Genomic DNA, 115,343 nt, shown 5'->3' with positions numbered 1-115,343 from the left:
TACTAGTCCAATAAAATCTGCCGCTGTGTTTTATTGAAGGAGCTGTACAGTTGTACTTGACCCTACCGGTTTGTAACGATTCTGGAGCAGAAATTTTAAAACTGGTTTTTGTTAGCCACTCCGGTTTATAAGGTCCGTTTTGACCTGTAATAAAACATGCCAATTGGCTCTGATAAAAATCTTTTGAGTCTAGCTCAACGGTCCAAGTTGGCGCATCAGCACCTAGCTCACTCATAGTGTCAGTCGGACTTTGGTTATTAAAGTCAAAAGGAATACTATTGAGTTTGGCCTTCAGTGTTTTGGGGTTGGCATAAATACCATTGGCAGGAAATCGCGTTAAAGCCTGCAAATCACTACTGTTACCGATAGCTCCTGAGTGTTGAGCAAACCCAACAAAGCCGTGTTTTTTTAATATACCTTTGATCACATCATTGTATTCGCCAAATGGGTAGGCCAGGGTTTTGTGATTTTGGCCCAGCTTTTCTTTGATCATGGCTTCGGCCAATAAAATATTGTCTTCGACGTCTTTTGCGGTCAAACCATCTTGTACTAGGTTTTCATGAGCCAAAGTGTGGTTCATGATGTCACCACCATGTTCGGTCAACGTTTTGAGTTGTGACCAGTCCATATAGAGCTTACTAGGTTTGACCATTTGCGGGTTAACAAAAACCGTAAATGGTAAATTACGCTCTTTTAAGATAGGAAATGCGTTGTCATAAACATTGCGAAAACCATCATCAAAGGTGAGCGCTACCCAGTTATGATCGACAGGTGTTCCATCTTTGATTGCATTAACGATAACCGGTAAGGGCACCACTTTAAGGCCGAGTGACTCAATTAACTCTAAGTGTTCAATAAATTGCTCGGTTGTTACGCTGGTGGACTTCGGCGTATTTTCATCCACATGATGATATATTAAGACCGTGGCGGCTGTACTCGTTTGAGCGGTAAACACCGCAGTAATAAAAATTACAACTAAGGTAAACAAAACTTTTTGCATATGAATCCTCTGATCCCGTGTCGCATTCGAATAGGCTCTAAAATAGATAATACTATCTGGCACCTAGCTTGGCCTATGATATTAGCAAATATTAGCGTTCCTTTGCTCGGATTTGTCGATACCGCGGTAATTGGCCATTTATCTGACAGTCATTTTTTGGCGGGAACGGCCCTAGCTAGTTTGTTTTTGTCTGTGGTGTTTTGGCTGATGGGTTTTCTTCGAATGTCGACAACAGGTCTAGTCGCTAAGGCTAGAGGACAAAATGATCGGCAACGAGTTATGTTGCACCTATGGCAGGCGTTGTTATTAAGTGGTGTTCTGGGTGCGCTGATCTTAATACTTCAAGTGCCATTGTTTTCTTTGTTAACGGCTTTGTCTGCGGACGACCTTGCCATGGCATCAACGTATGAAGCGGCTAAAAGCTATTTTGATGTTCGAGTTTGGGTTGCGCCAATTGCACTAGCAAATATGGTGTTGTCGGGTTTTTTAATTGGTTCTGGACAAACACGTTGGGTACTGAGAGCGGTTATTACCTGTAATTTGGTTAACTTACTGTTAGATCTGTTATTTGTCCCTGTTCTCGGCATGGGTGTCCAGGGCGTCGCGCTAGCGTCAATAATCGCGGAAGTCGTTCAGTGTACGATGATTATTTGGCTCATACGCCCAGAGATTAAGGCGGTCACAGTTAAACTAAGAGATGTGTTTTCTGGCTGGGCTACGTTACTTAAAATGAATGGTAATTTGTTCATTCGCAGTGCTTTATTGCAGCTATGCTTGTCGTTTATGACGATATACGCTACTCAATTTGGCAGTAGCGCTGTCGCTCTTAATGCCATCATTATGCAGTTCTTTTTATTTTTGTCGTTTGCGTTAGATGGTATCGCCTTTGCGCTTGAGTCACTTGTTGGTAACACATTGGGCAAGCAAAAAGCTCGACGCCTTGGTATGTTTATCAAGCGTGGGGTGACAATAGGTGGCGTGTTTGCCGTAGGGTATTTTTTACTTTATTTATTGTGCTCCCAGTGGGTGGTTATGTTGCTAACGGACATTCCAGAGCTGCGAACGCAAATGGATCCTTACTATAAATGGATTTATCTATTACCACTTTGTAGTTTTTTGAGCTTTTTACTGGATGGTGTTTTTGTTGGCCTGGGCTGGGATAAAGCAATGTGTAACTCCATGGCGATTGCTGCTGGCGTGTTCTTTCTCGTTATTTCCATCAGCTCTGCTTTGGGCAATCATGGCCTTTGGTTAGGTTTTTGTCTGTTTATGTTGATGCGTGGGTTGGGACAACTAATGATCTTGTATAGACAGCGCAATCAATTACTCTAAGTGTTTGTATTTCTCTTTATTTAGCTGGCTTTGATGACGGAAAAAGGCCAGACGGTTAGCAAATATACCCAAGTAACCCTTTAGAGCAATAACAAATCCGGTTATTAGTAGGGCTATGCCTGGAATTTGCAACCAATGAAATTTAATAGCGCCAGCGTAAATTATTAAAATACCGGCAAAAAACAACACCAAACCAACAATAAAAAAACGGACACTGCGCTTGGGATCAGACCCAAGCTTGACCAGTATCCGTTGTAATTTGTCTGGTTTGACACTTGTCACGCTACGATTTCTTAGCTGACAGACTTAGTAGTACGAGTGCTCACCAGCTTGGTGCTCCGTAATATCTTTAACGCCGGTTACTTCACCGTCAAACTGCTGAAGCATTTGCTTTTCAATGCCTTCTTTCAATGTCACATCAACCATTGAACAGCCGTTACAGCCCCCACCAAATTGCAATACAACAGTGCCGTCTTCGGTTAACTCAACTAAATTTACGTGGCCACCGTGACTTGCTAAGCCTGGATTAACTTCAGATTCGATAAAGTACTGAACTCGGGCTTTAAGTGGTGCGTCGTCAGCTACTTTACGGGCCTTAGCATTAGGAGCTTTAAGGGTAAGTTGCGAGCCCATTTGATCAGTTACGAAGTCAATTTCTGCCTCTTCCAAAAATGGCTGGCTCTCTTCATCAACAACCGCTTCAAAGCCATTGTATTGTAAAATTTTGTCTTCTGGCTCTACCGAATCTTCAGGGCAGTACGATACGCCGCATTCTGCGCTGCTTGTACCAGGGTTGACCACAAAAACTCGAATGCGAGTATTAGGGGCTTGTTTGTCGAGCAATTTGACAAAGTGTTGCTCAGCGCTTTCTGAAATCTTGATCATAATAATATCTGACTAATTTACTCGGTTATTGCAATGGCGCAATGATACGTAGATACGTTAATCACTGCAAGTAAAGACGGCAGTTGACTCGGACTGCGTACATTAAATGATAAGGTGTATATAAGGCCTATTTGATGAAAATAAACCCAGCTTTACACCGATTTATCTCGTTCTAGAGGGACAAACTTGTTGTCTTATAGCAATAATTGATATGTTGTTCCTCATAACCATAAAAATGAACACATTCCGTCTAAACAGGAAGGGAACATGATCAAATCTTTAATCGTTGCAGGCGCATTAGCATTGGCGCCTGTTGCTGCATCGGTATCTGCTATCACTGGCTCTGCTGAGTTGTTACCAGAAGGCAAGGTAGAGCTTGGGTTTTATCTACCGAAAGAGCAATACAACCCGGCAGTACCAACTCCAGAGTCAATTTTAGGTGCACAAGTGGGTGAGTGGCACGTTCGTCACGACCAGTTAGTCCACTACTTTAAAGCGCTTGCGGCCGCAAGTGACCGAGTTTCGATTAAAACAATAGGCCGAAGTCATCAAAACCGTGAGCTATTGCATGTGTATTTCAGTAAGCCTAGTCACCTAGCTCGTTTAGATGAGATCAAACAAGCTCGCGCCGGTTATTTTAAAGATGAGAAGGCCGCAGACAATCAGCCTTTAATCGTTAATCTAAATTACAGCGTACACGGCGATGAGTCTTCAGGTAGTAACGCTTCTTTGTTAGTCGGTTATTATTTGGCGGCGTCAAACAGTCCAGAGGTTTTAAAATATCTCGATGAAATGGTTGTTATCATTGATCCAAGCCTAAATCCAGATGGATTGAGTCGCTTTGCACATTGGGCAAACCAGCACAAAGGCAAAAATCTAAATAGCGATTCGAATAACCGTGAGCATAATCAACCTTGGATCCGTGGTCGTGTTAATCAGTATTGGTTTGATTTAAATCGCGATTGGTTGTTGTTACAACACCCTGAGTCTCGTGCACGTATTACAGAATACCAACAATGGCGACCTCATGTACTCACAGACCACCATGAGATGGGTACCAATAGCACGTTTTTCTTTCAGCCAGGCATCCCTTCTCGAAAGAACCCTCTGACGCCTGACAAAAACGTCGAATTGACGAAAGAACTTGCGGTATTCCACGCTAATGCTTTTGATGCAGAGAATAAGCTTTATTTCACTGAGGAAGCGTTTGATGATTTTTATGCCGGCAAGGGGTCGACGTATCCTGACTTACACGCCTCAATAGGGATTTTATTTGAACAGGCTTCAAGTCGAGGTCATCTCCAAGAGTCTATTAATGGCGACTTGGACTTCCCAACGACAATCAAGCATCAGGTGATGTCGACGTTTTCAACTTTGGAGGGTAGTTTAGCGAATAAAGATAAACTAAAAGCTTTCCAAAAGGAGTTTAAGCAAAGTGCATCAAAAATTGCAAAAGATGCAGGCTTTGATGGTTATTTAATTTCTGAAACCCAAGATAAAACCCGTCTACACAAGTTAATTGAGCTATTACAGCGCCATCAAATCGAGGTTTATGGTGTAGGCAAAGATACTAAGCTCGACGGTAAAACATATCTTGCGGCGGATTCTGTTTATATTCCGCTTGATCAACCACAAACACGCTTGATTCAGTCGATTTTCTCTACGCAAACATCGTTTAATGACAATACGTTTTATGACGTCTCGTCATGGAACTTAGCGTATGCCTTTGATGTTGATTTTGCCAAAGTCGAATCTGAGCGAAAATTACGCGTCAGCCAACAGCTATGGCAAACGCCGATTAAAGAAGTACCAGTCGTAACAGCAGCGTATAGCCTGGCGATTGATTGGCATGATTTTAATGCCCCAGCGTTAGTATACGAACTACTATCAAAAGGCATTAAAGTACGAGCGTCGTTAAGCCCATTCAGTGCAAAAACAAGCAGTGGAGAACAACAATTTACTGCAGGTACTATGTTGATCAATGCGGGACTGCAACAAGATGGTTGGGTTGATAAGGTAAATAAAGCACTTGCTCAATATCCAGTTCGAGTTTCGTCTATTCAAAGTGGCTTAACATCAACTGGACTGGATTTAGGCAGTCGTAAAATGATGCCTGTAGAAATGCCTAAAGTACTTATGGTTGGGGGCATGGGTGTCAATCTATATGAGTCAGGCGAAGCCTGGTATACCCTTGACCGTCACGTAGGTTTTTCACCAACTATAGTCAACAAGAGTAGGGTTAACTATATCGACTTTGATAAGTACACTCACATCGTTTTACCTGATGGTAATTATGGTTCTGACGAAACGTTTATTAACAAGCTATCCGAGTTTGTTAAAGGCGGAGGTGTTATTTGGGGTCAAAAGCGAGCAGCACTTTGGTTAGCAAAACAAGGCTTGTTGCAGGCAGAGACGATTTCACAGGCAGAAATGTTCGAGCGCTTTGATGATGCAGAATTAAAATTTGGCGACAAAGAAGCATTGGGCGGCCGTCAGCGAGTTGCGGGTGCATTCTTCGATAGTCGACTAGACCTGTCACACCCATTAGCTTTTGGTTTAACGGATGACAAAATTGCGTTGTTCAAAAACCGTACAGATCTGTTATTAGAAAGCAAAACGCCATTCAGTGTCGTTGCACAATACACAGATAGTCCGCTTTTATCAGGTTATGCGGATGCCAAAAATGTTGAAAAAGTGGCAAATGCGGTGGGCTTAATGGCACAAAGAAACGGCCGTGGAGTGGTTATTGGAATGACCGATAATCCTAACTTTAGAGCCTTTATGTATGGTTCTAGTCGCTTGTTCATTAACAGCTTGTTCTTAGCAAACGGTGTAAAATACTAATCTAATATCTTCAATGCGGCGCACCCAACATAAACTTTGGTTGCGCCTGCATTTTTAAGTGCTCGAGCCGCTTGGTTGATGGTATGGGCAGTGGTCACTACATCATCTATCAATAAAATCCTCTTGCCCATTATGGGCGTTTTACATTTAAAAACCTTATCGACGTTATCCATTCTTTGTTGTTGATTTAACTTTGCCTGTGGTTGGGTATGTCGATGCCGAATGAGATCTCGATAAAGACTTGTGTGCCGACCTACATCACATAAGGGGTGTATATACAAGAGCATTTCTTTGAGCAATAGATCGGATTGATTGTAGCCTCGATTAAAATATCGGATCCATGACAAGGGGACAGAGGCAATGTGATCAACGGTCCAACTATGCTGTTCTAGTTGTTTGGCCAAAAAGTAGCCCAATATTTTTGCACACTCTGGCTTAGCGCCAAATTTGAGGCCATATACCCACTTATTAACAGGCCAACGATAAACAGCGGCACTGCACAGTCCATCAATGTACTCTATACAAAGGTTTTGTTGGTGTTGTGATAGACAAACATCCAAACCCGCTGGTAGTAAAGGCAACTGGGCTCGACAATAATCACACACGTTGGAATTAAGCGCGTCTTTAGATATTAACGTTTTGTCTCCAGCAAGAGACAGTCTACAAGTAGCGCAAATTGGTAATTTTTGTAATAAATTAGTGAACAGAGTAAAGTGCCTCGAAAAGGTAAAGAGACCCTAGTTGTATGACGAAAACAGCAGATGCGCCAATTGTGTTATTACACGGTTGGGGGATGAATAAACAGGTATGGAATGGCGTGTTAGAGCTTATGCCCAAAGCATTTCGAGCAAGGGTAAAAGTGTTGGATTTACCTGGTTATGGTGAAAATAAAACTGTTCTAAATCCGTACTCAATAAATGAATTATCGCAATGGCTATCATCAGAAATCAGTGAACCATCGCATTTATTAGGTTGGTCTTTAGGCGGTTTGATAGCGATCCGTTATGCTGCGAGTCATCCTGACAATGTATTGTCGCTCGGTTTAATTGCGAGTAGTCCTAAGTTTCAACAAAGTGGTGATTGGCCGGGGATTAAACCCGATGTCCTAAGCGCGTTTTCTAAGCAGCTACAGAATAACCATCAACAAACCATACAGCGTTTTTTGGCCATTCAGGCCATGGGAAGTAATACCGCTAAACAAGATCTAAAGGCACTAAAAGAATGGATATTAAGTGCAGACCAGCCACATTCTGATGCACTCTCTGGAGGCCTTGAACTCCTCAAATCCGTCGACCTTAGAAAGGAACTCAAGTCCTTATTGATGCCTGTTTTTGGTATTTTTGGTCGTTTGGATAGTTTAGTACCTGTTACTGCGGTGAATGAACTTAAGGTGCTTCAACCTAACGGGGATTGGTTGGTGCGTGAACACGTCTCACACGCCCCTTTTATTTCAGACCCAGAAAACTTTGTACAATGGCTTTTTGAACATTGTTAAAAGTTTACTGAAACTCAGGCGGTTAGGGCTCTATAGCATAAAATCAATTGCAATATTGGGCACTGTGGTTAATAATTAACCGTTAGAAGTAGTAGGTGTATTTAATTGGAGGTGAATATGGAGTTAAGTCCAATTCCATCAGCGATACAATCGGGTTTGAACGGGGTGCAAAAGGCACAACGAGGCTTGGCTGAATCTGCCCAAAACATCGCAAGTTTAAATACAAATACCAATAACACTGGTTTAAGTGCAGCTGAAACTGGTCTTAATGGCAATGCTACTCAACAAAATCCATCCTCTGTACTGACTACTGAAGCGGTGAATCTGGTCGTTAATGAGCATTTGGCTAAAGCGAACATTAACGTGATCAAAACAGCCGATGAAGTACTCGGTACGTTGATAGACACCAAGGCTTAGCGAACCGAACCAATGGCATTAAACGTATCTCCTCACATTCCGCAAGTTGTCGTTAACGCATCTGCGCCGACAACAGAGGCATTGCAAAGAACCAACGATCAGCGTGAAGTGGTTCCTGCGCCTGTGCAGGTGGAAGCCGCGGTTCCTCAGAAAACTCGTGAGCAAGAAGCTCGCGGGGCTGGCTCGGCGAGTTCTAATGCCGATGTGACCTATGAAAATATCGCTCGTGGTCAAGGCCGCATCATACCTGAAGACGTGAATGAACAGGGCGGTGATGGTCAAGGTGATAGTGGCCAAGATAGCAGTAGTCAAGGGCGTAACGGCCAAGGCACAGATGGACAAAATGAAAACGGCCTAAATGGTCAAGCGTCCAACGACGACTCGTCGTCTAATGCCTCCAACTCTGAGTCATCAGATACTGAAGCCTCTGAGCAAAAGCAAGCGCAAGAGCGTCAACAAAAGCAAGAGCAACAACAAGAACAACAGCAAGAAAAACAAGAGTTACGTGAAATTCGTCAACTTGAAACCCGTGATCAAGAAGTTCGCACACACGAATTGGCACACGCTGCCGTCGGTGGTGCGTACGCAGGCTCTCCTACTTATGAGTATGAAACGGGACCTAACGGCAAAAAATACGCTGTCGGCGGTGAAGTTCAAATAGATGTTTCAAAAGAGGCGACGCCTCAAGAAACCATCGAAAAGATGCAAACCGTGAGGGCTGCAGCTTTAGCTCCTGCTGAGCCATCCACACAAGATCGAAAAGTGGCAGCGGAAGCGAGTCAAAACATTGCAGAAGCCAGAATAGAGCTGATGCAAGATACCGCCGAGCGACGCGATGCCACTGCCGCAAGTGTATCTGAGTCTTTTGCTGAACGAGACGAGTCAATTAGTCGGGTTGCTGAAGTGGTCAGTCAAAAATATCAAGCTAGTTTTGGCCGTGACTCCGAATCTAAATCTGACTTCTCAGCAGTCGCCTAAAACGTTCTCTCTTTAAACAGGTGGTAAATAGACCTCTTGATGGTGCGCTTTCAACCACTGTTTGGTTTTGTGACATTGATCGCAAAAGCGCCGGTTTAGCGCCCAAAATGAACGACTGTGATCCATGTGTTTTAAATGACACAGCTCGTGAATAATCACACATTCTATTTTTTCTATTGGTGCCGCCATTAGCAGTGGATTAAACATCACTTTGCCACTTTGATAGCAGCATCCCCAGCGCCATTGATAAAACTTAAAGTCTAGCGATGAGCTATGTAGCCCTACCTTTTGTTCACAGGCGCTTAAAAGGTCAGGAATAATCAGTTGAGCCTGTTCTAGATAAAACGCTCTGAGTAGCTTTCTAGTTTGTCGAGCTGTGTGTTTGACCTTGGCAGAGAGAAACACAGATATGGTTTTGTCTTGTTCATTCACTATTACCGCAGAGCCATGACATTGGGTGTGTATGTCTAAGGTGAACGCTTCACCTTTAAACCAAATGGGTTCACCGGATTGATAATTTCGATGAAACTGGGTCACAGAACTCGATTTTGAAATGGCGCGTTTGATCCAGTGTTGCTGCTTTCTCAAAAAGGATTCAATCAGATCTGTCGGGCAGTTTGAAGGAACTTTGACGAGGATTTGTTGATGTTTGATTTCAAGACTTAGGCGAGTCCTACGCGCGTGAACTTTGACCAGATATTGTGTCGGCTCTGTGTAGACATCGAGTTGGATAAAAAAAGCGCCAGGTGTGGCCACTTGCAATGAGTTGCTTGGTGACGTCCTAGGCGCTTTAAATAACCCTAACATTCAGAAAGGTCTTTATTTTTTAACAAGTTCCAAAGCTGCGCTTTCTAGCTGCTCGAACAACTGTGAATAAGTACGCGCCTCAAAGCCGCTATTGATGATTTTGTATTTACCGTTAACGATAAACGTTGGTACACCAGTCAAAATACGCTTGCTTGCTAAGTCGTTTTGTTCTGATTTCATACGTTTTGCAGCTGCTTTAATGGCAAAGCTATTGAAAACCTTATTGAACTCTTCTGCGGTAACACCATTGGCGATGAAAATTTGGCGAACATCATCTTCACCAGTGAACGCAGAACGCTGACGATGAATGCGGTTAAAGATTGCATCGCTCACTTGTGGTTTGTTTAGTTTTTCTGCTGTGACAAGAGCTTTTGTCAACATGAACTGGATGTCTGGACCGGCAGCACGTAAGAAGTCAACGTGGCTCTTTTTAAACTCGAAGCCTTTTTCTTCTGATAAAGACTTAAACTTGTTTGCTAGTGGTTCAAAGGCTAGACAGTGTGGGCAATAAAAAGAGAAGAACTCTTTAACTTCTGGCTTTTCTGTGCCTTTTTCACTGATCACTTCGTAGTGAACGCCTTCTTTTAATGTTTGAGCAGACACGTTTAAGCTCAGTAAACAGACTGCAAAAAAGCTAAGAATTTTTTTCATGTCGGATTTTCCCTATAAAAATGATGACATCTGAAAGATTCGTTTTTATTTTGACGTACCTTACCAGATTGGCAATTTTATCCAAGTGAGATCAATAGCCGAGTTTAAGTGGCTCTTGTTGTAACGCGGAAAACTGCTCTTTAATAGCCAATACTTGTTGTTCCCAGTATTTGTCTGTATTGAACCACGAAAAGTTCCGTTGAAATGCTGGATCTTGCCATCTTTTTGCAAGCCAAGTCATATACATCAGCATTCTTCTGGCCCGTAATGGCTCAATAAGCTTAAATTCAGACCTGTCAAACGGTCTAAATTGCTCATAGCCTTCAATCAAGGTATCAAGTTGAAGTATTTGTTGGTGGCGGTTGCCATTTAACATCATCCACAAGTCTTGAATGGCAGGTCCTGAAATACAATCGTCAAAGTCGACAAGAATGGCGTCGTCTTGTTCTTGACCAGGTTGCCATAAAATATTACCGCTGTGGCAGTCTCCATGCAGGCGAATAACTTGGTAGTCGTTGGTTACGTGTTTTAGACTCGCCTGGATCATCAGTTCCAAGTCGTTAAAAAACGCCGCTTGTAAGTAATTGGGAATAAGTTGACTTTGTTTTAAGTACTCAAATGCCGTTTCTAAATCTGTTTTGATATCGATAGTGTCGCGATAACTAAAAGCTGACTCGGCACTTAAGGCATGAACGCGACCTAACAGTTGCCCTAAGCGCTCTAGCTGATCTAAGTCATCAAGCTCGAACATTCGTCCGCCCACGCTCGGGAATAAGCAAAAGCGATAACCTTTAAATTCCATTAGAGATTGACCGTCAAACCGGACAGGTGCAACGGCGTCGATGTCATTGTCGGCTAGCAACTGAGCAAAATCGTGCTCTTCTTGAACTTGCTCGTTACTCCAGCGCTTAGGTCGATAAAATTTTACTACGTAGCGATTACCGTCATCGGCTTTAAACTGATAAACACGGTTTTCATAGCTGTTAAGAGCGAGTAATCCAGACTCAGGATAAACCTGTTTTGATTCAATGGCGTCCAGAATTAGGTCAGGGTTGAGTTGGCTGAAGTCAAACTCGGGCGTTGTATCTTCAGCCGAAATCGTTGGCTCATGTACGTTGAAGGTCATTAGCTGCCTTTAAAAAATCGAGAATCTTGAGTCGCGGTATCTTCACCAGACTCATTGCTGACAGAGATGCTAATCGGAGTTACCGGTCGCTTCAAGTCATATGGGTCAACAGCAACACTAATAGGTTGCTTATACACCTCACCAGCCTTGATAAAAATTGTCGAATCACCACTAAATGTGAAGTCATTAAGACCCTTTACTTCAATGGTATAGGTTTGATCTGTTTGACTTTTGTTGACGATTTGTAAGGTGTAAGTGTTTTCGATTAGACCTTCAGATGTCGTGCGGTACAAAACATTGCGATCTCGCTCAATACTAAATTCTAATGGAACTCGAGCGGTTAATTGCCATGCAAAGGCCGCACACATCAATATCGTGACGCCTAAATAGCCGAGCATTTTTGGTCGCCAAGTGTGAGTCGGTTTGCCTTCTAAGCTGTGTTCAGTGGTATAGCTGATTAGACCCTTCGGATAATTCATTTTTTCCATAGTTTCATCACATGCATCAATACAGGCACCGCAATTGATGCACTCGTATTGCAAGCCATTGCGTATATCAATACCCGTCGGGCAAACCTGAACACATAAGTTACAGTCGATACAATCACCTAAGCCCAGTTCCTTTGGATCAGCTTTGCGTGGGCGAGGTCCGCGTTTTTCACCGCGCGCTGTATCGTAAGTGACGGTGTAAGTATCTTTGTCGAACATGGAAGACTGAAAGCGCGCATAAGGGCAAATATGCAAACACATGATTTCACGCATCCACCCTGCGTTTCCATAAGTGGCAGCGGCAAAAAAGAGGGTCCAAATAACAACAGCAGTAGTAGCATTTAAGGTGAAAAAGTCGATAAAGAGCGCATCAATCGGAGTGAAATAGCCGATGAAAGTCAATGAAGTCAGCAGCGAAATGATCCACCAAGTTGTGTGTTTGGCGGTTTTTTTCCATGCTTTGTCAAAGCTCATTGGCATTGAATCGAGTTTTTTACGCTTATTAGCAGAGCCTTCAATTTTTTCTTCTACCCAAATGAACATAAAAGTCCACACGGTTTGGGGGCACATATAACCACACCAGACACGTCCGTAAATTGCGGTCACAAAGAACAGAACAAAGGCGGCAATGATAGAAACTATCGCCAGTAAAGGTAAATCTTGTGGCCAAAAGGTCATGCCAAAAACAAAAAACTCTTGGTTGCCGATATCTAACAAAATAGCTTGTCGATCGCCCCACTTGAGCCAAGGCAACAGAGCGAATAAACCTAAGAAAAAGATCCCCATTCTACGGCGCAATAATTGGTGTAAGCCGCTAACAGCACGAACGTAAATACGGCTACGGATATTGTATTGCGGTGCGCCCTCGGTTGCGGGGCGATGAACCTTCACCTCGGTAGGGATATTCTTAACGTCAATTCGATCTTTCATACTTCGTTCCGTAGTGTGCGTGTTGGTGTAGAAAAAATGAACTACACCTTTGATTATAAGTCATTAAGTAGTAGTTTAATTAAATAAGTTGCGGTAACTTTGATCTGGTTCATAACATTTCAAAGTTAATCAACGTTTTTGACATTGTAGCTCTCGAATTAAAGGGCCTTACGATGGAAGTTCAAAATTGGAGTAATAATGAAATTCCTTATTTTTTTACTCGTGGTCATCTCGCTTTTGACAGTTGACCATCCACAAGTAAATAAAATTCGAACCGACTTAGCGACCTTGATTGGTCAGCTTGTTGAAAGCGAATACTCACGCGGTCAAACCTCTAAGAAGGTATATGACGAGCTTGCAGGTCAGTTCGATACATTTAAACCAAGAGAAGAAGAGTACGTTAAGGCGATCACTGCTTCTCCTGTTGAGTTATACGAGTTTTATCAAGAGTTTTGTAAACACAAAGTCTTTAACGAAAAGATCTCTGCATACAATATGCGAGTAGTCTGTCGAACCATTGAGGCACATTACGTCGACTTAGAAAATGAAGTGATCCGACAAACTCGTAACTAACTTAATTTACGTTATTTAAAAGTCGTCGTAAGGGGCGACTTCTAACCCTTTCATCTTGTAACCTACTTGCGCTAAATCGCCTTTCCAAGTCTCAGTCGAAATGGTACCTGTGATCCAAATTGGGTCATAAAACGCTGAAGCGGGTGCGCCTTTTTCCATAGTTACGTGAATGATTTGATTAGATGGCGGCGGTGGTACATGGACACATGCGCCAAAATATGGAACCAACAAAAACTCAGTGACTACTTCGTCGTCGCCTTCTAGCGGTACAACAAAACCAGGGATCTTAATTGTTTTGCCGTCGAGTTCTTCCACGACCGGTGCATTTATCGATTGTGGGCCGGCCATTGCCTGACCTATGTGTTCAATAGAAGTTGGAATTTCAACTTGATAGTCCTTAGGCACTAAGTCAGACCACTCAAGTTCAGGCACTTTACCCTTTGCATCTTGAGCACTGACAACAGGTGTTGTTAATGCAAATAACAGGGTCAAACAAAAAAAGAATGACGCTAAAAAAGACATGTTGAAATTGCTATGCATGTTCATTACCCAGTTCAGTGACTATCGGTGCGGAGGATACTCTTCTGATGTTGAAAAACCAAGCCATTCTATTATTTTTGCGGTAAACGTGGTTTGATAGTCGATAGATAAAACCAATCAGCTTTTTTCTTTGGAGGTATTTGTAAATGTCATCAGAGTCCATCGCGTGGCAAATTCAGCCTTTTTCATCTTTAACGGCACGCCAACTCCACGATATGTTAAAAGTGCGCAGTGATGTGTTTGTGGTAGAGCAAAACTGCGTTTATTCAGACATTGATGGTCTAGATGTGTTACCAGGCGTATTTCATGTGTTTGGGTATGCAGGTGAGCAGTTAGTAGGAACATGCCGAATATTGGCTCCGGGCCTTGTCTATGAGCAATGTTCTGCAATTGGACGCGTGGTAATTGATGAGGCTTTTCGAGGGCAGAAAAAAGCATATGAAATGATGAAGTTTGCGCTGCAACAAACCAATGATCTTTGGCCAAACTCTATTTGTAAAATATCTGCCCAAGAGCACCTCCAAAACTTTTATCAAAGTTTAGGGTTTAGTACTTGCTCTGATATGTACCTAGAAGACGGTATTCCACATGTTAGTATGACTCGACCGGCGGGCCTGGTCGTACAGAAATAATTACTGTCTACACAGGCGGCTTTTTCCAATATCCATCAATTATTTATTTCGGGTTGTGTTTTGGATAGAATAGCCGCGAAAAATTTGTACAAAGAAAGTAACCCGTTGTAAGAAAGGTTGCTTTTAAAACACCAAGGGGTGTGTCGGCTTTAATTTTTAAAACCAGACACTGAGACGCTATGCGAACCCTTAGAACCTGATCCGGCTTGTACCGGCGTAGGGATGGTTGTAATTTATCCAGACTCCTCGCTTACGACCGGATCTTTTGTGAACTTTAATAACAAGAGATCCTCAAATGAAACTATCTATCGTTGCGTTAGCTACGCTATCCGTTTTAGCGACACCGTTTTCAGTTGTTGCTGCCAAAGAAAAAAACAGCAATTCAGACATCGAAACTATTGAAGTAAAGGGCGAACTAATCAAAACCCCCGCTAACAAAATAGCAAACTCTCTCCAGGTTTTGACGACAGAAGCATTAGAAAAATCAGGTGCTAGCCATTTAGAATCGGTGCTACAACAACTCGGTAACGTAAACTTTGCATCTGGTGCTTCTCGTGCTCGCTTTATTCAGGTTCGTGGTATTGGTGAACGCAGTCAATTTGTCGATCCGATTAATCCATCAGTAGGTATGAGCATTGATGGTATCGATTACTCCGGAATTGGTACTGCTGCAGGTTTGTTTGACGTAGAGCAGGTCGAAGTATTCAAAGGTCCTCAAGGAACAAACGCCGGTGCTAATGCAATGGCTGGCTTTGTTAACATCCTTAGTACTCAGCCGTCATCAAACGCCAACAATAAGCTTCGTGTTGAAGTAGGTAATTACGGTCTGTTCAATGTGGGCTTGGCAGCGGGCACTAACATCTCTAAGAAGGCTGCAGCCCGTGTTGCTATTAGTAAGCTAAGTGCAGATGGTTACATCGAAAATACTCACTTAAATCGTGATGACACCAATAATATTGACGAATTGTCGATGCGTGCACTCGTCGATATTGCTGCTACTAAAGATTTAGATTTACAGTTGGTTTTACACCATTTTGATATAGATAATGGCTACGATGCGTTTTCTCTTGATCAAAACCGTACAACGCTATCCGATGAGCCAGGCCGTGATACACAAAAAACTACGGCATTTGGTTTAAATGCAAAGTTCACCGGCTATGAATCGGTAAATATAGGTGTGGCAACGAGCGTATCAAATTCAGATATGGAGTACGGATACGACGAAGACTGGGCATATGTTGGAATTCATCCAGACGAATATTCCTCTACGGATTACTATTTGAGAGACCGCTCTGCAGACCAGTTTGACATCCGAGTAAGTGACAAACAAAACCAATGGGTAGGCGGCCTGTATATACAACAGCGTGATGTCGATCTAACACGTCAATATACTTGGTTGTCAGAAGACTTTGCCAGCCAATATGAGCAAGACAACATCGCGTTGTACGGTGAGCATCGTTATACCTTGGCAAAAGACATAACGTTGTCGGCTGGTGTTCGTATCGAAAACAATAAAGGTGAATACACGGACAGTAATGCTGTTAGCAATGACACGTCAGAAACAATGATTGGTGGCCATTTAACGGCAACTAAGCAGGCTTCTAAGTCGACTGTGCATTATGTACGTTTGAGCCGAGGCTTTAAATCAGGCGGGGTAAATGGTGAAGCACTTGCTCGGGTCGGTGAGCCGGGGCTTGAGCGTTTTAATCAAGATTTATTAAACAGTGGCAGTTTTGAGCCAGAAATTTTAAATAACATCGAATTGGGCACACGTTATTACAATCGTAAACAAGGCCTTAAAGCGAGCTCAGTTTTATTCTATTCAAGCCGTCATGATATGCAGGTAAAGCAGTGGTTTACTAATGACAAAGAGGTGGTGAATAGCAACGAGCAGCCGATCTTTGTTGGTTATATTTCTAACGCGCCAAGTGGCAGTAACTATGGTTTGGAGTCCAACTTACAATGGCAAGCGACTGGTGATTTTGAAGTGTTGGCTGGCTTTTCTTGGTTGAGTTCTCAAGTCGATAATATGTATCGCTTAGAGACCGACCCTATTACTTGGGAAGACGTGAGAGTAAGTATTGATGGTCGTGAGCAAGCCCATGCCCCAAGTTATCAATATCAGTTAGGCTTTAATTGGCAAATAGCCGATCGTATTAAATGGCATGCCACATTAAATGGTCGTGATGGCTATTTTTATTCATTTAGTCACGACCAAGAGGCTGACAAGGTAAACCTAGTGAATACGTCTATCACCTATCAAGGCGACTTCTTTGATGTGACACTTTGGGCACGTAACTTAACTGATCAGGACTACGGAGTACGAGGCTTCTATTTTGGTAACGACCCAAGAGATGGCTACACCGCAAAAACATGGGAACAATTAGGTGAGCCAAGAGTGATTGGTTTACGTGTTGATGTCCTGTTTTAAACGAGTGGTTGATAAACATTATGAAAGTAAGTGTTGAAATAAGTAAATACCCACTAACCGAGGCTGACTACGTGTCAGCCATTCAGGATTTTATTGACAGAGTTAACACCCATTCTGGTATTCGAGTTGTCACCAACCTAATGAGCACTCAGCTGTTTGGTGATTACGACACTGTGATGAATGTGTTGAACAAAGAGCTAAAAACCAGCTTTGAAAAACACGGTACTAGTGTCTTTGTTTGTAAGTTTATCCCAGGTGACTTAACTGAAAAGTACGGTCAATAAAATCGGCTGAATAGAGTCAAAGGCGCACTATGTTAGAACAGTTGTTAAACGGGTTTGAGGCTATGTCGGGGTGGGAATACGTCGGCGTTGTCTTTGGTCTTTTGTATCTCATTCTTGCAATGAAACAAAACATTTGGTGTTGGGCGGCAGCGTTCGTCAGCACCTTAGTGTATACATTATTGTTCTGGCAAGGTGCGCTGTTGATGGAAAGTGCACTCAACCTTTATTATTTGGCGATGGCTATTTTTGGCTGGTGGCAGTGGCGTGGCCAGTCTGTAAATGTTAACCAGGATTTGAATAAACAGCCAACCAAAACAATTACAAGCTGGTCTTTAAATCGTCACCTTTCAATTATTGTCGTGACATCCGTTATTAGTCTGATCTCAGGTTATGTCTTAGATACTTTCAGCCATGCCGAAATGGCGTATCTGGACTCATTTACGACTTGTTTTGCGGTTGTAACAACGTATCTAGTGACCCAAAAAGTACTCGAAAATTGGCTGTACTGGGTAGTCATTGATCTGGCCTCAATTTATCTCTACATCGAGATGCAATACTTACCTACGGCAGCTTTGTTTGTCTTGTATACCGTTTTAGCCGTGCAAGGTTATAGGATATGGCGTTTAGAACATCGGAATTTATCTAGTTCAAATCCTGATGGTGAGGCAGAGTGTGATAGACAACTGGCTTGATCGCAGTCCCTTAACTTCTCTTGAGGAAACAACCACTCAGGCTCTACATCGATGGTTATCGGAAGAGGGCGTCGTTGCTGTTGAGCCTGTGACAAATGCGAGAAATCCGGTTTATCTCTGTAAAATACGTAAGACAACCGACATACCAAAGGTGACGTCTTGTTTTTCTGGGGTAAATCTATACTTAAAACAAGTTTCTGCTGCTGAGTTGCTAGTGCTTCAGTGCTTGATGTCTACATCTGATACTCAAGAAGCATTTGTGTTTTCACAAATTGTCAGTCACCTGAGTGTGTCTAGTCAAAACTGGGTCTTATTAGAAGAGCTGAGTGCGTCAAATCCACTAAGTTTGGAGAGTCCCCGTGACATAAACATTCTGACACTTGGTTTGGCTCAATTTCACCAGCGTGGATTTGATGCGGTGCCTATACAACATAAATTGCCTCATTTATTAGGGGGATTGCTCAATCCGTTAGAGCTAGAGCAACTCTGCAATAAATATTTTACGCGAGGGGGGCAAGTCATGTTTAACGTCATTGCGGATAGTATTGAATCTGACGTGCAAGCGCCTCACGTTTTATTACATGGTGATCTCACACCGGCAAATATAATGTTGAGTCGTACCGTGCATAATTCAAAAGAACAAGAATACGTCGTTGGGTTTATCGATTTTGAATATGTCAGTATAGGTAACCCGTTATGGGATTTGGGTATGGTAGCCATCGAGCTCACCGAATTTGACTTAGAAACGACAGGATCCACTCTGATAGCCAAGTTTGAGGAATTGTTGGAGTCTTATCGACTAAATGGCGGGATCGTACCTCCCGAACAGCTGGAAACTGCGTGGGCTTGGATGGTTTGTTATTGGTTAGTAGCGAAAGAATGGGCCGAATCAAATCATCAACCCACAGCTACGTATCGAAGGTTAGTACCTGCGATTAAAGAAATCGTACGATTATACTCAGCTTAATCGGTTTGATTAGGTGAGTATCAGCTATACAGATTAGATGCCGCCTAGACGCTCAGCGATTTCTTTATACTTCTCAACGTCGGTTTTATCAAATAGCGGGTTACCTTCCGCGTCTTTATCCGCAGCTCGCAATAAATGCTCACGCTCTAAGCGAATAACTCGAACGTCTTTTACACCCAAAAAGTCTGCTACTTGATTTACTGTCATTAAAGACATGGCCCACTCCTAAATAAAGAATTTGTTTATCAATTAAATATAGTCGTTTTTATAAATTTCATGCTACCTATTACGGTGCTATTTTTAAACAATTTTTTACGAGTAAAAAAACACCACCCATCAAGCCCTTATGTAGACGTCCATCACCTTAGCGGGTATTATGGCGAGCACGCTCCCGTGGTGAAGTGGATATCACGCGTCCCTCCGGAGGATGAGTCGCAGGTTCGATTCCTGCCGGGAGCGCCATTCAAAATACGCCAATTCTGTAAAACTGTCGCCACCTTGTTACCGTTAGATCAAAACAAGTACACAATCTCTGAAATTTTGGTGCACAAATTTTGTTATGCGCGCATATCTAAACAATTGACTACTTTCCTGTTAATGACCCCAAACAAATTGCTATTAGCCCTTTTTTCGCTAAGGTAATTTAATGAAGCTATAAAAAGCTGCATCCACAATCGAGTTATGATCGTTACTTTGACGACGATGATAAAAAATTAGAAAAGGTTTAACTGGATAATTTATGGATAACGAGATTTTATTGCCGTTACTAGTCAGTACCGCACAAGGCAGCAAGCGCTCTTTTGCAACCCTGTACGAAAAAACCAGCGGTAAACTATTTGCAATAAGCTTAAAAATGTTGGGCAATCGTGCTCAAGCTGAGGAGGCGCTGCAAGACGCCTATGTAAAAATTTGGCATAACGCAAGTGAATACCAAGCATCAAAAGGACAGGTGATGTCGTGGATGATCAGTATTGTTCGTTATCGTAGTTTGGATATCTTGCGTCACAACAAGGTTCGCCGAGAACAGTCTTATGAAAGCTCAGGTGAAGGCGGTTTTGAGTCTCACGAAGGGCTGGAAAGTTTAACAGAGTTAAGCGAGGGCCTTGCTGGCATTGATGTTTCATACGTCGAAAATACTAAGATAGTCGACTGTATGGGACAGTTAGACGAACAACAGCGTCAAACGATTCATTTGGCGTATTACAAAGGTTTGTCCCATTTAGAGCTTGTCAAACATGTTTCGTCGCCATTAGGCACAGTTAAAAGCTGGATAAGACGTGGACTTCAACAATTACAGAGGTGTTTGGCGATATGAATTACAACAGTGAAAAACTACTCGATATGTTGGCCGCTGAATATGTTGTTGGTACCTTACAGGGTAAGGCGCGAGACCGTTATACTAGGCTAATGTTAACAATGAGTGCGGCACGAGAAGCAACATGGAAATGGGAGCAACAAATGAATAATTTAGCTAGCTCGATTCAGCCTGTTGTCCCAAGTCCGGATGTTTGGTCGCGAATCAATCAGTCTATTGGTGGTCAAGACGATACCGTATTTAGCTTTGCTGACGCTCAATCTAAACAACAAAAAGCACCAGATTCCTCATCGACGTCGAAGACTATGTGGAAGTTGTTAACGATGTTCGCGACAGCTGCTTGTTTGGTTTTAGCGTTTTTGGTTTTACAACCTGTTACTCCACCAGATATGAGGTCAACAGTGCAACAAGTGGCGGTGTTCCATAATGATAAAGATGCTCCGTTGTGGTTCATTGATGTAACAGAACAAAAATTATCTATCCTCGCAACCAAGGCATTAGTTCCGGAACCAAATAAAGACTATGAGTTATGGATGATCATTGAAGGGCAAGACAATCCGATTTCACTAGGTTTGTTACCTAAGTCTGGTCGTGTTGAATTGGCCAAAAACCAACTATTCGATGTAGACAAAATTGCAGTATTAGCTGTTAGTTTGGAGCCTTTAGGTGGCTCACAAACTGGATTGCCGACCGATGTTTTATACACCACAAAGTTGGCGGTTTTGTAAAACTATAAAATAATCCAATATTATTTCTTTAAATAAAAGCCGCACCAAGACTATGGTTGCGGCTTTTTTGTTAATGAATTAATCGTTGTTTTTAAATTAAATAGAATTTATTTCAAATTTTCTGCATCCACTATAAAGACTCGCGCGTTTTTATTTATGACTTTCTAAAATAAAAAGGCATAGTCATGAAAATATTAACTCCAACTCTAATCGCACTGGTCGTCAGTTCGACTCTAATTAATTCACAAAGCCAAGCATCAAGTCACAGAGAAGCACCCAATATTAGTCGTTTTCCGACCTTAGATTCTACCGACTTTTATGCATTTAACAGTTACGAAGAAGGCCGTGGCGAATATGTCACGATGATCGCTAATTACATTCCATTACAAGACGCGTACGGCGGTCCTAATTACTTTGCGATGGACCCGGACGCCATTTATCAAATTCACGTAGATAGCGACGGAGATGCATTGGCCGATCTGACGTTTTCGTTTGATTTCAAAAGTATGTTACCAAACGACAACGAAGGCGTAGCATTAACGATTGGCCCAGAGGGCAATCAGCGCACCGTTGCGGTTCCACTTAAAAATATTGGTGGTGTCGCTGCAGGCAATAACGCTGCGGTTAACTTTATGGAGTCATATACACTGACAGTTATTGAGGGGGACCCTCGCACAGGCACCAAAACCATGGTCATGAACTCGATGAGCAACTCAACTGAGTTCCAAAAGCCTCTGGATTATGTCGGTAACAAAACCTTTACTGATGCGCAAAGCTATCAACAATATGCCGATCAATTTGTCTATCAGGTAGCTCTGCCGAGCTGTGAAGGTATGGCAAAAGTATTTGTCGGTCAGCGTAAAGATCCGTTTGTGGTGAATCTAGGTAAGACTTTTGATTTAGTTAATTATGTACCGGTTGAGGGTGATAGTGCGCCAGGTGCTGGTGATGGCGAGGGGTTTCCCGGAGGTATTACACAAGCCGCAGATAATGATGACCTTGCAGATAAAAATGTCACGTCTATTGCTATTGAAGTGCCCAAAGATTGTGTCACTGGAAACGGCAACGGCACGATTGGTACATGGACAACAGCGAGTTTGCCACAAGCTCGAATCCTTAACCCTAACGCAAAATTTGCTAAAGCATCGGTTAATGGCGGTGCGATGACCCAAGTGTCTCGTTTGGGCAACCCACTAGTGAACGAACTAGTTATTGGCTTAAAAGACAAAGACACTTTTTCAACATCTATGCCTTCAGGTGATGGTCAATTTGCAGATTACGTAACGCACCCATCGCTTCCAGAACTATTAAACATCTTATTTAAAGATGCCGTAAACGACACGTTAGGCACAGAACTCGAAACGTTAGCACCAACGAACTTTCCAAGAGTGGATTTGGTCACGGCATTTTTAACTGGCTTTGAAGGCGTAAACCAACTGGCAACGGTAACACCGTCCGAAATGCTTCGTTTAAATACTCAAATTGCAGCAACTGCACAGTCAGAACAGTCGTCATTTGGTGTAGCAGGCAATGATTTAGCTGGTTTTCCAAATGGACGCCGTCCGGGTGATGATGTAGTAGATATCGCTCTGCGCGTTGTTATGGGGCGTTTGTGTCATCCAATCCCAGTAAATGGAACTGACACTGACTTAGGTTTATGTGCACCAGAAGATGCCAGCGTAGGTACAGTTCCATTTACTGATGGTGCTCCTATCAATGCATCCATGATGAACGACGCTTTCCCTTACTTAGCAACACCACTTGCGGGTTCAAAATAAGGAGACGGTTATGAATACGAACATGATTAGAAGTTTACGCCCCAGAGCCAAACCGTTCATTTTAGCACTCGTTGCCTCCCTTACTTTAAGTGCGTGTGGTGGCGACAACTACAAAATGCCTAAGGTGAACAAAGCACCAATTGTCAGTGATGCAATGGTCATAACTCAAACAGAAGTGGCAATCGAGAGTTCACTAATGGCGAGTGATCCTGAAGGTGACTCACTGACTTACTCAGTGGTTTCTGAGCCAACCATCGGTCAGTTGACGCTTAATGCAGATGGTACTTATCGTTACGAGCCTAACCTTGAAACTACAGGGACAGATGCATTTGAATTTGCAGTTAGTGATGGTGTTAATCAGAGCGTAGTTGCAAAGGTTGAGATAACCATTGAACAGCTTGAGGTTAGTTTTGCGTCCTATTCTCGCCAAGCGTTTGAACAAAATGCTGATGATGAGCCACTCAGAATCAATGGCCGAGTTTTTACCAACACTGAAGCTCAAATCGACTTTAGTGATTTGGTAGACAACAACTAACAGGGACTGCTTTCACTTGCCAAGGAAGGCTATTATAAGGAGTTTATTATGAAATTTTATCATCTGATCCCTGTATTTGTATTTTTTACAGTGACCTGCGTATCGGCGAAATTTACATTGTCCGACAGTACTTCTGAGAAAACGAGTAGCGTACCTGCACTTGATGATGTTATTGCCAAAACATCCCAAAGTGCCGCGCTTTACAAATCACAACACGAATTAGACTTAGCACAGATTTCAGAATTACTTAATAGCAGCGCGACAGTTGGTAATTCAGAGGCAAACATGGGCCTTCTAAAAAAGACTCTTAGTAAAGCATTTCAAACAAATACATCTACCGAAGTTCGATATCTTTACGCTAAAGTTCTGCAAAAAGAGCATGCATTTGATGGCGCATTAGCGGTCTTAGAGCTAGCTCCGGAGCCTGAACAAATTGACGTTAATTCATATTTACTTGCTGCTAACTTATACATGACAAAAGGTGAGTTTGCCAAAGCTAAACGCCTTTGTTTAATGCTTTTAGGTGTAGCAAGTCTAGAAGTCGCAGCCACCTGCGCTATTGACGCCGAAAGTCATACTGGCAATGCTCAAAAAAGTTTTAATGGTTTGAAGCGCATAACAGCAAATAAGCCTTTATCCTTTAATTCTAGACATGTTTTGGCAGAGCTTGCACTGCGTACTAATCAACCAGAACAAACCTTACACTATTTACGTGATATTGATTTAACCTCTGCGCCTGTCAGCCTTGTGGTATTGTGGTCGGATGCACAGTTAGCTTTAGACAATTTTCATGAGGTATTAACTGTAGTACCTCAATTAGTGAGAGAACACAGTGACTTAGAAGATGCCTTGTTATTGAGACTAGCTATAGCGGAAGCAAAAGTCGATAAGTCGCAAACTTGGCAATCCCGTATGCAAGCCAGAGTCCAGCTTCGTGAACAACGTCAAGACTCGTTTCATGCCAGTGACTTGGCTTTGTATTACTTAGAGCTTACCAACAACAAAGAAAAAGCCCGTTATTGGGCAGAAATCAACTGGCAGCAAGCCAAGCTTGATCAGGACCGTTTGTTACTACAACGAGTAAATGCGTCTTACCCCAATTATTCAACCACATACGAAGATAAATCAGACTCGAATAATGTGATTTTGAAAACAATTAGCAAGGAGTCAGGTGAATGAAAACAATACTAATTTTCAAAAAACTGGTTTCAATCTTGATGTTTTGTGGGTTTATGGGCTTATGCCTTTTAAGTTCGAACGTCGCCGCACATCAACTTAGCACGGCCTACATAGAGCTGAATTCGCTACCAAATAACCCAAATGTATTCACAGGTTCCTGGCAAATTGAGATTGCAGATCTGGAGTACAATATCGATTTTGACCAAAACAATGATGGCGATATTACCTGGCGGGAAGTCCTTGCTCAAAAAGTGAATTTAGATGCTTACGTGGTGACCTCAGTGTTGGCTAAACAAAAGGGTAATCAGTGTACGATATCTCTAACGGGCAATTTAAAAATGACCGAGCGATTCAATCAGCCATATTTGGTGATGCCTATCGAGCTTAATTGTTTTGCAAACGGTGCGATTTTTATCGAATACCAAGCTTTGTTTGCGGTTAATCCAAATCACAAAGCCATTGCATCCATAAATGGTCAGCCTTTTGTATACTCGGTAAAACAGTCGGTGTTTGAGTTTGACCTCAAATCTACAAGTTATCTAGCGACGTTTGTAGAGTTCAGTTATCAAGGTGTATTGCATATTTGGAAGGGCTTAGACCATATCTTATTTTTGGTTGCTTTGTTGTTGACCTGCGTATTGACCCGCAAGTCAGGACAATGGTGTGAAAACAGTTCTAACGAACAAATATTTATTCAAACAGCGTGGATTGTGACGGCTTTCACGATTGCGCACTCTATTACCCTAACGGCGACCGCATTAGACTTTTTGAGTCCAAATATCCAATGGGTTGAAATTGGCATTGCTATATCTGTGTTATTAGCGGCATTAAATAACATATGGCCTCTGGTCCTGAGACTTGGCTGGATTACGTTTGCTTTTGGACTATTGCATGGCATGGGGTTTGCGAGTGTACTTGGTGATCTTGGGCTTTCACAAGACTATACGGTTCTCAGCGTTTTGGCCTTTAATCTCGGTGTCGAATTAGGACAACTTGCGATACTTGCCATCGCGATTCCGGTCTTAATTACTATCAAGCGATTTAACTGGTATCGAAAGTGGGCAATGCCATCAGGCTCTTTGGGTATTGCGCTCATCGCACTACTTTGGTCCATCGAACGAGTATAAATAAAAATGGATAAAGTTATTGGTATAAAACCTCGGGGTTAAAAGGGGCATATTTGGTTACAAATTTTTATGCCTCGAGTACCTCCAACCGTTGGCTAATAAATAGACCGTTGTGCTAAATTACGATTAGAAATATTGAGAGTATTATCTCAAATAACGTTGTAAATATAGGGCAATATTATGTGGAAATGGATAACCGGAGCTTTGGTGATCGCACTAAGTGTGGTTTGGCTTTCTTTAGATAAGCACGTTAGATATTTGATTTTAAACCCGCCGAATAATCTCAATGTGCTGTTTTGGACTCAGGAGCAGCGAGATGCAGGGTTTCAATCAATTGATAAATTACCAGTGGTGCCTAAAAATAATATCAAAAAAGGCGAGGATGTCAGGCCACTACCCAAGGGTAATCCATTACCGCTTGGGCCAGATTTTGATGCGTTATTTACCTCGCAACGCATAGGCGCAATGCTAGTACTTCATCAAGGAAAGTTGCGTTTTGAGCGATATGGATTGGACTCGGATGCACATAGTAAATGGACTAGCTTTTCTGTCGCTAAATCATTCACGTCTACTTTAGTTGGGGCTGCACTAAAGGATGGTTATATCAAAAGCTTGGACGACAAAGTCACTGACTATGTCACTTCAATGAAAGGCAGTGCCTATGACCAAGTTACTATCAAGCAATTGATCACGATGACCTCAGGTGTGGCCTGGAATGAAGATTACCTGGACCCAAATTCGGACGTATCTAAGTTTAACTTTCACCAAGCAGAAGATGGTTTGGATGTTACGGCCAGTTATATGCGCAAGCTCAAGCGAGATAAGCCGCCAGGTACATTTTGGCGATATAGTACAGGTGAGACGAATTTGATTGGTCTTGTGGTGCGAAAAGCCGTAAATAAACCCCTTGCCGAATATCTGTCAGAGACAATATGGTCATCAATAGGCGCAGAGTCTGACGCTTCTTGGGTTTTAGGCGATACAGGCAGTGAAATTGGAGGCTGTTGTATTCAAGCGACAACTAGAGATTTTTTGCGTTTTGGTCAGTTTATTTTAGAAGGGGCAAGGCGAGATGGAAAGCAAGTCGTAAGTGAGGGGTGGGTCGAGTCTGCAACGACTGCTCATGTTGCCACAGATTCGGATTCAGAGTGGTATGGCTATCAATGGTGGGTTAACCGCGATGGTAGCTTTGAAGCAAAGGGGATATTTGGTCAGGGCATTATTATTGACCGCGAAAGAGGTTTAGTTATAGCGATAAACGGCAATTGGCCTAGTGCACTTGGCGACAAAGAGGTCGCCGATAAACATAAATTAATCACGCTTATTCGAGAGGCGATTGATTCGGAACAACATATCACTTCTGCCAATCCATAAATAACCATAAAACAAACTCGGAGTATGATTAAGTGAAAGCATTTGTAACAGGGGCAACGGGTTTTCTGGGCATTAATTTGATTAGAAAATTACACCAATTGGGTTGGCAAATAAGTGCGATTCGAAGACCTGACTCCGATTGTGAAGACCTGAAAGATATTCCGATAGAATGGCACCTGGGGCAAATCACTGATCCGCAAGATGTCGATCTGGCTGTTAGCAAAAGCAATGCGGATGTTGTATTTCATTTAGCAGGAGATACAAACCTATGGTTTGCCAATAATGAGCGTCAACATCTCGTAAATGTGACGGGAACAGAAAACGTCATCGATGCTGTGTTAAATAATAAGGTGAGTCGTCTTATACACACCTCGAGTATTTCTGCTTTTGGTTTTCATGACGAAGTAATAGATGAAGCTTCACCTAGTACAGCGATGAACTCGGGCGTTAATTACCTTCGTACCAAGTTTTTGGGTGAACAAATGGTCAAACATGCGGTCGCACAGCAAGGCTTAGATGCAGTCATACTCAATCCATGTGCCATTATGGGTCCTTACGACAAGCACAATTGGGCGCAATTATTTCATTTGGTTAAACATAACCAGCTACCAGGCATCCCCAAAAGCGAAGGTAGTTATTGCCATGTCGAAGCGGTTGTTGATGCACATATAACGGCAGTTACAAAAGGGCGGACCGGTCACAATTATATTTTGGCGGGAGTCGACCATTCATTTCTAGAGGTAGTAAATAAAATTGCGAAACTATTAGATAGGCCGTTATATCGAAAAGAAATCACAACGTCCTTACTAAAGCTTGTGGCTGCGGTTTCTAATGCTTGGTCGTTTTTGACCCGTAAAGAGCCTAATATGACGCCAGAAAAAGCAAAAATGGTTACTAGTAGAGTAGTGGCTAAGAGTGATAAAGCGGTAAAAGAATTAGGCTATCAAAATACTATTCCTCTAGAAACTATGTTGGCGGATTGCCATCGTTGGTTAGAGTCGCAAAAACGGATTTAACCTACAAACCATAGATCTACCAAATATTTAAAGTGCTAGATAATAAAAAACCCTGATTGAAAACAATCAGGGTTTTTTGGTTAAGATTGGTAATCTACGAATTAACGCTTCATACGTCTTCTTAATAGTGCAAATGGAGTAAGCAATAATGCCAACCAACCAAAGCTACCGCTTTCATCATCTGTTGGAGCAGGTACAACAGGCTTAGGAACATTAGCTACTGTTACTACGCTTGTTGATTTAACCGAATCAACGCCATCAGACACCGTCACTTCAAATGTGAAGTTATTGGTAGCTGAAACTTGAGGTGCTGTAAATGTCATAGTTGCAGAGTCTGCACCGCTCATAGACACTTCTGCACCGCTTGTTTGTACCCACTCGTAAGTGAATGCGTTAACTGCGTTACGGTCTTGAACTTCAACACTTAGAGTTACTGCTTCACCTTCATTTACAGTAACTGCTTCAGTCGCTGCAAGAATTTGAGGTGCAGTATTGTCACAAGAACCTGTTACACCAGAAACAACTTCTGAGTGAACTGGAGATGCAACATTACTTAGTGTTAGGTTATCGATCCACCAACCGTAGTAGTTTACTGCACTATCCGTTGCGATACGGAAGCGAAGTTTCGCCATGTTACCGTTTAGTGCCTCACCAAAGTCGATGACTTCGATACCGCCGTTTGCAGACGCTGGTGCAAAGTCTTGACCAGAGAATACCATACGACCTGCTAAAGGCTGGTCTTGCACGTCTTCGTCAAGGTAGTTGTTATAACCATTTACCATGAAGTAGCCGCCAAACTCAGTAACGTCTTTCCACGCACTGCCGTTAACACTGATTTCGACAACACCGCCGTCCCAGTCAGCTTCCATCCAGTATGCGTGCCAGAAAGAAACTTGGAATGAACCAGCGTAGCCGATTTCAAATTCCGCTGTTTCATAAGCAACATCAGTGATACCAGCGAAGTCAGACATACGTAATACTTGAGAGCCTAAATCTGCTGCAACCAAACTGTTGAAGAATGGAGTGTTAACCGTATCGAAGTACGCTAAGCCTTTGGCATTGTCGCCACCGTCCATGATGTTTACTGTTAAGTCAGCAAAAGTACTTTCGTCTTCCATGTCATCCATAGAAACGAAGTTAACTGGTGCTACTTTTTCGAAATCATAGTTAAGTGTCGCATTAAGCGTAATGTCTTCCGCTTCTACAATTGCGTCGTTTTCAACAGCTTCAGGGAAAGTAACAACAAACTCAATGTCATCTGCTACTGCAGCGTCATTAACAGTTACTTTCAACTCTGCACTTGTTTCACGAGTGAATGGGTTTAGAGTTTCGAATACGATTTCACCGTCGTTCTCGATAGTTACATCTGCATCGCCTACTACTGAGATAACCGCTTTAACATTTTCAAGTACTTCGTTACCAACGTTAGAGACAGTTACAGAGATAGTACCTGTTTCACCGATGTCTAGTACGCCATCGGCTGTACAGAAACCAACTTCTGCACCATCGAAGTCTGGATTGAAGTTTACAGATACTGCATTGTAAGAGGCCAACTCAGTTTCAAAGCTTTCAACTACACCAGTATGGTTGTTGTCGAAACGATTAGGAGAGATAGCACCAAGACCCATACCACGCTTAGCAAACGCTGTGATTGCGATTTCTAAATCATCGTTTGCAGAGGCTGCTGCGAAAATAGCGTCACGAGCTTCTGTGTAAGTTGGAGTTACAGGAGTCATCTTGTAACCTTCAACTACGTAACGAGACATACGGTCTTTCGCTTCAGCGAAACCATGCTCATTGATCAATGCAACATAGAATTCCCATAAAGCAACTGCCCAAATCTCACCAGCACCATGTGGTGATGCGTTGCTTGTTGCAGGGAAGCCTACTGGACCTGCACCTGTTTCAATGTGTGCGAATGTGTATGGGTTAACTTCCATATCAGTTGTATATGGCGCACGACGGATACCGTAGAAGAAGTCTGCGACGAACGTGCCTACACCATAGCCCAGACCAAACTCTTCGTTACCTTCAAGTTGTAAGTCTGCTTCGTCAGTTACGAATAATAATGCGTGAACGTCTGACCAACCTTCACCCATTGAACGGCCTTGGAAGTTAGTCAAACCACTTGCATTACCGATTAGACGGTTTTGCATGTAGTGACCAAATTCGTGCGCAATAATCGCGTTGTCGAACGTAGAGTCTTTAAGTGGGTAAGAGCTAAACATGTTAACTTCAACATCAACGTCTGCGTCGATTTCAGCATATAAGCTTGCACCATCTGCAAAGCTTAGACCTTGCGCAGGAATACGTACAAAGCTGTCCGTGCCACCCATAGGAGCTGGAGTGCCGTCGTCTGTGTTGTTAACAACAAGAACACCAACTGCACCTGCATCTTGTGCGTTTAGGGCTTTAACTGTAAATGCACAACCACCGCGGTCAACAACTGCGATTTTACCTGCTAATTCAGCAGCATTTGTTGCCATTTCACAGCCATCAGTTGTTGTATCAGTACCGTCGTCAATACGAGCTAGTGAAGCTGTAACGTCGTATTGTTGTGCACCAAACGAAGCAACTTGGCTAGTTGGTAATAGGTCAAGACCATCAACGTTAGTAACAACCGTACCCCAGTCTTCACCTACTGTTGCATCTTTGTCAGTCCACAAGTATTGCTGCATACGTGGTGCACCACCGTCAGCCGGTGTTGACATGTTTGCGTTGTTCTTACCTGAGAAGTCTTGTGCTTCTAGTAATAGTGGATCGTTTTCTAAACCACCACGGCCGTAGTTTGAAATCTGCGCGTTACCTGACGCTTCGTCAAAACCGTAATCATAGTAGTAATCGTGTAAGTAGTTGGTCATGTAGAACAAGTTTACAATTGCAGCTTTACGATTCTTGATGTTGTTTGAGCGGACTTCATCTGACAGTGGATAGTCAAACGTTTTCGCAGAAGTTAGCTCTGCAGTGAAGTCACCGTCAGAGTAACCACCTGGAGCAACGATATCTGCGTATGCAAATGCGTTGTTACCAAGAGTAAATTCGGCATCTTCAGGTAACCATGGATCTTGTGTGCTCAAAGAAGGCATTGAAGAAATAGAAACAAGAGGAGCTTCTAAAATTTCAGTAGGATCGTTGCCAGGCTCTAACTGAGGTACTACTTTACCGTGAGGACCTTGCATTGGTACTTTGTCTTCTCTCGCGTATGCGCGGTAGTGGAACACAGAGTCATCTACAGTTAAGCTGTGCTTAGATAATACACTGCCGTCTTGACCACTGATTACGTATGAGAACAATTCTGTGCTCACGCCGTCTTCTTCAGTCATTTCTACTTCTACGTAGTAAGAAGGAATCAGACCTTTTTTACCATCGAAGTAAACTTTTTTAGCACGTGCTTCTTTGCCTAAAGATAAAGCTTCTGTTTCACCTTTAGCCGTAAATACAGAGTACTTACCTTGTTCTTTAGATAATTGAAGTTCAGCGTTTAGTTGGCCTTCTGTCAATTCAGAAATAGCTGCACGTAGCGCAACTTCAGCAGAACCGAAGTCCATAGCAGGAGCAAGTTGACCTGCAGGTAGTTGATTACGTGCTAAGAAACCAGATGCGGCAACTAGGCTAAATTCTTCATCTAACATGATGTTGAATTCGCGGTTGAATACCTCAACACCCATAATTTCTTGCTTGTACTTGGCAATACGAGTGCCTTTACCTTCGTCGTGAAGATTAGCAAGTTTAACTTGGCTCGCGCCCTTAAGTGCAGATGAACCAAGTAGTGCGTTTAGGTAGAAATCGCTTGCATGAGCTGCACGTTGCTCAGGCAAAATACCTGTGAAATCTGGCGCAGCCATTGATTTTGGTGCCCATAAAAACGTAGCTTTACCAAGCTGAGCATCAAAGTGGCTCTTAAGACCAGTTTTAGTTGGTTTTGCAGCTAATGCTTGTTGTACTGCAGCGTCATAGCTACCAGAAGCGGCTGATTGAGACTTTACACTTTTGATAGGTGCAGTTTGAATAGCTTCAGGTGCGGCATGAGAAGCGGCACTGGCTAGTATCATAGATACAGCAGCGGAGACTCCGGCAATCTTAAAATTTACCATCATTTTTCCTTGTTGTTGTCGTTGATAAAACTCTTCTTTCCTATTTAGGTTCACTGTATATGTTTTATCTTTTTAATTTAAATACAGCTGAACACAAACTAATCTGAAACTGGACCTTTTTGCAACTACCAATGTTGGGTAAAATTTGCCCATTATATTTGGGTTTTATAAGTCATTGTTTTTAAATATTAAAAAATGAAAAAAAATTACATTGTCATAAATTGTTACAAATGTATTTTATTTAGAGTTATCTAATACAGGGTAACTTATGGCGTTATAACAAAGTTGATATTTATAGGGACGAAAAGCATAAGATGAACAAGAATACCGCAGTGAACGTATTGATTTTAGGCTTAACTTTTTCACTTACTGGTTGCTCTAAAAAAACTGAGTTGCAAAATGACGACATCAAGGAAAAGGTTTCCCTTGAGCAACAGTCTGAAAATAAAGATGCTAACGATACAAAAATCACCAAAAATGAAACGTCTCTTGAGGTTAAAAAAGACCCTGCACATCAAATTAAACAGTTACCTGGACAATCAATCGTGTTGATGATGAATGGCGGTAAGTTTGAAGCGACAAAAACCACCTTGGTCAAAGGTGATATTGTTACTGATTTAACTATGTTTGAAAAAGCCAGAGTTACTGGTGACTTGGTAGTGGTTACAGACCAAGATACTTTTGATCAAAGTGTTATTAAAGATAGTTATACAGTCAGAAATATCGCGAAGGCGACATACCAATTAACCCCTAAAAGTAGTGAAAATTTACTGTTGAATTACAAACTTCTTAGACAGCTTACGGGTGTTAAAAGAGTTGAGGTTCAATTAGATTATTCGCCAATAGAAGACGAAAAAGCGACGTATTAAAAAGAAAGATGTTTGAGTAATCGATCCATGGCTCTGTAGCTTAGGGCTTCTGACAGGTGAGCTCGCGTAATGGATGTTGCCTGTTCTAAATCGGCGATAGTACGAGCGACTTTTAAAATCTTGTGATAGGCCCTAATCGACATATTTAATTTAAAAATTGTTTCTTCTAAAAAGCGATGATCGGCTTTAGATAGGGAGCAATCTCGGTCGACTTCTTTACTTGTTAATAAAGCATTGGGTTTTCCGGCGCGATTGAGCATTATGGCTCGCGCTTTTGCAACGCGAGATGCTACTTCAATAGTTGTTGTTCGCTGTTCTGCATTTTTATTGTCTGTTAGGGCACCTTTAGGGAGCGCAGGAACTTCGATCTGAATATCGATTCGGTCTAAAAAGGGTCCTGAAATCTTATTCAAATACTTCAATATTTGGTCTGCAGTGGCACGCCCATCACTATGGTGACCTGTCGGGCTTGGGTTCAATGCAGCAATAAGTTGAAACTGAGCTGGAAACTGCACTTGATGCCTAGCCCGACTTATATTGATCAAACCTGATTCCAGTGGTTCACGAAGGGCATCTAACGTATATCGAGAAAACTCAGGTAATTCATCGAGAAACAAAACTCCGTGATGGGCAAGACTGATCTCACCAGGCTTTGGAATACTTCCACCTCCGGTTAAAGCCGTTGCTGAGGTCGTATGGTGTGGTGCGCGAAACGGTCTTATTCTCCAATGTTTATAATCAAACGGCACTCCACTTATCGACCTTACTGCAGCTGATTCAAGGGCTTGTTCGTCTGTGAGAGGTGGCAATAACCCAGCTAAACGCTGTGCCAACATGGATTTACCAGTACCGGGTGGGCCAAGAAATAGCAAGTTATGTTGTCCACTCGCTGCGAGTTCTAGAGCGCGTTTTGCCATAGGCTGTCCAATGACATCAGACAGATCGAAAGAGGGTATCTCGGTGATTGAAAAATCCTTATCAGCTTGGCTTTGGACATTACTTGCATCAACATGAATCAAGTCTTCTGGCGCCGGTAACTCTATGTCGCTTTTGAAATGATCAATAACCTTTATAAGGTGGTTGGCTGACCTCAGTTCGCTGTTTTCTATAATAGATGCATTGTTTGCATTTTCTGGTGGCAGGACACAGATTCGGTTGGCTTTCGCACAGGCAAGGGCACTCGGGATTTCACCGACGATGCTACGGATATCACCGTTAAGCCCTAATTCGCCGTAAAATTCGTATTGGTGAAGTTTTTTATCTGGAATTTGTTTACTTGCAGCCAAGATACCCAATGCGATGGCTAAATCAAATCGGCCTCCCTCTTTGGGTAGATCAGCAGGTGCAAGATTAATGGTGATCTTCCTATTTGGAAATTCTAAACCACTATTAATGATCGCACTTCGTACTCGGTCTTTTGATTCTCTCACTGTCGTTTCGGGCAATCCGACAATGGCAAAGGAGGGCAAGCCATTGGATAAATGGACTTCGATGGTGACTAACGGCGAGGTGATACCCACACGGGCACGACTAAAAATGATCGATAGCGACATAATTACCCCTTTTAGATCTCTTCAATAAAGTTGTAATTAGGTATAACTCACAAAATAAATTTGACGTAAAATCCTGTACTTAGCGAGGTATAGTTATTTTAAACTGATCCGACCTCTTGGTGCCATCGTATGCCAAGTGTAGAAAAAATATGCAATTTAGACTTTCTTTTTTGACGAAAATGAATAAACTGGTAAGACATCGTACCAGTTGCGCTGTGAATGAACTATAATTATAGGGTTACACTCACGGATTCGTAGCGTCAATTGGGATTTATATTCAACACAGTGAGGGGCGAAACATGAGCCTAAGAACAAAATTCAAGAAAATTCTTCCGGAGATCTCTCGTACGGAACAAGAAGCGTTAGACGCAGGTGATACTTGGATTGAAGCCTCGATTTATCAAGGTAAACCAGATTTCGATGCTTTGCTACAAACAGCACCGTCAAAACTGACTGAGCGCGAGCAAGCGTTCATCGACGGCCCTTTAGCAGAGCTTCTAGAAATGCTTGACGATATGGAAGTGCACAACAGCAACCATATCCCTGAGCGCGTGATGAAGCACCTTAAAGACAATAAGTTTTTCTCTTTCATCATCCCTCAAGAGTTTGGTGGTTTAGAGTTCAGTGCTTATGCAAGCTCAACTATCGTTGCTCGCATTTCTACAAAGAGTAACCCTATTGCAACGACTGTAATGGTTCCTAACTCATTAGGCCCAGGTGAGTTACTTGCTCACTACGGTACAGACGAACAAAAAAATCACTACCTTCCGCGCTTAGTAGACGGTCGTGACATTCCATGTTTCGCACTTACAAGCCCTGAAGCTGGCTCTGACGCTGGTGGTATACCAGACCGCGCTATCGTAACTAAGAAAGTTGTAGACGGTAAAGAAGTGGTTGGTTTAAGCGTAACTTGGGACAAGCGTTATATCACGCTTGCGCCAATTGCTACATTAGTTGGTTTAGCAGTTAAAGTATTTGACCCAGAAGGTCTTTTGGGCAAAGAGAAAGACTTAGGTATTACTTGTTTACTTCTTCCTGCTGACTACGAAGGTGTTCAAACAGGTAACCGTCATAATCCACTAGGCGTTAACTTCTATAATGGTACAACTCGTGGTACTGACGTATTCGTACCATTAGACTTCGTTATCGGTGGCGCTAAAAATGTTGGTCGCGGCTGGCAAATGCTTGTAGCTTGTCTTGGTGCAGGCCGTGGTATTTCATTACCAGCAAACGGTTGTGCAACAGGTCACGCTGCGCTCAAGTCAACTTCTGAATATGCTGCGATTCGCGAACAGTTTGGTATGCCAATCGGTAAGTTCGAAGGTATTCAAGAGCAATTAGCTTTGATCGGTGGTCTTACGTACAACCTAGAAGCAATGCGTCACCTTGTATTGAACGGTCTAGATTTAGGCTTTAAACCATCTGTTGTTACAGCAATGGCTAAATACCACATGACTGAAATGGGTCGTGATGCGTTAGAAGCGGCGATGGACGTTCAAGCGGGTAAAGCGATCCAAATGGGTCCAGGTAACGTTTTAGCAACGGCATACTTCGCAACGCCAATCGGTATTACGGTTGAAGGTGCTAACATTCTTACTCGTAACCTTATGATCTTCGGTCAAGGTGCGACGCGTTGTCACCCTTACGTTCAAGACTTAATTACGTCTATCCACTCTGAAGACGCAAATGCAGATGCTGAATTCAACTCATTGTTCCGTAAGACAATTGGTTACAGCATTAAAAACTTCTTCCGTGGTTTAGCAACAGCGTATATCCCAGGTGTCGGTAGCTCGAATAACCCAGACAAACTTGTTGCTCAATTTGAAAAACGCGTTAAGCGTTTATCAAGTGCTCTAGCAGTACAAGCGGACTTCGCTTTACTAGTATTAGGTGGTGACCTGAAGCGTAAAGAAATGCTTTCTGCACGTTTAGGTGACGTATTGAGCTACTTGTTCATGGCAATGGGTAACATTAAGTTCTACCTACAAAGCGAAAATCGTGAAGATCTTAAGCCTTACTTTGAATACGGTACGCGTTGGGCTCTAATGCAAGCTGAGCAAGCGTTAGACTTATATGTAGATAACTTCCCTAATCGTTTCGTTGCGAACACATTGAAGATCAAACTAGGTCTTCCGTTCATGTCTCGCACTAAGATCTCGGACAAGTTAATTACGACACTTGCAGAAGCAACGTTACGTAACGACGGTGCGAAAGAAGAACTAACTCACCTTGTGAGCATGAAAGGCCGTGACGGCTTTGCAGTTCTGACTGACGCATACAAAGCGAAACTAGACGTGTTACCTCTTCTAGACAAGATGAAGAAAGCACTTCGCACAGGTAAAGTTGAAAAGCAGCTTACATTTGGTGAATTAGTAGAAGCGTCTTTAGCTGCATACGTAATCGATGCAGACGAAGCGAACAAGCTAATGGAATACAACGAAAAACGTAAGTTAGCGATTGCAGTTGATGAGTACACATTTGATATGGAACTTATCACTAATATTGACGAACCAACGGTTGAGCTTAAGTCAGCTTAATAACTGATTCGGTGAACAAAAAGGAAGCTTAGGCTTCCTTTTTTTGTGTCTAATCTAAGGCTTATTGACCCAGACCTTATGCATTACGTAACCAAGCACTGCTAATACAACGAAAACAGTTAAATCAAACATTAGTAGTATATACAAGTCACTATGGATAAGACTCATTGCAACTAGCTCCTAAGTAAAGACAAATCTTATTGGCTTAAAATATAGACTTAATTTTACTTGTTGTAAATGATAATTATTATCATTTGTGACTCTTTAAGGGGCTTCAGAGGAAAATGTTTTGGTCAACTGCTATACAGGGGCTCAAAAAAAAGAGGCCAGAAGGCCTCTTTCACATAATCACAGAGAATGTTAATTACTTATCTTTGTTACCAAAAGTATTACCAAAGAAACTATCTGCATTCCAAGTTGGACGTTGGTCTGCATTTGCCACTTCTTTACCAATACTGATATTGATTTCGGTGAACAGCTCAGCTGAATTGTAATTGATAGGTAAGTCTAAAGAGTCACTCGGCTGGTGGTAGTGTTTCGCGAAGAACTCACCCCAAACTTTTCCACCGTCTTCTCCTTCGGTTTTAGAAGTGAAACCTGTCATTAAGAACACAGATGGAACACCTTGTTTAACGAAGTTGTAGTGATCAGAACGAGTGAAGATCGCTTGTTCTGGCATAGGGTCTGGACTCAATTTAATGTCGTGTTTTGCAGCTGCGCGTTCTACAGCGTCACCCATTGAACTGTGGTTTGCACCAAAGGCAATGATGTCCGCAAAATCATACAGTAGTACAGGCATATCTAAATTAATGTTAGCGACCATGTCATTAACTGGTACCGTTGGGTTGTTAGCGTAGTAGCTTGAACCTAATAGGCCTTTTTCTTCACCAGTTACAACGGTAAATAGCACAGAACGACGCAAAGGTTTACCTTCACTTAACACGCGTGCAGTCTCTAGTAATACAGAAACACCAGATGCATTATCCATTGCACCATTGTTAATACGGTCTTTTTTGCTAACGTCACGAGATAATCCAATGTGATCCAAGTGAGCTGTGAATACGACATACTCATCTTTTAGCTTTGGATCAGAACCTTCTAAAATTGCTACTACGTTTGGTGAAGTGATTTCTTCATGACTAGATTTTGATGCTAGTGAAACGGTAGCGTTTAACGGAAAGCCCTTAACCGGCTGATTTTCAGTATCTGCCTTGTAAACTTCGTCCAGTGACACTGGCGCATCAGCGAATAAAACTTTCGCTGCGTCCATATTTAGGTAGGCACCCATTTTAAGGTTTTCGTAACCACCAAACGGATTGCCTTCCGAATCAACCCAGCGCAATGATGGGCCGTTCAAATAGTTTAATGCCGTAGTATAAGGGCGAACTTCTTCGCGCTTTGGTGTGTGAAGCGAAATCATCCCAACAGCACCATGTTCAGCAGCAAAGCGGCTTTTCTCACGGTTTAAGTGAGCGCCTTCTTCTGATGGCCAAGCTTCCGGGCGACCACGTAATGTAACGACGATCTTACCTTCTACGTCTAAGCCCTCGTAATCGTTGTGACCAAACTCTTCTGACACGATACCGTAGCCTACAAATACAGTCTCAGCCGTTAAGCTAGACTCAGTTTCTGCTAGGTTTGCACTCATTAAAAACTGTTTTGGGTAGCTGATCTCAGTTTCACCTTCAGAAGTGGTGATCACGGCTTTGGGGCTATTTTGGTCCAAAAAGCCTTTGCGGAAAGTAACTTGTTGCATATACGTGCCATCGTCACCCGCTGGTTTTAAACCCATTTTTTTAAATTCAGTTGCCACGTAAAGCGCTGCACGCTCGTAGCCTTTACTACCTGTATCACGACCCTCAAGTAAGTCGTCCGCTAAAAACTCTAAGTGAGCTTTGATTCGTGGTTGTTCGACTTCAACATCAACTGGTTGCTCAACTTGCTTTTCAGTACAGCCAGTTGTGAACGCGACAGCGATTGCTAAGCCAACACTTGTTAGTATCGTTTTCATGTTTTTTGCTTACTTTTAGAATGGAAATCAGTATTGTAGTTTACACGTGAGTCAATATTTTAAAAATGACCAGTGAAACTTAATTTGAGCCGAAAGGGTCATATTGTTGAACACAGTCGACGGTTTAAAAATAATAAAGGAAAGCCATGTCATTACCTATCAAACTCATCGCATTGACTAGCCTGCTCGTCGGTTTTTTTAGTTTCTCGACACTTTCTTACGCTAAGGGAGATCCTTGGCAACAAGGAAGCACAATTGAAGATTTAACTTTGCCACTGTTAAACGGAGAAGGAGAAATTAACTTAGCGGACCTTCGAGGTAAGGTGGTGTATTTTGATTTTTGGGCGAGCTGGTGCAAACCCTGTATTCAATCGTTTCCTTTATTGGATGATATTTATAAACGCTATAAAGACCAAGGATTTACAGTTATTGCAGTTAACGTTGATTTTAATCCGGAAAAAGGCAAAGAGTTTGCTAACAAACACCCTGTTAGTTACCCCGTTGTATTGGATAATCAAAAGTTATTAAAAAAAGCCAATATCAATGCAATGCCTACGGCATTTTATATCGACAAAAAAGGAGTGATTCGGCTTGTTCACCGAGGTTTTATAACGGGAGACGAAAAGAAAATAGAAAAAGCGGTAGCATATTTACTTGCTGAATAATAACGCCTGGCCGCTCAAAGCAGAACAGCCAGGTCTGCGGATTAGTTGACGTTGTCGGTGTCGTTTTCTAAGCCGTTAGTGCCGCGAAATATCGCTTCAACGTCAATTTCATCAAATTCGTATTGAGTTAAACAGAATTGACAGGTGATTTCGATGTTACCGCGCTCTTCAACGAGTGCTTTAGCATCGTCATAAGCTAATTTAAGGATCGCATTACCCGTTTTCTCACGGCTACAGCCGCAGTTGTATGAAATTGGCTGAGGCTGAAACATTTGCGGATTGTCTTCGTGATACAAACGAATTAGCACTTGCTCAGGGTCAAGCTCCAACAATTCTTTATCTGTGATAGTGTTAGTCAATGCCTCTAAATGAACAAAGTCTTGTTTGGCTTTTTCTTCAACAGGAAGGACTTGCAATAGCATTCCGGCTGTTGAACATTGTTGATCGTTCACGTCAGTTGCCAACCACACTCGAGTTTTTAACTGCTCTGAAGTTTCGAAATACTCTTCGATACACTCAGCAAGAGTTGGTTTATCAAGTGCCGCAACACCTTGATAGCGTTCACCACCTTCTGGCGCGATAGTAATAACCATGAATCCAGACCCAATCAGATCTTGAACTGTGCCTTCTTGAATATCTTCGGCATATTTAGCGACTGCGCGCATTGTCTGGTTGTGATCGCCATTAACAACAGCATAGCTCAGTGGACCGTCACCTTGTATTTGAACACTGATGTCACCTTCAAACTTTAACGTCGCAGTTAAAAGCGAAGTGGCAGATAAAAGTTCACCCAAAATGCGTTTCACTACATTGGGATAGTTATGGTTTTTGAGCATTTCAGAAAACGCATCTGAAATTTGGACTAACTCACCGCGAACGTGGTGGTCCTCAAATAAGTATCTGTGTAATAAATCTGCTTTTTTAGATTCAGTCATTTAAATGTAATCCAATAGGGTCTAAGTCAAGGTTACTCAAATAAGTCTGAGTTTTTTAAATTCAATAGAGTACGGCGTTGTTTTTTGTCTGGCTTACTGTCAGGACGAGGTGAAATAGCCGCACTTGATTGCCGCGCAAGGGCTTGTTTTTCACGGTGTTCGATACTGGCTTGGGTTTCTTCGTACAGGGTTTGAGCGATGGTAAAGTTACGACGTTTGTCGGATACTTCTTTAATTATCACCACTTTGTCATCAAAACCTTGGCGAATTTTTACTTCGGCCCCGACATCAACTGCTTTAGAAGCTTTACATCTTTGGCCATTGTAGTGAACTTTTCCGCCATTGATCATGTCAGTAGCTATGGAACGAGTTTTAAAAAAACGTGCAGCCCACAACCATTTATCTAATCGAACTTTTGAATCTGCCATGTTATGTTTCAGTTATGTTAAATGTGCCGTTAAAACGCGTAGATTTTATCATAGGTAGTGATTTTACACTACTTGAAGGGTTATACTCGATTTTTTAGTCAAGGACTCAAGCTTTTTACTTACTAGTTTGGTAGGGTAAGCGCCGGCAAAAAAATCGCAGTACTGCTTGGAGAATAATAATAAATGGAGTCTTCTCGCTTGGTTGAGCAGATAAGTCATACACTCAAAAAAATACCACAAGCTTTGGTTGCTAAAATACTCACTGTTATCCTTGTGATTTACAGTGCTTATCTTGTCGCGTTTACGGCGTGGCAGTTTTTTTCGCAGCCTGTCAGTCATGGTGTTATTCGTCCTATGGCGGTTGATTCTGGTCAATCTACTACTTCAGCATCAAGAGTTGATGTTTCATCCCTGATCGCGCTTAACGTATTTGGTAAAGAGCAAGTCAAAACGACTAAGCCAGAACCAAAACAACAAACCACTGTCGCCCCCAAAACACGCCTTAATCTTACACTTACCGGGATAGTCGCTGATAACAGCAGTAACACCTCAGATACGTCAGTGGCAATTATTGAAAGCCGAAACTCTCAAAGCACTTATGGAATTGGCGACACAATTGAAAGCACGTCCGCCAAGGTAGATCAGATTTTATTAGACCGAGTAATTCTGTCGGTTGGGGCAGGATACGAGACACTAATGTTAGAAGGAATTGAGTATTCTACTACGATTCCTGGTTCGGCCGATGAACTAAAAGACAATATTAATGTCGATGCAATACGCGTTGCACACCCACCAGGTGAAGAAAGAACCCCTGATATGAACAAACGCAGGTTTCGCTCTCAAGCGGGACCCGGTCAAACCGCTCTGCAACGTGATGCTAAGCCAAAGCGTTTAGATAAATCCGAAGATACTGAATTATCAGAAGAATTACGGGAGCAAAGAGAACAACTCTTTGAAGACCCAAAACAACTATTAGATTACATCAATATCACACCACAGAGACAAGGTGGTGAACTATTGGGTTATCGTCTCAGACCGGGTAAAGACCCGAGTTTATTTCAACGCGCAGGTCTATTACACAATGATTTGGCGGTTGAGATTAATGGATATGACTTAACGGATATGCGTCAGGCATTGACGTTAATGCGTGAACTGCGCGAGATAACTGAAGCGAACATCACTGTGCTTCGCGACGGTTCACCAGTACAAATAATTTTGGCTTTGTAAGCCTTGGAGTTTTGATTAAATGGCACTTTTTACTACAGAATCAACGCCGCATAGCGGATCGACAATGGGTCGCTCTATGAAAGTAACGGTATTTTCTGCTTTGTTATCTCTTGGTTTGCTAACGACTGCGATGACAGCACCAGTCGCAAAAGCAACTCAATATTCACCAAACTTCAAAGGCACCGATATTAATGAATTTATTAATATCGTTGGCAAAATTTTAAAGAAAACCATCATTATCGATCCTGGCGTACGCGGCAAGGTCAATGTCCGTTCCTACGATTTATTAACCGAAGAGCAGTATTACCATTTCTTTTTGAACGTGCTTCAGGTTTATGGCTATGCAGTCATTGACATGGGTGACGGTATTCTCAAAGTTGTTAGAGCAAAAGACGCCAAAAGCTCGCCTACACCAGTTGTCACTGATGAAGCGCCTGGTAAGGGCGATGAAATGGTAACGCGTGTTGTACAAGTTAAAAATGTCTCTGTACGTGAGCTTTCACCATTATTGCGCCAGCTAAGCGATCAGTCAGGTAGTGGCCATGTAGTCCACTATGAGCCAGCCAATGTTGTAATGGTGACGGGTTCAGCGGCGATGGTGAATCGCATGGCTGACATTATTAATCGAGTTGATACTGCAGGTGACCAAAAAGTGGTCATCGTGAAGTTGGAATTTGCTTCTGCCGGCGAAATGGTCCGAATCGTTGACAGTATTTATAAAAGCGCCGCAGCCAACAAAACTCAGCCAGATTTTTTGATCCCAAAAGTTGTCGCAGATGACCGCACTAACAGCGTCATAGTTACTGGTGAGCGTGAAGCTCGTGACAAAGTCATCGAACTTATCAAGCGCTTAGATTCTGAGCTTGAGTCTACGGGTAATACAAAGGTGTACTACTTAAAATACGCTAATGCAGAAGAAGTGGTGCAAGTTCTTACAGGTGTATCAGATTCTTTAGCCGCAGATACTCAAGGTGGTAGTAATCAAGCGACTACTCGTACTCGTTCAAGTGCTTCAAAACGCGATTATTCTATCCAAGCACACCCAGATTCTAATTCTTTAGTCATTAATGCCGAACCAGACATGATGCGCTCGTTAGAGCAGATCATTCGCCAATTAGACGTCCGTCGTCAGCAAGTACTTGTTGAAGCAATCATTGTTGAGGTATTTGAAAGTGACGGTATTAATTTAGGTATTCAGTGGGGCTCAGAAGAGTTTGGCTTTACCCAATACAATAACGGTGTGACACCAATTACCTCTATTGCTGGTGCTGCGTACGTTGCTCGTGACAGAGAAACTCAGGAGTTTATTAATACATATAACTCAGAGGGTGCGCCAATTACTCAAGAGGTAACCAAACGAGTTGAAGGTGACCCGACGGCTCTAGCTCAAGTATTAAGTGGTGTAACTGGTTTTGCCACCGGCATTGTCAAAGGAGATTGGGGTATGGTGTTACAAGCGGTACGCAACAACACTAACACTAACATCCTTGCGACACCTTCAATCACTACTATCGATAACGAAGAAGCGTCTATTTTGGTGGGTTCTGAAATTGCGATTTTAACTGGTTCTACCGCGAGTTCGAATAACTCTAACCCATTCCAGCAAGTAGACCGCAAAGAAGTCGGTATCAAACTTAAAGTAACGCCGCAAATTAATGAAGGCTCAGCGATTCAGTTATTAATTGAGCAAGAGGTATCAAGTGTAAGTGGTGCCGTTGGTGTTGATGTAGGAATCAACAAGCGTTCGATTAAAACCAATGTACTAGCGGAAGATGGCGGTACGATTGTCATTGGTGGGTTAATTGATGAAGATGTTCAAGAAAGTGTTTCGAAAGTACCACTTCTAGGAGATATTCCGATTTTAGGGCATTTGTTCAGATCGACTGGTACAACGAAACGCAAGCGTAATTTGATGGTGTTTATCCGTCCACAGATATTACGTGATGGTCGTAGCGCCTTAGATATTAGCCAGCGCAAATACAATTACATGCGAGCACAGCAAATTAAAGAAGATGAAGATGGTATTGAGCTTATGCCAATGACAGATCAGCCTGTGCTTGAAGAGTGGAACGATGACCTTTCGTTACCACCAAGTTTTGAAGAGTACATGAAACAGCAAGAGCAAGGTTCGACCCCTTCGACCTTGCCTAAGCCAGCAGAATCGGACAAAGGCGCTGACAAGTCAGGCTCAAAACGCGGACAAGACTAATGCAAGACGATTCAACTGAAAAATTAGTTCAGGCCGTATTGCCGCAAGATACTGACGAGCAGATACACGACTCGACTAACATCGAATCAGAAGAGGCAGAGCAAACTTCGACTCATGCCCGTTTGCCTTTTGGTTTTGCCAAGCGCTTTGGGGTGATGATTTCTTATAGTTCAGAGCAGCCAGAGCTTTTGATTAAATCAACTACAGAAATGCCAGCATTGTTAGAAACACGACGACGATTGGGCGAAGCATTGCCGTTTCGAATAATTTCTGACGAAGAGTTTGATATCACTATCGAACAGGTATACCAGCGCAATGCCTCCGAAACTCAACAGTTAATGGAAGACATAGGTAACGAAGTTGACTTGTTCTCTATCGCAGAAGAGCTACCAGGTACTGAAGACCTTTTAGAAAGTGAAGATGATGCACCGATCATCAAATTGATCAATGCAACGTTATCTGAAGCTATTAAAGAGGGCGCATCGGATATTCATATCGAAACCTTTGAAAAGTCTTTAGTGATTAGGTTCCGTGTTGATGGTGTGTTGCGTGAGGTATTGTCACCAAATCGCAAACTGGCGTCATTACTCGTGTCGCGTATTAAAGTCATGGCGCAGTTAGATATTGCCGAAAAGCGAATTCCACAAGATGGTCGTATTTCATTGCGAATAGCCGGGCGGGCAATTGATGTTCGTGTTTCAACCATGCCATCGACTTACGGCGAGCGCGTGGTAATGCGTTTGCTCGACAAAAATAATGCGCGTTTGAATTTGTCAGACTTAGGTATGGACCAAGCCAATGAAGCCAAGTTTGCTCAGCTATTACGCAAGCCCCACGGAATCATTTTGGTAACCGGTCCAACGGGTTCGGGTAAAAGTACAACTTTGTATGCGGGTTTGTCTGATATTAATAGCAAAGACAGAAACATCTTAACGGTTGAAGATCCTGTCGAATATGAACTACCAGGTATAGGCCAAACTCAGGTCAACCCAAAAGTCGACATGACCTTTGCCCGTGGTCTACGTGCAATTCTACGTCAAGACCCTGACGTAGTTATGATTGGTGAGATTCGTGATTTAGAAACTGCGGAAATTGCAGTACAAGCAAGTTTGACGGGTCACTTAGTTATTTCGACATTACACACTAATACAGCTTCGGGTGCGATTACACGTATGGAAGACATGGGCATTGAGCCATTCTTGCTTTCCTCTAGCTTGTTAGCAGTGTTGTCTCAGCGATTGGTGAGAACGTTATGTTCAGACTGTAAAGAGGCTGTTAATCCTGATCAGTCAGAGCGTCAACTATTGGGCTTAGCAGAGTTTGAGACGGCCACTATTTATCATCCAAAAGGGTGTGACAAATGTAATTTCAGTGGCTATCGCGGTCGTGTTGGTATCCACGAGCTGTTGACGGTCGATGAGCAAGTCCGCGAACTCATCCATAACGGCCACGGCGAACAAGCCATCGAAAAATACGCCAGAGCAAATGTCCCTAGCATCAGAGATGATGGTATCAGTAAGGTTAAAGCCGGTATTACGACGCTCGAAGAAGTATTACGAGTGACGCGCGAGGATAACTAATGGCTGCGTTTGAATACAAGGCACTAAACGCCAAAGGTAAGTCGGTTAAAGGTATTTTAGAAGCGGATACTTCTAAGCAAATTCGCCAACAATTGCGTGATAAAGGCTTAGTACCAATTGAAGTCAACAAAGCTACGCAAAAAGAGCAACAAGACTCAGCGGGTTTTCAACTTTTTCAACCTAAAGTCTCTACCACAGACTTAGCGTTGATCACTCGTCAGTTAGCGACTTTGGTAGGCTCAGCACTAACCATCGAGGCCGCCTTATTAGCGGTGGCTGAGCAGTGTGACAAACCTCGCCTTAAACGCACTATTATGGCTATTCGTTCAAAAGTCGTTGAGGGTTATACCTTAGCGGATGGAATGAAAGAGTTTCCGTATATATTCGATAAGTTGTTTCGGTCAATGGTGGCGGCCGGTGAGAAGTCGGGTCACTTAGACGAAGTACTGAATCGATTAGCAGACTACACCGAACAGCGCCAAGCAACAAAGAGCCAACTTACACAAGCTATGGTTTACCCTATTATGTTGACGCTTGCCGCAATAGGTATTGTCGCCTTTTTGTTAACGTCAGTAGTACCGCAAATTGTCGGTCAGTTTATTGACTCAGGGGCGGCTTTACCGGGTTCAACCCAGTTTTTATTGGACTTAAGTGACTTTATAACTGAATACGGCATCTTTGTAGTTATTGGTATTTTGGGTTTTTCAGTTTTATTTGAAAGGTTGTTAAAAAGACCGAGTTTACGTCTTAAATTTGATCGTTTGTTATTGAACTTACCTCTTGTGGGACGAGTCGTATTGGGAGTAAATACAGCGCGTTTTGCTAGAACCTTGAGTATTTTGACGTCAAGTGCAGTGCCTATCTTGGAAGGAATGCGTATTTCTGGCCAGGTTTTGACTAATACGTATATTCAAAAAGGTGTATCGGATGCGGCTGATGCGGTTCGAGAAGGTGCGTCGTTAAAAAACTCACTACAACAAACAAAAATTTTTCCACCTATGATGATCCACATGATTGGCAGCGGTGAAAAGTCTGGTGAGTTAGAGCATATGCTGGCTCGTGCAGCGGATAACCAAGATAATGAAATGGACGCGACACTAAAAATTAGTTTGGGGTTACTTACACCAATGATCGTGTTTGTTATGGCAGGTATGGTAATGTTTATTTTAATGGCCATACTTCAGCCGATAATGCAGATGAATACCCTAGTGGGTATGTAATTAATAATAAAAATTTATAGAAATATTGACGGAGCATGCAGTGAAAAAATATCAATCTAGTCAAAAAGTGACACAACGTGGTTTTACGTTATTAGAAGTCATGATCGTAATCGCCATTTTAGGCATGATTGCTGGACTAGTCGTTCCTAATTTGATGGGCCAGACCGACGATGCCAAGATCCAAAGTACCGCGATTGAAATTCGTAACTTGGAGTCAACGTTGGACATGTACAAGCTAAAAGGTGGCATGTATCCGACTACAGAACAAGGTTTAGAAGCGTTAGTGACACGTCCAGAAATCGAACCTATTCCACGTAATTATCCAGAGCAAGGCTACCTTAAAAAAGTTCCTGTGGATAAATGGGGTAACGAGTACCAGCTAGTTAGTCCTGGTGAAATGGGCGTATATGATTTGTTCTCTATGGGTCCTGATGGAGAAGCAGGTACCGAAGATGACATCGGTAACTGGAACGCAGACGAATACCTATAATCACTACCCTTAAAACGGAAGCGCTGCCGTGAAAAAAGCCCATGGCTTTACCCTCATTGAGCTGTTGTTGGTCATTGTCATAATTGGCTATTTGGTCTCACTGGTGCGCTTTCCAAGCCTCTCAAAATCGCCATTTGATGAGGTAGAAATGCAAGCGAATAAGCTTACGGCCCTGGTGAACTTAGCCTCTGAACAGGCTTTAATCCACAACAAACAACTGGGGTTGTCAGTGGGTGAAAACCAATATGCCTTTTTAGAGTTCACTGATGGTAAATGGCAACCTATAACTGTTAAGCCCTTCAAAACTGAACCACTTCCAGAAGACGTCACCTTAACCTTGAAGCTTGATGGGTTGTCGTGGAGCCAAGACAACTTAATAAGCTCAATCGAGATGATTGATGAAGAGCGTTTAGAAGCCTTAGCTGAGCTTCCCGAAGAAGAACGTTTATTAGCATTTCCACAAGTGTTTATTTTGTCATCAGGTGAAATATCACCGTTTGATATAGAAGTCACTTATGATGACTTTGATACATCTGTGATGTTTTTGGTTAGAGGTAAATTTACCGCGCCGGTCCATGTTTACGATCCACGTCAACAAGAGGACTTGGACGAATGATGAAAACTCGAGGTTTTACGTTAATTGAATTGTTATTAGCACTAGCAATCTTTGCATATGCCAGTGCGTCAATTTTAAAAATGGTCAGCCAATCCGCGCAAAACACCTCAATGCTCGAAAAAATGACATTTGCATCTTGGGTTGCCCAAAATCGACTGACCGAAATGCGCAACGAATTAATTTGGCCACCAAAAGACAACCTCAAGGGTGAAGTTGAAATGGCAGGTGTTACTTGGTTTTGGCGTCAAACCGTTACAGAGACGGCTGATCCAAGAATGCGTGCAGTTAAGATCAATGTTTTTGAATCCGTTGACGGAGTGGACTCTACGTACGAGCTAGAAACCTACGTTGTGCAACAGCAACAATCCTCTGGCACTGGGAGAGGTTCTCCGTGAGTTTGACTACCAACGAGCAATTGGTTAACACACCAAACAAATCAGCAGGCTTTACCTTAATCGAACTTTTATTGTCTCTGGCTATATTTGGAATGTTGGGTATGGCGACATACAGCGTGTTAAATAACACCATTAAAGGTAAAGAAGCAATCGAGTACCAGACGGACCAGCTTGTCGCTTTGCAAAGAGGCATGCTGTTTATCGAAAACGACCTTCGTCAAATCGCGCAACGAAAAGTCCGAATAGGCGGCGAAGAGCCAAGCCAGCAGTATTTTATTGCAACTCCGTATCTATTTGACTCTGATGATTTGGGTTTTGCGTTTGTACGGGACGGTTGGACCAACCCTGCGATGATGTTGCCTCGAAGTGAAATGCAAGTAGTTGCTTATCGAGTCAGAGAGTCGGTGTTAGAGCGTCTGTATTTTAACTTTGTAGACGCTGACGTGGGTGTTGAGCCAAGAGTTCAACCCATTTTAGAAGGTGTTTCTGAACTTGAATTATCCTATCGCTTCAAAGTAACCAATGAAGATAATTGGCAAACAGAAATTGAAGACAATGCTTTACCAAAATTAATTAAATTAGCCTTTGTAACTGAGGCATTTGGCCGTATCGAGCGGGTATTTGAGGTTATTGAAAAGACCCAAGCTGTAGCACAGCCAAGCAATCAGCCAGGTCAGTCTCCTGAGTCTGATGACGACGCCCAAGACAGTGATGATTCGTCTGAACAAGTGAGTGAGTCATGATGAGTCACAGACCGCTAAATGGTAGACGCCGCCAAACCGGTGTTGCGTTGATATCGGTTTTATTAATCATTGCATTGTGTGTCATTGTTGCGGCGCAGATCAGTACGACACAACGCATGAGTATCAGTCGTTCACAAAACCTTTTTGAGCGCCAACAAGCTTTTGAATACGCAATGGGCGCTGAGGCATTTGTCAAAGCTACAATCGAAGCATCCCTTGAAGACAATGATGGTAAAACAAGTTTAGATCAGCCATGGGCAATGAAAGGCATGGCGTTTCCGGTCAATGGTGGTGTAATCGAAGGTCAAGTTAGAGACTTGTACTCGTGTTTTAATGTCAATGCGTTGTGGCAAGATAATATGGATGAAGCATTGCAGAAAAAACGTCGTGAGTTGTTTGTCCGATTGTTAGAAAAGCTAAACGTCGATGCAGAGATAAGCCACACTGATTTGGCAAACAATATTTATGATTGGATTGATCCTGATGATTATGCAACGGAGGCGGTCGGTTACGACGGTGATATGTATACGTCTTTGGAATATCCGTACTTAAGTGCGAACAGCGCACTGGCTCATGAAAACGAATTGAGGGTGATATATGGGTTTAATCCTATTGTGTTGGACAAGATCAAAAAACATGTGTGTGCGATTCCACAACATCATGGGTTACAGATAAATATCAACACGATAGACGAAGAAAATCCCGAGTTATTGATGGCCATGCTGGATATCGATGAATCAACCGCGCAATCCATTTTGTCAGAACGACCAGAAGAGGGTTTTGAGGACATGGAGGCGTTTTGGCAGCTACAGTCTGTAGCATCAATTAATAACATTGCTTCGGTAGACAAAAGCTATTTTACCGTGAGCAGTAAGTTCTTTAAACTAATAACAAATGCATCGTACAACGACGTAAAATTTGCATTGACGAGTTTGATCCAAATGGATGACTCGTATAAAGGCACCGTAATAGGGCGTCGATTTGGAGGGGAAATTGAGCGAGAAGCTGATCCTGAGGATGAGCAGTCAAACAAATAAGCCGATTCAGTGGCTTGTTTGGTCTGATGTGAACAATGAAGTAATTGTTGCTGGAGAAATCTCTGGCCAATCAGAACTGTCATCGATTACACAATATGCAACAGGGCGACAAGTCACCGTTATCGCTAACAGTGCCGATGTGCGCCTGATCAAGCATCACTTAGAGCTAAAGCCAAATCGTCAATTGTTGAAAGCGTTGCCTTTTATGCTAGAAGACGAACTAGCCGAAGATATTGAAAAACTCCACTTCACTGTTGAAGAGACGGGTTTTGATTCTGACCAAAACAAACACTTTGTTAACTTAGCGATAATCAGCAAACAGGTATTAGCGAGTTGGCTTGATGTACTGGTAGAAGCCAATATCAATACTGCCAAAGTGGTACCTGAGGTTCTGTGTTTGCCATATGACACCAGCGCTCCTGAGCAGGATAAAGAGTCAGAGCATGCCTCATCAGTAATTCAAATGATGGCACTAGCCGATGGCTTTTTATTTAGAGAGTCAGACTGGCAGGGTTGTTTTGTTGAATCCGATTGGCTCAGTTTGTATCTGCAAAAATGCCAAGATACCGAGTTCAGAACGTGTACTCCTGTGCCTGAAGCCCTTCAGCAGCTGATTGCTCAAGACGATCGCAATGTCACTGTGATAAATGAAGAGCCAGAGTTGCCTATGTTGGTGTTGGCCAAAGGTGCCCATCGTCAGAAGAGCAATCTACTTCAAGGCGAGTTTGCACCAAAAAAACAGGTCAGCCAAGCTTGGCGTTTGTGGCGCCCAGTCGTCTATTTAGGTGGCTTATTGTTGGTCATCAGTTTCGTACTAAAAATTGCCAATTGGCAACAAAAACAGCACCAATTGGATATCGCTAAACAAGAGTTAGGCGAAGCATACAAAGCCGCATTTCCTAACGAAAAACTTCGTATTAATTTATTGCGTAGGCAGCTACAAAATAAGGTAAAAGGACTGGCTAGCGGTGATAGCCAAGGTCAATTTAGCTTCTTACCTATTATGGAAGAACTGACGCCAATTATTGCGAAATACCAAACGGTGACTTTGGATAACATTCGATTTGATAGCAAACGCGATGAACTAAGGCTCGAAATTGTTGCACCTTCGTTTCAAGAGTTTGAGCGCTTTAGAGTAGCCTTAAAAGATTTAGGTTATGAATTAAAACAAGGCGCAGTTAAAAACGAAGGCGACGTTGTCTCGGGCTCGTTGAGTTTACAGGAGAATAAGTAAATGAGTGCGTTTCAATCACTAAAAGAAAAGCTCCTAGGTTTTTATCAATCTAAGAATGAAAGTGAGCAACGATTATTAGTAATTTTAGCTGTTACTGTGCTTTTGTTTGGTATCGTTAGTGTTTATCTTTCGGTTGCCAATGGCCTGGCAGATACTGAGAAAAAACTGAGTCGTCAGCTAGAACTGAACAGCTGGGCAGAGCAACAAATCGCAATTATCAAACAGTCTCAAGGCAATGGCAGAGCCACTGATAACTCTGGTTCGATGACAGAGGTGATTAATACCTCTGCGCGTCGTTTTAATATTACGTTGGCAAGACTACAGCCGCAGCAAAATAACTATGTAAAAGTTGGACTTGAAGACGTTAACTTTAATCAATTAATGCAGTGGCTAACCCAGTTACAAAATACCTATAGTATACGTGCGGCCAACATTGATATTTCAAAAACAGAGACGCAAGGCATAGTTCGAGTGCGTCGATTAGACTTGGAGCGCATTTGATGTCAGTAGCTCGATTAAGTGTATTGTTTGTTATCGCGCTAATTATCTTTGCGGTATTTTTGACTCCTGTGTCCATTATCGCATCCCTTTTAACACCTCCAAAAGGGGTTGCATACCAGCAACTTCAGGGAACGCTGTGGCAAGGCAAAGCATCAGCGCTTCAAGTGAACAATATTGTTCTCAATAATGTCACTTGGACGTTATCGGTCCCTTCTTTACTAGTGGGCAACGCCGATTTGGACGTTAAATTTGGTAATGCTCGCAATGCTGATGAAATCAGTGGCAAAGGAAATATTCGATTAGGAATGAGCTCTATTCAAGCTAATGACCTCATTGTCCGTGTGCCCGCAGAAACTGTTAAGCCAATGTTGCCAGTGCCTGTAGGGCGCGTTGGTGGGCGTGTGATTCTAGAAGTTGATGCTTATTCAAGTAGTACCGAATTTGTCCAAAACCCTACTACACCTGTCTGTTCTGAATTAACAGGAACTTTAGTTTGGACGAAATCGGAAGTGGTTTTTAATAACCCGATTAGAATGGGCGCAATCAGTGCTGACCTTAGTTGCTCTGATAATATTTTAGTTGCCCGATTTAACGGCGACAACGAGCTTGGATTGGAAGGAGATGCAAACATCGCCTCTGCAAATCAGTTTAACTTTGATGGCTTTGTCAAACCTCAACCTCACTTACCTGCCGAAGTTCATCAGGGTATAGCAATGTTTGCGAAGTTAGACCCTCAAGGCCGTTATCCAATAAAGTTGTAAATATTTGCGTTTAGTCCTTGTGTAATTAATGTTCTTTTTCTTAAATTAGGGTATTAACTCAAGGACTAAGGCAAGCCGATGACAATACCACAGGAACGTTACGTCAGTGCACTGACAAAAGATACCATGGCGCTTATTCTCGCAGGGGGGCGTGGCAGTCGATTAGAGGAGCTGACAGCCTGGCGAGCAAAGCCCTCTGTTTATTTTGGTGGTAAGTTTAGGATCATCGATTTTCCTCTTTCAAATTGTGTAAACTCAGGGATTCGAAAAATCGGTGTGCTTACTCAATACAAAGCGCATTCGTTAATCCGACATCTTATAAACGGCTGGAGTCACTTCAAACGCGAATTTGGTGAAACGGTCGAGATCATGCCCGCTTCGCAGCGCTATTCTGAGAATTGGTACTTAGGTACCGCTGACGCTATTTATCAAAACCTAGACATAATCCGTGGAATGCGGTGCAAGTATATTGTCATTCTGTCAGGCGATCATATTTACAAAATGGACTATGGACCTATGGTCGCGCAGCACGTTGAGCGCGGAGCTGATATGACAGTATCCTGTATTGAAACCTCAATAGAAGAGGCGGCTGGCGCGTTCGGAGTCATGCAAGTCGACGAAAGTAACCGAGTACTAGACTTTTGTGAGAAGCCGGAAAATCCTGCCTGTTTACCACATGACAGCACCAAGACACTTGCCTCTATGGGAAATTATGTGTTCAACACTGACTTCTTATTAGATCTTGTAGAACGAGATGCAAAAGCATCAGACTCTAGTCACGACTTTGGCAAGGATATTATTCCGGCGATTATTTCTGATCACAAAGTATATGCGTATAAATTCCGTGCGCCTAACCCTAACGAGCCTGCTTATTGGCGAGATGTTGGTACCCTAGACTCGTTTTGGGAAGCAAACATGGAAATGATTGCGACGACACCAGCGTTAAACCTTTATGATCAAAGTTGGCCAATTTGGACATATCAATCGCAGTTACCATCCGCCAAATTTGTGTTCGATGACGACGAAAAATGCGGAATGGCTATCGAGTCAGTTGTCTCTGCTGGTTGTATTATTTCAGGGGCTAAGGTAAAGCGTTCGTTATTGTTTTCAAATGTTCGAGTAGAAGTGTATAGCCAGGTTAATGACTCAGTTATCTTGCCAAATGTGACTATTTCCAAAGGGTGTCAAATCCGCAAGGCAATTATTGACCGAGGTTGTGTTATTCCTGAGGGAATGACGATTGGTATCGATCACGAGCAAGACAGGCAAAACGGCTTTAGGGTAACGAACAAGGGCGTGGTTCTTGTTACTCGTACAATGCTGGGTGTTGCACATGGTTACTCATTCGAGGAGTGATCGCTTTTCGGTGGGATGTAAGCCTTTAATCACACTCGATGGGGCAGTTAAAGCAGAGGAGGTTTAACCTGATTGAACTTTCTTTGCTTCATTAACGTAAGTTATTTACCTCCACAGAGTTCACAAAGGATTGCTCATCGTGCTACTCAACTTTGTTTTCTTTCAACTTATTTGGTTTGGGTCCATTTTAATCGGCAACGCTTTTATACCGTTGGCCGCTCTTATCTTTTTTCTCCACTTTCGCTTTACTTCAGAAACTCAACACGACAAGAAAATCATGGCAATTGCGGCCTTAATTGGTGTGGTTGTTGATTCGTTATTGATGTTTTTCGGCGTGTTCGAATTTCAGCATGGCTTACTCGTCCATTGGCTAATCCCGCCCTGGTTGGTGGTACTTTGGATGGCGTTTGCAATGACCTTAAATCACAGCCTTGCGTATTTTCAAAAACAACCTTTACTTGCTTTTATCGGTGGTGCGGTCTCCGGGCCTCTTAGTTATTTAGCGGGAGTCAAACTTGGCGCGATTCAAATAGGCTACAGTTATTCAGTAACGTTTATCGTATTTGCATTTATTTGGGGGCCGTTGTTTTGGGGTTTGACTCGATATATCGATTGGTTAAACCATCCATCGCCTTCAGACAGCAACTTAAATCACCTTCAAAACCAAAATAGGAGTTGAGTAATGACAAGTTTAAGAGGACTGACGATAAAATCACTTTGTACAGCGCTTTGTATGATTTGTGCTTTTGCTGTAGAGCTAGTGCATGCAAGTTCAGCTATAACAACTGATCAGCACCAACACAGCTCGACTCCAGTAACGTCCTATCAAATTGACGGAGCAACATTTAAAACCTCAGCATCGACACAACTTAAACAAGTCGGTATGGCTGAATTTAGTTATTTGTTTTGGGATGTATATGACAGCTATTTGTTTAACCATTCGGGCAAGATAGACCCTAATTATACATGGTATGAACAAGCCCCCTTGGTATTAGAAATCCGCTATAAGAGAGATATTAAAGCCGACGAGCTCATAGATAGCACGATTGAACAATGGCAGCACTTAAATCTCAAAGCCGACCAATATGAAGCTTATGTACCTTGGTTGAAAAAAGTGTGGCCGAATCTAAAAAAAGGCGATCGGCTTGCACTTCTGGTTCAAGATGGTCAGTCGGTGTTTTTTTACAATCAACAAGAGTTGGCACGGCAACCTGACCCGTATTTTGCCAGAATCTTTTTAGATATTTGGCTTTCTCCTGATACAAGTGAGCCAAAGTTACGTAAGAAACTGCTAGGTATTAAATAATTTTGTAAGGAGCTGATCGTGAGACGCTCAACGATAACCAGTTTACTCGCCTCTATGGCACTACTGACAGGCTGTAGTACCAATGTGGAAGAATACGAAGGGACAACGCCTAAGTTCGAATTAGACAGTTACTTTAACGGTGATGTGGTCGCTTGGGGTATGGTTCAAGATTATACAGATAAGGTGACAAGGCGTTTTTGTGTCGAAATGACTGGGACATGGCAACAGGGTAAAACACCAGGAGAACGCACTGGTGAACTCGATGAAATGTTCTATTACGCCGATGGTGAGGTCGATCAAAGGATTTGGCAATTGGTCAAATCACCATCAGGACAATATTCAGGAACCGCTGCAGATGTAACTGGACAGGCTAAGGGTGAGGCAATAGGGTTTGGTTTTCAGTGGCAATACACACTAAACCTAAACCTCGATGGCTCTAATTATTCATTCTTCTTGGACGATTGGATGTATCAATTAGATGAATACCGCATGATGAACCGAACCAAAATGAAAAAATTTGGTATAACTGTCGCCGAAATTACCATCTTTTTCGATAAACAAACGCCATTGAGATCTTGCGATAAGCCTACTTAATGTCGTCGATTATATTGCGATAGTCAGTTACGTTAACAAAACCATCGAGTGGCCAAGCCGCTTTTTTACTATCTGGATTTGCTACTGCGAGAAGGTGAGCAATACCGTACTGCTTAGCCGATTTTAAAACCCTCATTGAGTCATCGACGAACAAGGTTCGCTTGGGATCAAAGCCTAAGTGGGCCTCGAGTTGATGCCATAGCTTCTGGCTCTCTTTGCATTCTCCAAATTGATGACAAGAGATTAACTGGTCTATGTGAGTGTCCAACTCGGTACGTTCGACTTTGAGGCTTAAAGAGTTAGGGTGCGCATTCGTCACTAATATTACTTCTTTACCAGCCCCTTTGAGCGCGTCCAAAAACGGAATAGTGTCATCGCGAAGTTGGATTAGGTGTTGTATTTCACGTTTTAGCTCGACGATGGGCAAATCTAACGTTGTTTGCCAATAATCTAAGCAGTACCACTCGAGTTGACCATATACTTCATCGTTCTTTTCTTTAAGTAAGATTTTGGCGTGCTCTAGTGAAATGCCGTGTTTTACTGCATAGGCTTTTGGGGTGTGTTCCATCCAAAAGTGATTGTCAAAATGCAGGTCGAGAAGGGTCCCGTCCATATCTAACAATACTGTGTCGATATTCGTCCAATTAAGCATAGATTTCTTAGTGAGAGTCGTTATAGTTAAGCGTGTGATATCGATTTTAGCAGAAGGTGATTATGTCGGGAAAACAAAAAGAACCAGTCACTCGAGAATGGCAAAACCAAACCCTTCCAGAGATTGAAAGTGCCGAGCTGGTGGCACAAAGCAAGCTATTTAAAATCGAGCAAATTGACCTTACGTTTGCAAATGGCGAAAAGCGCATCTATGAAAGAATGAAGGGTTCGGGCCGTGGAGCAGTTATGGTTGTCCCTTGTTTAAACGATGATGAAATGATGTTAGTTCGAGAGTATGCGGCCGGAACCCATACTTACGAATTAGGTTTTCCAAAAGGTTTGATAGATGCTGGTGAAACACCGGAAGAAGCGGCTAATCGAGAATTAAAAGAAGAAATAGGGTTTGGTGCTCGACGCTTAACTAAGCTCAAAACCTTACTAACAGCGCCGACTTATTCTTCGGCAAAAATGCATATTTTTATTGCATCAGACTTGTACGAAGCGTCGTTGCCTGGTGATGAGCCAGAGCCATTGGAAAAAGAAGTTTGGTCATGGTCTGCGTTTCAGGACTTAATGGAACACCCTGATTTTAATGAATCAAGAAGTGTAAGTGCGCTATTGATGGCGAAGTCTCTACTTAAAAAATAACGAGATAATTATTTTTGACGTACTCACAGTAATCACGCCTGTTTAATTTATCACCATTTGACTACCTTCATTCGGATTAATAATAGGCAGACCCTTTTATGATAGGCTATCCTAGGGTGGTAGCTACACACTAGGAGGCCGTCGTGGATCGAGATCTAAAAGAACTAGCAACCGAAGTACGCCATATCGCAAAGCGCGCTGGTGAGGCAATATTAGAGTTCTTTTCGGATAAAGATTTTGAGCAATTTAGCAAGGCCGATGAATCTCCAGTTACGAGCGCAGATTTTGCTGCAAACGATGTGGTGATTAATGCGCTCAAAGCACTGACACCAAACACACCAATTGTGTCAGAAGAAAGTGAAGGTTTGCAGTTAAGTGACCGCGAATCATGGTCAGAGTATTGGCTCGTTGACCCCCTTGATGGAACTCAAGAGTTTGTTGCCGGACGTCCTGACTTTGCTGTAAATATTGCCCTGATTCGAAATAACCAACCCGTGTTAGGTGTTATTCATGCACCTGTGACTGGCGAGTTTTATTGGGCCGCCAAAGGATTAGGGGCGTACAAGGTTAAAAAACAAAAACAGACTCGCCTTGAAGCCAATATCATCGACCCAACCAAGCCACACCTTATTGTTGCGATAAGTCGTGTACAGACCCTCGAAACTATTACCAAGTACATCAAACCAGGCATCAGTTTACAGTTTATATCGCTAGGTAGCTGCGCACTAAAATCATGTTTGGTGGCAGAAGGCAAAGCCGACATTTACATTCGAGTTGGGCCGACTGGAGAGTGGGATACAGGTGCTCCACAAATTATCGTTGAAGAGGCTGGGGGACTTATCATTGACTCTGAGTTTGAGCCTTTGAGTTACAACCAACGAGAGTCACTACTAAATCCGGACTTTTTTGTTGGCGCTGATCGCAGCTTAGACTGGTCGACAGTGATCATTCCGCACGGCTCCCGCCGAGATTAAATATCAGCCTTTGAATTCAGAAGCTGGCATTAGGTTTACGGTTTCGTGTAACTCAGAATAAACCAATACAATGTCTCCACGACGAAGTTGCTCTTGTAACTGACTTTTTTTGTCATCCAATGAGACTTCATATTCGCCGTAATCGGTACCCTCACGCATGATAAACTCTTCAAGAATACTCTCGAGCGTATCAGGGTTTAATTGCTGCCATGGCACAATCATAGTTCGATCCTATTAGACTCAAGCTCTTTGATATATTCGATGCTTCTAGTTTCAGTCCAAAAAATCGGTTTGAACGGATTATTACCAGTAATAAAACCGACGTGGCCGCCGGATTTACTCAATTCCAAAACGACATTACTAGCGAGCATGTCGGCTGACGGCACAACGTCAGGCGTCATAAAGGGATCGTCCTCTGCATGAATGATGAGAGTCGGAGTTTTTACTGTTTTCAAGAAGCGATTGGCACTGCATTGTTGATAGTACTCGGTTGCACTATCAAAACCATTGATAGGGGCCGTTATCGCTTCATCAAACTCGGTTAGGACCTTAATTTTATCAAGCCCTTTCTCATCTATATTGACGGGAAAGCGATCTTGCATCAATGACAGTTTGAGTTTGGTTTTGTTACGAAGTTTATCGACTAAGTACTTTTGATAAACCTTGGCAAATCCGTTACCTATTGCTTTGGCACAAATGGCTAAATCAAGAGGTGCAGAAATCACCACGGCACCACTTAAAAATGACAGATCTTGTTCGCCGACGTATTTCGCTAGCATATTGCCACCGAGCGAAAAGCCAATAGCGTAAAGTGGATTGTGTGGAAATTTGCGTTTTATATATTGGATCAGTTCAAACACATCTTCTGTTTGACCTGAATGGTAGCTTTTGGCATGGCGATTTGGCTTTTTGCCACAGCCTCTAAATTGCATGAGTAATGCAGTCCAACCTTGTTCGTGAACGGCATTCATCATTCGTTTGGCGTAGAAACTATCAACAGACCCCTCAAGACCATGCAAAATCAAAACGATTGGCGACTGCTCTTGGATATAAGCAGGGGAGCGACTCCAAATCAGTTCGATAAAATCACCATCGGATAAATTGAACTCTTGTTCAAACGGACGGAACGAATTTGGAACAGAATAAAACCTTGGAACAATCGTCTGTAAATGGCGGTTGTTCAGCCACCATGCGGGTTTAAACTTCGATTCTACTATCATGATGTCCTCATACTACTACCTCATCATGAGGGGGGACTAATTCTATGGTAAAGGGTCTAGTTAGTTCAACCCCAAGGCCAATAAGGTTATTTACTTTTTGTGTAAGTGAATACCCGCTAACATACATCGTATCGAGCCACCTGCGTATTCAAGGGCAGTTACGTCACAAGGTAACAGCGTAACGTGTGATGAGATGGTGTTACGTTGATCGTCAGTTAAGCAGCCCAATGCAGTGGTCGATAGGGCAAGGTACTTTTTATCTTTACCCTGTAGTTCGAGAGCATTACCTGCATACTGATTGATTTGTGATTCTGTTAACGAGATTAGCTGTTTACCACTTGCTTGGATGGCATTTACGACCATGGCTCGTTGCTTTGTATCTCGGATCATCTCATCGCTTATCATGACAAAATCACTGGCAACGCACATCAATACGTTAGTGTGATAAATTGGATTACCCAAGTTGTCTGATGCATCAAACAACACCCCTTGGAAGTTGTGTTGACGACAAAATAAGTTAAACACTTGTTCAGAGCATCGATGTGAACGAACTGCGTAGGCAATGCGGTTGACATGATCTAAGACCATGGCACCAGTGCCTTCTAAAAACTGATGTTGAGACTCAAAATGTGAATAGTTGATAAAGTAATTGACCTGATAATCATTAATGAGCTTGTCCAATACATCTTGGCGTCGCTCCAATCGACGATTTTCTGGATACATTGGATAAACACATAGGGCACCATCGTTATGAGTTGTAAACCAATTATTGGGAAATACTGAGTCTGGCGTTAAATCGGTTTCATCCTCGAATAATATGACCTCTACGCCTTTTCTCATCAATAACTCTGCAACGTCCGTTACCTGCTGGTAGGCCAACGCCTTGATGGCATTTGGATCCGAAGGGACTTGCTGAAACGCATTGTCGCCAGACGTTTGAGGGTTGGTGACAAATTGATGAGGGCGGATCATAACGACTGCGCTCGGTGCGTGGCCGATATTCGACATATAGGTTCTCTTTTTAATCTACAATAAAACGCAATTGTACGGCTTTGTTGACTAAAAATGTACATACTTGCGGTGGATGACCATACTCCACCGCAACTTGGTTTTGTAACCACCCTCTATCACAAACGATCTCTGTTATGGGGTGCTGAATAATCCACTCCTGGACCTTTCGGGACGATTTGAGTCGGGTTAATCATGGTATGGCTAAAGTAGTAATGACGTTTGATATGATAGAAGTCAACTGTGTCTGCCACTCCAGGCCATTGATATAACTCTCGTAAATACCCGGACAAGTGTGGGTAACTTTCGATAGTTCTGTGGTTACACTTAAAATGGCCCACATAAACAGCATCAAATCGGATAAGCGTTGTGAATAAACGCCAGTCTGCTTCGGTTAGAGTTGAGCCTACTAAGTAGCGTTGAATACTAAGCCTTGCTTCAAGTTTATCGAGCGCAATAAATAAATTGTCGAATGCTTCCTCGTAGGCATCCTGCTCGGTAGCAAACCCGCACTTGTACACACCATTGTTGATAGCGTGGTAGACCTCATCGTTAATCTCATCAATTGCATCTGCTAAGTGTGCAGGATAAAAATCTTCGTGGTTATCTGTTAGGTGATCGAAAGCATCGTTCATCATCCGAATAATTTCTGCGGATTCATTACTGACAATTTGATTGGTTTTTTTGTCCCATAACACAGGTACTGTTACACGCCCAGAGTAAGTTGGATTGTGCTTGGTGTAGATTTGATGCATAAAAGAGACGTCAAACAAGTGGTCGCCAGTTGAGTGATTGTCTTTATCAAACTCCCAACCCTCGCTCAGCATATCTGGGCTAACTACTGAAACCGAAATCGCTTGTTCTAATCCTTTTAATTTTCTGAAGATTAGAGTTCTATGAGCCCAAGGACAAGCCAGGGAAACATACAAATGATAGCGTCCTAGTTCTGCTTTAAAACCGTCTTTGCCAGTTGGACCTGCTGAACCATCTGGGGTTATCCAATTGCGTAGTTGCGCGCTTTCTCGTTTAAACTTCCCTTGGTTTTCTTTAGTGTCGTACCATTTATCTTGCCATTTACCGTCTACGAGTAGTCCCATAATTGCCTCTTTTGAATTCTGGTTGTAACAAGCCTAACAAACACAAGGCTAGAGTATAATTGTGAAAAACGGTGCTTTTTTTTCTATTTTATTGAAGAATTAGAGAGTTATACGAAACTGTTTAATATTCGCTCAAGATTTTATGTGATGTGCCGATAAAAGGGGCACAAATAAGGTAGGTATATCATGATTAAATTTGACCCGTCGCAATTTAATAAATTGCAAAACAGACCGGCCTCCGCATCACAACAAGATTTCAGTGAACGATCGCAAAATCAAGTATCACAAAGAAACCCTGTTTCAACGGTGACTTTGTCTGGCCAGCAGGTGTCGAGCTTCTCCTTATTTCAAAAAACAGTTATAAAAAAATTAGAACAGGCACTGCCAAATAATCGAGGTACCTCGGCCGAGCAGATCCAGCAAGCTCAGTCTGACGCTCGAGAGCGTCGCGCAGATGTGGCGTCTTCTAATATCCTCAACTTCATTGGTGCTCGTTTAAAATTAGATGCGCAGAATGGAGCAACTCCTGAACAACTCGAAAGTCGACTTGAAGCTGCACTCAAAGGTTATGAAAGCGGTTTTGATGAAGCTAATGGCATTTTGTCAGATATGGGTTTGATGTCAGATGACGTTGAAGCTGATGTAAACCTAACCAACTCGAAAGTTCGACAAGGTCTCGCAGAGTTAACTAAACAATATTTGGGTGATGATGCTGAGCTGTTAGATAAGATTAATGCTGAAGAGCTCGAAGAAAGCGAAGCGTTAAATGAAGTTGTATCACCCACCTATTCACAGGTGTCTGCAGCTCAAGGTCGCTCATTTAGCTTTGAGTTAGAAACTCGTGATGGTGATAAAGTAACGATAAATGCTCGCTCACTTGAAGGGTTTAGTCGGTCGCAAAGTGCAGGCGGAGCTGGATTTGCTGCGTCTTTTGAGCGTGAGTTTGCACTGGGTATTGAGGGAGAGCTAGACGAAGGCGAGCTTAAAGCAATTAATGACCTTCTGAAAGAAGTAAACAGCCTCAGCGAAGACTTCTATTCTGGTGACATGCAAAAGGCGCTCGAAAAAGCATTAAGTCTTGGTTATGACAGTTCTGAGATCGGTAGCTTTTCTATTAATCTAACTCAGGTCAGCTCGGTTAAAGCGGTACAGGCTTATCAACCAGAAGAGCCGTTATTAAAACCAGCCGTACTCTCAGAGTTGCGACCTCTGGGCAAATACGCCTCCGATATAGCAGAGAGCTTAGTTAGAGCAAGTGAGCTATTTAATCAGCCTGAAAAACTATTTTCTGAGTTGCTAGAGAATATAGCCAAGCTAGATGAGCAGGAAGGTCGACAATCTATTGTGGAGTTTTATAGCTATTCTGAAACGGTCATGCAGCAGTTTGCGACTAAGTTGCTCCCTGCAAAAGGCACTTCAAATGAAGCATCACAGTCCACTTCACAAACAGCCGATGATTAATCGGCTGTTTTTTTAGAGCCTTTAACAGCTTGATTGATTTGTTTCATCTCAGTACTGGTTAAATCACGCCATTGGCCTGGTTTGAGACCTTTCAAATCGACATTCATGATCCGAGTTCGTTTCAGTTTGGTCACTTCATATCCTAAGTATTCACACATACGACGGATTTGACGATTTAATCCTTGAGTCAAAATAATCGAAAACTTCTTTGGCCCTAACACTTTTACTTTGCAGGGTTTGGTTACGGTACCAAGAATTGGGATCCCTTTTTCCATCCGACCTTTAAACCGTTCGTTTAACGGTTTGTCAACTGTAACGACGTACTCTTTTTCGTGGGCGTTTTCTGCACGTAAAATTTTGTTCACTATGTCGCCGTCACTCGTCAAGAAGATTAAACCTTCAGAGGGTTTGTCGAGTCGACCAATCGGAAAGATACGCTCTTTGTGATTGACGGCATCGACGATATTACCTTTTACATGACGTTCTGTTGTACAAGTAATGCCGATAGGTTTGTGGTAAGCAATATATACGCGATCTGATTTATTTTGAGCGGTGGCAGCTATAGCTTTGCCATTAACAGTAACTGTGTCACCAGGCATCACTTTAGTGCCGAGTTCAGGTAGCTTACCGTTGATTTTGACTTTCTTTTGCTCGATGAGTTTGTCGGCTTCGCGACGTGAGCAGTATCCAGATTCACTGATGAACTTGTTCAGTCTTTTCGCTTGAGTATCGCTCAAAACTAATCCTAATGTATAAATGATTAAACGCCTAATGGACGTGATTGTAGCACAACTCTTTAGCGGACAGACACAAACAAAAAAGCCTGCACGAGGCAGGCTTTTAGAGGCTATTTAAGAGGCTAAATTACTTAGCTTCTTTTTCAGCTTTTGCTTTAGCAATTACTTCGTCTGCAACGTTTTGTGGACATGCATTGTAGTGGCTGAATTCCATAGAGAATTGACCACGACCTGAAGTAATAGTACGTAAGTGACCGATGTAACCAAACATTTCTGATAATGGTACGTCCGCTTTGATACGTACGCCAGTTGCACCAGCTTCTTGGTCTTTGATCATACCACGACGACGGTTAAGGTCACCGATTACGTCACCAACGTTGTCTTCTGGTGAGAACACGTCAACTTTCATGATTGGCTCAAGAAGTTGTGCACCTGCTTTAGGCATTGATTGACGGAATGCGCCTTTCGCTGCGATTTCGAAAGCAACTGCTGATGAGTCAACTGCGTGGAATGAACCATCGAATAGTTCAACTTCAACGTCTAGTACTGGGAAGCCAGCTAGAACACCAGTTTCCATCATGCTCTTGAAGCCTTTTTCAACTGCAGGCCAGAATTCCTTAGGAACGTTACCACCAACAACTGAAGAGCTGAAAGTGAAGCCTGAGTTTTGCTCACCTGGCTTGATGCGGTAGTCGATCTTACCGAACTGACCAGAACCACCAGATTGCTTCTTGTGCGTGTATGAATCTTCGATTTCTTGCGTGATAGTTTCACGGTATGCAACCTGCGGCTGACCTACTTCTAGTTCAACGCCGTAAGTACGCTTCAAGATATCTACTTTGATGTCTAAGTGAAGTTCACCCATACCTTTAAGGATAGTTTCGCCTGAGTCTTCGTCAGTCTCAACTTGGAATGATGGATCTTCTGCAACCATCTTACCAATCGCGATACCCATCTTCTCGTTACCGCCTTTATCTTTAGGCTTAACAGCGATAGAGATTACCGGCTCAGGGAAGATCATCGCTTCAAGAGTACATTCGTGCTTAGGATCACATAGAGTGTGACCAGTTTGAACGTTCTTCATACCAACAACCGCTAAGATGTCACCCGCTTGCGCTTCAGAGATCTCGTTACGGTCATCTGCTTGCATCTCAACCATACGGCCAATACGCTCAGTTTTACCTGTTGCAGAGTTAAGTACAGTATCACCTTTCTTCATACGACCTGAGTAGATACGGATGAACGTAAGGGCACCGAAACGGTCGTCCATGATTTTGAACGCTAACGCACGTAGTGGCTCGTCTGCAGATACAGTTGCAACTTCACCAGTAGGTTCACCAGTTTCTTTGTCAGTAAGAGGTTGAGGGTCTACTTCTGTTGGAGAAGGTAGGTAATCAACAACTGCGTCTAGTACTAACTGAACACCTTTGTTCTTAAATGCAGAACCACAGAACGTTGGGAAGAACGCTAGGTCACGAGTACCTTTACGGATACACGCTTTGATTTGTTCTTCAGAAGGAACAGTACCTTCTTCTAAGTATTCCATTAATAGATCTTCGTCTTGCTCTAGAGCAGTCTCGATCAATGCTTCGTGGTATTCTTCAACTTTGTCTACCATGTCCGCAGGAACGTCTGTGATTTCGTAGTTTTCAGGAAGACCTGTGTCATCCCAAACGTAAGCTTTCTTAGTTAATACGTCTACAACACCAACGAAGTCGTCTTCGATACCGATTGGTAGAGTCATAACTAGTGGGTTTGCTGCAAGTACGTTTTTAACTTGGTTAACAACGCGGTAGAAGTCAGCACCTAAACGGTCTAGTTTGTTTACGAAGATTACACGTGCAACTTCAGATTCGTTTGCGTAGCGCCAGTTAGTTTCTGATTGAGGCTCAACACCACCAGAACCACAGAATACACCGATACCACCGTCAAGAACTTTAAGAGAACGATATACTTCAACTGTGAAGTCAACGTGTCCTGGAGTATCGATAACGTTTAAGCGGTGATTTTTCCACTCACACGTTACAGCCGCTGACTGGATCGTGATACCACGCTCAGCTTCCTGTTCCATGAAGTCAGTAGTTGACTCACCGTCATGTACTTCACCAGTTTTATGGATTTTACCGGTTAATTTCAAAATACGCTCAGTCGTGGTAGTTTTACCAGCGTCAACGTGAGCGAAGATACCTATATTTCTATACTTAGATAAGTCAGCCATTGTCTTGCTCTATCTTCTCAATAATATGTTGGTTAAAAAAAGCCGCCGGATTCTATCATTAATTAACCAAAACGGCACACTTTTCATAAAAAAATAATAAAATAAATGGTTTTAATGAGTTATTCGCTCGTATTGAGCGTAATGTGATTTCCAAATTACTGGATTTAGAGTGTAGAAGACTTTTGGGAAAATGATGAGTCAAGATAAAGACCAAAAACACAAAGAGCGCCAACAGCGATTAAAAGAACAAGTGGATCAGCGTGTTGAAGCCGCACAAAAAGAGCAAGGGATTTTTCAAGTAATCACGGGTAATGGCAAAGGCAAGTCGACTTCTGGGTTTGGCGTGGTAACACGTTGCGTTGGTTATGACAAAAAAGCCGCCGTAGTACAATTTATCAAGGGTGAGTGGGACTGCGGAGAGCGTCGTTTATTGGAAAAACACGGCGTGCCATTTGCCGTTATGAAAACTGGATTTACCTGGGATACACAAAACCGAGAATCCGATACAAAAGCCGCGCAAGAAACTTGGCAACAAGCCAAAGCGTTTTTAGCGGATGAGTCGATAGACGTGGTATTACTGGATGAATTGACTTACATGATCACTTATCAGTACCTCGATTTAGAGGAAGTACTCGCAGCAATACGTAGCCGTCCGCATATGCAATCTGTAGTAGTGACAGGCCGTGCTGCGCACCGTGAGTTAATAGAGCTTGCTGATACGGTTAGTGAAGTAAAAAACATCAAGCATGCGTTTGATTCAGGAGTAAAAGCCTTACAGGGGTTTGATTATTAATCGAACAAATAAATCTGTTTATAAATCATAAAACAAGCCGCTTTTTACAGCGGCTTTTTTATTTTTGACTTGGCAATATCTACCCACTGTATTTATACTGTATAAATAAACAGTGTTGGTGGTGGTTATGTTAGAGTTAAGTGAATATCAGAACAAAGGGCTCGTTTGGTATGGCTGCAATAGTCGTGAGCAAATTAAACGAATTCCCAGTGGTTTCAATGAGGTTGATCAAGCGTTGCAAGGTGGTTTTCCTGAGCAAGGTATTATAGAGCTCAAAACCGCTTTCGGCGTTGGTGAGTTACGACTGATGACGCCGTTTTTGTCGGCCAAACAAAACGCCGGACAATTGGTTTTTGTTGCACCACCAATACAGCTTAATGCCGAATACTTAATGGCCAATCACATCAATGTCGACAAAGTACTGTTACTGACTCCAACCAGTGAAGAGCAATCGTTATGGGCCACCGAACAGTGTTTGTCGAGTGGTTGTTGTAGCGCCGTTGTATTATGGCAAGACAGCCTATCGATTAAACAAATTCGGCGTCTTATGTTGGCTTGTGAGCAGGGCGGAGCGAGTTTAATTTTGTTTCGGTATCAAAAAGCACAGCCCTTATTTTCTTTACCGAGTACGGTGAGCTTGAGTATCACTTCGCATGCTAAAGGTATTCAATTAAAAGTAGATAAACAAAAAGGTGGCCGAGCAACGGATTACTTTACGGTCGATATGAGTGAATGGTGGCCAGAGTTGATATCTAGAGACAAGCCAGTAATGGCAAATGATAATGTTGTAGCGTTTCCACGCGCAGCTGGTCATTGATCGGTAAAGGCTTATCAGGTAGCGCGATGCAGTGGCTTTACTTGTCGTTTCATTCTTTACAGCTAGAAAGCTCTAGTAACTTATCTCAAGAAACTGAACCTGTGATCATTGTCGACCCAAGACACCATGAGGTCGTTCAGTTTAATGCGTTTGCGAGAACGCTCGGGATCAAGGTGGGAATGGGATTGGCGATGTCCTTATCGTTGAGCCAAACCCTTAAAGTTTTAGAGTATCAACCTGAAATAGAGCAAGAGAGGCTTTTTGAATTAGCCGAACGACTGTACAAGTTGACTGCGGATATTGCTTTAGATCCACCAAATGGTCTGTTTTTACGGATTGATAATATGCTGCGTCTTTATAAAGACATTAGTGATTATTGGCTAGCAGTCACAACTTGTTTTGCCGATCAGGCATTGAGCTTTTATTACGCCTCGGCGCCGAGTCCGAGAATGGCAAAAGTATTAGCGCAAGCCAAAGTCAATGTTTTGTATACCAACCCTGATGAGTCCATAACAGCACTAAAACAACTACCGATTGATTACTTACAGATAAGTCCAAAACAAAAGGAGCAACTTCATAGAGTCGGCATAAAGACCATCGCAGAATTACTAGATATTCCTCTAAAGCAACTGGCCAAACGCTTTGACTTACCTTTGTTTACTTACCTTGGCCAGCTGACAGGAGAATTACATACCAAATTAGCCTTGTTTAGCCCAAAGCTCGAATACCGACGTACGTTAGAGCTGATGTACGAAATTAGTAATGCCGAAGTGTTACAGCATCCAATTAAAAAACTATTAAAAGAACTCGAAACGTATTTAAAAATCCGTAATAAAGTTGCGCAAACCTTGTGCTTTGAATTGTGTTACCGGTACAACGAGTTTATTTCAATGTACGTAGAGCGTGGGGATGGTGAGTACCGAGCGAGTAAGTGGTTGTCGTTGGTTCGACTGCAACTAGAGTCGGTAAAGTTGGCTGAGCCAGTCGTAAGTATTCGGTTGATATGTACTCGTTTAGTGTCGCAGTCAGCGCGGGTGAATGATTTGTTTAATCAGCAAGCGAGCGCTCTAGAATCACAAGAGCTGTGTGCCATGTTACAAGCTAAGCTAGGACGTGAGCACGTATACCGAATGTACCATCGGCATGCTTTAGAGCCATCTAAAGTGACAGTCTTGTCTCCCCTCAATGACATTACTGAGACTAGGAAGGCCGTATCAACACAAGCGTCTAGCGATTCACGTTTGGGGACGATTTCTAAAGGAACGTTTTGGCAACCAACTAGTCTGTTAGACATTAGACCTAGTTATTTGCAGGCGATACCGAGCGAGCTAAAAGAGCAAGTGACGATACTATCTGGTCCTGAGCGTATTACGTCTGGTTGGTGGGAGTTTGCCCCTACATGTCGAGACTACTATGTGGCAGAAAACCAGCAAGGTAAAAAGCTTTGGATATTCAGAACGCCAAATCAGCAGTGGTTTGTCCATGGGTATTTTTCATGAGCCGTATTTATCCGGGGTATGCGGAGTTATGTAGTTTTACTAACTTCAGCTTTTTAACAGGGGCGTCCCACCCAGAAGAAATCGTAGAGCAGGCGACCGCCTATCAATACCACTCTATAGCAATTACCGATGAATGTTCTGTTGCTGGCGTTGTCCGAGCATACAGTCACATCAAAGAGCATCATTTACCCATTCGTTTAATCATTGGAAGTCACTTTACTTATCAACAGAGTCTGAGGTTAACGTTATTGTGCCCAAATCGAAAAGCGTATGCAGAGCTATGTCGGGTGATCACAAATGCAAGACGCCGGTGTGAAAAAGGTGAATATGAGCTTAATGCATGGGATTTACGCTCGGTAAGAGAGTGTTTTGTTATTTGGCACCCAAGTGGTGAATTAGATAAAGACCGTCAAGATGCCAAATGGCTATTAAGTTTAAATGGGCGATGGCCCGAACAATTGTATTTAGGTCTCACCAAAGTACTTAATCATGGAGAGCATAGATACGTTAAAACCTGCGAGAAATTAGCGGCAGATTTTAATTTACCTATTATTGCTTGTGGCCAAGTGTTAATGCACGACCCACAGCGCCTACCGTTACAACATGTGTTGACTGCAACACGATTAGGAACTCAAGTTGAACAGCTAGGTCGTGCCGCACTTAGTAATGCAGAACAATGCATTCGACCACCTAATAAACTTGCTGCGTTATACAAAACAGAGTGGTTATTAAATTCAGTTCTTTTGGCTGAGCAATGTGAATTTGACCTTGGTGAATTGCGATATGAATATCCTTCTGAGCTGATCCCAAAACAACAGACACCGTCAGAGTATTTGCGAACGTTAGTAGAAGCAGGTGTTAAAAAACGTTTTCCGGAAGGCCCAACAGAAGAGGTGAAAGGACTGATAGAAAAAGAATTAGGCCTTATCGCTGAGATGCAATACGAACACTTTTTTATCACTATCTATGACATTGTGCAGTATGCCAAGCGCAAAGGGATTCTATATCAAGGGCGGGGCTCAGCGGCTAATTCCGTAGTGTGTTATTGCTTAGAAATTACGGCGGTGGATCCTTCTCAAATCAACGTGCTTTTTGAGCGTTTTATCTCAAAAGAGCGCAATGAGCCACCTGATATTGATGTCGACTTTGAGCATCAGCGCAGAGAAGAAATTTTTCAATATATTTATCAAAAATACGGTCGTAATCATGCCGCTATTGCTGCAACCGTAGTGACATATCGAACCAAAAGCGCAATTCGAGAGGTTGGAAAAGCGCTCGGGTTTGAAGAGCTACAGTTGGATTTTTTTATTAAAAATATCAACCGACGCGACCGACAGGCTTATTGGTTCGAACAACTCAGCGAATTAGGGTTGAACCCACAGTCGGAAAAAGGAAAACAATTTATTTTGCTGGTGGAGCAAATTAAAGGATTTCCTCGTCACCTATCTCAACACGTTGGCGGTTTTATCATTTCCTCTGGACCACTACATGAGCTAGTCCCAGTCGAAAATGCGGCGATGGATGGCCGAACTGTTATCCAGTGGGACAAAGATGACTTAGAGAGCTTAGCGCTATTGAAAGTTGATGTCCTTGCTTTAGGTATGCTAACTGCCATTCGAAAGTCCTTTGCTTTAATCAAAGCACACTATCAGCGTTCAGTAAGTATCGCTGATATTACGGCGATGGGGGATGACCTTGAAGTATATGAAATGATCAAGCAAGCGGATACGGTTGGGGTCTTCCAGATCGAATCACGAGCACAGATGAGCATGTTACCTAGGCTTAAACCTAAGACTTATTATGACCTGGTGATTCAAATTGCAATTGTAAGGCCTGGGCCAATTCAAGGAGGTATGGTGCACCCATACTTAAAAAGGCGAGAGGGCATTGAGCCTGTTGATTATCCGTCTAAAGAAGTAGAGGCTGTATTATATCGGACCTTGGGAGTACCTATATTTCAGGAACAGGTTATTAAGTTGGCTATGGTGGCAGCCGGTTTTACCGGTGGTGAAGCCGACCAACTGCGCAGAGCAATGGGCAAATGGAAACGCAACGGCCAGCTTAACCAATTTCGTCAAAAGCTGGTGGCGGGGATGTCACAGCGAGGTTACAGTGAAGAATTTGCAGAGCGTATTTTCCAGCAAATTTGCGGGTTTGGTGAATACGGGTTTCCTGAGTCACATTCTGCTAGTTTTGCTGTTTTGGCTTATGTTTCTGCATGGTTGAAACACCACTATCCTGAGGCTTTTTATTGCGGCTTGTTAAATAGTCTACCAATGGGTTTTTATGGGCCTGCGCAACTGATACAAGATGCAAAGCGCCACGATGTATTGATTTTACCCATCGATATTAACTATTCGGAGTGGGACCATTCGCTTGTGGAAGGTGAACCGGAGCTTTCAGGCTTGGCTATTCGTTTGGGGTTTAGACTCGTGAAAGGGATTAAACAAACAACGATAGAGCGAATTGTAGGTGTTCGTACAAAACAGGGGCACTTTAAAAATATTGCTGAATTAAAGCGTTTAAAAATTCCGAGTAATGAAATGCAGGCGCTGGCCAGTGCAGACGTTTTTAAAGGTATTGCGGGAAATCGATATGAAACGCGTTGGCAAATGATGGATTTAGAAACTGAACTTCCCTTGTTTAGACACCTATCCGATCCTTCACAGCAAGCCTTATCTACCCAACCAACACAATATCAGACATTGATAGAGGACTATGCGGCGACGGGTCTGAGTCTGGATCATCATCCAATTACGTTGTTAAAAGAACAGGGACAATTAGGTCGCTATACTCCTGCAAACGAATTACGCCTGTGTCGCCACAAAACACCCGTTACTGTTGTTGGAGTGGTAACGGGTCGACAGAGTCCGGGCACTGCGTCAGGTGTAACCTTCATGACCCTCGAAGATGATACCGGCAATACTAATGTTGTCGTGTGGGTTGCTACAGCTCGTGCTCAAAAACAAGGTTTTCTGACATCCAAGGTACTTAAAGTGAAAGGGATTTTGGAACGAGAGGGTGAAGTGATCCACGTAATAGCGGGTAAACTCATTGATTTAACCAGTGAATTAGAAGGGCTCAAAACTAAAGCTCGAGACTTTCATTAGTTGCAACATCGACAGCACAGTAATAAAAGTGGAGAGATTAAACGCTTTAGCTACATTTAACGTAGATTTGACAACAAACGAGATGGTTTGACTATGTCATCCGACCAGTTATCATGTATAGTCAAAATCATAAAACACACAATAATTGTTTAAATGAGAGCATTATGAGTCAATACAACGCACCACTAAATGATATGAACTTTATCCTGTTTGATACTTTTAAAGTACAAGAGTTTTGGCAGGAAAACGCTCACCTATCAGAGAGCATCGATGTCGATACGGCCATGGCTATCTTAGCTGAGAGCGCCAAAGTAACTGAAGAGGCGATTGCACCATTTAGCCGTGCTGCTGATGAAGAAGGCGTAAAATTTGATAGTGGTGATGTAACAACACCAGCGTCGTACAAAGACTCATATAATGTAGTAGCCGAAGGTGGTTGGATTGGTCTAGCAGGCAATCCAGAATTTGGTGGTATGGGTATGCCTAAGTCTATCACTGCTATGCATGAAGAAATGATGTGTTCTGCAGACTTGGCTTTTGCACTTTATCCGGGACTAACGGCTGGTGCGTGTTTGGCGATTAATGCACACGCTTCAGAAGAGCTTAAAGAACTTTACCTTCCAAATATGTATTCTGGTCAGTGGACTGGCTCAATGTGTTTAACTGAAGCTCACGCTGGTACTGACCTTGGTCTTATCAAAACGAAAGCAGTGCCAAATGATTGCGGTAGTTATGACATTACTGGTAGCAAAATTTTCATTTCAGGTGGTGAGCACGACCTAACAGAAAATATCATTCATTTAGTACTAGCAAAATTACCTGACGCACCGGAAGGTTCTCGCGGTATTTCACTATTCTTAGTACCAAAAATTAATGTTGATGCGCAAGGCAATCTACAAGAACCTAACGCTGTTAGTTGTGGCTCTATTGAACACAAGATGGGTATTCACACAAGCGCAACATGTGTGATCAATTTTGATGGCGCTAAAGGTTACTTAGTTGGTGAGGTGAACAAAGGCCTTGCTGCTATGTTTACAATGATGAACTACGAGCGCCTGTTAGTTGGACTTCAGGGTCTTGGTGCCGCAGAACGCTCATACCAAAACGCTAAACTTTACGCCATGGACCGTGGTCAAGGTAAAGGCGTAGAGCGCATGACGGATAAAGACTGTGATCCGATTGTTGTTCACCCTGATGTACGCCGTATGCTTCTAAATATGCGTGCTATGAACGAGGCTGCCCGTGCATTTGGTACCTATGTTTCTATCCAGTTAGATGTTGCCAAGTTCAGTGACGATAAAGAGCAGGCAAAATTAGCCGACGCTAAAGCGCAACTGTTAACTCCAATTGCTAAAGCATTTGTTACCGACACTAGCTTAGAAGGTTGTATTGCCGGCCAACAAGTATTGGGCGGTCACGGTTACGTACGTGAATGGGGTCAAGAGCAGCTTGTACGTGATTGTCGCATTACTCAAATTTATGAGGGTACCAACGGCATCCAAGCACTAGACCTAATGGGTCGTAAAGTCGCTATGGATAAAGGTGCTACTTTAAATTCTATCATTGATGAAATAAAAGCGTTCGCCTCGGACAATAACTCAGTTAATGCTTCTTTAATGTCAGAGTTAAACAAAGCAGCTGACTTATTAAAAGAAACAGCCGACACAGTATTAGCTGAAGCTGCAACAGATAAAAATGCTATTGGTGCTGCGTCAGTGGACTTCTTACATCTTGCTGGTTATGTACTGTATGCATATATGTGGGCGAAAATGGTGGTTGCTGCAGAATCATTAGAAGGTAATGAAGCACTAGCGGAAAGTAAGAAGCTTACCGCTAATTATTACTTTGCGCGTTTATTACCGCGTATTCATAGTCTAAAAGCTCAAATCGAGTCTGGTGCTGAATTGTTGTATACTTTTTCAGCAGAACAAGTGTAAATAAAATAACAGGTTATCGCGGCGTGCCTTGCGCCGCTTTGCTTTTCTCAACATTTAGTCTTAAATAAATGTTGCATTTATAATCAAAAACTATACAATGCGCACTCCCTGAAATTCCGTAAGGACAGTTTTAGGGACAAACCGAAATATTTAGATGCTCTTTTTATCGGTTTGAAACACTGACAATTAGTCAGTGAATATACAGGAGTCCCGATTTGGGATTCATTAAATAGATAAAGGAACACCGCTTATTACCGGTAAAACGGGGATAACGCGATGTTTTTTTATGCTCTTTCTAAAATGCTCTTTTTGAGGAATAAAATGAACAGTCAACGTATTCGTATCCGATTGAAAGCGTTCGACCATCGATTAATCGATTCGTCAACACAAGAAATCGTTGAAACGGCAAAGCGTACAGGCGCGCAGGTTCGTGGTCCTATTCCACTACCTACTCGTAAAGAACGCTTCACTGTATTGGTATCTCCACACGTAAACAAAGATGCGCGTGATCAATACGAAATTCGTACGCACAAGCGTCTAATCGACATCGTTGAGCCAACAGAAAAAACTGTTGACGCTCTTATGCGCTTAGATCTTGCTGCTGGTGTAGATGTTCAGATCAGTCTGGGTTAATCGAGAGATTAAAGGGGTTTCAAAATGACTATTGGTCTAGTCGGACGTAAAGTGGGAATGACTCGTGTCTTCACTGAAGATGGCGTATCAATTCCTGTTACGGTAATTGAAGCAACACCTAACCGTGTTACTCAAATCCGTAACGAAGAAACCGACGGTTACCGCGCTCTTCAGGTGACTGCTGGCTCTAAAAAAGCGAACCGTGTAACTAAGGCACAAGCTGGCCACTTTGCGAAAGCAGGTGTTGAAGCTGGTCGTGGTTTATGGGAGTTCCGCTTAGCCGCAGCTGAAGGCGAAGGTATCGAAGTTGGTAGCGAAATTACTGTAGAAGTATTTAACGACGCTAAGTTAGTAGATGTTACTGGCACGTCAAAAGGTAAAGGTTTCCAAGGTGGTGTTAAGCGTCATAATTTCTCGATGCAAGACGCGACTCACGGTAACTCACTTTCTCACCGTGCTCCTGGTTCTATTGGTCAAAACCAAACACCAGGTCGTGTATTCAAAGGTAAGAAAATGGCCGGCCAAATGGGTAACGTTCGCACTACTACTCAAAACCTTGAGTTAGTACGTGTTGATGCAGAGCGTAACTTACTTCTAGTTAAAGGCGCTGTACCAGGTGCAATTGGCGGCGACGTCATCGTTAAACCTGCTGTTAAAGCGTAATCCGGAGAATAGTGATGAAATTAGATTTTGCAGGCGCAAACGGCGCTGTTGAAGTTTCAGAAGCTACTTTCGGACGTGAGTTCAATGAAGCATTAGTACACCAAGTTGTAACTGCATACGCTGCAGGTGCACGTCAAGGTTCTAAAGCTCAAAAAACTCGCTCAGAAGTTAGCGGTGGTGGTAAGAAGCCATGGCGTCAAAAAGGAACAGGTCGTGCCCGTGCTGGTACAATCCGTTCTCCAATCTGGCGTTCTGGTGGCGTAACTTTCGCAGCTAAGCCACAAGATCATTCACAAAAAGTGAATAAGAAAATGTACCGTGGTGCGATCAAAAGCATCCTTTCTGAGCTAGTTCGTCAAGAGCGTTTCGTGGTTGTTGAAAACTTTGATGTTGAAACACCAAAAACTAAAGCACTTGCTGCTAAGTTAAATGAAATGAGCTTAAAAGACGTATTGATCATTACTGAAGAAGTGTCTGAGAACTTGTTCTTATCAGCACGCAACTTGTACAAAGTTGACGTACGTGATGTAGCAACTATCGACCCAGTTAGCTTGATCGCGTTTGATAAAGTATTGGTTACTGCTGGTGCAGTTAAGCAAATTGAGGAGATGCTAGCATGATAAGCGAAGAACGTTTGTTAAAAGTATTAGTAGCTCCACATGTTTCTGAAAAGACTACTTTAGCAACAGAAGCGAACAATACATTAGTATTTAAAGTTGCTGTAGACGCTACAAAAGAAGAAATCAAAGCTGCTGTTGAAAAGCTTTTTGAAGTTGAAGTTAAGAAAGTTAACTCTCTTAACGTTAAGGGTAAGGCTAAGCGTACTGGTATGCGTATGGGTCGTCGTAAGAACTGGAAGAAAGCTTACGTGACACTTGCAGAAGGTCAAAGCCTTGATCTTGAAGACGGCGCAGCAGAGTAATTGGAGAGTAAAAAATGGCTCTAGTAAAATGTAAACCAACATCTGCTGGTCGTCGTCATGTGACGAAAGTAGTTAACCCTGACTTACACAAAGGTGCACCATACGCTCCTCTTTTAGAGAAAAAATCTAAAACTGGTGGTCGTAACAACAATGGTCGTATCACTGTACGTCACATCGGTGGTGGTCATAAGCAACACTACCGTATCGTTGACTTCAAACGTAACAAAGACGGTATCCCAGCAACAGTTGAGCGTTTGGAATATGATCCAAACCGCAGCGCAAACATCGCTTTAGTTCTTTACGCAGACGGTGAACGTAAGTACATCATCGCGCCTAAAGGTCTTAAAGCTGGTGACCAGATTATTTCTGGTGTTGATGCACCAATCAAGCCTGGTAATGCTATGCCTATGCGTAACATGCCAGTTGGTAGTACTGTACACAACGTTGAGCTTAAGCCTGGTAAAGGCGCACAGCTTGCACGTTCTGCAGGTGCATATGTGCAAATCCTAGCACGTGACGGTCAATACGTTACTTTACGTCTTCGTTCAGGCGAAATGCGCAAGGTATTAGCTGATTGTCGTGCAACTTTAGGTGAAGTAGGTAACGCTGAGCACATGCTTCGTCAGCTTGGTAAAGCTGGTGCAAGCCGTTGGCGCGGTGTTCGTCCGACTGTCCGTGGTGTTGTAATGAACCCGGTTGATCACCCGCACGGTGGTGGTGAAGGTCGTACTTCTGGTGGTCGTCACCCGGTTACTCCTTGGGGTAAACCGACTAAAGGTGCTAAGACTCGTAAGAATAAGCGTACGGACAAGTACATTGTTCGTCGTCGTAATAAATAATTAGTGAGGTAATACCATGCCACGTTCTCTCAAGAAAGGTCCTTTTATTGACCTACACTTGCTGAAGAAGGTTGAAGCAGCCTTGGAAAGCGGGAACAAGAAACCAATTAAAACTTGGTCTCGTCGCTCAATGATCATTCCTGACATGATCGGATTGACCATCGCTGTCCATAATGGTCGTCAACACGTTCCTGTGTTTGTATCTGACGAAATGGTTGGCCATAAGTTAGGTGAATTTGCACCTACTCGTACGTACCGCGGTCACGCGGCTGACAAGAAAGCTAAGAAGAAGTAAGGAGTAGATAATGGAAGCTTTAGCTAAACATCGTTTTGCCCGTACTTCTCCACAGAAGGCTCGCTTGGTAGCTGACCAGATTCGTGGTCTACCAGTCGATAAGGCGTTAGACGTATTAACATTCAGCAACAAAAAAGCTGCTGTATTGGTGAAGAAAGTTCTTGAATCTGCAATCGCGAATGCTGAGCATAACGAAGGCGCAGACATCGATGAACTAAAAGTTGCGAAAATCATGATTGACGCAGGTCCAACTATGAAACGCATCAAGACTCGTGCAAAAGGACGCGCAGACCGCGTACTTAAGCGCTCTTCACACATTACTGTTGTAGTTGCGGACTAGGAGATTTACTAATGGGACAAAAAGTTCATCCTACGGGAATTCGCCTAGGTATCACTAAACCATGGGTTGCTACCTGGTACGCGAATACAAAAGATTACGCTAGTCAACTTAATGGCGACATCAAAGTTCGTCAGTATCTGACTAAAGAATTAAAGAACGCTTCAGTTTCAAAAATTACGATTGAGCGTCCTGCAAAGTCTATCAAGGTTACTATTCACACGGCTCGTCCAGGTGTTGTAATCGGTAAGAAAGGCGCAGACGTTGAAAAACTTCGTAACGTTGTAGCGAAATTGACAGGCGTACCTGCTCAAATCAACATCGCAGAGATCCGCAAGCCGGAATTAGATGCACAGCTAGTAGCTGAAAGCATCTCAAGCCAGCTTGAGCGTCGTGTTATGTTCCGTCGTGCTATGAAGCGCGCGGTACAAAACGCAATGCGTGTTGGTGCAAAAGGTATCAAAGTTGAAGTAAGCGGTCGTTTGGGCGGTGCTGAGATTGCACGTTCAGAATGGTATCGTGAAGGTCGTGTACCACTACACACTTTACGTGCTGATATCGACTATGCAACTTCTGAAGCATTAACTACTTACGGCATCATCGGTGTTAAAGTATGGATCTTTAAAGGTGAAGTACTTGGTGGTTTCGGTTCTATCTCTCAAGAAGAGCCAAAACAACCTAAACCAGCGAAGAAGCGTCGTAGCAAAAGCGCTAAGTAGGAGTAGACGATGTTACAACCAAAACGTACAAAATTCCGTAAGCAGCACAAAGGTCGCAACCGCGGTCTAGCGCAGAACGGTAACAAGGTTAGCTTTGGTACTTTCGGCCTTAAGGCTACTGGCCGTGGTCGTATGACTGCACGTCAAATCGAAGCAGCTCGTCGTGCAATGACACGTCACATTAAACGTCAAGGTCAAATCTGGATCCGTGTATTCCCTGACAAACCAATCACGGCTAAGCCGCTTGAAGTTCGTCAAGGTAAAGGTAAAGGTAACGTTGAATACTGGGTTGCGGAAATTCAGCCTGGTAAAGTACTTTACGAAATGGACGGTGTTGAAGAAGGTTTGGCACGTGAAGCGTTCCGCTTAGCGGCACGTAAACTGCCATTCAAAACCACTTTTGTAACTAGAACGGTGATGTAATGAAAGCTAGCGAACTTAAAGATAAAACTGTAGAAGAGCTACAAGCTGAACTACTAGGTTTGTTACGTGAGCAGTTCAACTTGCGCATGCAACAATCTTCTGGTCAACTAGCTCAAACACACTTACTACGTGAAGTACGTCGCAACATTGCACGTGTTAAAACAGTAATTGCACAAAATAAGGCAGGTGCGTAATGAGCGAAAATATCCGTACATTACAAGGCCGCGTTGTTAGCGACAAGATGGACAAGTCTATCGTTGTTGCAATCGAACGCTTTGTTAAACACCCTATCTACGGTAAATTCGTTAAGCGTACAACTAAGTTGCACGCACACGACGAAAACAACCAATGTGGTATCGGTGACACGGTAACTATCCGTGAATGTGCGCCAATTTCTAAGAACAAATCTTGGACTTTGGTTGACGTTGTAGAAAAAGCAAAAGTTCTTTAATTTTTTAAAGAAAATAGCTTAGAAAAACCGGGGCTTTTGCTCCGGTTTTTTATTTTTGGTTTCGGCCAGCGAAAAAGATCAGTAGATGCAGCAACCACTTATAAATTTGTTGTCGATTATTATTTAATCAAACCGCGAATTAGGTTGTATTTCGACCATCACTTAGTTATACTTGCGCGCCCTTTTGTAGGGGGTAGCCAATAATGGCTAGAAAGCAGCTGGTCCGAAAGGACATTGAAGTATAAAACTTAATTTAGCGGAGCACTAAACATGATCCAAATGCAAACTACGTTAGATGTGGCTGATAACTCAGGCGCACGACGCGTACAGTGTATTAAGGTTCTTGGTGGCTCTCACCGTCGTTACGCCGGTATCGGTGACATCATTAAAGTTACTGTTAAGGAAGCAATTCCTCGCGGTAAAGTTAAAAAAGGTGATGTTCTTAACGCGGTGGTAGTTCGCACTAAAGCAGCGATTCGTCGTCCAGATGGCCAAGCCATCCGTTTCGACAGTAATGCCGCTGTTATTTTGAACGCCAACTTGCAGCCAATCGGAACTCGTATTTTCGGTCCTGTTACTCGCGAACTTCGCGGTGATCAGTTCATGAAAATCGTGTCATTGGCACCTGAAGTAATTTAAGGAGCTAAAAATGGCAAGCAAAATTCGTCGTGAAGATGAAGTAATCGTCATCGCTGGTAAAGATAAAGGCAAAACTGGTAAAGTTTTGAAAGTTATCACTGGTACTGACCGATTAATCGTAGAAGGCGTGAACCTTATCAAGAAACACCAAAAGCCTGTACCACAACTACAGCAACCTGGTGGCATTGTTGAAAAAGAAGCGTCAGTAAACGTATCAAATGTTGCGATCCTTAACCCAGAAACGGGTAAAGCTGATCGTGTAGGTTTTAAATTTGAAGACGGCAAAAAAGTTCGTTTCTTCAAATCTAATGGTAAAACTATCTAATCTTGGAGTATACGATGGCGAAACTGCATGATACTTATAAAGACAGCGTAGTGCCTGAACTAATGAAACAGTTCGGCTACACATCTGTCATGCAAGTCCCTCGACTTGAGAAAATTACCCTGAACATGGGTTTGGGTGAAGCTTTAGCGGATAAAAAAGTACTAGAAGCAGCGACTGCTGACATGCAATCTATTGCTGGTCAGAAGCCTGTTGTTACTCGTGCACGTAAGTCAGTTGCTGGCTTTAAAATTCGTGAAGGCTACCCAATCGGTGCCAAGGTAACTCTACGCGGCGAGCGTATGTGGGACTTTTTAGAGCGTTTAATCACTATCGCTCTTCCTCGTGTTCGTGACTTCCGTGGCTTAAATCCTAAGTCATTCGACGGTCGCGGTAACTATAGCATGGGTGTACGCGAGCAAATTATCTTCCCTGAAATCGATTTTGATAAAGTAGACAAGGTACGTGGTTTAGATATCACTATCACTACATCTGCTAAGTCAAATGAGGAAGGTCACGCTCTGTTAGCTGCTTTCAACTTCCCATTTAAAGGATAAGGTGTAGAGTTATGGCTAAACAATCTATGAAAGCACGTGACGTAAAACGTGCCAAATTAGTAGAAAAATACGCTGCTAAACGTGCCGAGTTAAAGGCAATCATCAAAGACGTTAACACGTCTGACGAAGATCGTTGGGCAGCAGTGCTTAAACTTCAAGAGCTTCCTCGTGATTCAAGCCCTTCACGTCAACGTAACCGTTGTAACGTGACAGGTCGTCCACATGGTTACTTACGTAAGTTCGGCCTTAGCCGTATCAAACTACGTGAAGCAGCTATGCGTGGTGAAGTTCCAGGCCTTAAAAAGGCTTCTTGGTAAGAATCTGGGAGTATTGAAAGATGAGCATGCAAGATCCTATCGCGGATATGTTCACCCGCGTACGTAACGGTCAAATGTCTAACAAGGTAGCCGTTACAATGCCTTCATCAAAGTTGAAAACAGCTTTAGCTGAACTTTTGAAGAGCGAAGGTTTTATTGCTGATTACGAAGTATCAGGTGACGTTAAGAAAGAATTAAACGTTACTCTTAAGTACTTCGAAGGTAAGCCAGTAATCGAAACAATTAAACGCGTTAGCCGTCCTGGTCTTCGTATCTATAAGAAGACTACAGACCTACCTAAAGTAATGGGTGGTCTAGGTATTGCTATCGTTTCTACATCAAAAGGTTTGATGACTGACCGTGCAGCTCGTAAAGCGGGCATCGGCGGCGAAATCATCGGCTACGTAGCATAATAGGAGAGTCAGAATGTCTCGAGTAGCAAAAGCACCTATTACTGTTCCTGCCGGTGTTGAAGTTGCAATTAACGGCCAGGAAGTAAAAGTTAAAGGTAAAGTAGGCGAGTTAGCGTTGAACGTTAACGAAGCTGTTGAAGTTGTTCTAGCGGACAACGAAGTACGTACCTTACCTCGCGATAGCTTTGCTGATGCGTGGGCACAAGCTGGTACAGCTCGTGCGACTATCAACAACTTAGTTGTTGGCGTTAGCGAAGGTTTTGAGAAACGTTTGATTTTAAATGGTGTTGGTTACCGTGCAGCGGTAAAAGGCAACGTTTTGAACCTATCTTTAGGTTTCTCACACCCAGTTGATTTTGAAATTCCAGCTGGCGTGACTATCGAAGCACCTTCTCAAACTGAGATCGTTGTTAAAGGTGCAAGTAAACATTTAGTTGGTCAAGTTGCAGCGAACATTCGCAAGTATCGTGAACCAGAGCCGTATAAAGGCAAAGGTATCCGTTACAGCGATGAAATCGTTCGTCGCAAAGAGGCGAAGAAAAAGTAAGGTAAGACGATGGATAAGAAAACAGCTCGTTTACGTCGTGCCAAGCGCGCTCGCAGAACGTTTATCGAAAACGGTGTTACTCGTTTAGTAATGCACCGTACGCCTCGTCACGCTTACGCTCAGGTAATTTCTCCTGAAGGTAAGGTGTTAGCGGCGGCGTCGACTGTAGAAAAAGATATCCGCTCTGCGGTTAAGTCTACAGGTAACGTTGAAGCTGCAGCTGCGGTTGGTAAAGCAATTGCAGAACGTGCGGTTAAAAATGGCGTTGAGAAAGTGTCATTTGACCGTAGCGGTTTTAAATATCACGGCCGTGTAAAAGCGTTAGCAGACGCTGCACGCGAAGCCGGTCTTCAGTTCTAGGAGCAGCTCATGTCTAATGTAGAAGCAAAACAAACAGAATTCGAAGAAAAGCTTATCGCGGTTAACCGTGTATCAAAAGTAGTTAAGGGTGGTCGTATTTTCTCGTTCACAGCTTTAACTGTTGTTGGTGACAAAAACGGCCGTGTAGGTTTTGGCTATGGTAAAGCGCGTGAAGTTCCAGCTGCTATTCAAAAAGCAATGGAAAAAGCGCGTCGTAACATGGTAAACGTTGAATTAACTAACGGAACATTGCAACACCCTATCAAGGGTCGTCACTCTGGTTCTAAAGTTTACATGCAGCCAGCTTCTGAAGGTACAGGTATCATCGCCGGTGGCGCGATGCGTGCAGTACTAGAAGTAGCAGGTGTACATAACGTACTATCTAAATGTTACGGTTCAACTAACCCAATCAACGTAGTTCGCGCAACAGTTGACGCACTTGCAGGTATGAAATCACCTGAACAAGTTGCTGCTAAGCGTGGTCTAAACGTTGACGAAATCTTGGGGTAATGCACCATGGCTAAGAAGACGATTAAAGTAACACAAACTCGTAGCTCTATCGGTCGTTTACCGAAGCATAAAGCTACTTTACGTGGCTTGGGTTTACGTCGTATCAACCACACTGTTGAGTTAGAAGACACAGCATGTGTACGTGGTATGATCAACCAAGTTCATTACATGGTTAAAGTGGAGGGGTAATCGATGCGTTTGAATACTCTATCTCCAGCACCAGGTGCTAAGTCAGACAAGAAACGTGTTGGTCGCGGTATCGGTTCTGGTTTAGGTAAAACTGGTGGTCGTGGACACAAAGGTCAGAAATCACGCTCAGGCGGAAGTGTTAAGCCAGGTTTTGAAGGTGGTCAAATGCCTTTACAACGTCGCTTACCGAAGTTCGGTTTCACTTCTCGTAAATCGTTGGTAACTGATGAAGTAACATTGTCTGAAATCGCTAAGGTAGAAGGCGACATCGTTTCTTTAGAAACTTTGAAAGCTGCTGGCCTAGTGAAAAAAGACATGCTTTTCGTTAAAGTTGTTAAATCTGGCGAAATCGCTCGTTCAGTAACTGTAGCTGGTCTACGTGTTACTAAAGGTGCGGCTGAAGCTATCGTTGCAGCTGGCGGAAAAGTAGAATAAGGACAAGTACATTATGGCTAAACCAGGATTAGATCTACAAAGCGGACAAACAGGATTCACCGAGTTAAAACAACGTTTAATGTTTGTTTTTCTTGCGATAGTCGTTTTTCGACTGGGTTCTTTTGTTCCAATTCCTGGGATAGATGCTGCAGTACTAGCTGAATTATTCGAACAGCAAAAGGGTACCATCGTAGAAATGTTTAACATGTTCTCCGGTGGTGCGCTTGAGCGTGCTTCGGTATTAGCGTTAGGTATCATGCCATACATAACTGCATCGATTATCATGCAGTTATTAACGGTTATGCACCCTTCTTTAGCTGAGCTGAAGAAAGAAGGTGAGGCAGGTCGTAAAAAGATCAGTCAATATACACGTTATTTCACGTTAGTATTAGCGACATTCCAGTCGTTCGGTATCGCTACTAGCCTACCAAATATGATGCCAGGTCTGGTTTTAAACCCAGGTCCAGGTTTCTATTTCACAGCGGTAGTGAGTTTGGTTACTGGTACCATGTTCTTAATGTGGTTAGGTGAACAAATTACTGAGCGTGGTATCGGTAATGGTATTTCAATACTAATTTTCACCGGTATTGTTGCAGGGTTGCCATCTGCGATAGGCCAAACAGCAGAGCAAGCACGTCAAGGCGAGCTTAATGTGTTGTTACTATTGTTGATTGCAGTGATTGTTTTTGCGGTTACATACTTTGTTGTTTTCGTAGAACGTGGTCAACGTCGTATCGTTGTTAACTACGCTAAGCGTCAACAGGGTCGCCAAGTGTTTCAGGCACAAAGCTCTCATTTACCACTTAAGGTAAATATGGCTGGCGTAATACCACCAATTTTTGCTGGTAGTATTATCATGTTCCCAAGCACAATTGCAGCTTGGTTTGGTACTGGAGAAGGTGCCGTTGCAGACTTTTTGCAGCAGTTATCTCTTACATTATCACCGGGACAACCCCTATATGTGATGTTGTACGCAGCTGCTATAATTTTCTTCTGTTTTTTCTACACCGCGTTGGTTTTCAACCCGAGAGAAACAGCTGATAACTTGAAGCGCTCAGGTGCATTCATTCCAGGTATCAGACCAGGTGAACAAACGTCTCGTTTTATCGACAAGGTAATGACACGTTTGACACTAGCAGGCGCAATGTATATTACGTTCGTTTGTTTAGTTCCTGAGTTCATGATGATTGCTTGGAACGTTCAATTTTACTTTGGCGGCACATCGTTGTTAATCATCGTTGTTGTTGTCATGGATTTTATGGCGCAGGTTCAAACACTGTTGATGTCTCATCAGTATGATTCTGTTCTTAAGAAGGCAAACCTTGCAGGAAAAGCTTTAGATAAAGCCAACCTGAAAGGCTATAGCCGTTAGATTGCGGAGTTAAAGCAATGAAAGTACGTGCTTCCGTTAAGAAGATATGTCGTAACTGTAAAGTAATTAAGCGTTCAGGTGTTGTTCGCGTAATCTGTACAGACCCTAAGCATAAGCAGCGTCAGGGTTAATACGACGTAACAAAGCGGGCGGGAAGTTTTCTCGCCCATATTTACAAACGGTCATAGGTCGAGTATCCTAACGGGCTTTTCGACTGACCCAAAACTATAGGAGATGTGTTAGTGGCCCGTATCGCTGGCATTAACATTTCCGATCGTAAACACGCTGTAATCGCACTAACTGCGATTTTCGGTATCGGTAAAACTCGTTCAAAAGCAATTTTGGCGGCTACTGGTATCGCAGAAGATACGAAAATCGGAACATTATCTGAACAAGATTTAGATAAATTACGTGAAGAAGTTGGCAAGTACACTGTAGAAGGTGACCTTCGCCGTGAAGTAACTTTAAACATTAAACGTTTAATGGATTTAGGTTGTAACCGTGGTCTTCGCCACCGTCGTAGCCTTCCTCTACGTGGTCAGCGCACTAAGACTAATGCGCGTACACGTAAGGGTCCACGTAAACCTATTACTAAATAAGGCGAGGTAGCAAGAAATGGCAAAAGCTCCAACTCGTTCACGTAAAAAAGTAAAAAAGCAAGTTGCTGATGGTATGGCTCATATCCATGCTTCTTTCAACAACACAATCGTTACTTTAACCGACCGTCAAGGCAATGCATTGTCTTGGGCTACTGCAGGTGGTTCAGGTTTCCGTGGTTCACGTAAATCTACACCATTCGCTGCACAGGTAGCGGCTGAACGCGCAGGCGAAGCAGCAAAAGAGTACGGTTTGAAGAATATTGAAGTGTTCGTCAAGGGCCCAGGTCCAGGTCGTGAATCTGCAATCCGTGCGTTAAACGCAGTGGGTTACAAGATCACTAACATTACTGACGTGACACCAATTCCTCATAACGGTTGTCGTCCGCCTAAGAAACGTCGTGTATAACGACTGTTAGTGGAGAAAGAACATGGCAAGATATTTGGGTCCAAAGCTAAAGCTTAGTCGTCGCGAAGGAACAGACTTGTTCCTTAAAAGTGGCGTACGTGCAATAGATACAAAATGTAAGCTCGACACTGCACCAGGTCAACACGGCGCTCGTAAGCCTCGTTTGTCTGACTACGGTTTGCAGCTTCGTGAAAAACAAAAAGTACGTCGTATTTACGGTGTTTTAGAAAAACAATTCCGTAACTACTACAAAGAAGCAGCTCGTATTAAAGGTAATACTGGTGAGAACCTATTACAACTTTTAGAGAGCCGCTTAGATAACGTTGTTTATCGTATGGGTTACGCAAGTACTCGTGCGGAAGCTCGTCAGCTAGTTAGCCACAAGTCAATTGTTGTTAACGGTAGCGTAGTGAACATTCCTTCCTACAAAGTGTCTGCAAATGACGTAGTTGCTGTTCGTGAAAAATCGAAAAAGCAAGGTCGTATCATTGCAGCTCTTGAGTTAGCTGAACAACGTGAAAAACCGACTTGGATTGAAGTAGATAGCAAAGAGATGTCTGGTACGTATAAAGCGAACCCAGAGCGCTCTGAATTGTCTGCAGAGATTAACGAACAGTTAATTGTTGAACTTTACTCTAAGTAAAGTTGAAACATAAGAGGATATAAAATGCAGGGGTCTGTAACTGAATTCCTTAAGCCTAGGCTTGTAGATATTGAACAAGTTAGTGCAACTCGAGCAAAAGTAACGCTTGAGCCATTAGAGCGTGGTTTTGGCCACACACTTGGTAATGCGTTGCGTAGAATCTTGTTGTCGTCTATGCCTGGTTGTGCAGTAACCGAAGTAGAAATCGACGGCGTACAGCACGAATACAGTGCAAAAGAAGGTGTACAGGAAGATGTGATCGAAATTCTGTTAAACCTAAAAGGTTTGGCAGTTCGCGTAGAGGGTAAGGACGAAGTTACTTTGACTTTAAACAAGTCAGGTATTGGCCCTGTTACAGCTGCTGATTTTCAGCACGATGGTGATGTAGAAATCATCAACCCTGAGCACGTAATTTGTAACTTAACGAGCGAAAGCTCTGAAATTTCAATGCGTGTAAACGTGCAGCGTGGCCGTGGTTATGTTCCTGCTTCTGCGCGTGTGTCCTCAGACGAAGAAGATCGTCCAATTGGTCGCTTACTTCTAGACGCATCTTTCAGCCCGGTAGAGCGTATTGCTTACTCAGTTGAAAGTGCTCGTGTAGAACAGCGTACTGATTTAGATAAATTGATCATTGATATGGAAACGAATGGCACTTTAGATCCTGAAGAAGCTATCCGTCGTTCTTCTACTATTCTAGCTGAACAGTTAGAAGCGTTCGTAGACCTACGTGACGTTACTGAAGTACAGCAAGAAGAAGAGAAGCCAGAATTTGATCCGATTCTATTACGTCCAGTAGACGATCTAGAATTGACTGTTCGTTCAGCGAACTGTTTGAAAGCTGAACAAGTACAATATATCGGTGATTTAGTACAGCGTACTGAGGTTGAGTTACTTAAAACTCCTAACCTTGGTAAGAAGTCTCTAACAGAAATCAAAGACGTATTAGCGTCTCGTGGTTTATCTCTTGGCATGCGCCTAGAGAACTGGCCGCCGGCTAGTCTGTTAGATAACGACTAAATTTTTAAACGAATTAGTTAGAAGGAAAAGCTCATGCGCCATCGTAAGAGTGGTCGTCAATTAAACCGCAACAGCAGTCATCGTCAAGCGATGTTCCGTAACATGGCGGGTTCTTTGGTGAAGCATGAAATCATCAAAACAACGTTGCCAAAAGCTAAAGAATTACGTCGTGTGATCGAACCATTGATCACTATGGCTAAGTCTGACAGCGTAGCAAACCGTCGTCTTGCTTTCGCTCGCACACGTGATGCGGAAGTAGTAGGTAAGCTATTTACTGATTTAGGTCAGCGTTACAGTGAACGTCCAGGTGGTTACACTCGTATTATCAAGTGTGGTTACCGTACTGGTGATAAAGCACCAATGGCGTACATTGAACTGGTTGATAGACCAGAACTTGATGCAGATGCTGAAGTAGTTGAAGCTACTGAAGAATAATAAAAGAGCCGGGTTTGTCCCGGCTTTTTTATAAAATATATAAAAGGGCTTGCCGCGACGCAGCCCTTTTGTTTTATTGATACTTATCTACTTATCTACTTATCTACTTATCTACTTATCTACTTATCTACTTATCTACTTATCTACTTATCTACTTATCTACTTATCTACTTATCTACTTATCTACTTATCTACTTATCTACTTATCTACTTATCTACTTATCTACTTATCTACTTATCTACTTATCTACTTATCTACTTATCTACTTATCTACTTCTCGCATCAAAATGAGTTTTGTAACTAAGAGGATCATAAATATAAGAGTAAATACTTCAGATCACTAATCGCGGGCGCTGGCATCCAATTAATTACAACTCTGAACGTGTACTTTTCGACCATTATTCGATGGAAAACTATAAAAAATGGATCATATAGCGCTTTATTTGGACAAACAGGGCAAAAATACAAGTTTTTTGAAAAAAGATCTTGCGAATAAAAATAACCTCCCTATAATGCGTCCTCGTTGTCAGGGAGACATCGGGTCGTAAGAGGGTTTGTTCACTTCGATTTGATTTCAGATTTAAAAGTCTTCAAAAAAGATTTTGAAAAAACGTTGACAACAAAACGACGCAATGTAAAATGCGCGTCCCGGTTGAGACAGAGTCTTAACCCAGTCTACGGACTAAACGTTCTTTAACAATTTAGTAATTAATTATTTGTGTGGGCACTCCGTTGAGTAGTAACAAAATAAGCTAGAGTCTCTTATGAGACAGGCTAGCAACTTGTAAACTATTCATTGAGTGTCTGAACGAAAATTTATTTGAACAGAATTCGATGAGTAGTGATTAAACTTTTTAAAGTGAAGAGTTTGATCATGGCTCAGATTGAACGCTGGCGGCAGGCCTAACACATGCAAGTCGAACGGTAACATGAACTAGCTTGCTAGTTTGATGACGAGTGGCGGACGGGTGAGTAATGCTTGGGAATTTGCCTTTAGGTGGGGGACAACAGTTGGAAACGACTGCTAATACCGCATGATAGCTACGGCTCAAAGGGGGCTTCGGCTCTCGCCTTTAGAGAAGCCCAAGTGGGATTAGGTAGTTGGTGAGGTAAAGGCTCACCAAGCCGACGATCCCTAGCTGGTCTGAGAGGATGATCAGCCACACTGGAACTGAGACACGGTCCAGACTCCTACGGGAGGCAGCAGTGGGGAATATTGCACAATGGGCGCAAGCCTGATGCAGCCATGCCGCGTGTGTGAAGAAGGCCTTCGGGTTGTAAAGCACTTTCAGCGAGGAGGAAGGTTAAGTAGTTAATACCTGCTTGATTTGACGTTACTCGCAGAAGAAGCACCGGCTAACTCCGTGCCAGCAGCCGCGGTAATACGGAGGGTGCGAGCGTTAATCGGAATTACTGGGCGTAAAGCGTACGCAGGCGGCTAAGTAAGTCAGATGTGAAAGCCCCGGGCTCAACCTGGGAACTGCATTTGAAACTGCTTAGCTAGAGTGCGACAGAGGGTGGTAGAATTTCAGGTGTAGCGGTGAAATGCGTAGAGATCTGAAGGAATACCAATGGCGAAGGCAGCCACCTGGGTCGACACTGACGCTCATGTACGAAAGCGTGGGTAGCAAACAGGATTAGATACCCTGGTAGTCCACGCCGTAAACGATGTCTACTAGCAGTTTGACTCTTAAGAGTTGTCTTGCGCAGCTAACGCATTAAGTAGACCGCCTGGGGAGTACGGCCGCAAGGTTAAAACTCAAATGAATTGACGGGGGCCCGCACAAGCGGTGGAGCATGTGGTTTAATTCGATGCAACGCGAAGAACCTTACCATCCCTTGACATCCAGAGAATTTTCTAGAGATAGATTAGTGCCTTCGGGAACTCTGAGACAGGTGCTGCATGGCTGTCGTCAGCTCGTGTTGTGAAATGTTGGGTTAAGTCCCGCAACGAGCGCAACCCTTATCCTTAGTTGCCAGCACGTAATGGTGGGAACTCTAAGGAGACTGCCGGTGACAAACCGGAGGAAGGTGGGGACGACGTCAAGTCATCATGGCCCTTACGGGATGGGCTACACACGTGCTACAATGGCAAGTACAAAGGGTTGCGAACTCGCGAGAGTAAGCGGATCCCATAAAGCTTGTCGTAGTCCGGATTGGAGTCTGCAACTCGACTCCATGAAGTCGGAATCGCTAGTAATCGTGGATCAGAATGCCACGGTGAATACGTTCCCGGGCCTTGTACACACCGCCCGTCACACCATGGGAGTGGGCTGCAAAAGAAGTGGATAGCTTAACCTTCGGGAGGGCGTTCACCACTTTGTGGTTCATGACTGGGGTGAAGTCGTAACAAGGTAGCCGTAGGGGAACCTGCGGCTGGATCACCTCCTTATATAGACTAGTTACACCTTCGAAGTGCCTACACAAATAATTAATTACGAAATATGAGAAGAGAATCCTGAAGGCCTGTAGCTCAGCTGGTTAGAGCGCACCCCTGATAAGGGTGAGGTCGGCAGTTCAAGTCTGCCCAGGCCTACCAATGCCTGAAAGGATTAAGTAACACTTAGTATGGGGCTATAGCTCAGCTGGGAGAGCGCTTGATTTGCATTCAAGAGGTCCGCGGTTCGATCCCGCGTAGCTCCACCATACTGAACGGTTTCTCTAAAATAAAGCTCTAAATAATACACATTTGCAAAAGTGTTTATTCTTTAGAGTCCTTTGTGACTCGTGCTCTTTAACAATTTGGAAAGCTGATAAATAAGGTAAACATTATTGTTTATTAAATTTGTTATTCAACAATTTAAAAATAATTTTGATTATCACTGTAAGAGAAAACTCAAGCGTTATTTATGTCAAAACGAACATGCCTATACAACATGTTTCGTTATAAATAAGACACAAGATGATGCATCCGAGAGTATGAGAATACTTAAGGTTGTATGGTTAAGTGAATAAGCGTATACGGTGGATGCCTTGGCAATTGGAGGCGATGAAGGACGTGTTAATCTGCGATAAGCGTGGTTAAGGTGATAAAAACCGTTATAGACCACGATTTCCGAATGGGGAAACCCACCCTTTTAGGGTATCGCTAAGTGAATACATAGCTTAGCGAGGCGAACCCGGAGAACTGAAACATCTAAGTACCCGGAGGAAAAGAAATCAACCGAGATTTCCTAAGTAGCGGCGAGCGAACGGGAAACAGCCGAATCAGCATGGTTTAGTGGAATGCTCTGGAAAGTGCAACGATAGTGGGTGATAGTCCCGTACACGACAAGCCATGTTGGACATATTAAGTAGGTCGGGGCACGTGAAACCTTGACTGAAGATAGGGGGACCATCCTCTAAGGCTAAATACTCCCAATTGACCGATAGTGAACCAGTACCGTGAGGGAAAGGCGAAAAGAACCCCTGTGAGGGGAGTGAAATAGAACCTGAAACCGTATACGTACAAGCAGTAGGAGCATACTTGTTATGTGACTGCGTACCTTTTGTATAATGGGTCAGCGACTTATATTTTGTAGCAAGGTTAACCGAATAGGGGAGCCGTAGTGAAAGCGAGGGTTAACTGCCCGTCTAGTTGCAAGGTATAGACCCGAAACCCGGTGATCTAGCCATGGGCAGGTTGAAGGTTGAGTAACATCAACTGGAGGACCGAACCCACTAACGTTGAAAAGTTAGGGGATGACCTGTGGCTAGGAGTGAAAGGCTAATCAAACCGGGAGATAGCTGGTTCTCCCCGAAATCTATTTAGGTAGAGCCTCGGACGAATACTTACGGGGGTAGAGCACTGTTTGGGCTAGGGGGCCATCCCGGCTTACCAACCCCATGCAAACTCCGAATACCGTAAAGTAATATCCGGGAGACACACGGCGGGTGCTAACGTTCGTCGTGGAGAGGGAAACAACCCAGACCGCCAGCTAAGGTCCCAAAGTTCATGTTAAGTGGGAAACGATGTGGGAAGGCTTAGACAGCTAGGAGGTTGGCTTAGAAGCAGCCACCCTTTAAAGAAAGCGTAATAGCTCACTAGTCGAGTCGGCCTGCGCGGAAGATGTAACGGGGCTAAACATGACACCGAAGCTGCGGCAGCGCATTTATGCGCTGGGTAGGGGAGCGTTCTGTAAGTGGTTGAAGGTGAGTTGAGAAGCTTGCTGGACATATCAGAAGTGCGAATGCTGACATGAGTAACGATAATGGGGGTGAAAAACCCCCACGCCGAAAGACCAAGGGTTCCTATCCCATGCTAATCAGGGTAGGGTAAGTCGGCCCCTAAGGCGAGGCAGAAATGCGTAGTCGATGGGAAACAGATTAATATTTCTGTACTTTTAATCATTGCGATGGGGGGACGGAGAAGGCTAGGTGAGCACGGCGTTGGTTGTCCGTGTGAAAGTATGTAGGTTGACTGCTTAGGTAAATCCGGGCGGTTAGAACTGAGATACGAGACGACGCTCCACGGAGCGGAAGTCATTGATGCCATACTTCCAGGAAAAGCCTCTAAGCTTCAGATGATTAAGAACCGTACCCCAAACCGACACAGGTGGTCAGGTAGAGAATACTAAGGCGCTTGAGAGAACTCGGGTGAAGGAACTAGGCAAAATGGTACCGTAACTTCGGGAGAAGGTACGCCGGTGCTGGTGATGAGACGCGCTCTCTAAGCTGGTGCCGGTCGCAGTGACCTGGTGGCTGCAACTGTTTATTAAAAACACAGCACTCTGCTAAATCGAAAGATGACGTATAGGGTGTGACACCTGCCCGGTGCCGGAAGGTTAATTGATTGGGTTATCTTCGGAGAAGCTCATGATCGAAGCCCCGGTAAACGGCGGCCGTAACTATAACGGTCCTAAGGTAGCGAAATTCCTTGTCGGGTAAGTTCCGACCTGCACGAATGGTGTAATGATGGCCACGCTGTCTCCACCCGAGACTCAGTGAAATTGAAATCGCTGTGAAGATGCAGTGTACCCGCGGCTAGACGGAAAGACCCCGTGAACCTTTACTATAGCTTGGCACTGAACATTGAGCCTACATGTGTAGGATAGGTGGGAGGCTTTGAAACTTGGACGCCAGTTCAGGTGGAGCCATCCTTGAAATACCACCCTTGTATGTTTGATGTTCTAACATTGGCCCCTAATCGGGGTTGTGGACAGTGCCTGGTGGGTAGTTTGACTGGGGCGGTCTCCTCCCAAAGAGTAACGGAGGAGCACGAAGGTTTGCTAAGTACGGTCGGACATCGTACGGTTAGTGTAATGGTAGAAGCAAGCTTAACTGCGAGACAGACACGTCGAGCAGGTACGAAAGTAGGTCATAGTGATCCGGTGGCTCTGTATGGAAGGGCCATCGCTCAACGGATAAAAGGTACTCCGGGGATAACAGGCTGATACCGCCCAAGAGTTCATATCGACGGCGGTGTTTGGCACCTCGATGTCGGCTCATCACATCCTGGGGCTGAAGTCGGTCCCAAGGGTATGGCTGTTCGCCATTTAAAGTGGTACGCGAGCTGGGTTTAGAACGTCGTGAGACAGTTCGGTCCCTATCTGCCGTGGGCGTTGGATGATTGAGAGGGGCTGCTCCTAGTACGAGAGGACCGGAGTGGACGAACCGCTGGTGTTCGGGTTGTCATGCCAATGGCATTGCCCGGTAGCTATGTTCGGAATCGATAACCGCTGAAAGCATCTAAGCGGGAAGCGAGCCTCGAGATGAGTCATCCCTAGACCTTTAAGGTCTCTAAAGGGTCGTTGAAGACTACAACGTTGATAGGTTGGGTGTGGAAGCGCTGTGAGGCGTTAAGCTAACCAATACTAATTGCCCGTGAGGCTTAACCATACAACGCTTAAGTGTTCTCGAGCACTGATAATCAAATTACCTTACAGCTTTCTAATTGTTAGAACATATTCGTAAACGGTGTTTTAGGACATCGATTACAAAACAGCTTTGCCTGGTGGCAATAGCGCTGTGGAACCACCTGACTCCATTTCGAACTCAGAAGTGAAACGCAGCTGCGGCGATGGTAGTTTGGCATTTGCCATGCGAGAGTAGCTCACCGCCAGGCTCCAATTGAATGATCCCTCGTACGTAAGTACGGGGGATTTTTTCGTTTTAGGCGTTAAACATTCAAGGCGCTGTGCTCGGTCGTCGTTCTTTGCCATCCCTGGCACCACGACACTCGGACTCCTGTCCATCGTTTTTTATTGCCTGCGATTTATCTATTCGAGTATGGCAACCCCATGCGACTAATTCGTCTGGAACGAATTAGAACAGCTTTAGCTGGCCCGAAGGGCGGAGGGCAGGATGCCCGGAGTAATAGAGCTCACCGCCTTATTGTTTAAACCGACAGTTTCGTTAAGATGCTTGCTCCCTCGCTCGGTCGTCGTTCTTTGCCATCCCTGGCACAACGACACTCGGACTCCTTTCCATCGTTTTTTATGCCTGCGATTTACTCAATGTAAAGATTAAAAGATTTGTTAGTACTAGCTAACTAATTGAAGAGGTTCGTCGAATTACTCGTTTTTGTTTAAGATTATATGTTCGTGGTCAACTTAGAACTTTATCAAAGCTACTTTAACGCGACATATATTAGCTTTCGCTAAACGTAGTGTAAAAGTCACTGCTTTCAATGTATAGTTCTCACAAAATGGTAAGAGAGCATGTCCACATTGAATTCCGTCCAAAACCTTCATACTTTCAAATTAAAATCAAACGCAAAAAAGATTTCAATAATTGAAGATGTCACTGAATTAAATCGCTTTGTTGGCAAGGCAAATGGTTATGATTTTGTTGTTCTTGGCGAAGGTTCAAATACCATATTCCTCGAAGACTTTTCTGGTGAAGTAGTTCGTCTAAATTTAAAGGGAAAGGCCATTAAAGAGACGGAAACGGATTATTTTGTAACAGGTGCTGCGAGCGAAAATTGGCATAATTTTGTAGTCTGGCTATTAGAAAATGAAGTGTATGGTTTGGAGAACTTAGCGCTTATACCAGGAACTGTTGGCGCTTCACCGATACAAAATATTGGTGCTTATGGCGTAGAGGTTAAGGACTTTATTTTTAAGGTTGAGTACTTCGATTTAACAGACGGGAGCACAAAAACGCTAGTGAATGAGGAATGCTTCTTTGGCTATCGTGATAGCGTTTTTAAACATAACCTAAAATCAACCGCTGTGATCACTAACGTGACTTTTAAAATTCCTAAAACTTGGGTACCGGTTTGTACTTATGGCGAGCTAGCACAACTAAAAAGCCCCAGTGCAAAGGACATCTTTGATAAGGTGGTTTCTATAAGAGGTTCTAAGTTACCAGATCCAAGTGTATTGGGTAATGCAGGAAGCTTTTTCAAAAACCCTATTGTTGAACGTAACATTGCAGACGAGATAGTAAAACATTACGCCGATGCACCTATTTATCCAACACTTGATAATAAATTTAAGCTTGCTGCTGGTTGGCTGATAGATAAATGTGGATTAAAAGGTTTTGAACATGGTGGTATTGCAGTACACGATAAACAGGCACTAGTTCTAGTTAATAAGTCTGGAGTCGCTCAAGGTAAAGCACTAAAGGAAGTAATTTTAAAAGTGCAAAACACAGTATTTGAAAAATTTTCTGTTGTTCTAGAGACAGAGGTACGACTAATAGGCAGCCAGGGAGAGATTAGTGTCGAAAACGCGGAGCAGTAATGGCTAAACAAGACAATAAAATAGCGATTGCAAAGGCACTTTCGGATGGCAAGTTTCATTCCGGCGAACAACTCGGAAAAGAGCTAGGAATTTCTCGTGCTGCCATTGCAAAGCACGTTAAATCACTAACGCTTTTAGGTATCGATATATTTTCAGTTACGGGTAAGGGCTATCGATTGGCTGAACCGTTCAACTTGATTGATCAACAACGATTGATGGAGCTGTGTGGTAATAACCTCAATATTGAAGTTCATGGAATTATTGACTCTACGAATCAGCGTCTAATGGATTTGATTAGGTCAAAACAGGACATTGATGATGGTTTGACCGTGATATCAGAATGTCAAACGGAAGGCCGTGGCCGTCGTGGCAGATCATGGATAAGCCCTTTTGGCAGTCATATATATTTATCTAGATACTTTAAATCCCATGAAGGGTTAAGTGAGGTAGCAGCACTTAGCCTAGTGATTGGTCTCGCTATTAGTAACGCGATAGAGCGTTACACCGGCGTGGTAGCCGAACTAAAATGGCCAAATGATGTAATGGTTAACAATAAAAAGTTAGCTGGTGTTTTAGTTGAAGCTGAAGGTCAAAGTGATGGCTTTTGTCATTTAGTAATTGGTATAGGGATAAACGTCAATATGCCAGAGGAGTCGGCAGAATTGATCACACAGCCATGGACCGATTTACAAATGGTGTCTAAAAAGACCATAGATAGAAATGAATTTATCGCTGTTCTACTTGCAGAGTTAGACAAGGTCATTGATGCTTTCCGTGTAGATAAATTAACTAAACTGTACAAACTCTGGAATAATAGAAATGCCTTCGAGGGCGATGTGGTAAACATCACCACAGGAGATAGAGTCAAATCCGGTAGATGTATTGGAATAGACGAAACGGGTGCGTTACTTATCGAAGAGGACAATGTAATCTCAAGAATCTTCGGTGGTGAGGTGAGTCTTCGAAGAGCATAAGAGCGCCAACAAGAGTCAAAAAATGAAATTGTTAATAGATAGTGGAAACACTCGTTGTAAATACGCCGTAGCTGATGAGACTGGTATCCAATTAGTTTCTCATGATCAAGCACTAAAGCAGTTTAATTTGTTTGATGCTGTTATTTATTCCGACGTTTCTAACTCAAAAGAACTGAATGACTTTTTGGTTCTAGCAAAAGAGCAGGGTGTTACTGCTAAAGAAGTAGTAACTGAACAACAGTCATTTGGTGTGGTTTCGGGTTATAACGATTTCAAAACTCTAGGTGTCGACCGTTGGCTTGGCGTATTGGCGGTTGACCTCTTATTTCCAAATCAAGTGTGTGTCGTTGTTGATGCTGGAACAGCAATAACTGTTGATGTCATCGATCATCAAAAACAACATCTCGGCGGTTGGATAGTTCCGGGATTACACCTAATGGAACAGAGTATCATCGATAGGGCACCAAAAGTTTTCTCCAACGAGGCTCCAATATTAGAACCCTTCGGTACTTCTACACCCAACGCGTTAAGAAGTGGTGTTATCAATATGGCAACAGGTACAGTAGAGAAGGCGATCCGATTATGTAGTGACATGAATAATGGATCGGTACGTCCCAAAGTTATCCTAACTGGCGGTGACGCTGCACTTATAGGTCAAAATTTGGAAGGAGAATTTGAATTAATCGACAATTTGATTTTTGTTGGATTAAATCGATTCTAGTCGTTTTGTTGAATTAATTGTCAAATTTTATCCTTTTTGTTTAAAACATCATCAAACAAACGAAAAACACAAAAAAACTTCGCACAAACTCTTGCACAATCAAAAGTCTTCCCATAGAATTCGCCCCACTTGATGACGTGCCGACTTAGCTCAGTTGGTAGAGCAACTGACTTGTAATCAGTAGGTCGCCAGTTCGATTCCGGCAGTCGGCACCATCAAATCTTACTCGTGGAGGGGTTCCCGAGTGGCCAAAGGGATCAGACTGTAAATCTGACGGCTCTGCCTTCGGTGGTTCGAATCCACCTCCCTCCACCACTTTTCTTTTATTGAGACACATCGTCTTGGTAAATCAAAGGTCGGCTCGCGACCTTAAAAGCTTGGGTCGTGAAGTCGTGTCTACGCGAGCATCGTATAATGGCTATTACCTCAGCCTTCCAAGCTGATGATGCGGGTTCGATTCCCGCTGCTCGCTCCAAACATCTTTGCTGATATAGCTCAGTCGGTAGAGCGCACCCTTGGTAAGGGTGAGGTCGGCAGTTCAAATCTGCCTATCAGCACCACTTCTTTTCTTCTCATGCTATTATTATTAACTCACGCTTTTTGCGTATTACTTAAATAAACTTATATAGGTCTGAAAATGGCAAGAGAAAAGTTTGAACGTACGAAACCGCACGTTAACGTTGGTACAATCGGTCACGTTGACCACGGTAAAACTACACTAACTGCAGCAATCACGAACGTACTTGCAAAAGTATACGGTGGTGAAGCAAAAGATTTCGCACAAATCGATAATGCTCCAGAAGAGCGTGAGCGTGGTATCACAATCTCAACTTCACACGTTGAGTACGACACTCCAACTCGTCACTACGCACACGTAGACTGTCCAGGACACGCTGACTATGTTAAAAACATGATCACTGGTGCTGCACAGATGGACGGCGCGATCCTAGTTGTTGCTGCAACAGACGGTCCAATGCCACAGACTCGTGAGCACATCCTACTTTCACGTCAGGTTGGTGTACCTTACATCGTAGTATTCATGAACAAATGTGACATGGTAGACGACGAAGAGTTACTAGAATTAGTAGAAATGGAAGTACGTGAACTACTTTCTGAGTACGAATTCCCAGGTGACGACCTACCATTAATCCAAGGTTCAGCTCTTAAAGCACTAGAAGGCGAGAAAGAGTGGGAAGACAAGATTGTTGAATTAGCAGAAGCGCTAGATTCATACATCCCAGAGCCAGAGCGTGACATCGATAAGCCATTCATCATGCCTATCGAAGACGTATTCTCAATCTCAGGTCGTGGTACAGTAGTAACAGGTCGTGTTGAGCGCGGTATCATCAATACTGGTGACGAAGTTGAAATCGTAGGTATCAAAGAAACTACAAAGACAACTTGTACAGGTGTTGAGATGTTCCGTAAGCTTCTAGACGAAGGTCGTGCAGGTGAGAACATTGGTGCATTGTTACGTGGTACTAAGCGTGACGAAGTTGAGCGTGGTCAAGTACTAGCGAAGCCAGGTTCAATCAACCCACACACTAAGTTCGAATCAGAAGTATACGTACTATCTAAAGAAGAAGGTGGTCGTCATACTCCATTCTTCAAAGGTTACCGTCCACAGTTCTACTTCCGTACAACAGACGTAACAGGTGCAGTTGAGTTACCAGAAGGCGTAGAAATGGTAATGCCAGGTGACAACATCAAGATGGTTGTTGAGCTAATCGCTCCAATCGCGATGGACGAAGGCCTACGTTTCGCTATCCGTGAAGGTGGCCGTACTGTAGGTGCTGGTGTTGTTGCATCAATCCTAGACTAATCTGTTATTTATAACTGATTATTGAAAAGGCTCCTTCGGGAGCCTTTTTTGTTTTGCGGTTACCGAAAACTTTGTCCTGCATTTTCGGCTTTTCCACCGTCCCTGGTGGTCAAGCTCATGTGCATTTGCACACTGCGCGCTTCTTCCTCGGTCTAACCTCATGATCGAACCCGATAGATTAAAATAAAAAAGCGCTCTTTGAGCGCTTTTTTTGTTTTTGGACGTTCAAAGCCGGTCGCCTAACACTCTAGTCTTACTCATTCTCCATTTTATTGTTACGCTAAGTCATAGTTTAAAAAATAGGCTTAAGTAATATGAAAACTAAAATAATATCCATTACTGCAATCCTTATGTCTGTATTTTCAGTTGCTACAAATGCTGAACCTACCGTCATTACAAATGTTAAGGGATATACCTACACCACTTCTGAAGAGTTTGTTACGTTTGATTCAATTGCGTTTGAAGATGGAAAAATTCTCGCAGTGGGCGATAAATCTATAGTGTCTCAATACCCAGACGCGAAGGTTACTGATGGCAAAGGTAAAACCATGTTACCTGGTATTATCGATGGTCATGGCCATATGCTTGGGCTTGGTTTTAACCAATTAAATGTTGATGTAAGAGATTTAAAATCTGCTCAAGAAACTGCAAAAAAAGTGGCGCAATATGCGGCCAAAAACCCTCAAGTAACTTGGATAAAAGGAAGAGGCTGGAACCAAGAAATATGGCCTGAAAACAAATATCCTACCGCTAAGCAGTTAGATGAATATATCTCTGATCGTCCTGTATATCTCAGTCGCGTTGATGGTCATGCAGCGTGGTTAAATACCAAAGCGATGGAATTGGCGGGTATTACCCGTAACTCTATTTCGCCAGAAGGTGGCGAAATAATAAAAGATAAGGATGGTAATCCAACTGGCGTTCTTATCGACAACGCTGAAGTTTTGGTTATGGAAAAAATTCCAGCGCCGAGCCAGGCTGAAATGGCCCTTGCTTTAAATACAGCGAACGATCACTTACTTTCATTGGGTGTTACCAGTATGCACGACGCAGGAATCGACTTGGATACATATAATTTGTATCGCGCGAAAGCCGACAGTAAAGAGCTCGATGTCCGAATTTATGGCATGCTTGCCGCGACAGATCCGAACTTAGAGTTGATGTTGAAGCAGGGGTACATCAGTGACGAAAATGATTTTTTATCAATTCGAAGCGTAAAAATATACGGCGACGGTGCTTTAGGAAGTAGAGGTGCAGCCTTGCTCGAACCATACCACGATGACCGCCATAATCAGGGGCTATTAGTCACTTCCAAAGAGAAACTAACCCCGCTTTTTGACACTATTTTGGCACACCGCTTTCAAATCAATATTCACGCCATTGGTGACAGAGCGAATCGAATTGCCCTGGATGAATTTGAACGTGTGTTTAAGAAGCCAGAGTCAACGTTGATTAACGGCGACGCTTTACGTCATAGAGTCGAGCACGCTCAGGTTGTGCATCCTGAAGATATACCTAGATTTAAAACACTCAATATTATTCCTTCAATGCAGCCAACACATGCAACGTCAGATAAGAGTATGGCACCAAAACGCATAGGAGAGGCTCGATTAAAAGGCGCTTATGCATGGCAATCCTTTTTGAAACAGGGTTCTAAAATCGTCGCGGGTTCGGATTTTCCAGTAGAATTAGCAAATCCTTTCTTTGGCGTTCATGCTGCTGTAGCAAGGCAAGACCGAGATAACCAGCCACAGGGCGGATGGATAATGGAAGAGGCCATGACAGTTAAACAAGCCTTAAAAGCCTTTACTATCGACGCAGCATTCGGCGCACATCAAGAAACGAAAATAGGAGGTCTGCAAGCTGGAAAATGGGCTGACTTCATTTTGTTAGATCAAGATATCTTTGCCGTCCAACCTAAAGATCTCTGGAAAACAAGAGTATTAGAAACATGGGTCGCTGGTAAGCGAGTATTTAAAAACAAATCAACGCAATAACCCTAACATTTTGCCCAATAGACTGATGAGGTGAATAAAGATCCGGACCGATCTACGCCTCGTCTCTATAAAGGTTTTTATTGCGTCATATTAACAGTTAAGTATAATGGCGCTCCCGCTTTTATGATTCCCTTAAAAAATAAGACTTCACAAAAGTGGTGTATGTGTTCATTGGGCAAATAATGAACACGAAATGGATGTTGTTGCAGGGGCGTAGTTCCAATTGGTAGAACAGCGGTCTCCAAAACCGATGGTTGGGGGTTCGAGTCCCTCCGCCCCTGCCAAACCTCAAACGACAGGATTTTATGAGTGTTGTCGTTTGGGGTTTTATGACAATTTTTACAAATGTAGTAACTAAGGTGTTTCAATGAGTGCCAACGTAGAACAGTCAAACAATGGACTGGATGTAGTAAAATGGGTAATTGCTATCGCTTTATTAGCGGGTGCAGTAATCGCGAATAACATGTTTGACCAAGAGTCTGTACTAATCCGTGCTGTCGGTGTTGTAGCAGCAGTTGTTATTGCAGGTTTCTTTGCTGCAACAACAGCAAAAGGTAAAACGTTTATTGGTTTTGCTAAAGAATCGAACAAAGAAGTTCGCAAAGTTATTTGGCCTTCACGTCAAGAAGCAACGCAAACTACACTGATTATTTTTGCCGCTACTGCAGTTATCGCGATTATTCTATATTTCTTAGATATGTTTTTACGCTGGGCAGTAGCTCTACTTACAGGTATAGGAGCTTAATTGCATGTCTGAATCAGAAAACAAACTTCGTTGGTACGTAGTTCAAGCCTACTCTGGTTATGAAGGCCGTGTGGCTAAATCATTAGAAGAGCACATTAAGATCGAAGGTATGGAAGATTACTTTGGTCGTGTATTAGTACCAACTGAAGAAGTTGTTGAGATGCGTGCAGGTCAAAAGCGTCGCTCAGAGCGTAAGTTTTTCCCAGGCTATGTGCTTGTAGAAATCGCGATGAACGAAGAAGCTTGGCACTTAGTTAAAAATACACCTCGTGTATTAGGCTTCATCGGTGGTACTTCAGATCGTCCTGCGCCTATCTCAAACCGCGAAGCAGAAGCAATTCTTAACCGCCTAGAAGAAAACGTTGATAAGCCGAAGCCGAAAACGTTGTTTGAACCGGGTGAAGTGGTTCGTGTTACTGATGGTCCATTTGCTGACTTCAATGGTGTTGTTGAAGAAGTGGATTACGAAAAGAGCCGAGTTAAAGTATCAGTACTTATCTTCGGTCGTTCTACCCCAGTTGAACTTGAGTTTGGTCAGGTAGAAAAAGACAAATAATCACAATTCTAAATGGAATTTTGGTATTGAAAAGGGTCGCGATTGTCTATATAATGCGCGACCCTTTTGTTTGTGTCTGAACATAATTTTTTGTTCGATTTACAAACAAAGTTTTAAACCGGGAAGCCGATAAGTAAGAAACCTCGTTCTTACTAGGCAATGACCCATAAATGAGGAAGCTAAAATGGCTAAAAAAGTTGAAGCCCTAATCAAGTTGCAAGTTGCAGCTGGTATGGCAAACCCAAGTCCTCCAGTTGGTCCTGCTCTAGGTCAACATGGTGTGAACATCATGGAATTCTGTAAAGCGTTTAATGCTAAAACAGGTGAAATGGACAAAGGTGCTCCAGTACCTGTTGTTATCTCTGTTTACAACGATCGCTCTTTTACATTTGAAACTAAGACTCCACCTGCATCTTACTTGCTTAAGAAAGCAGCTGGCATCAAGTCTGGTTCAGGTCGTCCAAACACTGAAAAAGTGGGTACGGTTACACGTGCACAGTTGGAAGAAATCGTTAAGACTAAAGAACCAGATCTAACTGCAGCCGACATGGATGCAGCAGTACGTACTATTGCCGGCTCTGCTCGTGCAATGGGCTTGAATGTAGAGGGTTAATCAATGGCTAAATTAACAAAACGCGCACGTTTAATTCGTGAAAAAGTTGATGCAACTCGTGAATACGGCATCGAAGAAGCGGTAGCTCTACTTAAAGAATTAGCGACAGCTAAATTCACTGAAAGCGTAGATGTTGCAATCAACCTAGGCATCGATCCTCGTAAATCTGACCAAAACGTTCGTGGTGCAACTGTACTACCAAACGGTACTGGTAAAGACGTTCGCGTTGCAGTATTTACACAAGGTGCAAACGCTGACGCTGCTAAAGAAGCAGGCGCTGACGTTGTAGGTATGGAAGACCTTGCTGAGCAAGTTAAAGCTGGCGAAATGAACTTCGACGTTGTTGTTGCATCTCCAGATGCAATGCGTGTTGTTGGTCAATTAGGTCAAATCTTAGGCCCACGTGGTCTTATGCCTAACCCTAAAGTTGGCACAGTAACTCCAGACGTAGCAACTGCAGTTAAAAATGCAAAAGCTGGTCAGGTTCGTTACCGCAACGATAAGAACGGTATCGTACACGCTTCTATCGGCAAAGCTGACTTTGACGTTGCTGCTCTTAAAGGCAACTTAGAAACATTACTAGGCGCGATTCTTAAAGCGAAGCCTGCTTCAGCAAAAGGTACTTACATCAAGAAAGTTTCTCTTTCTACAACGATGGGTGCTGGCGTTACACTAGACCAAGCGTCTGTAACTGCTGAAAAGTAATAAAAAATTCGGGTTGAGGTACTACTAGTTAGTGCCTCCATCCAAGACCGTAGGTGTTAGCGTGAATTATCACAATAACTTAATTTCCTACGCAGATGGTGATAACCCCAGAAGATTCCACTTCTGGCTTTCACCGGAACCGTTCAAGACTTGTCTTGAACATAATCAAAATGGCCTAGGTCATTTTAATAACCAGGAGAAAAGCTAATGGCATTAAATCTTGATGGCAAAAAAGCAATCGTTGCTGAAGTCCAAGAAGCAGCCAAAGACGCTCTGTCTGCAGTAGTAGCAGACGCTCGTGGTGTATCTGTAACTGCAATCACTGAACTTCGTAAAGAAGCTCGTGACAACGGTGTTTGGATGAAGGTTGTTCGCAACACTTTAGCTAAGCGCGCAGTTGAAGGTACTGACTTCGAATGTCTTTCTGATGCATTTGTAGGTCCTACGCTAATCGCGTTCTCTAAAGAGCACCCAGGTGTTGGCGCACGTCTTTTCAAAGACTTCGCTAAGAAGAACGAAGCGTTCGAACTAAAAACAGCGTCATTTGAAGGCGACGTAGTAGATGTTGAGCTACTTGCTTCACTACCTACATACGACGAAGCTATCGCACGTTTGATGAGTGTTATGAAAGAAGCTTCTGCAGGCAAACTAGTGAAGACACTAGCTGCAGTAAAAGAAGCGAAAGAAGCTGCTTAATTTTAATTAGCCTCGTGCTATTAAATTTGCAGTTTTTAGGTGAAAGTTATTACAAGCGAATAAATCGCTTAAACAAGTTAGGAATTTAAAAATGTCTGTAACTAAAGAACAAATCTTAGACGCAGTTGCTGAAATGTCAGTAATGGAAGTAGTTGAACTAGTTGAAGCTATGGAAGAAAAATTCGGTGTAACTGCAGCTGCTGCTGTTGTTGCTGGTCCAGCTGGCGGTGACGCTGCTGAAGAGAAGACTGAATTCGACGTAATCCTAGCGTCTGCTGGCGGTAACAAAGTTGCTGCTATCAAAGCGGTACGTGGTGCAACTGGTCTTGGTCTTAAAGAAGCTAAAACTTTGGTTGAGTCTGCTCCAGCACCAATCAAAGAAGGTGTTTCTAAAGAAGAAGCAGAAGAGCTTAAAGCACAGCTTGAAGAAGCAGGTGCAACTGTTGAGCTTAAATAATCTATCTTTACATAGATTATCTGCCTAAAATTTAGGCATGGGCTGGTGATAAAATATCACCGGCCTTTTTGCGCTATAACTGTCTAAAAACTTTTATAGTGCAGTAAATGATGGTAAAACTTTTTTATACCACCATTTGTAGTTAAGAATTACATGGACTTAGGCGCAAATCGTTGTATTAAAGTTCACTGTTTGTGAACCAACTAGAGGCAGATTTGCCTTGGTAAATGCCTAAAGACCTGTGTTTCTTGCTACTGAAGCGGGTTATAGCAAATTTTTGCTGTTAAAAGGTAGTCTGCGGCAATGCGCCTAGCAGGCTAATAGGGTCTAAAATCAGCAAGCTGAGGAACCACATGGCTTACTCTTATTCTGAAAAGAAACGAATTCGTAAGGATTTTGGCAAACGCGAACACGTTTTGGACATGCCTTATCTTCTACAAGTTCAGCTTGAATCATACAACAAGTTTATTGAAGCGGACGTAGACGGTAACAACGGCATCGAAGCGGCATTCCGTTCTGTTTTCCCTATCAAGAGCTATTCTGGTAGTGCCGAATTACAATTTGTTAGCTATCGCATCGGCGAACCTGTGTTCGATGTGAAAGAATGTCAAATTCGCGGCGTTACATATGCAGCACCACTTCGTGTGAAACTGCGTTTAGTTCTAATGGACAAAGAAGCTGCTCCTGGTACTGTAAAAGATATCAAAGAGCAAGAAGTTTACATGGGTGAAATGCCGTTAATGACAGAAAACGGTACTTTCGTAATCAATGGTACTGAGCGAGTTATCGTATCTCAGTTACACCGTTCACCAGGTGTATTCTTCGATCACGACAAAGGTAAGACTCACTCTTCAGGTAAAGTTTTATATAATGCCCGCGTTATTCCTTACCGTGGATCTTGGTTAGACTTTGAATTCGACCCTAAAGATAACTTATTCGTACGTATTGACCGTCGTCGTAAATTACCTGCGTCTATCATTCTTCGTGCACTAGAATACTCTACTGAAGAAATTCTAGAGATGTTCTACGATTTCATTTCAATTGAAATCAAAGGCGAAAAGATTTTGATGGAACTTCAACCTTCACGCTTACGCGGTGAAACTGCAGTATTTGATATCAAAGATGCAGATGGTGAAGTAATCGTAGAAACTGGCCGTCGTATTACTGCTCGTCACATCCGTCAGATGGAAAAAGCAGGAATCAACCAAATTGAAGTACCTCATGAGTACATCATCGACAAAGTTCTAGCGAAGAACTACATCGATGAATCTACTGGTGAAGTGATTGCGAACGCAAACGATCTAATCAGCCTAGAGCTATTAGCGAAGCTAGCGCAAGCAGGCCACAAATCTTTCGAGATCATTTACACAAACGAACTTGATCACGGTTCTTACATCTCTGACACATTGCGCATTGATAGCTCAACGAATCGCCTAGAAGCGTTGATCGAAATCTACCGCATGATGCGTCCTGGTGAGCCACCGACAAAAGACTCGGCTGAAGCTTTATTTGATAACCTATTCTTCTCTCTAGAGCGTTATGATTTATCCTCTGTAGGTCGAATGAAGTTCAACCGTCGTGTTGGTCGTGATGACTTAACCGGTGAAGGCACATTAAGCAATGATGACATCATTGATGTTATGAAAGTGTTGATCGGTATTCGTGATGGTAAAGGCGATGTTGACGATATTGACCACTTAGGTAACCGTCGTATTCGTTCTGTTGGTGAAATGGCTGAAAACCAATTCCGTGTTGGTCTAGTACGTGTAGAACGTGCTGTTAAAGAGCGCCTAAGCTTAGGTGACTTAGACAACACAACACCACAAGATCTAATTAATGCTAAGCCGATTTCTGCAGCAATCAAAGAATTCTTTGGTTCGAGCCAGTTATCTCAGTTCATGGACCAAAACAACCCTCTATCAGAAGTAACGCACAAGCGTCGTATTTCTGCCTTAGGCCCAGGTGGTTTGACTCGTGAACGCGCAGGCTTCGAAGTTCGAGACGTTCACCCGACTCACTATGGTCGTGTATGTCCAATCGAAACTCCGGAAGGTCCAAACATCGGTCTAATTAACTCATTATCTGTTTACGCTCGCGTAAACTCATACGGTTTCTTAGAAACACCATACCGCCGTGTTGTAGACGGTCAGGTAACAGGTGAAATCGATTACCTTTCTGCAATCGAAGAAGATAAGTTCGTAATCGCTCAGGCGAGTGCGGAAATGGACGCGGAAGGCCGCTTAGTGGCTGAACTTGTACCATGTCGTTATAAAAACGAATTTACTATTACATCTGCTGACCAAGTTCAATACATGGACGTGGCTCCACAGCAGGTTGTATCAGTAGCGGCAAGTTTGATCCCGTTCCTAGAACACGATGATGCTAACCGTGCCCTAATGGGTGCGAACATGCAACGTCAAGCAGTACCAACTCTACGCGCTGATAAGCCGTTAGTAGGTACAGGTGTTGAAGCAACTGTAGCTAAAGACTCTGGTGTAACAGTTGTTGCTAAGCGTGGCGGTGTAATCGACTACGCCGATGCGTCTCGTATCGTTGTTAAAGTTAACGAAAACGAATGCTTACCTGGTGAAGCAGGTATCGACATCTACAACTTGACGAAATACACACGTTCTAACCAAAACAAATGTATTAACCAAAAAACTACTGTATTTGCTGGTGAGCCAGTACAACGCGGTGACGTGTTAGCTGACGGTCCATCAACAGACCTAGGTGAATTAGCACTTGGTCAAAACATGCGCGTGGCATTCATGCCGTGGAATGGTTACAACTTCGAGGATTCAATCCTTGTTTCTGAGCGTGTTGTTCAAGAAGATCGTTTAACAACAATCCACATCCAAGAATTAAGCTGTGTGGCTCGTGATACTAAGTTAGGTCCTGAAGAAATCACTTCAGATATCCCTAACGTTGGTGAAGCAGCACTAGGTAAATTGGATGATTCAGGTGTTGTTTATATCGGTGCTGAAGTTAAAGGCGGCGATATCCTTGTAGGTAAAGTAACACCTAAGGGCGAAACTCAATTAACACCAGAAGAAAAGCTATTACGTGCAATCTTCGGTGAAAAAGCGTCAGACGTAAAAGACAGTTCATTGCGTGTACCTAACTCTGTTTCTGGTACGGTAATTGACGTTCAAGTCTTTACTCGTGATGGCGTAGAAAAAGACAAGCGTGCACTAGACATCGAAGAGATGCAGCTAGCGCAAGCTAAGAAAGACTTAAACGAAGAATTCCGTATTCTTGAGAACAACACGTTCTCTCGTACACGTGAACTCCTAGTAGCAAGTGGCTTAAACGCTGATGACGTTGCTAAGTTAGAAGGCGACAAATTGTTCCAGCAAAGCTTAAGCGACGAAGGTAGCCAAGCTGAATTAGAACAGCTAGCAGCAAGCTACGAAGAACTGCGTGCAGAATACGAGAAGAAGTATGAAATCAAGCGTCGTAAGATCACACAAGGTGATGATCTAGCGCCTGGCGTACTTAAAATCGTTAAAGTTTACTTAGCTGTTAAACGTCGTATTCAGCCTGGTGATAAAATGGCTGGTCGTCACGGTAACAAAGGTGTTATCTCAACTATCGTTCCGGTAGAAGATATGCCACATGACGAACACGGCACACCAGTAGATATCGTACTTAACCCTCTGGGCGTACCATCGCGTATGAACATCGGTCAGATTTTAGAAACTCACCTAGGTATGGCCGCTCGTGGTCTTGGTGAAAAACTAGACCGCATGATCAAAGAGCAAAAAGAATTAGCGGAAATCCGTGAGTTCTTAGGCAAAGTTTACGCGTCAGGTACATCACGTCAGGAAGTTGATATTGATAGCTTCTCTGATGATGAAGTACGTCGTCTTGCTGAAAACCTTCGCGCCGGTGTTCCAATTGCAACACCAGTATTCGACGGTGCAGCTGAAGAAGAAATTAAAGACTTATTTGAACTAGCCGACATGCCGCGTAGTGGTCAATTCACACTATTTGACGGTCGTACAGGTAACGAATTTGAGCGTAAAGTAACAGTTGGTTACATGTACATGCTTAAACTTAACCACTTGGTTGACGATAAGATGCACGCTCGTTCAACTGGTTCGTACAGCTTAGTTACGCAGCAGCCACTTGGTGGTAAAGCTCAGTTCGGTGGTCAGCGTTTCGGTGAGATGGAAGTATGGGCACTTGAAGCATACGGTGCGGCATATACCCTTCAAGAAATGCTAACGGTTAAGTCAGATGACGTGAATGGTCGTACTAAGATGTATAAGAACATCGTAGATGGCGACCACCGTATGGAACCTGCGATTCCAGAATCATTCAACGTATTGTTGAAAGAGATTCGCTCGCTAGGTCTAAACATCGAGCTGGAAGAAGAATAAGCCAATCGGGAAACCGAAAGGTAGTTTAAATTGAGTGGTGGGGCGTAACTTCACAATTGCGCCCCTATGTTTCACTCCGACAGGAGAACAAAAGTGAAAGACTTACTTAAGTTTTTGAAACAACAAAATAAAAGCGAAGAGTTTGATTCAATTCGAATCGGCTTAGCGTCACCAGACGTAGTTCGCTCTTGGTCTTTTGGTGAAGTTAAAAAGCCTGAGACCATTAACTATCGTACGTTCAAACCTGAGCGTGATGGTTTATTCTGTGCGCGTATTTTCGGCCCAGTGAAAGATTACGAGTGTTTGTGCGGTAAGTACAAGCGTCTTAAACACCGTGGTGTTATCTGTGAAAAATGTGGCGTTGAAGTAACGTTGACTAAAGTGCGTCGTGAGCGCATGGGTCACATCGAGCTAGCTAGCCCGGTTGCACACATCTGGTTCCTTAAGTCACTTCCGTCTCGTATCGGCTTAATGCTTGATATGACGTTACGTGATATCGAACGTGTTCTTTACTTCGAATCATACGCAGTAACAGAGCCGGGCATGACGACACTTGAAAAAGGTCAAATGCTTTCGGAAGAAGAATACCTAGATGCATTAGAAGAGCACGGTGATGAGTTTGATGCGAAGATGGGTGCCGAAGCGGTATTCGAACTTCTTAAAGACATCGACATCAACCAGCAATACGCAGAAATGAAAGAAGAACTACCTACAGTTACTTCTGAAACTAAGCGTAAAAAATTAACTAAGCGTTTGAAGTTAATGGAAGCATTCGTTCAATCTGGCAACCGCCCAGAGTGGATGGTAATGACTGTACTTCCTGTACTTCCACCTGATCTACGTCCTTTAGTACCTCTAGACGGTGGTCGTTTTGCGACTTCAGACCTGAACGACTTATACCGTCGTGTAATCAACCGTAACAACCGTTTGAAGCGTCTTCTTGACCTAGCGGCTCCGGACATCATTGTTCGCAACGAAAAACGTATGTTACAAGAAGCGGTTGATGCGTTATTAGATAACGGTCGTCGTGGTCGTGCGATTACTGGTTCTAATAAGCGTCCTCTTAAGTCTTTGGCAGATATGATCAAAGGTAAGCAAGGTCGTTTCCGTCAGAACCTACTAGGTAAGCGTGTTGACTACTCTGGTCGTTCTGTAATCACAGTTGGTCCTACTCTTAAGTTACACCAATGTGGTCTACCTAAGAAAATGGCACTTGAGTTATTCAAGCCATTTATCTACGGCAAATTAGAAATTCGTGGCATGGCTACAACCATCAAAGCTGCGAAGAAAATGGTAGAAAGAGAAGCAGCAGAAGTTTGGGATATCTTAGATGAAGTTATCCGTGAACACCCTGTAATGCTTAACCGTGCACCAACGCTTCACCGTCTTGGTATCCAAGCGTTTGAACCGGTACTTATCGAAGGTAAAGCGATTCAGCTTCACCCACTAGTTTGTGCGGCATACAACGCCGACTTCGATGGTGACCAAATGGCGGTACACGTACCTCTAACGCTAGAAGCGCAGTTAGAAGCGCGTGCTCTTATGATGTCTACAAACAACATCCTATCTCCAGCGAATGGTGAGCCAATCATCGTTCCTTCACAGGACGTTGTATTAGGTCTTTACTACATGACTCGTGATCGCATTAACGCGAAAGGCGAAGGTCAAGTATTTAAAGATCCTAAAGAAGCAGAAAAAGCATATCGTTCAGGAAATGCAGATCTACACGCACGCGTTAAAGTACGTATGCAAGAAGTTACTATCGCCGCTGACGGTGAGCGTACTTCTAAGACTGTTATCAAAGAAACAACGGTTGGCCGTGCGATTTTATCAATGATTGCACCTGAAGGTTTCCCGTTTGATCTGATGAACCAAGCGATCGGTAAGAAACAAATCTCAATGTTAATCAATGAGTGTTACCGTCGACTAGGTATCAAAGATACTGTCGTTTTTGCTGACCAAATCATGTACACAGGTTTCCACTATGCGATGCTAGCGGGTAACTCAATCGGTATCGATGATATGGTTATCCCACAAGCTAAGTACGATCTTATCGAAGACGCGCAAGCAGAAGTTGCTGAGATCCAAGACCAGTTCCAACAAGGTCTTGTAACTGCTGGTGAGAAGTACAACAAAGTAATCGATATTTGGTCTACTGCGAACGAAAAAGTTTCGAAGGCGATGATGGACAACCTTTCTACTGAAACGGTAATTAACCGTGACGGTGAAGAGGAAACTCAACCTTCATTCAACAGCGTATTTATGATGGCCGACTCTGGTGCTCGTGGTAGTGCGGCACAGATTCGTCAGCTAGCTGGTATGCGTGGTCTAATGGCTAAGCCAGATGGCTCAATCATCGAAACACCAATCACGGCAAACTTCCGTGAAGGTCTAAACGTACTTCAGTACTTCATCTCGACTCACGGTGCTCGTAAAGGTCTAGCCGATACCGCACTTAAGACAGCGAACTCGGGTTACCTAACACGTCGTCTTGTTGATGTTGGTCAAGATTTGGTTGTTAACGAAGTTGATTGTGGCACGACCGAAGGTCTAGTCATGAAGCCACTAATTGAAGGTGGTGACGTTGTTGAACCACTTCGTGAACGTGTACTAGGTCGTGTAACGCTATCTGACGTTACTGCACCTAACTCTGACGAAGTATTAGTTGAAGCAGGCGTTATGCTTGACGAAAAACTGTGTGACCTTTTAGAAGCGCACTCAGTTGACGAAGTTGAAGTTCGTTCAATCATTACTTGTGACAACGACTTTGGTGTTTGTGCAATGTGTTACGGTCGTGACCTTGCTCGTGGTCACCTTATCAACCAAGGTGAAGCAGTTGGTGTTATCGCAGCTCAGTCGATTGGTGAGCCAGGTACACAGCTTACGATGCGTACGTTCCACATCGGTGGTGCGGCATCACGAAACACTGCAGCAAACAGCGTACAAGTTAAGAACGACGGTACAATCCGTCTTCACAATGCTAAGCACGTTACGAATGCAGACGGTAAACTAGTAATTACCTCTCGTTCAGCAGAAGTAACGGTAATCGATGACCACGGTCGTGAGCGTGAGCGTTACAAGCTACCTTACGGTGCTGTAATGACGATTGCTGACGGTGCAGAGGTAAAAGGTAACGATACTGTTGCTAACTGGGACCCGCATTCACACCCAATTATCGTAGAACGTCCAGCTAAGATTCAATTCTCTGACGTTGAAGAAGCGAACACTGAGGTTCAAACTGATGAACTTACAGGTCTAACTCGTACCGTAGTTAAAGACTTGTCTTTAGCAAATGCGAAAGAGCCAAAGTTAATCATGGACGCTGGTGATTCAGGTCTTCAGGAAATCCGTCTACCTTCATTCACTACAATTGAAGTACGTGATGGTGCAGACGTAGTTCCGGGTGACGTACTAGCGCGTATCCCACAAGAAGGTTCGAAGACTCGTGATATCACGGGTGGTCTACCTCGAGTTGCGGACTTATTTGAAGCACGTAAGCCTAAAGAGCCTGCAATCCTTGCAGAAATCTCTGGTGTTGTAAGCTTCGGTAAAGAAACGAAAGGTAAGAAGCGTCTAGTAATCACTCCAGCTGAGGGTGATGCGCACGAAGAGATGATTCCTAAGTGGCGTCAGCTTAACGTGTTTGAAGGTGAATCAGTTGAGCGCGGCGAAGTTATCGCTGACGGTCCAGAGTCACCACATGACATTCTACGCTTACGTGGTATTACTGCATTCTCGAACTACATCGTAAATGAAGTTCAAGAAGTTTACCGCTTACAGGGTGTAAAAATTAACGACAAGCACATCGAAGCGATCTGTCGTCAGATGTTACGTAAAGCAATCATCACAGATGCTGGCCAATCAGAGTTCTTAGTTGGTGAGCAAGTTGAAGTATCAACAGTGAAAATTGCAAACCGTAAGCTTGCAGCTGAAGGTAAAGACTTAGTTAAATTCGATCGCGACTTACTAGGTATTACTAAAGCGTCACTTGCTACTGAATCATTCATCTCTGCGGCGTCGTTCCAAGAAACAACGCGCGTATTGACTGAAGCAGCGGTAAGCGGCAAGCGTGATGAATTACGTGGTCTAAAAGAAAACGTAATCGTTGGTCGTCTGATCCCTGCAGGTACAGGTTTCAGCTATCATCAAGAAAAAGCAGCTGCAGCAGCCGCTTTTGATGAAGCAGAAGAAACAGTATCAGCTGAAGATGCAGAGCAAGCATTAGCAGACGCGTTAAACGCCGAAGCTGAATAATTGACTGCTTAAAGTTTGAAAAAGCCCGCTTAATTAGCGGGCTTTTTTATAGCTAAACTATCAAATCAGTTACGCTTCGACACTTAATCAAGCTCATTAAAAAAAGCCAAGTGGATTAATGTCATAGCTCACCAGTAGGTTTTTAGTTTGCTGGTAATGCTCTAGCGCCATTTTGTGAGTTTCTCTGCCAACACCAGATTTCTTATATCCTCCAAAAGCGGCATGAGCTGGATACATGTGGTAACAATTGGTCCATACGCGACCCGCTTGAATACCTCTGCCCATTCTAAACGCTTTATTCATATCACGTGTCCACACACCTGCACCTAGGCCAAATTCGGTTTGATTCGCTAACTCAAGTGCTTCCGCTTCGTCTTTGAACTTACTGACTGAAATAACCGGACCAAAAATCTCTTCTTGAAAAACACGCATCTTGTTGTGACCTTCAAGCAAAGTAGGTTGAATGTAGTAGCCATTGTTGAATTCAGACTCGGTTTTTTCGACACCGCCACCAATAAGTACCTTGGCACCTTCTTTTTTACCAATATCAATATAGGTTAGAATTTTATCAAATTGCTCTTGAGAGGCTTGCGCACCAACCATTGTATCGGTATCTAGTGGATTGCCGCGCTTAATCTGTTGACTGCGCTCAATGACCTTGTCGATAAATGTATCGTATATGTCCTCGTGAACAAATAAACGAGACGGGCAGGTACAGACCTCGCCTTGATTGAAGTACGCTAAGACAGCACCTTCAATACACTTGCTTAGGTATTCGTCTTCGTGATCCATAACATCAGGAAAGTATAAGTTTGGTGACTTGCCACCCAACTCGACGGTAGATGGAATAATGTTATCTGCTGCACATTTTAGAATATGAGAGCCGACCGGCGTTGAACCTGTAAAAGCAATTTTGGCTATGCGGTCGCTGGTTGCCAGTGCTTCACCTGCTTCTTTACCAAAACCGTTCACGACATTGAGCACACCTGCGGGTAATATCCCGTCAATTAGCTCTAACAAGACTAATATCGAAGCAGGTGTTTGTTCTGCTGGCTTTA

General features: G+C 43.1%; 111 protein-coding genes, 8 tRNA genes, 3 rRNA genes and 1 riboswitch (2 of these 123 cut by a window edge). Of the genes, 99 read left to right on the top strand and 23 right to left on the bottom strand.

Annotated elements, in window-relative coordinates; all coding sequences use genetic code 11:
- Nucleotides 1–1,000, bottom strand: partial view of a polysaccharide deacetylase family protein gene (locus J1N51_RS09070; protein ID WP_208830588.1) — the 5' portion only. 53 nt of this gene lie to the left of the window's left edge; the window shows 1,000 of its 1,053 coding nt (coding positions 1–1,000); the start codon lies at nt 998–1,000; the stop codon falls past the left edge of the window.
- On the opposite strand from J1N51_RS09070, the gene J1N51_RS09065 reads away from it, so the two are divergent.
- Nucleotides 1,001–2,332, top strand: a complete 1,332-nt coding sequence (locus tag J1N51_RS09065; RefSeq protein ID WP_232842898.1) for an MATE family efflux transporter — start codon at nt 1,001–1,003, stop codon at nt 2,330–2,332.
- Here J1N51_RS09065 and J1N51_RS09060 read toward each other — a convergent pair.
- Both J1N51_RS09060 and nfuA read right to left on the bottom strand, forming a co-directional pair.
- Nucleotides 2,324–2,614, bottom strand: a complete 291-nt coding sequence (locus J1N51_RS09060) for a hypothetical protein (RefSeq protein WP_208830584.1) — start codon at nt 2,612–2,614, stop codon at nt 2,324–2,326. The two genes, J1N51_RS09065 and J1N51_RS09060, sit on opposite strands and share 9 nt — an antisense overlap.
- A 24-nt stretch (nt 2,615–2,638) precedes the next feature.
- Nucleotides 2,639–3,217 carry a Fe-S biogenesis protein NfuA gene (nfuA, locus tag J1N51_RS09055; RefSeq protein WP_208830582.1) on the bottom strand — a complete coding sequence of 193 codons (579 nt, stop codon included), beginning with the start codon at nt 3,215–3,217 and terminating at the stop codon, nt 2,639–2,641.
- A 267-nt stretch (nt 3,218–3,484) separates the two neighbouring features.
- Here nfuA and J1N51_RS09050 point away from each other — a divergent pair, with 267 nt between their 5' ends.
- On the top strand, nt 3,485–6,061 hold the full coding sequence (locus J1N51_RS09050) for a M14 family metallopeptidase (protein WP_208830580.1): 2,577 nt from the start codon (nt 3,485–3,487) through the stop codon (nt 6,059–6,061).
- On the opposite strand, the gene J1N51_RS09045 is transcribed toward J1N51_RS09050, so the two are convergent.
- Nucleotides 6,058–6,642 (bottom strand): ComF family protein, encoded by a 585-nt coding sequence (locus J1N51_RS09045; protein WP_208830578.1) that lies wholly within the window; start codon nt 6,640–6,642, stop codon nt 6,058–6,060. The genes J1N51_RS09050 and J1N51_RS09045 overlap by 4 nt on opposite strands.
- 164 nt (nt 6,643–6,806) lie before the next feature.
- Here J1N51_RS09045 and bioH point away from each other — a divergent pair, with 164 nt between their 5' ends.
- The 3 genes from bioH to J1N51_RS09030 all read left to right on the top strand — a co-directional run bounded on the left by bioH (nt 6,807) and on the right by J1N51_RS09030 (nt 8,951).
- The gene (gene bioH / locus J1N51_RS09040) at nt 6,807–7,556 is read left to right on the top strand and encodes a pimeloyl-ACP methyl ester esterase BioH (protein WP_208830576.1); all 750 of its coding nucleotides are present in this window, start codon (nt 6,807–6,809) and stop codon (nt 7,554–7,556) included.
- 117 nt (nt 7,557–7,673) lie between these two features.
- Nucleotides 7,674–7,973, top strand: coding sequence for a hypothetical protein (locus J1N51_RS09035; protein ID WP_208830574.1), 300 nt, complete (start codon nt 7,674–7,676; stop codon nt 7,971–7,973).
- A gap of 12 nt (nt 7,974–7,985) precedes the next feature.
- Nucleotides 7,986–8,951: a putative metalloprotease CJM1_0395 family protein gene (locus J1N51_RS09030; protein ID WP_208830572.1), complete on the top strand. Its 966-nt coding sequence runs from the start codon at nt 7,986–7,988 to the stop codon at nt 8,949–8,951.
- A gap of 12 nt (nt 8,952–8,963) precedes the next feature.
- Here J1N51_RS09030 and J1N51_RS09025 read toward each other — a convergent pair whose 3' ends face one another.
- Entirely contained in the window at nt 8,964–9,758 is a 795-nt protein-coding gene (locus J1N51_RS09025) for a M48 family metallopeptidase (RefSeq protein WP_232842776.1), read from the bottom strand.
- Between J1N51_RS09025 and J1N51_RS14850 the strand changes: the two genes are divergently transcribed.
- Nucleotides 9,700–9,828 (top strand): DUF1641 domain-containing protein, encoded by a 129-nt coding sequence (locus J1N51_RS14850; RefSeq protein WP_208830568.1) that lies wholly within the window; start codon nt 9,700–9,702, stop codon nt 9,826–9,828. The two genes, J1N51_RS09025 and J1N51_RS14850, sit on opposite strands and share 59 nt — an antisense overlap.
- Here the strand turns inward: J1N51_RS14850 and J1N51_RS09015 are convergent.
- The 3 genes from J1N51_RS09015 to ccoG all read right to left on the bottom strand — a co-directional run bounded on the left by J1N51_RS09015 (nt 9,771) and on the right by ccoG (nt 12,953).
- Nucleotides 9,771–10,409, bottom strand: a complete 639-nt coding sequence (locus tag J1N51_RS09015) for a thiol:disulfide interchange protein DsbA/DsbL (RefSeq protein WP_208830566.1) — start codon at nt 10,407–10,409, stop codon at nt 9,771–9,773. The genes J1N51_RS14850 and J1N51_RS09015 overlap by 58 nt on opposite strands.
- 91 nt (nt 10,410–10,500) lie before the next feature.
- The gene (locus J1N51_RS09010) at nt 10,501–11,535 is read right to left on the bottom strand and encodes a serine/threonine protein kinase (RefSeq protein WP_208830564.1); all 1,035 of its coding nucleotides are present in this window, start codon (nt 11,533–11,535) and stop codon (nt 10,501–10,503) included.
- Nucleotides 11,535–12,953 carry a cytochrome c oxidase accessory protein CcoG gene (ccoG, locus tag J1N51_RS09005; protein WP_208830562.1) on the bottom strand — a complete coding sequence of 473 codons (1,419 nt, stop codon included), beginning with the start codon at nt 12,951–12,953 and terminating at the stop codon, nt 11,535–11,537. Before ccoG ends, J1N51_RS09010 begins: the two co-directional genes overlap by 1 nt.
- Nucleotides 12,954–13,151: 198 nt before the next feature.
- Between ccoG and J1N51_RS09000 the strand changes: the two genes are divergently transcribed.
- A complete protein-coding gene (locus J1N51_RS09000) occupies nt 13,152–13,526 on the top strand; it encodes a hypothetical protein (RefSeq protein WP_208830560.1) in 375 nt (124 codons plus the stop codon).
- Nucleotides 13,527–13,541: 15 nt separating this feature from the next.
- Here J1N51_RS09000 and J1N51_RS08995 read toward each other — a convergent pair whose 3' ends face one another.
- The gene (locus J1N51_RS08995) at nt 13,542–14,066 is read right to left on the bottom strand and encodes a DUF3299 domain-containing protein (RefSeq protein WP_232842775.1); all 525 of its coding nucleotides are present in this window, start codon (nt 14,064–14,066) and stop codon (nt 13,542–13,544) included.
- 146 nt (nt 14,067–14,212) lie between these two features.
- Between J1N51_RS08995 and J1N51_RS08990 the strand changes: the two genes are divergently transcribed.
- The 5 genes from J1N51_RS08990 to J1N51_RS08970 all read left to right on the top strand — a co-directional run bounded on the left by J1N51_RS08990 (nt 14,213) and on the right by J1N51_RS08970 (nt 19,072).
- Complete coding sequence (locus J1N51_RS08990) at nt 14,213–14,698, top strand: GNAT family N-acetyltransferase (protein ID WP_208830552.1); 486 nt, start codon at nt 14,213–14,215, stop codon at nt 14,696–14,698.
- Between the two features lie 124 nt (nt 14,699–14,822).
- Nucleotides 14,823–14,938: riboswitch (TPP riboswitch) on the top strand.
- A gap of 55 nt (nt 14,939–14,993) precedes the next feature.
- Entirely contained in the window at nt 14,994–17,129 is a 2,136-nt protein-coding gene (locus J1N51_RS08985) for a TonB-dependent receptor (RefSeq protein WP_208830550.1), read from the top strand.
- A gap of 20 nt (nt 17,130–17,149) precedes the next feature.
- Nucleotides 17,150–17,413 carry a YkoF family thiamine/hydroxymethylpyrimidine-binding protein gene (locus tag J1N51_RS08980; RefSeq protein ID WP_208830548.1) on the top strand — a complete coding sequence of 88 codons (264 nt, stop codon included), beginning with the start codon at nt 17,150–17,152 and terminating at the stop codon, nt 17,411–17,413.
- A gap of 29 nt (nt 17,414–17,442) precedes the next feature.
- Nucleotides 17,443–18,105: a nicotinamide riboside transporter PnuC gene (gene pnuC, locus J1N51_RS08975; protein ID WP_208830546.1), complete on the top strand. Its 663-nt coding sequence runs from the start codon at nt 17,443–17,445 to the stop codon at nt 18,103–18,105.
- Complete coding sequence (locus J1N51_RS08970; protein ID WP_208830544.1) at nt 18,086–19,072, top strand: aminoglycoside phosphotransferase family protein; 987 nt, start codon at nt 18,086–18,088, stop codon at nt 19,070–19,072. Before pnuC ends, J1N51_RS08970 begins: the two co-directional genes overlap by 20 nt.
- A 33-nt stretch (nt 19,073–19,105) precedes the next feature.
- Here the strand turns inward: J1N51_RS08970 and J1N51_RS08965 are convergent, their stop codons facing one another.
- Complete coding sequence (locus J1N51_RS08965) at nt 19,106–19,288, bottom strand: MerR family transcriptional regulator (RefSeq protein ID WP_208830542.1); 183 nt, start codon at nt 19,286–19,288, stop codon at nt 19,106–19,108.
- A 171-nt stretch (nt 19,289–19,459) separates the two neighbouring features.
- Between J1N51_RS08965 and J1N51_RS08960 the strand changes: the two genes are divergently transcribed.
- The 9 genes from J1N51_RS08960 (at nt 19,460) to J1N51_RS08920 (ending at nt 28,124) form a co-directional block, all read left to right on the top strand.
- Nucleotides 19,460–19,534: transfer RNA gene (locus J1N51_RS08960), tRNA-Arg, on the top strand.
- Between the two features lie 277 nt (nt 19,535–19,811).
- Nucleotides 19,812–20,387, top strand: coding sequence for a sigma-70 family RNA polymerase sigma factor (locus J1N51_RS08955; RefSeq protein WP_208830540.1), 576 nt, complete (start codon nt 19,812–19,814; stop codon nt 20,385–20,387).
- Entirely contained in the window at nt 20,384–21,115 is a 732-nt protein-coding gene (locus J1N51_RS08950; RefSeq protein ID WP_208830538.1) for an anti-sigma factor, read from the top strand. The genes J1N51_RS08955 and J1N51_RS08950 overlap by 4 nt, the downstream gene beginning before the upstream one ends.
- A 185-nt stretch (nt 21,116–21,300) precedes the next feature.
- Nucleotides 21,301–22,893: a DUF4331 domain-containing protein gene (locus J1N51_RS08945; protein WP_208830536.1), complete on the top strand. Its 1,593-nt coding sequence runs from the start codon at nt 21,301–21,303 to the stop codon at nt 22,891–22,893.
- Between the two features lie 10 nt (nt 22,894–22,903).
- Entirely contained in the window at nt 22,904–23,428 is a 525-nt protein-coding gene (locus J1N51_RS08940; protein ID WP_232842774.1) for an Ig-like domain-containing protein, read from the top strand.
- A 48-nt stretch (nt 23,429–23,476) separates the two neighbouring features.
- Complete coding sequence (locus J1N51_RS08935) at nt 23,477–24,607, top strand: tetratricopeptide repeat protein (protein WP_208830534.1); 1,131 nt, start codon at nt 23,477–23,479, stop codon at nt 24,605–24,607.
- Nucleotides 24,604–25,734, top strand: coding sequence for a HupE/UreJ family protein (locus tag J1N51_RS08930; RefSeq protein WP_332874926.1), 1,131 nt, complete (start codon nt 24,604–24,606; stop codon nt 25,732–25,734). Before J1N51_RS08935 ends, J1N51_RS08930 begins: the two co-directional genes overlap by 4 nt.
- A gap of 180 nt (nt 25,735–25,914) precedes the next feature.
- On the top strand, nt 25,915–27,108 hold the full coding sequence (locus J1N51_RS08925) for a serine hydrolase domain-containing protein (RefSeq protein WP_208830532.1): 1,194 nt from the start codon (nt 25,915–25,917) through the stop codon (nt 27,106–27,108).
- Nucleotides 27,109–27,140: 32 nt separating this feature from the next.
- The gene (locus J1N51_RS08920) at nt 27,141–28,124 is read left to right on the top strand and encodes an NAD-dependent epimerase/dehydratase family protein (RefSeq protein ID WP_208830530.1); all 984 of its coding nucleotides are present in this window, start codon (nt 27,141–27,143) and stop codon (nt 28,122–28,124) included.
- Between the two features lie 101 nt (nt 28,125–28,225).
- Here the strand turns inward: J1N51_RS08920 and J1N51_RS08915 are convergent, their stop codons facing one another.
- Nucleotides 28,226–32,218 carry a rhombosortase-dependent M36 family metallopeptidase gene (locus J1N51_RS08915; protein WP_208830528.1) on the bottom strand — a complete coding sequence of 1,331 codons (3,993 nt, stop codon included), beginning with the start codon at nt 32,216–32,218 and terminating at the stop codon, nt 28,226–28,228.
- A gap of 314 nt (nt 32,219–32,532) precedes the next feature.
- Between J1N51_RS08915 and J1N51_RS08910 the strand changes: the two genes are divergently transcribed.
- Nucleotides 32,533–33,087, top strand: a complete 555-nt coding sequence (locus J1N51_RS08910) for a hypothetical protein (RefSeq protein ID WP_208830519.1) — start codon at nt 32,533–32,535, stop codon at nt 33,085–33,087.
- Here the strand turns inward: J1N51_RS08910 and J1N51_RS08905 are convergent.
- Complete coding sequence (locus J1N51_RS08905; RefSeq protein WP_208830517.1) at nt 33,084–34,640, bottom strand: YifB family Mg chelatase-like AAA ATPase; 1,557 nt, start codon at nt 34,638–34,640, stop codon at nt 33,084–33,086. The two genes, J1N51_RS08910 and J1N51_RS08905, sit on opposite strands and share 4 nt — an antisense overlap.
- A 299-nt stretch (nt 34,641–34,939) precedes the next feature.
- Between J1N51_RS08905 and J1N51_RS08900 the strand changes: the two genes are divergently transcribed.
- Nucleotides 34,940–37,177, top strand: a complete 2,238-nt coding sequence (locus tag J1N51_RS08900; RefSeq protein WP_208830515.1) for an acyl-CoA dehydrogenase — start codon at nt 34,940–34,942, stop codon at nt 37,175–37,177.
- A gap of 364 nt (nt 37,178–37,541) precedes the next feature.
- On the opposite strand, the gene J1N51_RS08895 is transcribed toward J1N51_RS08900, so the two are convergent.
- Entirely contained in the window at nt 37,542–39,188 is a 1,647-nt protein-coding gene (locus J1N51_RS08895; RefSeq protein ID WP_208830513.1) for a M28 family peptidase, read from the bottom strand.
- 146 nt (nt 39,189–39,334) lie between these two features.
- Between J1N51_RS08895 and J1N51_RS08890 the strand changes: the two genes are divergently transcribed.
- Nucleotides 39,335–39,853 (top strand): TlpA family protein disulfide reductase, encoded by a 519-nt coding sequence (locus J1N51_RS08890; RefSeq protein ID WP_208830511.1) that lies wholly within the window; start codon nt 39,335–39,337, stop codon nt 39,851–39,853.
- A 41-nt stretch (nt 39,854–39,894) separates the two neighbouring features.
- On the opposite strand, the gene hslO is transcribed toward J1N51_RS08890, so the two are convergent.
- Both hslO and hslR read right to left on the bottom strand, forming a co-directional pair.
- Nucleotides 39,895–40,788 carry an Hsp33 family molecular chaperone HslO gene (hslO, locus tag J1N51_RS08885; protein WP_208830503.1) on the bottom strand — a complete coding sequence of 298 codons (894 nt, stop codon included), beginning with the start codon at nt 40,786–40,788 and terminating at the stop codon, nt 39,895–39,897.
- 32 nt (nt 40,789–40,820) lie between these two features.
- On the bottom strand, nt 40,821–41,216 hold the full coding sequence (hslR, locus tag J1N51_RS08880; RefSeq protein WP_208830501.1) for a ribosome-associated heat shock protein Hsp15: 396 nt from the start codon (nt 41,214–41,216) through the stop codon (nt 40,821–40,823).
- Between the two features lie 183 nt (nt 41,217–41,399).
- Between hslR and gspC the strand changes: the two genes are divergently transcribed.
- From gspC to J1N51_RS08800, 16 genes are all read left to right on the top strand, one after another.
- Complete coding sequence (gene gspC / locus J1N51_RS08875; RefSeq protein ID WP_208830499.1) at nt 41,400–42,443, top strand: type II secretion system protein GspC; 1,044 nt, start codon at nt 41,400–41,402, stop codon at nt 42,441–42,443.
- 130 nt (nt 42,444–42,573) lie between these two features.
- Nucleotides 42,574–44,652, top strand: a complete 2,079-nt coding sequence (gene gspD, locus J1N51_RS08870; RefSeq protein WP_232842897.1) for a type II secretion system secretin GspD — start codon at nt 42,574–42,576, stop codon at nt 44,650–44,652.
- The gene (gene gspE / locus J1N51_RS08865) at nt 44,652–46,232 is read left to right on the top strand and encodes a type II secretion system ATPase GspE (RefSeq protein WP_208830497.1); all 1,581 of its coding nucleotides are present in this window, start codon (nt 44,652–44,654) and stop codon (nt 46,230–46,232) included. Before gspD ends, gspE begins: the two co-directional genes overlap by 1 nt.
- The gene (gene gspF, locus J1N51_RS08860; protein WP_208830495.1) at nt 46,232–47,452 is read left to right on the top strand and encodes a type II secretion system inner membrane protein GspF; all 1,221 of its coding nucleotides are present in this window, start codon (nt 46,232–46,234) and stop codon (nt 47,450–47,452) included. Before gspE ends, gspF begins: the two co-directional genes overlap by 1 nt.
- A 40-nt stretch (nt 47,453–47,492) precedes the next feature.
- Nucleotides 47,493–47,942 carry a type II secretion system major pseudopilin GspG gene (gene gspG, locus J1N51_RS08855; protein ID WP_208830493.1) on the top strand — a complete coding sequence of 150 codons (450 nt, stop codon included), beginning with the start codon at nt 47,493–47,495 and terminating at the stop codon, nt 47,940–47,942.
- Nucleotides 47,943–47,970: 28 nt separating this feature from the next.
- Nucleotides 47,971–48,558, top strand: coding sequence for a type II secretion system minor pseudopilin GspH (gene gspH / locus J1N51_RS08850; RefSeq protein ID WP_208830491.1), 588 nt, complete (start codon nt 47,971–47,973; stop codon nt 48,556–48,558).
- Complete coding sequence (gene gspI / locus J1N51_RS08845) at nt 48,555–48,953, top strand: type II secretion system minor pseudopilin GspI (RefSeq protein WP_208830489.1); 399 nt, start codon at nt 48,555–48,557, stop codon at nt 48,951–48,953. The genes gspH and gspI overlap by 4 nt, the downstream gene beginning before the upstream one ends.
- On the top strand, nt 48,950–49,696 hold the full coding sequence (gene gspJ / locus J1N51_RS08840; protein ID WP_208830487.1) for a type II secretion system minor pseudopilin GspJ: 747 nt from the start codon (nt 48,950–48,952) through the stop codon (nt 49,694–49,696). Before gspI ends, gspJ begins: the two co-directional genes overlap by 4 nt.
- Nucleotides 49,693–50,733, top strand: coding sequence for a type II secretion system minor pseudopilin GspK (gene gspK / locus J1N51_RS08835; RefSeq protein ID WP_208830485.1), 1,041 nt, complete (start codon nt 49,693–49,695; stop codon nt 50,731–50,733). The genes gspJ and gspK overlap by 4 nt, the downstream gene beginning before the upstream one ends.
- Nucleotides 50,714–51,967, top strand: coding sequence for a type II secretion system protein GspL (gene gspL, locus J1N51_RS08830; protein ID WP_208830483.1), 1,254 nt, complete (start codon nt 50,714–50,716; stop codon nt 51,965–51,967). The genes gspK and gspL overlap by 20 nt, the downstream gene beginning before the upstream one ends.
- On the top strand, nt 51,968–52,468 hold the full coding sequence (locus tag J1N51_RS08825) for a type II secretion system protein M (RefSeq protein ID WP_208830481.1): 501 nt from the start codon (nt 51,968–51,970) through the stop codon (nt 52,466–52,468).
- Nucleotides 52,468–53,229, top strand: coding sequence for a type II secretion system protein N (locus tag J1N51_RS08820; protein ID WP_208830479.1), 762 nt, complete (start codon nt 52,468–52,470; stop codon nt 53,227–53,229). Before J1N51_RS08825 ends, J1N51_RS08820 begins: the two co-directional genes overlap by 1 nt.
- A 78-nt stretch (nt 53,230–53,307) precedes the next feature.
- Complete coding sequence (glgC, locus tag J1N51_RS08815) at nt 53,308–54,585, top strand: glucose-1-phosphate adenylyltransferase (RefSeq protein ID WP_208830477.1); 1,278 nt, start codon at nt 53,308–53,310, stop codon at nt 54,583–54,585.
- 139 nt (nt 54,586–54,724) lie between these two features.
- Nucleotides 54,725–55,264 (top strand): DUF2878 domain-containing protein, encoded by a 540-nt coding sequence (locus tag J1N51_RS08810; protein ID WP_208830475.1) that lies wholly within the window; start codon nt 54,725–54,727, stop codon nt 55,262–55,264.
- A gap of 3 nt (nt 55,265–55,267) precedes the next feature.
- On the top strand, nt 55,268–55,891 hold the full coding sequence (locus J1N51_RS08805) for a chalcone isomerase family protein (RefSeq protein WP_208830473.1): 624 nt from the start codon (nt 55,268–55,270) through the stop codon (nt 55,889–55,891).
- Between the two features lie 18 nt (nt 55,892–55,909).
- A complete protein-coding gene (locus tag J1N51_RS08800) occupies nt 55,910–56,485 on the top strand; it encodes a DUF3833 domain-containing protein (RefSeq protein WP_232842773.1) in 576 nt (191 codons plus the stop codon).
- Here J1N51_RS08800 and yrfG read toward each other — a convergent pair.
- The gene (gene yrfG / locus J1N51_RS08795) at nt 56,478–57,137 is read right to left on the bottom strand and encodes a GMP/IMP nucleotidase (protein WP_208830471.1); all 660 of its coding nucleotides are present in this window, start codon (nt 57,135–57,137) and stop codon (nt 56,478–56,480) included. The two genes, J1N51_RS08800 and yrfG, sit on opposite strands and share 8 nt — an antisense overlap.
- Nucleotides 57,138–57,199: 62 nt before the next feature.
- Between yrfG and nudE the strand changes: the two genes are divergently transcribed.
- Together nudE and cysQ are read left to right on the top strand one after the other, a co-directional pair.
- Nucleotides 57,200–57,784, top strand: a complete 585-nt coding sequence (nudE, locus tag J1N51_RS08790; protein ID WP_208830469.1) for an ADP compounds hydrolase NudE — start codon at nt 57,200–57,202, stop codon at nt 57,782–57,784.
- Nucleotides 57,785–57,927: 143 nt separating this feature from the next.
- Entirely contained in the window at nt 57,928–58,758 is an 831-nt protein-coding gene (gene cysQ, locus J1N51_RS08785; RefSeq protein ID WP_208830467.1) for a 3'(2'),5'-bisphosphate nucleotidase CysQ, read from the top strand.
- A gap of 3 nt (nt 58,759–58,761) precedes the next feature.
- On the opposite strand, the gene J1N51_RS08780 is transcribed toward cysQ, so the two are convergent.
- The 4 genes from J1N51_RS08780 to J1N51_RS08765 form a co-directional block, all read right to left on the bottom strand.
- Nucleotides 58,762–58,980: a YheU family protein gene (locus J1N51_RS08780; RefSeq protein WP_208830465.1), complete on the bottom strand. Its 219-nt coding sequence runs from the start codon at nt 58,978–58,980 to the stop codon at nt 58,762–58,764.
- On the bottom strand, nt 58,977–59,978 hold the full coding sequence (locus J1N51_RS08775) for a hydrolase (RefSeq protein ID WP_208830463.1): 1,002 nt from the start codon (nt 59,976–59,978) through the stop codon (nt 58,977–58,979). Before J1N51_RS08775 ends, J1N51_RS08780 begins: the two co-directional genes overlap by 4 nt.
- A 90-nt stretch (nt 59,979–60,068) precedes the next feature.
- Nucleotides 60,069–60,986, bottom strand: a complete 918-nt coding sequence (gene ctlX / locus J1N51_RS08770) for a citrulline utilization hydrolase CtlX (RefSeq protein ID WP_208830461.1) — start codon at nt 60,984–60,986, stop codon at nt 60,069–60,071.
- A gap of 119 nt (nt 60,987–61,105) precedes the next feature.
- Nucleotides 61,106–62,083: a glutathione S-transferase family protein gene (locus J1N51_RS08765; protein ID WP_208830459.1), complete on the bottom strand. Its 978-nt coding sequence runs from the start codon at nt 62,081–62,083 to the stop codon at nt 61,106–61,108.
- Between the two features lie 186 nt (nt 62,084–62,269).
- Between J1N51_RS08765 and J1N51_RS08760 the strand changes: the two genes are divergently transcribed.
- Nucleotides 62,270–63,544, top strand: a complete 1,275-nt coding sequence (locus J1N51_RS08760; protein ID WP_208830457.1) for a DUF5610 domain-containing protein — start codon at nt 62,270–62,272, stop codon at nt 63,542–63,544.
- Here the strand turns inward: J1N51_RS08760 and rluF are convergent.
- Nucleotides 63,541–64,281, bottom strand: coding sequence for a 23S rRNA pseudouridine(2604) synthase RluF (gene rluF, locus J1N51_RS08755; protein WP_208830455.1), 741 nt, complete (start codon nt 64,279–64,281; stop codon nt 63,541–63,543). The two genes, J1N51_RS08760 and rluF, sit on opposite strands and share 4 nt — an antisense overlap.
- Before the next feature lie 127 nt (nt 64,282–64,408).
- Complete coding sequence (gene fusA / locus J1N51_RS08750; RefSeq protein ID WP_208830453.1) at nt 64,409–66,499, bottom strand: elongation factor G; 2,091 nt, start codon at nt 66,497–66,499, stop codon at nt 64,409–64,411.
- A gap of 193 nt (nt 66,500–66,692) precedes the next feature.
- Here fusA and cobO point away from each other — a divergent pair, with 193 nt between their 5' ends.
- The 56 genes from cobO (at nt 66,693) to rpoC (ending at nt 114,285) form a co-directional block, all read left to right on the top strand.
- Nucleotides 66,693–67,292, top strand: a complete 600-nt coding sequence (cobO, locus tag J1N51_RS08745) for a cob(I)yrinic acid a,c-diamide adenosyltransferase (RefSeq protein WP_208830451.1) — start codon at nt 66,693–66,695, stop codon at nt 67,290–67,292.
- Between the two features lie 127 nt (nt 67,293–67,419).
- Complete coding sequence (gene imuA, locus J1N51_RS08740) at nt 67,420–68,109, top strand: translesion DNA synthesis-associated protein ImuA (protein WP_208830449.1); 690 nt, start codon at nt 67,420–67,422, stop codon at nt 68,107–68,109.
- Between the two features lie 26 nt (nt 68,110–68,135).
- A complete protein-coding gene (locus tag J1N51_RS08735) occupies nt 68,136–69,608 on the top strand; it encodes a Y-family DNA polymerase (protein WP_208830447.1) in 1,473 nt (490 codons plus the stop codon).
- The gene (locus J1N51_RS08730; RefSeq protein ID WP_208830445.1) at nt 69,605–72,718 is read left to right on the top strand and encodes an error-prone DNA polymerase; all 3,114 of its coding nucleotides are present in this window, start codon (nt 69,605–69,607) and stop codon (nt 72,716–72,718) included. Before J1N51_RS08735 ends, J1N51_RS08730 begins: the two co-directional genes overlap by 4 nt.
- Nucleotides 72,719–72,882: 164 nt before the next feature.
- Nucleotides 72,883–74,655, top strand: coding sequence for an acyl-CoA dehydrogenase C-terminal domain-containing protein (locus J1N51_RS08725; protein ID WP_208830443.1), 1,773 nt, complete (start codon nt 72,883–72,885; stop codon nt 74,653–74,655).
- Nucleotides 74,656–74,976: 321 nt separating this feature from the next.
- Nucleotides 74,977–75,288 (top strand): 30S ribosomal protein S10, encoded by a 312-nt coding sequence (rpsJ, locus tag J1N51_RS08720; RefSeq protein ID WP_208830441.1) that lies wholly within the window; start codon nt 74,977–74,979, stop codon nt 75,286–75,288.
- A 24-nt stretch (nt 75,289–75,312) separates the two neighbouring features.
- On the top strand, nt 75,313–75,951 hold the full coding sequence (gene rplC, locus J1N51_RS08715; protein ID WP_208830439.1) for a 50S ribosomal protein L3: 639 nt from the start codon (nt 75,313–75,315) through the stop codon (nt 75,949–75,951).
- Between the two features lie 14 nt (nt 75,952–75,965).
- The gene (rplD, locus tag J1N51_RS08710) at nt 75,966–76,571 is read left to right on the top strand and encodes a 50S ribosomal protein L4 (RefSeq protein ID WP_208830437.1); all 606 of its coding nucleotides are present in this window, start codon (nt 75,966–75,968) and stop codon (nt 76,569–76,571) included.
- Nucleotides 76,568–76,873, top strand: coding sequence for a 50S ribosomal protein L23 (gene rplW, locus J1N51_RS08705; RefSeq protein ID WP_208830435.1), 306 nt, complete (start codon nt 76,568–76,570; stop codon nt 76,871–76,873). The genes rplD and rplW overlap by 4 nt, the downstream gene beginning before the upstream one ends.
- 14 nt (nt 76,874–76,887) lie before the next feature.
- Nucleotides 76,888–77,712 (top strand): 50S ribosomal protein L2, encoded by an 825-nt coding sequence (rplB, locus tag J1N51_RS08700; RefSeq protein ID WP_208830433.1) that lies wholly within the window; start codon nt 76,888–76,890, stop codon nt 77,710–77,712.
- Between the two features lie 16 nt (nt 77,713–77,728).
- Nucleotides 77,729–78,007, top strand: a complete 279-nt coding sequence (rpsS, locus tag J1N51_RS08695) for a 30S ribosomal protein S19 (RefSeq protein WP_155696653.1) — start codon at nt 77,729–77,731, stop codon at nt 78,005–78,007.
- 10 nt (nt 78,008–78,017) lie between these two features.
- Complete coding sequence (rplV, locus tag J1N51_RS08690) at nt 78,018–78,347, top strand: 50S ribosomal protein L22 (RefSeq protein WP_208830431.1); 330 nt, start codon at nt 78,018–78,020, stop codon at nt 78,345–78,347.
- Nucleotides 78,348–78,358: 11 nt separating this feature from the next.
- A complete protein-coding gene (rpsC, locus tag J1N51_RS08685) occupies nt 78,359–79,063 on the top strand; it encodes a 30S ribosomal protein S3 (protein WP_208830429.1) in 705 nt (234 codons plus the stop codon).
- Between the two features lie 9 nt (nt 79,064–79,072).
- Complete coding sequence (gene rplP, locus J1N51_RS08680; protein ID WP_208830427.1) at nt 79,073–79,486, top strand: 50S ribosomal protein L16; 414 nt, start codon at nt 79,073–79,075, stop codon at nt 79,484–79,486.
- A complete protein-coding gene (rpmC, locus tag J1N51_RS08675) occupies nt 79,486–79,680 on the top strand; it encodes a 50S ribosomal protein L29 (RefSeq protein ID WP_208830425.1) in 195 nt (64 codons plus the stop codon). The genes rplP and rpmC overlap by 1 nt, the downstream gene beginning before the upstream one ends.
- Complete coding sequence (gene rpsQ, locus J1N51_RS08670) at nt 79,680–79,937, top strand: 30S ribosomal protein S17 (RefSeq protein WP_208830417.1); 258 nt, start codon at nt 79,680–79,682, stop codon at nt 79,935–79,937. Before rpmC ends, rpsQ begins: the two co-directional genes overlap by 1 nt.
- Nucleotides 79,938–80,207: 270 nt before the next feature.
- A complete protein-coding gene (rplN, locus tag J1N51_RS08665; RefSeq protein WP_208830415.1) occupies nt 80,208–80,576 on the top strand; it encodes a 50S ribosomal protein L14 in 369 nt (122 codons plus the stop codon).
- 10 nt (nt 80,577–80,586) lie between these two features.
- The gene (gene rplX, locus J1N51_RS08660; RefSeq protein ID WP_208830413.1) at nt 80,587–80,901 is read left to right on the top strand and encodes a 50S ribosomal protein L24; all 315 of its coding nucleotides are present in this window, start codon (nt 80,587–80,589) and stop codon (nt 80,899–80,901) included.
- A gap of 14 nt (nt 80,902–80,915) precedes the next feature.
- Complete coding sequence (gene rplE / locus J1N51_RS08655) at nt 80,916–81,455, top strand: 50S ribosomal protein L5 (protein ID WP_208830412.1); 540 nt, start codon at nt 80,916–80,918, stop codon at nt 81,453–81,455.
- A gap of 11 nt (nt 81,456–81,466) precedes the next feature.
- Nucleotides 81,467–81,772, top strand: a complete 306-nt coding sequence (gene rpsN / locus J1N51_RS08650) for a 30S ribosomal protein S14 (RefSeq protein ID WP_208830410.1) — start codon at nt 81,467–81,469, stop codon at nt 81,770–81,772.
- Nucleotides 81,773–81,792: 20 nt separating this feature from the next.
- The gene (rpsH, locus tag J1N51_RS08645) at nt 81,793–82,185 is read left to right on the top strand and encodes a 30S ribosomal protein S8 (protein ID WP_208830408.1); all 393 of its coding nucleotides are present in this window, start codon (nt 81,793–81,795) and stop codon (nt 82,183–82,185) included.
- A gap of 13 nt (nt 82,186–82,198) precedes the next feature.
- Entirely contained in the window at nt 82,199–82,732 is a 534-nt protein-coding gene (rplF, locus tag J1N51_RS08640) for a 50S ribosomal protein L6 (protein ID WP_208830406.1), read from the top strand.
- Nucleotides 82,733–82,741: 9 nt separating this feature from the next.
- A complete protein-coding gene (gene rplR / locus J1N51_RS08635) occupies nt 82,742–83,092 on the top strand; it encodes a 50S ribosomal protein L18 (protein ID WP_208830404.1) in 351 nt (116 codons plus the stop codon).
- Between the two features lie 9 nt (nt 83,093–83,101).
- A complete protein-coding gene (rpsE, locus tag J1N51_RS08630; RefSeq protein ID WP_208830402.1) occupies nt 83,102–83,602 on the top strand; it encodes a 30S ribosomal protein S5 in 501 nt (166 codons plus the stop codon).
- A gap of 6 nt (nt 83,603–83,608) precedes the next feature.
- A complete protein-coding gene (gene rpmD, locus J1N51_RS08625) occupies nt 83,609–83,791 on the top strand; it encodes a 50S ribosomal protein L30 (RefSeq protein ID WP_208830400.1) in 183 nt (60 codons plus the stop codon).
- A 3-nt stretch (nt 83,792–83,794) separates the two neighbouring features.
- Complete coding sequence (gene rplO / locus J1N51_RS08620) at nt 83,795–84,226, top strand: 50S ribosomal protein L15 (RefSeq protein ID WP_208830398.1); 432 nt, start codon at nt 83,795–83,797, stop codon at nt 84,224–84,226.
- A gap of 13 nt (nt 84,227–84,239) precedes the next feature.
- A complete protein-coding gene (gene secY, locus J1N51_RS08615; RefSeq protein ID WP_208830396.1) occupies nt 84,240–85,598 on the top strand; it encodes a preprotein translocase subunit SecY in 1,359 nt (452 codons plus the stop codon).
- 17 nt (nt 85,599–85,615) lie between these two features.
- Nucleotides 85,616–85,729 (top strand): 50S ribosomal protein L36, encoded by a 114-nt coding sequence (gene rpmJ, locus J1N51_RS08610; protein ID WP_105051509.1) that lies wholly within the window; start codon nt 85,616–85,618, stop codon nt 85,727–85,729.
- A gap of 111 nt (nt 85,730–85,840) precedes the next feature.
- Nucleotides 85,841–86,197, top strand: coding sequence for a 30S ribosomal protein S13 (rpsM, locus tag J1N51_RS08605; protein WP_208830394.1), 357 nt, complete (start codon nt 85,841–85,843; stop codon nt 86,195–86,197).
- Between the two features lie 16 nt (nt 86,198–86,213).
- Complete coding sequence (rpsK, locus tag J1N51_RS08600; protein ID WP_155696621.1) at nt 86,214–86,603, top strand: 30S ribosomal protein S11; 390 nt, start codon at nt 86,214–86,216, stop codon at nt 86,601–86,603.
- A gap of 22 nt (nt 86,604–86,625) precedes the next feature.
- The gene (gene rpsD / locus J1N51_RS08595) at nt 86,626–87,246 is read left to right on the top strand and encodes a 30S ribosomal protein S4 (RefSeq protein ID WP_208830392.1); all 621 of its coding nucleotides are present in this window, start codon (nt 86,626–86,628) and stop codon (nt 87,244–87,246) included.
- Nucleotides 87,247–87,270: 24 nt separating this feature from the next.
- Entirely contained in the window at nt 87,271–88,263 is a 993-nt protein-coding gene (locus J1N51_RS08590) for a DNA-directed RNA polymerase subunit alpha (protein WP_208830383.1), read from the top strand.
- 33 nt (nt 88,264–88,296) lie between these two features.
- A complete protein-coding gene (gene rplQ / locus J1N51_RS08585) occupies nt 88,297–88,698 on the top strand; it encodes a 50S ribosomal protein L17 (RefSeq protein WP_208830381.1) in 402 nt (133 codons plus the stop codon).
- Nucleotides 88,699–89,555: 857 nt separating this feature from the next.
- Nucleotides 89,556–91,091: ribosomal RNA gene (locus J1N51_RS08580) — 16S ribosomal RNA — on the top strand.
- 70 nt (nt 91,092–91,161) lie between these two features.
- A tRNA-Ile gene (locus J1N51_RS08575) sits at nt 91,162–91,238 on the top strand.
- A 31-nt stretch (nt 91,239–91,269) separates the two neighbouring features.
- A tRNA-Ala gene (locus tag J1N51_RS08570) sits at nt 91,270–91,345 on the top strand.
- A gap of 295 nt (nt 91,346–91,640) precedes the next feature.
- Nucleotides 91,641–94,516, top strand: a 23S ribosomal RNA gene (locus tag J1N51_RS08565).
- A gap of 111 nt (nt 94,517–94,627) precedes the next feature.
- Nucleotides 94,628–94,742, top strand: a 5S ribosomal RNA gene (gene rrf / locus J1N51_RS08560).
- Together the 16S, 23S and 5S rRNA genes with 2 tRNA genes alongside form the textbook arrangement of a ribosomal RNA operon.
- A 595-nt stretch (nt 94,743–95,337) precedes the next feature.
- Nucleotides 95,338–96,363, top strand: a complete 1,026-nt coding sequence (gene murB, locus J1N51_RS08555) for a UDP-N-acetylmuramate dehydrogenase (protein WP_232842772.1) — start codon at nt 95,338–95,340, stop codon at nt 96,361–96,363.
- Nucleotides 96,363–97,337 (top strand): bifunctional biotin--[acetyl-CoA-carboxylase] ligase/biotin operon repressor BirA, encoded by a 975-nt coding sequence (gene birA / locus J1N51_RS08550; RefSeq protein WP_208830379.1) that lies wholly within the window; start codon nt 96,363–96,365, stop codon nt 97,335–97,337. The genes murB and birA overlap by 1 nt, the downstream gene beginning before the upstream one ends.
- A 22-nt stretch (nt 97,338–97,359) precedes the next feature.
- Entirely contained in the window at nt 97,360–98,058 is a 699-nt protein-coding gene (locus J1N51_RS08545; RefSeq protein ID WP_208830377.1) for a type III pantothenate kinase, read from the top strand.
- A gap of 139 nt (nt 98,059–98,197) precedes the next feature.
- Nucleotides 98,198–98,273: transfer RNA gene (locus J1N51_RS08540), tRNA-Thr, on the top strand.
- A gap of 15 nt (nt 98,274–98,288) precedes the next feature.
- Nucleotides 98,289–98,373 (top strand) — tRNA-Tyr (locus tag J1N51_RS08535).
- A gap of 85 nt (nt 98,374–98,458) precedes the next feature.
- Nucleotides 98,459–98,533, top strand: a tRNA-Gly gene (locus J1N51_RS08530).
- A 9-nt stretch (nt 98,534–98,542) separates the two neighbouring features.
- A tRNA-Thr gene (locus tag J1N51_RS08525) sits at nt 98,543–98,618 on the top strand.
- A 77-nt stretch (nt 98,619–98,695) separates the two neighbouring features.
- Nucleotides 98,696–99,880, top strand: a complete 1,185-nt coding sequence (gene tuf, locus J1N51_RS08520) for an elongation factor Tu (RefSeq protein ID WP_208830321.1) — start codon at nt 98,696–98,698, stop codon at nt 99,878–99,880.
- Between the two features lie 314 nt (nt 99,881–100,194).
- Entirely contained in the window at nt 100,195–101,877 is a 1,683-nt protein-coding gene (locus J1N51_RS08515; protein WP_208830375.1) for an amidohydrolase, read from the top strand.
- A 207-nt stretch (nt 101,878–102,084) separates the two neighbouring features.
- A tRNA-Trp gene (locus J1N51_RS08510) sits at nt 102,085–102,161 on the top strand.
- 83 nt (nt 102,162–102,244) lie between these two features.
- Nucleotides 102,245–102,622, top strand: a complete 378-nt coding sequence (gene secE / locus J1N51_RS08505) for a preprotein translocase subunit SecE (protein ID WP_208830373.1) — start codon at nt 102,245–102,247, stop codon at nt 102,620–102,622.
- Nucleotides 102,623–102,626: 4 nt separating this feature from the next.
- Nucleotides 102,627–103,178, top strand: coding sequence for a transcription termination/antitermination protein NusG (nusG, locus tag J1N51_RS08500; protein WP_208830371.1), 552 nt, complete (start codon nt 102,627–102,629; stop codon nt 103,176–103,178).
- Between the two features lie 184 nt (nt 103,179–103,362).
- Nucleotides 103,363–103,791: a 50S ribosomal protein L11 gene (gene rplK, locus J1N51_RS08495; protein ID WP_208830369.1), complete on the top strand. Its 429-nt coding sequence runs from the start codon at nt 103,363–103,365 to the stop codon at nt 103,789–103,791.
- A 3-nt stretch (nt 103,792–103,794) separates the two neighbouring features.
- Nucleotides 103,795–104,496, top strand: a complete 702-nt coding sequence (gene rplA / locus J1N51_RS08490) for a 50S ribosomal protein L1 (protein ID WP_208830367.1) — start codon at nt 103,795–103,797, stop codon at nt 104,494–104,496.
- A gap of 207 nt (nt 104,497–104,703) precedes the next feature.
- Nucleotides 104,704–105,192 (top strand): 50S ribosomal protein L10, encoded by a 489-nt coding sequence (gene rplJ / locus J1N51_RS08485; protein WP_208830365.1) that lies wholly within the window; start codon nt 104,704–104,706, stop codon nt 105,190–105,192.
- A 91-nt stretch (nt 105,193–105,283) separates the two neighbouring features.
- The gene (rplL, locus tag J1N51_RS08480) at nt 105,284–105,649 is read left to right on the top strand and encodes a 50S ribosomal protein L7/L12 (RefSeq protein ID WP_208830363.1); all 366 of its coding nucleotides are present in this window, start codon (nt 105,284–105,286) and stop codon (nt 105,647–105,649) included.
- A gap of 353 nt (nt 105,650–106,002) precedes the next feature.
- On the top strand, nt 106,003–110,031 hold the full coding sequence (rpoB, locus tag J1N51_RS08475) for a DNA-directed RNA polymerase subunit beta (RefSeq protein WP_208830361.1): 4,029 nt from the start codon (nt 106,003–106,005) through the stop codon (nt 110,029–110,031).
- A 93-nt stretch (nt 110,032–110,124) separates the two neighbouring features.
- Nucleotides 110,125–114,285, top strand: a complete 4,161-nt coding sequence (rpoC, locus tag J1N51_RS08470) for a DNA-directed RNA polymerase subunit beta' (RefSeq protein WP_208830359.1) — start codon at nt 110,125–110,127, stop codon at nt 114,283–114,285.
- 96 nt (nt 114,286–114,381) lie between these two features.
- Here rpoC and exaC read toward each other — a convergent pair whose 3' ends face one another.
- Nucleotides 114,382–115,343: the 3' portion of an acetaldehyde dehydrogenase ExaC gene (gene exaC, locus J1N51_RS08465; protein ID WP_208830351.1), read on the bottom strand. The gene runs 559 nt beyond the window's last position; only the last 962 of its 1,521 coding nucleotides appear in the window; the start codon falls outside the window, past its right edge; its stop codon occupies nt 114,382–114,384.

This window comes from Psychrosphaera ytuae, from assembly GCF_017638545.1.
Taxonomy (GTDB): domain Bacteria; phylum Pseudomonadota; class Gammaproteobacteria; order Enterobacterales; family Alteromonadaceae; genus Psychrosphaera; species Psychrosphaera ytuae.
Note: the sequence above shows the minus strand (reverse complement) of the source record. Positions and strands in the feature narration are given on the sequence as shown.

Coding starts and splice junctions, on each gene's coding strand:
- J1N51_RS09065 (WP_232842898.1), top strand. CDS start 1,001: ATGAATCCTCTGATCCCGTGTCGCATTCGAATAGGCTCTAAAATAGAT.
- nfuA (WP_208830582.1), bottom strand. CDS start 3,217: ATGATCAAGATTTCAGAAAGCGCTGAGCAACACTTTGTCAAATTGCTC.
- J1N51_RS09050 (WP_208830580.1), top strand. CDS start 3,485: ATGATCAAATCTTTAATCGTTGCAGGCGCATTAGCATTGGCGCCTGTT.
- bioH (WP_208830576.1), top strand. CDS start 6,807: ATGACGAAAACAGCAGATGCGCCAATTGTGTTATTACACGGTTGGGGG.
- J1N51_RS09035 (WP_208830574.1), top strand. CDS start 7,674: ATGGAGTTAAGTCCAATTCCATCAGCGATACAATCGGGTTTGAACGGG.
- J1N51_RS09030 (WP_208830572.1), top strand. CDS start 7,986: ATGGCATTAAACGTATCTCCTCACATTCCGCAAGTTGTCGTTAACGCA.
- J1N51_RS09025 (WP_232842776.1), bottom strand. CDS start 9,758: ATGTTAGGGTTATTTAAAGCGCCTAGGACGTCACCAAGCAACTCATTG.
- J1N51_RS09015 (WP_208830566.1), bottom strand. CDS start 10,409: ATGAAAAAAATTCTTAGCTTTTTTGCAGTCTGTTTACTGAGCTTAAAC.
- J1N51_RS09010 (WP_208830564.1), bottom strand. CDS start 11,535: ATGACCTTCAACGTACATGAGCCAACGATTTCGGCTGAAGATACAACG.
- ccoG (WP_208830562.1), bottom strand. CDS start 12,953: ATGAAAGATCGAATTGACGTTAAGAATATCCCTACCGAGGTGAAGGTT.
- J1N51_RS09000 (WP_208830560.1), top strand. CDS start 13,152: ATGAAATTCCTTATTTTTTTACTCGTGGTCATCTCGCTTTTGACAGTT.
- J1N51_RS08995 (WP_232842775.1), bottom strand. CDS start 14,066: ATGCATAGCAATTTCAACATGTCTTTTTTAGCGTCATTCTTTTTTTGT.
- J1N51_RS08990 (WP_208830552.1), top strand. CDS start 14,213: ATGTCATCAGAGTCCATCGCGTGGCAAATTCAGCCTTTTTCATCTTTA.
- J1N51_RS08985 (WP_208830550.1), top strand. CDS start 14,994: ATGAAACTATCTATCGTTGCGTTAGCTACGCTATCCGTTTTAGCGACA.
- J1N51_RS08980 (WP_208830548.1), top strand. CDS start 17,150: ATGAAAGTAAGTGTTGAAATAAGTAAATACCCACTAACCGAGGCTGAC.
- pnuC (WP_208830546.1), top strand. CDS start 17,443: ATGTTAGAACAGTTGTTAAACGGGTTTGAGGCTATGTCGGGGTGGGAA.
- J1N51_RS08965 (WP_208830542.1), bottom strand. CDS start 19,288: ATGTCTTTAATGACAGTAAATCAAGTAGCAGACTTTTTGGGTGTAAAA.
- J1N51_RS08955 (WP_208830540.1), top strand. CDS start 19,812: ATGGATAACGAGATTTTATTGCCGTTACTAGTCAGTACCGCACAAGGC.
- J1N51_RS08950 (WP_208830538.1), top strand. CDS start 20,384: ATGAATTACAACAGTGAAAAACTACTCGATATGTTGGCCGCTGAATAT.
- J1N51_RS08945 (WP_208830536.1), top strand. CDS start 21,301: ATGAAAATATTAACTCCAACTCTAATCGCACTGGTCGTCAGTTCGACT.
- J1N51_RS08940 (WP_232842774.1), top strand. CDS start 22,904: ATGAATACGAACATGATTAGAAGTTTACGCCCCAGAGCCAAACCGTTC.
- J1N51_RS08935 (WP_208830534.1), top strand. CDS start 23,477: ATGAAATTTTATCATCTGATCCCTGTATTTGTATTTTTTACAGTGACC.
- J1N51_RS08930 (WP_332874926.1), top strand. CDS start 24,604: ATGAAAACAATACTAATTTTCAAAAAACTGGTTTCAATCTTGATGTTT.
- J1N51_RS08925 (WP_208830532.1), top strand. CDS start 25,915: ATGTGGAAATGGATAACCGGAGCTTTGGTGATCGCACTAAGTGTGGTT.
- J1N51_RS08915 (WP_208830528.1), bottom strand. CDS start 32,218: ATGGTAAATTTTAAGATTGCCGGAGTCTCCGCTGCTGTATCTATGATA.
- J1N51_RS08910 (WP_208830519.1), top strand. CDS start 32,533: ATGAACAAGAATACCGCAGTGAACGTATTGATTTTAGGCTTAACTTTT.
- J1N51_RS08905 (WP_208830517.1), bottom strand. CDS start 34,640: ATGTCGCTATCGATCATTTTTAGTCGTGCCCGTGTGGGTATCACCTCG.
- J1N51_RS08900 (WP_208830515.1), top strand. CDS start 34,940: ATGAGCCTAAGAACAAAATTCAAGAAAATTCTTCCGGAGATCTCTCGT.
- J1N51_RS08895 (WP_208830513.1), bottom strand. CDS start 39,188: ATGAAAACGATACTAACAAGTGTTGGCTTAGCAATCGCTGTCGCGTTC.
- J1N51_RS08890 (WP_208830511.1), top strand. CDS start 39,335: ATGTCATTACCTATCAAACTCATCGCATTGACTAGCCTGCTCGTCGGT.
- hslO (WP_208830503.1), bottom strand. CDS start 40,788: ATGACTGAATCTAAAAAAGCAGATTTATTACACAGATACTTATTTGAG.
- hslR (WP_208830501.1), bottom strand. CDS start 41,216: ATGGCAGATTCAAAAGTTCGATTAGATAAATGGTTGTGGGCTGCACGT.
- gspC (WP_208830499.1), top strand. CDS start 41,400: ATGGAGTCTTCTCGCTTGGTTGAGCAGATAAGTCATACACTCAAAAAA.
- gspD (WP_232842897.1), top strand. CDS start 42,574: ATGACAGCACCAGTCGCAAAAGCAACTCAATATTCACCAAACTTCAAA.
- gspE (WP_208830497.1), top strand. CDS start 44,652: ATGCAAGACGATTCAACTGAAAAATTAGTTCAGGCCGTATTGCCGCAA.
- gspF (WP_208830495.1), top strand. CDS start 46,232: ATGGCTGCGTTTGAATACAAGGCACTAAACGCCAAAGGTAAGTCGGTT.
- gspI (WP_208830489.1), top strand. CDS start 48,555: ATGATGAAAACTCGAGGTTTTACGTTAATTGAATTGTTATTAGCACTA.
- gspK (WP_208830485.1), top strand. CDS start 49,693: ATGATGAGTCACAGACCGCTAAATGGTAGACGCCGCCAAACCGGTGTT.
- gspL (WP_208830483.1), top strand. CDS start 50,714: ATGAGCAGTCAAACAAATAAGCCGATTCAGTGGCTTGTTTGGTCTGAT.
- J1N51_RS08825 (WP_208830481.1), top strand. CDS start 51,968: ATGAGTGCGTTTCAATCACTAAAAGAAAAGCTCCTAGGTTTTTATCAA.
- J1N51_RS08820 (WP_208830479.1), top strand. CDS start 52,468: ATGTCAGTAGCTCGATTAAGTGTATTGTTTGTTATCGCGCTAATTATC.
- glgC (WP_208830477.1), top strand. CDS start 53,308: ATGACAATACCACAGGAACGTTACGTCAGTGCACTGACAAAAGATACC.
- J1N51_RS08805 (WP_208830473.1), top strand. CDS start 55,268: ATGACAAGTTTAAGAGGACTGACGATAAAATCACTTTGTACAGCGCTT.
- yrfG (WP_208830471.1), bottom strand. CDS start 57,137: ATGCTTAATTGGACGAATATCGACACAGTATTGTTAGATATGGACGGG.
- nudE (WP_208830469.1), top strand. CDS start 57,200: ATGTCGGGAAAACAAAAAGAACCAGTCACTCGAGAATGGCAAAACCAA.
- J1N51_RS08780 (WP_208830465.1), bottom strand. CDS start 58,980: ATGATTGTGCCATGGCAGCAATTAAACCCTGATACGCTCGAGAGTATT.
- J1N51_RS08775 (WP_208830463.1), bottom strand. CDS start 59,978: ATGATAGTAGAATCGAAGTTTAAACCCGCATGGTGGCTGAACAACCGC.
- ctlX (WP_208830461.1), bottom strand. CDS start 60,986: ATGTCGAATATCGGCCACGCACCGAGCGCAGTCGTTATGATCCGCCCT.
- J1N51_RS08765 (WP_208830459.1), bottom strand. CDS start 62,083: ATGGGACTACTCGTAGACGGTAAATGGCAAGATAAATGGTACGACACT.
- J1N51_RS08760 (WP_208830457.1), top strand. CDS start 62,270: ATGATTAAATTTGACCCGTCGCAATTTAATAAATTGCAAAACAGACCG.
- fusA (WP_208830453.1), bottom strand. CDS start 66,499: ATGGCTGACTTATCTAAGTATAGAAATATAGGTATCTTCGCTCACGTT.
- cobO (WP_208830451.1), top strand. CDS start 66,693: ATGAGTCAAGATAAAGACCAAAAACACAAAGAGCGCCAACAGCGATTA.
- imuA (WP_208830449.1), top strand. CDS start 67,420: ATGTTAGAGTTAAGTGAATATCAGAACAAAGGGCTCGTTTGGTATGGC.
- J1N51_RS08735 (WP_208830447.1), top strand. CDS start 68,136: ATGCAGTGGCTTTACTTGTCGTTTCATTCTTTACAGCTAGAAAGCTCT.
- J1N51_RS08730 (WP_208830445.1), top strand. CDS start 69,605: ATGAGCCGTATTTATCCGGGGTATGCGGAGTTATGTAGTTTTACTAAC.
- J1N51_RS08725 (WP_208830443.1), top strand. CDS start 72,883: ATGAGTCAATACAACGCACCACTAAATGATATGAACTTTATCCTGTTT.
- rpsJ (WP_208830441.1), top strand. CDS start 74,977: ATGAACAGTCAACGTATTCGTATCCGATTGAAAGCGTTCGACCATCGA.
- rplC (WP_208830439.1), top strand. CDS start 75,313: ATGACTATTGGTCTAGTCGGACGTAAAGTGGGAATGACTCGTGTCTTC.
- rplD (WP_208830437.1), top strand. CDS start 75,966: ATGAAATTAGATTTTGCAGGCGCAAACGGCGCTGTTGAAGTTTCAGAA.
- rplW (WP_208830435.1), top strand. CDS start 76,568: ATGATAAGCGAAGAACGTTTGTTAAAAGTATTAGTAGCTCCACATGTT.
- rplB (WP_208830433.1), top strand. CDS start 76,888: ATGGCTCTAGTAAAATGTAAACCAACATCTGCTGGTCGTCGTCATGTG.
- rpsS (WP_155696653.1), top strand. CDS start 77,729: ATGCCACGTTCTCTCAAGAAAGGTCCTTTTATTGACCTACACTTGCTG.
- rplV (WP_208830431.1), top strand. CDS start 78,018: ATGGAAGCTTTAGCTAAACATCGTTTTGCCCGTACTTCTCCACAGAAG.
- rpsC (WP_208830429.1), top strand. CDS start 78,359: ATGGGACAAAAAGTTCATCCTACGGGAATTCGCCTAGGTATCACTAAA.
- rplP (WP_208830427.1), top strand. CDS start 79,073: ATGTTACAACCAAAACGTACAAAATTCCGTAAGCAGCACAAAGGTCGC.
- rpmC (WP_208830425.1), top strand. CDS start 79,486: ATGAAAGCTAGCGAACTTAAAGATAAAACTGTAGAAGAGCTACAAGCT.
- rpsQ (WP_208830417.1), top strand. CDS start 79,680: ATGAGCGAAAATATCCGTACATTACAAGGCCGCGTTGTTAGCGACAAG.
- rplN (WP_208830415.1), top strand. CDS start 80,208: ATGATCCAAATGCAAACTACGTTAGATGTGGCTGATAACTCAGGCGCA.
- rplX (WP_208830413.1), top strand. CDS start 80,587: ATGGCAAGCAAAATTCGTCGTGAAGATGAAGTAATCGTCATCGCTGGT.
- rplE (WP_208830412.1), top strand. CDS start 80,916: ATGGCGAAACTGCATGATACTTATAAAGACAGCGTAGTGCCTGAACTA.
- rpsN (WP_208830410.1), top strand. CDS start 81,467: ATGGCTAAACAATCTATGAAAGCACGTGACGTAAAACGTGCCAAATTA.
- rpsH (WP_208830408.1), top strand. CDS start 81,793: ATGAGCATGCAAGATCCTATCGCGGATATGTTCACCCGCGTACGTAAC.
- rplF (WP_208830406.1), top strand. CDS start 82,199: ATGTCTCGAGTAGCAAAAGCACCTATTACTGTTCCTGCCGGTGTTGAA.
- rplR (WP_208830404.1), top strand. CDS start 82,742: ATGGATAAGAAAACAGCTCGTTTACGTCGTGCCAAGCGCGCTCGCAGA.
- rpsE (WP_208830402.1), top strand. CDS start 83,102: ATGTCTAATGTAGAAGCAAAACAAACAGAATTCGAAGAAAAGCTTATC.
- rpmD (WP_208830400.1), top strand. CDS start 83,609: ATGGCTAAGAAGACGATTAAAGTAACACAAACTCGTAGCTCTATCGGT.
- rplO (WP_208830398.1), top strand. CDS start 83,795: ATGCGTTTGAATACTCTATCTCCAGCACCAGGTGCTAAGTCAGACAAG.
- secY (WP_208830396.1), top strand. CDS start 84,240: ATGGCTAAACCAGGATTAGATCTACAAAGCGGACAAACAGGATTCACC.
- rpmJ (WP_105051509.1), top strand. CDS start 85,616: ATGAAAGTACGTGCTTCCGTTAAGAAGATATGTCGTAACTGTAAAGTA.
- rpsK (WP_155696621.1), top strand. CDS start 86,214: ATGGCAAAAGCTCCAACTCGTTCACGTAAAAAAGTAAAAAAGCAAGTT.
- rpsD (WP_208830392.1), top strand. CDS start 86,626: ATGGCAAGATATTTGGGTCCAAAGCTAAAGCTTAGTCGTCGCGAAGGA.
- J1N51_RS08590 (WP_208830383.1), top strand. CDS start 87,271: ATGCAGGGGTCTGTAACTGAATTCCTTAAGCCTAGGCTTGTAGATATT.
- rplQ (WP_208830381.1), top strand. CDS start 88,297: ATGCGCCATCGTAAGAGTGGTCGTCAATTAAACCGCAACAGCAGTCAT.
- murB (WP_232842772.1), top strand. CDS start 95,338: ATGTCCACATTGAATTCCGTCCAAAACCTTCATACTTTCAAATTAAAA.
- birA (WP_208830379.1), top strand. CDS start 96,363: ATGGCTAAACAAGACAATAAAATAGCGATTGCAAAGGCACTTTCGGAT.
- J1N51_RS08545 (WP_208830377.1), top strand. CDS start 97,360: ATGAAATTGTTAATAGATAGTGGAAACACTCGTTGTAAATACGCCGTA.
- tuf (WP_208830321.1), top strand. CDS start 98,696: ATGGCAAGAGAAAAGTTTGAACGTACGAAACCGCACGTTAACGTTGGT.
- J1N51_RS08515 (WP_208830375.1), top strand. CDS start 100,195: ATGAAAACTAAAATAATATCCATTACTGCAATCCTTATGTCTGTATTT.
- secE (WP_208830373.1), top strand. CDS start 102,245: ATGAGTGCCAACGTAGAACAGTCAAACAATGGACTGGATGTAGTAAAA.
- nusG (WP_208830371.1), top strand. CDS start 102,627: ATGTCTGAATCAGAAAACAAACTTCGTTGGTACGTAGTTCAAGCCTAC.
- rplK (WP_208830369.1), top strand. CDS start 103,363: ATGGCTAAAAAAGTTGAAGCCCTAATCAAGTTGCAAGTTGCAGCTGGT.
- rplA (WP_208830367.1), top strand. CDS start 103,795: ATGGCTAAATTAACAAAACGCGCACGTTTAATTCGTGAAAAAGTTGAT.
- rplJ (WP_208830365.1), top strand. CDS start 104,704: ATGGCATTAAATCTTGATGGCAAAAAAGCAATCGTTGCTGAAGTCCAA.
- rplL (WP_208830363.1), top strand. CDS start 105,284: ATGTCTGTAACTAAAGAACAAATCTTAGACGCAGTTGCTGAAATGTCA.
- rpoB (WP_208830361.1), top strand. CDS start 106,003: ATGGCTTACTCTTATTCTGAAAAGAAACGAATTCGTAAGGATTTTGGC.